The sequence below is a fragment of the Brevibacterium sp. LAARM2_SD2 genome, from assembly GCF_057364785.1.
The window spans coordinates 1-114198 of the sequence record NZ_JBNFOM010000012.1 but is presented as its reverse complement, the minus strand read 5'-3'; the positions used below and the strand labels follow the sequence as shown (position 1 = coordinate 114198).

96 protein-coding genes and 13 pseudogenes are annotated in these 114198 nt (G+C 66.5%); 84 read left to right on the top strand and 25 right to left on the bottom strand.

Going from position 1 to position 114198, the window contains the following annotated elements; translation table 11 throughout:
• From AC2W7K_RS09760 to AC2W7K_RS09730, 7 genes and pseudogenes are all read left to right on the top strand, one after another.
• Positions 1-414, top strand: a 414-nt coding sequence (locus AC2W7K_RS09760; protein ID WP_486006088.1) for a thiamine pyrophosphate-dependent enzyme, incomplete at its 5' end; no start/stop codon positions are given.
• A gap of 55 nt (positions 415-469) precedes the next feature.
• Positions 470-1081: an acyl-CoA dehydrogenase family protein gene (locus AC2W7K_RS09755; protein ID WP_486006087.1), complete on the top strand. Its 612-nt coding sequence runs from the start codon at positions 470-472 to the stop codon at positions 1079-1081.
• A complete protein-coding gene (locus AC2W7K_RS09750; RefSeq protein WP_486006086.1) occupies positions 1060-1635 on the top strand; it encodes an acyl-CoA dehydrogenase family protein in 576 nt (191 codons plus the stop codon). Before AC2W7K_RS09755 ends, AC2W7K_RS09750 begins: the two co-directional genes overlap by 22 nt.
• 198 nt (positions 1636-1833) lie before the next feature.
• Positions 1834-2460 carry a superoxide dismutase gene (locus AC2W7K_RS09745; protein WP_486006085.1) on the top strand — a complete coding sequence of 209 codons (627 nt, stop codon included), beginning with the start codon at positions 1834-1836 and terminating at the stop codon, positions 2458-2460.
• A gap of 159 nt (positions 2461-2619) precedes the next feature.
• Positions 2620-3165 (top strand): GNAT family N-acetyltransferase, encoded by a 546-nt coding sequence (locus tag AC2W7K_RS09740; RefSeq protein WP_344251725.1) that lies wholly within the window; start codon positions 2620-2622, stop codon positions 3163-3165.
• A gap of 109 nt (positions 3166-3274) precedes the next feature.
• Positions 3275-4014: pseudogene (gene dapB, locus AC2W7K_RS09735) on the top strand (4-hydroxy-tetrahydrodipicolinate reductase).
• Positions 4014-4462, top strand: a pseudogene (locus AC2W7K_RS09730) (tetratricopeptide repeat protein). Before dapB ends, AC2W7K_RS09730 begins: the two co-directional pseudogenes overlap by 1 nt.
• Before the next feature lie 45 nt (positions 4463-4507).
• On the opposite strand, the gene AC2W7K_RS09725 reads toward AC2W7K_RS09730, so the two are convergent.
• Positions 4508-5776, bottom strand: a complete 1269-nt coding sequence (locus AC2W7K_RS09725; protein WP_486006084.1) for a heparan-alpha-glucosaminide N-acetyltransferase domain-containing protein — start codon at positions 5774-5776, stop codon at positions 4508-4510.
• Positions 5777-5936: 160 nt separating this feature from the next.
• Between AC2W7K_RS09725 and ypfJ the strand changes: the two are divergent.
• The 4 genes and pseudogenes from ypfJ (at position 5937) to AC2W7K_RS09705 (ending at position 9530) form a co-directional block, all read left to right on the top strand.
• Positions 5937-6814: pseudogene (gene ypfJ, locus AC2W7K_RS09720) on the top strand (KPN_02809 family neutral zinc metallopeptidase).
• A gap of 103 nt (positions 6815-6917) precedes the next feature.
• Positions 6918-8399: an oxidoreductase gene (locus tag AC2W7K_RS09715; RefSeq protein WP_486006083.1), complete on the top strand. Its 1482-nt coding sequence runs from the start codon at positions 6918-6920 to the stop codon at positions 8397-8399.
• Entirely contained in the window at positions 8305-8898 is a 594-nt protein-coding gene (locus AC2W7K_RS09710; RefSeq protein WP_486006082.1) for a hypothetical protein, read from the top strand. The genes AC2W7K_RS09715 and AC2W7K_RS09710 overlap by 95 nt, the downstream gene beginning before the upstream one ends.
• Positions 8895-9530, top strand: a complete 636-nt coding sequence (locus AC2W7K_RS09705; RefSeq protein ID WP_344258287.1) for a TetR/AcrR family transcriptional regulator — start codon at positions 8895-8897, stop codon at positions 9528-9530. Before AC2W7K_RS09710 ends, AC2W7K_RS09705 begins: the two co-directional genes overlap by 4 nt.
• Positions 9531-9548: 18 nt before the next feature.
• Here the strand turns inward: AC2W7K_RS09705 and AC2W7K_RS09700 are convergent, their stop codons facing one another.
• On the bottom strand, positions 9549-10844 hold the full coding sequence (locus AC2W7K_RS09700; protein WP_198499110.1) for an ATP-binding protein: 1296 nt from the start codon (positions 10842-10844) through the stop codon (positions 9549-9551).
• Positions 10845-10980: 136 nt separating this feature from the next.
• Between AC2W7K_RS09700 and dapA the strand changes: the two genes are divergently transcribed.
• Positions 10981-11904 (top strand): 4-hydroxy-tetrahydrodipicolinate synthase, encoded by a 924-nt coding sequence (dapA, locus tag AC2W7K_RS09695; protein ID WP_198499109.1) that lies wholly within the window; start codon positions 10981-10983, stop codon positions 11902-11904.
• 34 nt (positions 11905-11938) lie between these two features.
• Positions 11939-13585 carry a ribonuclease J gene (locus tag AC2W7K_RS09690; RefSeq protein WP_137826361.1) on the top strand — a complete coding sequence of 549 codons (1647 nt, stop codon included), beginning with the start codon at positions 11939-11941 and terminating at the stop codon, positions 13583-13585.
• A gap of 723 nt (positions 13586-14308) precedes the next feature.
• Here AC2W7K_RS09690 and AC2W7K_RS09685 read toward each other — a convergent pair.
• Entirely contained in the window at positions 14309-16114 is a 1806-nt protein-coding gene (locus AC2W7K_RS09685) for an L-lactate permease (RefSeq protein WP_344251731.1), read from the bottom strand.
• 298 nt (positions 16115-16412) lie between these two features.
• Between AC2W7K_RS09685 and AC2W7K_RS09680 the strand changes: the two genes are divergently transcribed.
• Together AC2W7K_RS09680 and aceB are read left to right on the top strand one after the other, a co-directional pair.
• Positions 16413-17228, top strand: a complete 816-nt coding sequence (locus AC2W7K_RS09680) for a DUF899 family protein (RefSeq protein ID WP_344251732.1) — start codon at positions 16413-16415, stop codon at positions 17226-17228.
• Positions 17229-17440: 212 nt separating this feature from the next.
• A pseudogene (aceB, locus tag AC2W7K_RS09675) lies at positions 17441-19044 on the top strand (malate synthase A).
• Positions 19045-19604: 560 nt separating this feature from the next.
• On the opposite strand, the gene AC2W7K_RS09670 reads toward aceB, so the two are convergent.
• Positions 19605-21014 (bottom strand): MFS transporter, encoded by a 1410-nt coding sequence (locus tag AC2W7K_RS09670; RefSeq protein WP_344251733.1) that lies wholly within the window; start codon positions 21012-21014, stop codon positions 19605-19607.
• A gap of 161 nt (positions 21015-21175) precedes the next feature.
• Between AC2W7K_RS09670 and AC2W7K_RS09665 the strand changes: the two genes are divergently transcribed.
• From AC2W7K_RS09665 to recA, 8 genes and pseudogenes are all read left to right on the top strand, one after another.
• A complete protein-coding gene (locus AC2W7K_RS09665; RefSeq protein ID WP_344251734.1) occupies positions 21176-21808 on the top strand; it encodes an ArsR/SmtB family transcription factor in 633 nt (210 codons plus the stop codon).
• Positions 21809-22089: 281 nt separating this feature from the next.
• Positions 22090-24830 (top strand): annotated as a pseudogene (locus AC2W7K_RS09660) (DNA translocase FtsK).
• A 159-nt stretch (positions 24831-24989) separates the two neighbouring features.
• Positions 24990-25754, top strand: coding sequence for a CDP-diacylglycerol--glycerol-3-phosphate 3-phosphatidyltransferase (gene pgsA, locus AC2W7K_RS09655; protein ID WP_344251736.1), 765 nt, complete (start codon positions 24990-24992; stop codon positions 25752-25754).
• A pseudogene (locus tag AC2W7K_RS09650) lies at positions 25681-25872 on the top strand (hypothetical protein); the annotation flags it as partial. The gene pgsA and the pseudogene AC2W7K_RS09650, both read left to right, overlap by 74 nt.
• A gap of 122 nt (positions 25873-25994) precedes the next feature.
• Positions 25995-26348, top strand: coding sequence for a CinA family protein (locus AC2W7K_RS09645; protein ID WP_486006081.1), 354 nt, complete (start codon positions 25995-25997; stop codon positions 26346-26348).
• A 136-nt stretch (positions 26349-26484) separates the two neighbouring features.
• The gene (locus AC2W7K_RS09640; protein WP_376870422.1) at positions 26485-26853 is read left to right on the top strand and encodes a helix-turn-helix domain-containing protein; all 369 of its coding nucleotides are present in this window, start codon (positions 26485-26487) and stop codon (positions 26851-26853) included.
• A complete protein-coding gene (locus AC2W7K_RS09635; RefSeq protein WP_137826353.1) occupies positions 26853-27080 on the top strand; it encodes a DUF3046 domain-containing protein in 228 nt (75 codons plus the stop codon). The genes AC2W7K_RS09640 and AC2W7K_RS09635 overlap by 1 nt, the downstream gene beginning before the upstream one ends.
• A 242-nt stretch (positions 27081-27322) precedes the next feature.
• Complete coding sequence (gene recA, locus AC2W7K_RS09630; protein ID WP_344251738.1) at positions 27323-28408, top strand: recombinase RecA; 1086 nt, start codon at positions 27323-27325, stop codon at positions 28406-28408.
• Positions 28409-28512: 104 nt separating this feature from the next.
• Here the strand turns inward: recA and AC2W7K_RS09625 are convergent, their stop codons facing one another.
• Entirely contained in the window at positions 28513-28647 is a 135-nt protein-coding gene (locus AC2W7K_RS09625; protein ID WP_486006080.1) for a hypothetical protein, read from the bottom strand.
• A gap of 179 nt (positions 28648-28826) precedes the next feature.
• On the opposite strand from AC2W7K_RS09625, the gene AC2W7K_RS09620 reads away from it, so the two are divergent.
• From AC2W7K_RS09620 to dapF, 5 genes and pseudogenes are all read left to right on the top strand, one after another.
• Positions 28827-29249: a regulatory protein RecX gene (locus AC2W7K_RS09620; RefSeq protein WP_486006079.1), complete on the top strand. Its 423-nt coding sequence runs from the start codon at positions 28827-28829 to the stop codon at positions 29247-29249.
• 46 nt (positions 29250-29295) lie between these two features.
• Positions 29296-30792: a tRNA (N6-isopentenyl adenosine(37)-C2)-methylthiotransferase MiaB gene (gene miaB / locus AC2W7K_RS09615; RefSeq protein ID WP_486006078.1), complete on the top strand. Its 1497-nt coding sequence runs from the start codon at positions 29296-29298 to the stop codon at positions 30790-30792.
• A gap of 1 nt (position 30793) precedes the next feature.
• Entirely contained in the window at positions 30794-31447 is a 654-nt protein-coding gene (locus tag AC2W7K_RS09610) for a hypothetical protein (RefSeq protein ID WP_344251741.1), read from the top strand.
• A gap of 1 nt (position 31448) precedes the next feature.
• Positions 31449-32387, top strand: coding sequence for a tRNA (adenosine(37)-N6)-dimethylallyltransferase MiaA (gene miaA, locus AC2W7K_RS09605; protein WP_344251742.1), 939 nt, complete (start codon positions 31449-31451; stop codon positions 32385-32387).
• Positions 32384-33360, top strand: a pseudogene (gene dapF / locus AC2W7K_RS09600) (diaminopimelate epimerase). Before miaA ends, dapF begins: the two are co-directional and overlap by 4 nt.
• A gap of 48 nt (positions 33361-33408) precedes the next feature.
• On the opposite strand, the gene AC2W7K_RS09595 reads toward dapF, so the two are convergent.
• Positions 33409-34023 (bottom strand): class I SAM-dependent methyltransferase, encoded by a 615-nt coding sequence (locus AC2W7K_RS09595; RefSeq protein WP_344251745.1) that lies wholly within the window; start codon positions 34021-34023, stop codon positions 33409-33411.
• 92 nt (positions 34024-34115) lie between these two features.
• Here AC2W7K_RS09595 and hflX point away from each other — a divergent pair, with 92 nt between their 5' ends.
• From hflX to AC2W7K_RS09580, 3 genes are read left to right on the top strand one after another with little or no spacing between them, the layout of a single operon-like run.
• Positions 34116-35591 carry a GTPase HflX gene (gene hflX, locus AC2W7K_RS09590; RefSeq protein WP_486006077.1) on the top strand — a complete coding sequence of 492 codons (1476 nt, stop codon included), beginning with the start codon at positions 34116-34118 and terminating at the stop codon, positions 35589-35591.
• On the top strand, positions 35588-37573 hold the full coding sequence (locus AC2W7K_RS09585) for an ATP-dependent DNA helicase (RefSeq protein WP_486006076.1): 1986 nt from the start codon (positions 35588-35590) through the stop codon (positions 37571-37573). The genes hflX and AC2W7K_RS09585 overlap by 4 nt, the downstream gene beginning before the upstream one ends.
• 32 nt (positions 37574-37605) lie before the next feature.
• Entirely contained in the window at positions 37606-37860 is a 255-nt protein-coding gene (locus AC2W7K_RS09580) for a hypothetical protein (protein ID WP_486006075.1), read from the top strand.
• Positions 37861-38380: 520 nt separating this feature from the next.
• Here the strand turns inward: AC2W7K_RS09580 and lexA are convergent.
• Positions 38381-39136 carry a transcriptional repressor LexA gene (gene lexA, locus AC2W7K_RS09575; RefSeq protein ID WP_211979064.1) on the bottom strand — a complete coding sequence of 252 codons (756 nt, stop codon included), beginning with the start codon at positions 39134-39136 and terminating at the stop codon, positions 38381-38383.
• Between the two features lie 243 nt (positions 39137-39379).
• On the opposite strand from lexA, the gene AC2W7K_RS09570 reads away from it, so the two are divergent.
• The 8 genes from AC2W7K_RS09570 to AC2W7K_RS09535 all read left to right on the top strand — a co-directional run bounded on the left by AC2W7K_RS09570 (position 39380) and on the right by AC2W7K_RS09535 (position 45828).
• Entirely contained in the window at positions 39380-39691 is a 312-nt protein-coding gene (locus AC2W7K_RS09570; protein WP_249121048.1) for a LysM peptidoglycan-binding domain-containing protein, read from the top strand.
• A 9-nt stretch (positions 39692-39700) separates the two neighbouring features.
• Entirely contained in the window at positions 39701-40834 is a 1134-nt protein-coding gene (locus tag AC2W7K_RS09565) for a histidinol-phosphate transaminase (protein ID WP_486006074.1), read from the top strand.
• A gap of 150 nt (positions 40835-40984) precedes the next feature.
• Complete coding sequence (hisB, locus tag AC2W7K_RS09560; protein ID WP_211979067.1) at positions 40985-41581, top strand: imidazoleglycerol-phosphate dehydratase HisB; 597 nt, start codon at positions 40985-40987, stop codon at positions 41579-41581.
• A complete protein-coding gene (locus AC2W7K_RS09555) occupies positions 41578-42177 on the top strand; it encodes a hypothetical protein (RefSeq protein ID WP_486006073.1) in 600 nt (199 codons plus the stop codon). Before hisB ends, AC2W7K_RS09555 begins: the two co-directional genes overlap by 4 nt.
• The gene (hisH, locus tag AC2W7K_RS09550) at positions 42177-42869 is read left to right on the top strand and encodes an imidazole glycerol phosphate synthase subunit HisH (RefSeq protein WP_486006072.1); all 693 of its coding nucleotides are present in this window, start codon (positions 42177-42179) and stop codon (positions 42867-42869) included. The genes AC2W7K_RS09555 and hisH overlap by 1 nt, the downstream gene beginning before the upstream one ends.
• 93 nt (positions 42870-42962) lie before the next feature.
• Complete coding sequence (gene priA / locus AC2W7K_RS09545; RefSeq protein ID WP_211979070.1) at positions 42963-43691, top strand: bifunctional 1-(5-phosphoribosyl)-5-((5-phosphoribosylamino)methylideneamino)imidazole-4-carboxamide isomerase/phosphoribosylanthranilate isomerase PriA; 729 nt, start codon at positions 42963-42965, stop codon at positions 43689-43691.
• Positions 43692-43695: 4 nt separating this feature from the next.
• Positions 43696-44442, top strand: a complete 747-nt coding sequence (locus tag AC2W7K_RS09540) for an SseB family protein (RefSeq protein ID WP_486006071.1) — start codon at positions 43696-43698, stop codon at positions 44440-44442.
• Positions 44443-44583: 141 nt separating this feature from the next.
• Complete coding sequence (locus AC2W7K_RS09535) at positions 44584-45828, top strand: M20 family metallopeptidase (RefSeq protein ID WP_486006070.1); 1245 nt, start codon at positions 44584-44586, stop codon at positions 45826-45828.
• A 78-nt stretch (positions 45829-45906) separates the two neighbouring features.
• Here the strand turns inward: AC2W7K_RS09535 and AC2W7K_RS09530 are convergent, their stop codons facing one another.
• From AC2W7K_RS09530 to AC2W7K_RS09515, 4 genes are all read right to left on the bottom strand, one after another.
• Positions 45907-47166: a metal-dependent hydrolase family protein gene (locus AC2W7K_RS09530; protein ID WP_486006069.1), complete on the bottom strand. Its 1260-nt coding sequence runs from the start codon at positions 47164-47166 to the stop codon at positions 45907-45909.
• A 68-nt stretch (positions 47167-47234) separates the two neighbouring features.
• The gene (locus AC2W7K_RS09525; RefSeq protein ID WP_486006068.1) at positions 47235-47879 is read right to left on the bottom strand and encodes a PucR family transcriptional regulator; all 645 of its coding nucleotides are present in this window, start codon (positions 47877-47879) and stop codon (positions 47235-47237) included.
• Positions 47876-48463: a hypothetical protein gene (locus AC2W7K_RS09520; RefSeq protein WP_486006067.1), complete on the bottom strand. Its 588-nt coding sequence runs from the start codon at positions 48461-48463 to the stop codon at positions 47876-47878. The genes AC2W7K_RS09525 and AC2W7K_RS09520 overlap by 4 nt, the downstream gene beginning before the upstream one ends.
• Complete coding sequence (locus AC2W7K_RS09515) at positions 48427-49830, bottom strand: MFS transporter (RefSeq protein ID WP_486006066.1); 1404 nt, start codon at positions 49828-49830, stop codon at positions 48427-48429. Before AC2W7K_RS09515 ends, AC2W7K_RS09520 begins: the two co-directional genes overlap by 37 nt.
• 178 nt (positions 49831-50008) lie before the next feature.
• Here AC2W7K_RS09515 and AC2W7K_RS09510 point away from each other — a divergent pair.
• From AC2W7K_RS09510 to AC2W7K_RS09500, 3 genes and pseudogenes are all read left to right on the top strand, one after another.
• A pseudogene (locus AC2W7K_RS09510) lies at positions 50009-51279 on the top strand (M20 metallopeptidase family protein).
• A 203-nt stretch (positions 51280-51482) separates the two neighbouring features.
• Positions 51483-52343, top strand: coding sequence for an AbgT family transporter (locus tag AC2W7K_RS09505; RefSeq protein WP_486006065.1), 861 nt, complete (start codon positions 51483-51485; stop codon positions 52341-52343).
• On the top strand, positions 52304-53125 hold the full coding sequence (locus AC2W7K_RS09500; RefSeq protein WP_486006064.1) for an AbgT family transporter: 822 nt from the start codon (positions 52304-52306) through the stop codon (positions 53123-53125). Before AC2W7K_RS09505 ends, AC2W7K_RS09500 begins: the two co-directional genes overlap by 40 nt.
• 130 nt (positions 53126-53255) lie before the next feature.
• Here the strand turns inward: AC2W7K_RS09500 and AC2W7K_RS09495 are convergent, their stop codons facing one another.
• Positions 53256-54380: an NAD-dependent epimerase/dehydratase family protein gene (locus AC2W7K_RS09495; RefSeq protein ID WP_344251758.1), complete on the bottom strand. Its 1125-nt coding sequence runs from the start codon at positions 54378-54380 to the stop codon at positions 53256-53258.
• 147 nt (positions 54381-54527) lie between these two features.
• On the opposite strand from AC2W7K_RS09495, the gene AC2W7K_RS09490 reads away from it, so the two are divergent.
• Positions 54528-55277 carry a TetR/AcrR family transcriptional regulator gene (locus AC2W7K_RS09490; RefSeq protein WP_211979079.1) on the top strand — a complete coding sequence of 250 codons (750 nt, stop codon included), beginning with the start codon at positions 54528-54530 and terminating at the stop codon, positions 55275-55277.
• 199 nt (positions 55278-55476) lie between these two features.
• On the opposite strand, the gene AC2W7K_RS09485 is transcribed toward AC2W7K_RS09490, so the two are convergent.
• On the bottom strand, positions 55477-55848 hold the full coding sequence (locus tag AC2W7K_RS09485) for a DUF1844 domain-containing protein (RefSeq protein WP_137825247.1): 372 nt from the start codon (positions 55846-55848) through the stop codon (positions 55477-55479).
• A 269-nt stretch (positions 55849-56117) separates the two neighbouring features.
• Here AC2W7K_RS09485 and infC point away from each other — a divergent pair, with 269 nt between their 5' ends.
• The 4 genes from infC (at position 56118) to AC2W7K_RS09465 (ending at position 58561) form a co-directional block, all read left to right on the top strand.
• Positions 56118-56798: a translation initiation factor IF-3 gene (infC, locus tag AC2W7K_RS09480; RefSeq protein WP_137825266.1), complete on the top strand. Its 681-nt coding sequence runs from the start codon at positions 56118-56120 to the stop codon at positions 56796-56798.
• Between the two features lie 96 nt (positions 56799-56894).
• The gene (gene rpmI / locus AC2W7K_RS09475; protein ID WP_063250542.1) at positions 56895-57101 is read left to right on the top strand and encodes a 50S ribosomal protein L35; all 207 of its coding nucleotides are present in this window, start codon (positions 56895-56897) and stop codon (positions 57099-57101) included.
• 102 nt (positions 57102-57203) lie between these two features.
• Positions 57204-57593: a 50S ribosomal protein L20 gene (gene rplT, locus AC2W7K_RS09470; protein WP_137825246.1), complete on the top strand. Its 390-nt coding sequence runs from the start codon at positions 57204-57206 to the stop codon at positions 57591-57593.
• Positions 57594-57739: 146 nt separating this feature from the next.
• On the top strand, positions 57740-58561 hold the full coding sequence (locus AC2W7K_RS09465) for a TrmH family RNA methyltransferase (protein WP_198499095.1): 822 nt from the start codon (positions 57740-57742) through the stop codon (positions 58559-58561).
• 518 nt (positions 58562-59079) lie between these two features.
• On the opposite strand, the gene AC2W7K_RS09460 is transcribed toward AC2W7K_RS09465, so the two are convergent.
• A complete protein-coding gene (locus tag AC2W7K_RS09460; RefSeq protein WP_198499094.1) occupies positions 59080-59499 on the bottom strand; it encodes a VOC family protein in 420 nt (139 codons plus the stop codon).
• Positions 59500-59572: 73 nt separating this feature from the next.
• Here AC2W7K_RS09460 and AC2W7K_RS09455 point away from each other — a divergent pair, with 73 nt between their 5' ends.
• Positions 59573-60382, top strand: coding sequence for a pentapeptide repeat-containing protein (locus AC2W7K_RS09455; protein ID WP_198499093.1), 810 nt, complete (start codon positions 59573-59575; stop codon positions 60380-60382).
• Here AC2W7K_RS09455 and AC2W7K_RS09450 read toward each other — a convergent pair.
• Positions 60334-61971 (bottom strand): acetolactate synthase large subunit, encoded by a 1638-nt coding sequence (locus AC2W7K_RS09450; RefSeq protein WP_198499092.1) that lies wholly within the window; start codon positions 61969-61971, stop codon positions 60334-60336. The two genes, AC2W7K_RS09455 and AC2W7K_RS09450, sit on opposite strands and share 49 nt — an antisense overlap.
• Positions 61972-62141: 170 nt before the next feature.
• Here AC2W7K_RS09450 and pheS point away from each other — a divergent pair, with 170 nt between their 5' ends.
• The 5 genes from pheS (at position 62142) to AC2W7K_RS09425 (ending at position 69996) form a co-directional block, all read left to right on the top strand.
• On the top strand, positions 62142-63185 hold the full coding sequence (pheS, locus tag AC2W7K_RS09445; protein WP_198499091.1) for a phenylalanine--tRNA ligase subunit alpha: 1044 nt from the start codon (positions 62142-62144) through the stop codon (positions 63183-63185).
• Positions 63186-63188: 3 nt separating this feature from the next.
• Positions 63189-65765 (top strand): phenylalanine--tRNA ligase subunit beta, encoded by a 2577-nt coding sequence (gene pheT, locus AC2W7K_RS09440; protein WP_198499090.1) that lies wholly within the window; start codon positions 63189-63191, stop codon positions 65763-65765.
• A gap of 120 nt (positions 65766-65885) precedes the next feature.
• A complete protein-coding gene (locus AC2W7K_RS09435; RefSeq protein WP_486006063.1) occupies positions 65886-66701 on the top strand; it encodes an SDR family NAD(P)-dependent oxidoreductase in 816 nt (271 codons plus the stop codon).
• Positions 66702-66828: 127 nt separating this feature from the next.
• Positions 66829-69123, top strand: a complete 2295-nt coding sequence (gene pabB / locus AC2W7K_RS09430) for an aminodeoxychorismate synthase component I (protein ID WP_232623631.1) — start codon at positions 66829-66831, stop codon at positions 69121-69123.
• A gap of 315 nt (positions 69124-69438) precedes the next feature.
• Positions 69439-69996, top strand: a complete 558-nt coding sequence (locus tag AC2W7K_RS09425; protein WP_198499087.1) for a hypothetical protein — start codon at positions 69439-69441, stop codon at positions 69994-69996.
• A gap of 5 nt (positions 69997-70001) precedes the next feature.
• On the opposite strand, the gene AC2W7K_RS09420 is transcribed toward AC2W7K_RS09425, so the two are convergent.
• Complete coding sequence (locus AC2W7K_RS09420) at positions 70002-71525, bottom strand: sodium:solute symporter family protein (RefSeq protein WP_486006062.1); 1524 nt, start codon at positions 71523-71525, stop codon at positions 70002-70004.
• A 213-nt stretch (positions 71526-71738) separates the two neighbouring features.
• Entirely contained in the window at positions 71739-72446 is a 708-nt protein-coding gene (locus tag AC2W7K_RS09415) for an aspartate/glutamate racemase family protein (RefSeq protein WP_486006061.1), read from the bottom strand.
• Between the two features lie 149 nt (positions 72447-72595).
• On the opposite strand from AC2W7K_RS09415, the gene AC2W7K_RS09410 reads away from it, so the two are divergent.
• Together AC2W7K_RS09410 and AC2W7K_RS09405 are read left to right on the top strand one after the other, a co-directional pair.
• Entirely contained in the window at positions 72596-73528 is a 933-nt protein-coding gene (locus tag AC2W7K_RS09410) for a LysR family transcriptional regulator (RefSeq protein ID WP_486006060.1), read from the top strand.
• 81 nt (positions 73529-73609) lie between these two features.
• Positions 73610-75625 carry an ABC1 kinase family protein gene (locus tag AC2W7K_RS09405; protein ID WP_486006059.1) on the top strand — a complete coding sequence of 672 codons (2016 nt, stop codon included), beginning with the start codon at positions 73610-73612 and terminating at the stop codon, positions 75623-75625.
• Between the two features lie 20 nt (positions 75626-75645).
• Here AC2W7K_RS09405 and AC2W7K_RS09400 read toward each other — a convergent pair whose 3' ends face one another.
• Positions 75646-76494 (bottom strand): MurR/RpiR family transcriptional regulator, encoded by an 849-nt coding sequence (locus AC2W7K_RS09400; RefSeq protein WP_486006058.1) that lies wholly within the window; start codon positions 76492-76494, stop codon positions 75646-75648.
• A gap of 223 nt (positions 76495-76717) precedes the next feature.
• Here AC2W7K_RS09400 and AC2W7K_RS09395 point away from each other — a divergent pair, with 223 nt between their 5' ends.
• The 16 genes from AC2W7K_RS09395 (at position 76718) to AC2W7K_RS09320 (ending at position 92273) form a co-directional block, all read left to right on the top strand.
• Entirely contained in the window at positions 76718-78457 is a 1740-nt protein-coding gene (locus tag AC2W7K_RS09395) for an ABC transporter substrate-binding protein (RefSeq protein ID WP_486006057.1), read from the top strand.
• 7 nt (positions 78458-78464) lie between these two features.
• A complete protein-coding gene (locus AC2W7K_RS09390; protein ID WP_486006056.1) occupies positions 78465-79274 on the top strand; it encodes an ABC transporter permease in 810 nt (269 codons plus the stop codon).
• Positions 79271-79411, top strand: a complete 141-nt coding sequence (locus AC2W7K_RS09385) for a hypothetical protein (protein WP_486006055.1) — start codon at positions 79271-79273, stop codon at positions 79409-79411. Before AC2W7K_RS09390 ends, AC2W7K_RS09385 begins: the two co-directional genes overlap by 4 nt.
• Positions 79408-80403, top strand: coding sequence for an ABC transporter permease (locus AC2W7K_RS09380; protein ID WP_486006054.1), 996 nt, complete (start codon positions 79408-79410; stop codon positions 80401-80403). The genes AC2W7K_RS09385 and AC2W7K_RS09380 overlap by 4 nt, the downstream gene beginning before the upstream one ends.
• A complete protein-coding gene (locus AC2W7K_RS09375) occupies positions 80400-81257 on the top strand; it encodes an ABC transporter ATP-binding protein (protein WP_486006053.1) in 858 nt (285 codons plus the stop codon). Before AC2W7K_RS09380 ends, AC2W7K_RS09375 begins: the two co-directional genes overlap by 4 nt.
• Positions 81254-82045 (top strand): ATP-binding cassette domain-containing protein, encoded by a 792-nt coding sequence (locus AC2W7K_RS09370; RefSeq protein WP_486006052.1) that lies wholly within the window; start codon positions 81254-81256, stop codon positions 82043-82045. Before AC2W7K_RS09375 ends, AC2W7K_RS09370 begins: the two co-directional genes overlap by 4 nt.
• A gap of 21 nt (positions 82046-82066) precedes the next feature.
• Positions 82067-83476 carry a S10 family peptidase gene (locus AC2W7K_RS09365; protein ID WP_486006051.1) on the top strand — a complete coding sequence of 470 codons (1410 nt, stop codon included), beginning with the start codon at positions 82067-82069 and terminating at the stop codon, positions 83474-83476.
• A 188-nt stretch (positions 83477-83664) separates the two neighbouring features.
• Complete coding sequence (locus AC2W7K_RS09360; protein WP_486006050.1) at positions 83665-85368, top strand: DUF885 domain-containing protein; 1704 nt, start codon at positions 83665-83667, stop codon at positions 85366-85368.
• Between the two features lie 160 nt (positions 85369-85528).
• Positions 85529-85879: an ankyrin repeat domain-containing protein gene (locus AC2W7K_RS09355; protein WP_486006049.1), complete on the top strand. Its 351-nt coding sequence runs from the start codon at positions 85529-85531 to the stop codon at positions 85877-85879.
• 58 nt (positions 85880-85937) lie between these two features.
• Entirely contained in the window at positions 85938-86585 is a 648-nt protein-coding gene (locus tag AC2W7K_RS09350) for a hypothetical protein (RefSeq protein WP_486006048.1), read from the top strand.
• A gap of 332 nt (positions 86586-86917) precedes the next feature.
• Positions 86918-87721: a hypothetical protein gene (locus AC2W7K_RS09345; RefSeq protein WP_486006047.1), complete on the top strand. Its 804-nt coding sequence runs from the start codon at positions 86918-86920 to the stop codon at positions 87719-87721.
• 52 nt (positions 87722-87773) lie between these two features.
• Positions 87774-88484, top strand: a complete 711-nt coding sequence (locus AC2W7K_RS09340; protein ID WP_486006046.1) for a hypothetical protein — start codon at positions 87774-87776, stop codon at positions 88482-88484.
• Positions 88485-88675: 191 nt separating this feature from the next.
• A complete protein-coding gene (locus AC2W7K_RS09335) occupies positions 88676-89374 on the top strand; it encodes a hypothetical protein (RefSeq protein ID WP_486006045.1) in 699 nt (232 codons plus the stop codon).
• 84 nt (positions 89375-89458) lie between these two features.
• On the top strand, positions 89459-90097 hold the full coding sequence (locus tag AC2W7K_RS09330) for a DUF6308 family protein (RefSeq protein WP_486006044.1): 639 nt from the start codon (positions 89459-89461) through the stop codon (positions 90095-90097).
• Between the two features lie 95 nt (positions 90098-90192).
• A complete protein-coding gene (locus tag AC2W7K_RS09325) occupies positions 90193-90615 on the top strand; it encodes a hypothetical protein (RefSeq protein ID WP_486006043.1) in 423 nt (140 codons plus the stop codon).
• A gap of 197 nt (positions 90616-90812) precedes the next feature.
• The gene (locus tag AC2W7K_RS09320) at positions 90813-92273 is read left to right on the top strand and encodes a TIR domain-containing protein (RefSeq protein WP_486006042.1); all 1461 of its coding nucleotides are present in this window, start codon (positions 90813-90815) and stop codon (positions 92271-92273) included.
• A 173-nt stretch (positions 92274-92446) separates the two neighbouring features.
• Here the strand turns inward: AC2W7K_RS09320 and AC2W7K_RS09315 are convergent.
• The 5 genes and pseudogenes from AC2W7K_RS09315 to AC2W7K_RS09295 all read right to left on the bottom strand — a co-directional run.
• Positions 92447-92758, bottom strand: a pseudogene (locus AC2W7K_RS09315) (IS1634 family transposase); the annotation flags it as partial.
• Positions 92759-93551: 793 nt separating this feature from the next.
• Positions 93552-94931: a hypothetical protein gene (locus AC2W7K_RS09310; protein ID WP_486006041.1), complete on the bottom strand. Its 1380-nt coding sequence runs from the start codon at positions 94929-94931 to the stop codon at positions 93552-93554.
• A gap of 342 nt (positions 94932-95273) precedes the next feature.
• A pseudogene (locus AC2W7K_RS09305) lies at positions 95274-96919 on the bottom strand (DNA/RNA helicase domain-containing protein).
• A gap of 88 nt (positions 96920-97007) precedes the next feature.
• Positions 97008-97325 (bottom strand): nucleotide pyrophosphohydrolase, encoded by a 318-nt coding sequence (locus AC2W7K_RS09300; protein WP_486006040.1) that lies wholly within the window; start codon positions 97323-97325, stop codon positions 97008-97010.
• 169 nt (positions 97326-97494) lie between these two features.
• Positions 97495-98469: a quinone oxidoreductase family protein gene (locus tag AC2W7K_RS09295; RefSeq protein ID WP_486006039.1), complete on the bottom strand. Its 975-nt coding sequence runs from the start codon at positions 98467-98469 to the stop codon at positions 97495-97497.
• A 44-nt stretch (positions 98470-98513) separates the two neighbouring features.
• Between AC2W7K_RS09295 and argC the strand changes: the two genes are divergently transcribed.
• From argC to AC2W7K_RS09245, 10 genes and pseudogenes are all read left to right on the top strand, one after another.
• Positions 98514-99623 carry an N-acetyl-gamma-glutamyl-phosphate reductase gene (gene argC / locus AC2W7K_RS09290; RefSeq protein WP_486006038.1) on the top strand — a complete coding sequence of 370 codons (1110 nt, stop codon included), beginning with the start codon at positions 98514-98516 and terminating at the stop codon, positions 99621-99623.
• Positions 99620-100795 carry a bifunctional glutamate N-acetyltransferase/amino-acid acetyltransferase ArgJ gene (gene argJ, locus AC2W7K_RS09285; RefSeq protein WP_486006037.1) on the top strand — a complete coding sequence of 392 codons (1176 nt, stop codon included), beginning with the start codon at positions 99620-99622 and terminating at the stop codon, positions 100793-100795. The genes argC and argJ overlap by 4 nt, the downstream gene beginning before the upstream one ends.
• Positions 100792-101841 carry an acetylglutamate kinase gene (gene argB / locus AC2W7K_RS09280; RefSeq protein ID WP_486006036.1) on the top strand — a complete coding sequence of 350 codons (1050 nt, stop codon included), beginning with the start codon at positions 100792-100794 and terminating at the stop codon, positions 101839-101841. The genes argJ and argB overlap by 4 nt, the downstream gene beginning before the upstream one ends.
• Positions 101838-103072: pseudogene (locus AC2W7K_RS09275) on the top strand (acetylornithine transaminase). The gene argB and the pseudogene AC2W7K_RS09275 overlap by 4 nt, the downstream one beginning before the upstream one ends.
• Positions 103073-103139: 67 nt before the next feature.
• Positions 103140-104075, top strand: a complete 936-nt coding sequence (gene argF, locus AC2W7K_RS09270; RefSeq protein WP_486006035.1) for an ornithine carbamoyltransferase — start codon at positions 103140-103142, stop codon at positions 104073-104075.
• Entirely contained in the window at positions 104072-104590 is a 519-nt protein-coding gene (locus AC2W7K_RS09265; RefSeq protein WP_486006034.1) for an arginine repressor, read from the top strand. The genes argF and AC2W7K_RS09265 overlap by 4 nt, the downstream gene beginning before the upstream one ends.
• Before the next feature lie 127 nt (positions 104591-104717).
• A pseudogene (gene argH / locus AC2W7K_RS09260) lies at positions 104718-106138 on the top strand (argininosuccinate lyase).
• Positions 106139-106281: 143 nt separating this feature from the next.
• On the top strand, positions 106282-107568 hold the full coding sequence (gene tyrS, locus AC2W7K_RS09255; protein ID WP_198499063.1) for a tyrosine--tRNA ligase: 1287 nt from the start codon (positions 106282-106284) through the stop codon (positions 107566-107568).
• 186 nt (positions 107569-107754) lie between these two features.
• Positions 107755-108357, top strand: coding sequence for a hypothetical protein (locus tag AC2W7K_RS09250; RefSeq protein ID WP_198499062.1), 603 nt, complete (start codon positions 107755-107757; stop codon positions 108355-108357).
• Positions 108358-108497: 140 nt separating this feature from the next.
• Positions 108498-108905: a YccF domain-containing protein gene (locus AC2W7K_RS09245; RefSeq protein ID WP_198499061.1), complete on the top strand. Its 408-nt coding sequence runs from the start codon at positions 108498-108500 to the stop codon at positions 108903-108905.
• Here AC2W7K_RS09245 and AC2W7K_RS09240 read toward each other — a convergent pair.
• Positions 108902-109744, bottom strand: coding sequence for a formate/nitrite transporter family protein (locus tag AC2W7K_RS09240; RefSeq protein WP_198499060.1), 843 nt, complete (start codon positions 109742-109744; stop codon positions 108902-108904). The genes AC2W7K_RS09245 and AC2W7K_RS09240 overlap by 4 nt on opposite strands.
• A gap of 149 nt (positions 109745-109893) precedes the next feature.
• Positions 109894-110643 (bottom strand): IclR family transcriptional regulator, encoded by a 750-nt coding sequence (locus AC2W7K_RS09235; RefSeq protein WP_198499059.1) that lies wholly within the window; start codon positions 110641-110643, stop codon positions 109894-109896.
• A gap of 184 nt (positions 110644-110827) precedes the next feature.
• Here AC2W7K_RS09235 and AC2W7K_RS09230 point away from each other — a divergent pair, with 184 nt between their 5' ends.
• The 3 genes and pseudogenes from AC2W7K_RS09230 to AC2W7K_RS09220 all read left to right on the top strand — a co-directional run bounded on the left by AC2W7K_RS09230 (position 110828) and on the right by AC2W7K_RS09220 (position 113805).
• Entirely contained in the window at positions 110828-112177 is a 1350-nt protein-coding gene (locus tag AC2W7K_RS09230) for an RraA family protein (protein ID WP_198499058.1), read from the top strand.
• Positions 112178-112215: 38 nt separating this feature from the next.
• A pseudogene (locus tag AC2W7K_RS09225) lies at positions 112216-113567 on the top strand (TRAP transporter large permease subunit).
• A gap of 1 nt (position 113568) precedes the next feature.
• Positions 113569-113805 carry a hypothetical protein gene (locus AC2W7K_RS09220; RefSeq protein WP_198499056.1) on the top strand — a complete coding sequence of 79 codons (237 nt, stop codon included), beginning with the start codon at positions 113569-113571 and terminating at the stop codon, positions 113803-113805.
• The last annotated feature ends 393 nt before the right edge of the window (positions 113806-114198 follow it).

Sequence of the window (114198 nt, the reverse complement as noted above, 5' to 3'; positions counted from 1 at the left end):
CGCATCGGACAGCCGGGCCGACCTCACCCAGGTCATGCAGCTCTACGTCGTCGTCGCCCTGCTCGCTACCCTCATCATCTCCGGTATCTCCTCCGTGCTCGCCCGTCGTCTGCTCTCCCCGAACTCGCCGCCGCCGTCCAGGACGAGGTCAGCCTCGCGCTCATCATCGTCGACAACGGCGGATACGGGGAGATCCGCAACGAGATGGCCGACCGCGGCGACGTGCCCACCGGCGTCGCCCTGCGCGGACCGGACTTCCCGGCCCTCGCCTCGGCGCTGGGGGCCCACGGAGTCCACGTCGACGGCGCAGAGGCACTCACGGCCGCCCTCACCTCGGCGATGGAGCGGACCGGTCCCACCCTCATCCACCTGTGGGAGGACTCCCGGGCGTCCGAGGACATGCTCGGCCGCTGAGGACCCACCCGACCCGACATCCACCCTTGCCGCCGGTGAGGGACGAAGGAGAGCTATGACCTACACCCCGTGGCCGCTCAGCGACGAGCAGTCCGCCGTCATCGACCTGTGCCGGACCTTCGCCGTCGAGCAGATCCGACCGGCGGGCCGCACCGTCGACGAGGCCGACACCGAATCGCCGGTCGACCTCTTCGCCGCGGCGGCGAAGCTCGGGATCACCGATTTCATGATCCCCGAGGAGTACGGCGGGGGCGGGTTCACCGACGTGTTCACACAGTGCCTCGTCCAGGAGCAGCTGTGCTTCGGGGATCCGGGGATCGGGAACTTCGTGTGCTCGAACGGCTTCTTCGCCGACCCCGTGCTCGCGCTCGGCACCGACGCGCAGAAGGAGGCGTGGCTGCGGCCCCTGACCGGGGAGAGCCCGAAGTTCACGGCGCTCGCGACGACCGAACCCGGCTCCGGATCGGACTCCGCGTCGATCATCACCCGCGCCGATCGGACCGACGGCGGATACCTTCTCAACGGGCAGAAGGCGTGGATCTCCAACGCCGGACTCGCCGACTTCTACGTCGTCTTCGCGAGACCGACCCTGCGCAGCGGGCCCGCGGGGTCAGCGCGTTCCTCCTTGAGAAGGACACCCCGGGCATGGAGTTCGGGGCGCCGATGAAGAAGATGGGGCAGCGGGCGATCGTGTGCCGGGAGATCTTTCTCTCCGACGCATTCGTGCCCGAGGACAACCGCCTCGGCGCGGAGGGCCAGGGGTTCTACGGGCTCATGCGCACCTTCGACATCTCCCGCGTCGTCCTCGGCGCCGCCGCCCTCGGCACTGCCCGGGCCGCCTACGAGTACGCCCGGGACTATGCGCGCGAGCGCGAGCAGTTCGGGACGAAGATCATCGACCATCAGGCGGTCGCGTTCCGGCTCGCCGACATGTCCTCGCGCATCGACGCCGCGTGGCTGCAGGTGCTCAACGCCGCCCGGATGATCGACGCCGGTGACGCGGTGCCGCGGGAGCGGGTGACCGCCGCAGCGGCGATGGCGAAGCTGGGCGCCTCGGAGACGGCGATGTTCTCGACGTGGGCGGCCGTGCAGACCCTCGGCGGCTGGGGCTACTCGCGGGAGCATCCCGTCGAGCAGTGGATGCGCGACGTCAAGCTCGAGGAGATCGAGGAGGGCACGAGCGACATCATGCGCCTGCTCATCTCGCGCAGCCTCCCGTGAGGGTTCCGCCCCGGGAGAACGGCAGTGAGACCGTCGCCGACCAGGCGCCCTGCCTGGTCGGCGAGCGGTTCGAGAAACCTCGGCGAGTCCCGGAATAGCCTGACCTAACCTTGTGTTGTTCGAGATGAGGCCCTGATATAGGGTCGAAAATGAAGCCGCCGGCCAAGGCGGGCATCAATTCTCTTCAGGAGGAATCTCATGGCTGAGCAGTACACACTTCCGGAGCTGCCCTACGACTACTCCGCTCTCGAGCCGCACATCTCGGCTCGCATCATGGAGCTGCATCACGACAAGCACCACGCGACCTACGTCAAGGGCGCGAACACCGCGGTCGAGCAGATCGCCGAAGCCCGCGAGAGCGGCAACCTCGCGAACCTGCCCAAGCTCATCCGTGACCTCTCGTTCAACCTCGGCGGTCACGTCAACCACTCGATCTTCTGGCAGAACATGTCCCCGGACGGCGGCGACAAGCCGGTCGGCGAGCTCGCGGCTGCGATCGACGACCAGTTCGGCTCCTTCGACAAGTTTCGTGAGGTCTTCACGACTGCAGCGACGACGATCCAGGGCTCCGGTTGGGCCGTTCTCGTCTACGACCAGCTCGGCGGCAACCTCTTCGTCGAACAGCTCCACGACCAGCAGTCGGACATCCAGCGGGGCGGCACCCCGATCCTCCAGCTCGACATGTGGGAGCACGCGTTCTACCTCGACTACCAGAACGTCAAGCCCGACTACGTCAAGGCCTGGTGGAACATCGTCAACTGGGAGGACGCCGGCGCTCGCTTCGACCGCGCGGTCAACCAGACCAAGGGACTGCTCCTCGGCTGAGACGCTCTCCTGAGCTGAGCGCGTGAGGCCGACGCGGGTCTCAGCGTTGACGCTCGCGCTCATCAGGCGGCCCGGACTTCATCACGGAGTCCGGGCCGCCGCTCGTTGGGCGGCTGAGCGGCTGAGAGGGGATCCGCGGGCGACCGGTAGGGTGAGCCCATGACTGCTCACCTGCGATCATGGTCGCCGTCCGACGCCGAGGCGCTCGCTGAGATCTACGCCGAGTCCGACCCCGAGCTGCAGCGCAACATCCCCGAGGAGCACACCGCGGCAGGGGCGAGCACATGGATCGAGTCGATCCTCACCGCCGAGGCCGACGGCACAGCGCGCGCCTTCGTCATCGTCGACGGCACGAGGATCCTCGGCAATGTCATGGCGACAGGGGTCGAACGACGCCACTCGACGGCGTGGATCTCCTACTGGCTGCGCCCGGAGGCGCGGGGGCAGGGCCTCGCCTCCTCCGCGCTGCGCACACTCGTCGACGTCCTCCACGACGACCTCGGCGTCTATCGCCTCGAACTCGGGTACCGCGTGAACAACCCGGCCTCCGGAGTCGTCGCCGCGGCCGCCGGGTTCCTCGTCGAGGGACGTGAACGGCAGCGCCTCGACTACGGCGGCGTCCGCTACGACACCGAGGTGGCTGCGCGGCTGAGCGGGGACCCGCGGGCGCCGGGCGGACGGCTGCCCATCGCCGGCGGCGAGTGACGGACCGCCTCGGTGCGGTGACGACCTGAACGACCGACGGCAGCGGACTCGCTAGACTGGCCTGCGGGCGAAACTGCCCGCAGATCACCGTCGGAGGAAGCGAGCGCACATGAGGGTAGCCGTCATCGGAGCACAGGGACGGATGGGAGCCCAGGCCGTCCAGGCCGTCGAGGAGGCCGAGGGCCTCGACCTCGTCGCCGCGCTCGGCAGCTCGGATCCGCTGGAGACGCTCACCGACCTCGACGTCGACGTCGCCGTCAACTCACGGTGCCCAAGGCCACCGAGGACAACGTCCGGTTCCTCGTCGAACACGACATCGACACCGTCGTCGGCACGACCGGGTGGGATGCCGACCGGCTCGAGCGGCTCACCGCCCTCCTCGCCGACCACCCGGACACGGCCGTCCTCATCGCCCCCAATTTCTCGATCGGGGCGGTGCTCGCCATGCGCTTCGCCGAGGTGGCCGCCCCCTACTTCGACTCCGCCGAGGTCGTCGAGATCCACCATCCCCGCAAGCTCGACGCCCCCTCGGGCACCGCCGTGCACACCGCGCAGCGCATCGCCGCTGCCCGCCGCGACGCCGGCCTGCCTGCCGTTCCCGACGCCACCGAGACCGACCCCGACGGCGCCCGCGGTGCGGTCATCGACGGCATCCACGTCCACGCGATCCGCCAGCTCGGCATGACCGCCTCGGAGGAGATCCACTTCGGTGCCGCCGGCGAGGCCCTGACGATTCGGACCGATTCGTTCTCCACCTCGGCGTTCATGCCCGGCATCATCACCGCCGTCCGTGCGATCGGCGATCGGACCGGGCTCCTGCACGGCCTCGAGAGCATCCTCGACCTCTGATGTCGAAAGCGAAGATCGGGGCGATCATCGTCTCCGTCGTGCTCGCGTTCTACTTCGTCCTCATGGGACAGCGGGCGTGGATCCTCCTGCGCGAACCCGAGCTCATCCCCAAGCTCATGGGCATCGCCCTGCTCGTGCTGCCGATCGTCGGCGCGTGGGCGCTCATCATGGAGCTCCTCTTCGGTTCGCGGATGGAGCGGCTCGCGAAGATCCTCGAATCCGAGGGGGGACTGCCGTCGACGATCTGCCGCGCACGCCCGGCGGCCGGATCGTGCGGGAGGCCGCCGACGAGGCGTTCGCCCAGTACCAGTCCGAAGCCGACGCCGCACCGGATGACTGGCGCTCGTGGTTCCGTCTCTCGTGCGCCTATGACGCGAGCGGCGACCGGCGCCGTGCCCGCGCGACGATGCGCAAGGCGATCTCGATGGAGAGAGCCGGGCAGGCGTAGGCGCTCTGCCTCCGGGCGGTTCTGCCGCCGGCTCGGGGGCGCTGCCTATCGCCGGTCCGGGGGACCCGGATGCGCCGGCGGATCGGGATGCGCCGGGGGGTCGGGGTTCGCCGGGGGACCCGGGTTCGCCGGAGGATCCGCCCGGTGCGCCGGAGGAGCCGCGGCCGCGGTGCCCGGTGCCGCCTCGGCGCCCTGACCATTGCCCGCGCGTACCGGACTCACCGCTTTGACGAGGGAGGCGATGACGCCTTCGAGCGGACCGCGCGGACTGACTAAGACCTTCCAGACGATCGCGAGGATGATGAAGGTCAGGGCGTGGATCGCGTACTCGGTCGTGATCTTCGCCGGGTCGGCCTGCTCGATCATCGGCGCCGGCTGGTAGAAGGGGTGCGTGATCTCGACGAGGACGACGTGGGCGGCGTAGACGGTCAGCGGCATCGATCCCGGAGCGCTCAGCGGGGCGAGCAGCCACGACCGCCGGCCGAGCAGGATCGCGGCGGCCTGGAGCACGGCGATCGCGGCGAGCGAGGTGCCGGCGGTGGAGATGAGATCGAACGGGGTCGCCGAATGCGGTCCCGCGATCGCCAGCCACCACCACGAATCCGGTGGTGTCACCCCGTAGCTGTTGATGAAGAGCGCGGCGTTGAGGTCGGCCCCTGAGGTGGCGGCGAGGGCTTCGAGCTCGGCGCGGCCGCCGGCGACGTCGAGGAGGAACCACGAGCCGCCGCGGCCGATGGCGAAGAGGGCGACTCCGGCGAGGAAGAGGGCGGTGAGGTGCCGGCCGATGTCGATCTTCGCGACCGCCATGCCGAGGAGGATGTAGGCCATCCACTGGAGGATCGGATAGTAGCCGGTGAAGACGAGGTCGGTGAACATCGGGCCGAGCGCCCCGAGATCGAACCACGACATCGCCGAGTACGAGGTCTCGAGACCGTACGTGCTGCGCACCCACATCGACACGAGCGGGCTGAGGGCCATCCACAGCCCCGCGAGCGTGAAGAGCGCCCACGGCCGCAGGCGCAGGAAGAGCAGCGCGATGGCGAACATGACACCGTAGTTGACGAGGATGACCGCGAGGTTCGTCGTGATCGCTCCGAGGAAGAGCCCGACGACGATGATCGACGCCGCCCGCACGAGGACCCCGGGCGCCACATCGCGGAGACGACCGGTGGCCTCAAGGGTGCCGCGGGTCGAGAGGACGAGCGAGCAGCCGGCGAGCACCGCGAAGAGCGCCGAGGCGCGACCGGAGAAGATCGCCGCCCACGTCGGGTCGCCCATCTCATCGGTGAGGGGGAAGATGTGGGTGACCATCATGTCAGCAGCGCCAGTCCGCGGGCGGCGTCGAGACCGACGAGGCGGCCGGGCGGACTCAGTCTGCTGACGAACCGCGCCGAGGCGGTCGCCGGTTGAGTGCTCATGGAACGATTCTCACATGTGAGCCCCCTGGGCCGGGTGTGAACGGTATGTTAATGCCATGACCTTCAATCCGAATGCTGACATCAGCTCGAACCGGACGAGTCGTCGCGGACGCAACACGGCGATCGCCGGCGGCGGTGTCGGAGTCATCGGCCTCCTCGTCTTCCTCGTCGGGCCTCTCCTCGGCGTGGACCTCAGCGGGTTCATCGACATCCCGCGCTCGAGAGCGGCGGCGGAGGGAACATCTCCAACGAAGCCGCGATGGCCCAATGCGACACCGGCGCCGATGCCAACAAGTCGACCGACTGCCGGATGGCCGGAGCCCAGGTCGTCCTCGACGACTACTGGTCGCAGCAGGTCGAGGGATACACGCCGCCGCAGATGACGATCGTCGACGGGCAGACGTCGACGCAGTGCGGCACCGCCTCGAACGCCGTCGGTCCCTTCTACTGCCCGCCCGAGCAGGGCGTCTACATCGACCCGACCTTCTTCGGCGTGATGCGGGATCGCTTCGGCGCCTCCGCCGACGAACTCGCCCAGCTCTACATCGTCGGCCACGAGTGGGGTCACCACATCCAGAACATCACCGGGACGATGGACCGGTACCCCAACAACGGCACCGGACCCGAGAGCAACGGTGTCCGCACCGAACTCCAGGCCGACTGCTATGCCGGTGCTTGGCTCGGCGACGTCACGACGCTCACCGACGACAACGGCACCCCGTACCTCGAGCCGCCGACGCAGACGCAGATCGACGACGCCCTCAACGCCGCCTTCGTCGTCGGCGACGACTACATCCAGGGGCAGTCGGGCATGGTCAACCCCGAGAGCTTCACCCACGGGACGAGCGAACAGCGCCAGCGGTGGTTCACCGACGGCTACAACAAGGGCCTCGGCAGCTGCGACGCCTTCGCCGTGCCCGGCAGCCAGCTCTGAACCAACCAGTTCTGAGGCAGCCGCGAGTGCCCCTTCCCCAGTTATCCATACCGTGATATGAATTACTGGTCGGCTTCACCTCGCGCATCGATCAAGGACGATCATGTCTCACCTCTTTCCCCATCTCTTCGAGCCCATCACCCTCGGGTCACGGACCATCCGAAACCGCATCGTCTCATCCGGCCATGACACGGTCCTCGACGACCACGGGCAGATCGGCCCCGACCTCGTCGCCTACCACGAGGCAAGGGCCCGCGGCGGCTGCGGGCTCATCGTCCTCCAGGTCTCCGGCATCCACGAGACCGCGCGGTACACCAACCACGTCCTCATGGCCACCGACGACTCCGCGATCCCCGGCTATCGTGCCGTCGCCGAGGCGGTCCACCGGCACGGCGGAACGATCTTCGCCCAGCTCTTCCACCCTGGCCGCGAAGTCATGGACGGTCAGGGCGGCATGGCCCCGCGGGCCGTCGCACCGAGCGACGCACCGCAGGAGCGCTTCAAGGTCGTGCCCGAAGCCCTGAGCACCGCGCAGGTGAGAGACATCATCGCCGGATACGCGAGCTCGGCGGCGCGGATCGCGACCAGCGGCATCGACGGCGTCGAGATCGTCGCGAGCCACGGCTACCTGCCCATCCAGTTCGTCAACCCGCGGATCAACACCCGCACCGACGACTACGGCGGCAGCCCCGAGAACCGCCGCCGCTTCCTCACCGAGGTCGTCGATGGCGTGCGCGCCGCCGTCGGACCCGACATCGTCGTGGGCCTGCGCATCTCGGGGGAGGAGAAGACCGAGGACGGCCTCGTCGCCGGAGAGATCCTCGACCTCATCGGCCACCTCGACGAGCAGGGCGCCCTCGACTACTTCTCCGTCACCGCCGGCGACTCCTCGACCCTCCAGGGCGCCGTCCACATCGTGCCGTCGATGCAGATCGAACCCGGATACGCGACGTCCCTCTCGGCGCAGGTGAAGAAGGTCACCGACCTGCCCGTCATGGTCGCCGGCCGCATCAACCAGCCCCATGAGGCCGAAGCCGCGATCGCCGAGGGCCGCACCGACATGGCGATCATGACCCGGGCGATGATCTGCGACCCCGACCTCGCCGAGAAGTCCGCCCGCGACGCCGTCGACGAGATCCGCGCATGCATCGGCTGCAACCAGGCGTGCATCGGCCATTTCCAGATGGGCGTGCCGATCTCGTGCATCCAACACCCCGAAACCGGCCGCGAACTCACCTTCCTGCCCCGCCCGCACGTCCGGCGGCCGCGCCGCGTCCTCGTCATCGGCGGGGGACCGGGCGGACTCAAGGCCGCAGCGGTCGCCGCCGAACAGGGCGATGACGTCGTCCTCTGCGAAGCCGAGCCCCACCTCGGCGGGGCGGTGCTGCTCGCCCAGACCCTGCCCTATCGTGCGGAGTTCGGCGGGGCGGCGACGAATCTGTCCGCCGAGGCGGCCCGGGCCGGGGGCCGAACTGCGCACCTCGACGCCGGTGACCCAGGAGATCCTCGCCGAGGTGGCACCCGACCATGTCATCGTCGCCACCGGGGCGGTCGAGCGGATGCCCGCCCTCGAGATCGCCGATGACGCCCTCGTCATCGGGGCCCGCGAGTACCTCAGTGAGCAGCCGCGGCTGCCGGCCGGGCGCATCCTCGTCGCGGACTGGAAGGGCGACTGGATCGGGCTCGGGGTTGCACTCAGTCTCGCGGAGTCCGGTCATCCCGTCACACTGGCCACGGCCGCGAACTTCGCCGGCGCCGCGATCCAGCAGTACACCCGCACCCTGCTCGTCTCCCAGGCGCTGCGCGTCGGAGTGGAGTTCCTGGGCGACGCGCGGCTCGTCGGCGTCGATGAGGACACCGGATACCTCCAGTCGACGCTGTGCGAGATCGTCCACGAAGTCGACGGGGTCGCGGCGACGATCGTGTCCGCAGCTCCCCGGGCGACGGTGCCCGACCTCGACTTCGGACCGGCGAGCGTCGAGGTCATCGGGGACGCCCGGGCGCCGCGGACGGTCGAGGAGGCCGTCTATGAGGGACTCGTCGCCGCGAAGAACCTCGCGCAGACTGCGGCGGCGAGCGCATGAGCCCGCGCCCCCAGCTCGATCCGACAGCGGTCGCCGCGAGACGGACGGCGATCCTCGAGGCGACGATCGCCGAGATCGTCCGGCGCGGACCCGACGCCGTCCGGCTCAAGGACGTCGCCGCAGCGGTCGGAGTGTCCGTCGGCACGGTCCAGTACTACTTCGCGAACCGCGACGATCTCCTTCTCGAGGCGCTGTCGTCGCACAGCCGCTCGGTCATCGACGCGATCGAGCGCCTCGCCCGCGTCGACGGGAGCGCGTGGGATCGCCTGCGGGCGACGTTCGCCGCGGTCCCGACCGTCGAGTCGTATGAGCACCGGGCGATCGTGTGGGTCGAACTCGTTGCGGCCGCCCGCCGGAACCGGATCCTCCAGCAGTCCGTCGCCGAGGTGTTCGCCCGCTGGCGGGCGCACTTCCGTTCCCTCATCGACCTCGGCATCGCCGAGGGAAGCCTGACACCCCAGGCCGACACCAGCCTCATCGTCGACACGCTCATCGCCCAGATCGACGGTTTCGACCTCGCGATCGCCGCCGGCCGGGAGGGCCTCACCCCCGACCAGATCAGCGTGACCCTCGAAGCGACGGCCGCCGCCCTGCTGAGGGTCGACTCGACTGCGGAGGCCCGGCGTCCCTGACCGCGGGGACCTCCGTCGTCACAGCCTCGCGATGGTCTGGACGTCGTCGCGGAACTCGCGGACCGTCTCCTCGGACACCGTGGCCCGGGTCGCGCGGAGCGCCTCGAGGTAGTTCTCCGTCGTCAGCACGTCCGAGCGCGCATCGATGGGCACCTGGTCCTTGCCGAGCGACGCCGCCAGCGCCTCCTGGGAGGCGCGCCTGGCCGCATACTCGATGTCGGCCGGGGTGAGCCCGGAGCTCGCATCGACGAGGGCATCGACATCGATGTCGGCGATGACATGATCGGGAATGTACCGGCTCCAGATCGCATGGCGCGCCGTCTCGTCGGGCAGGCCGATCGGGATGACGTAGTCGAAGCGGCCGTGCCGGAGGAACGCGGCATCGAGGGCGCGGACGAAGTTCGTCGCACAGATGAGCAGCCGCCCCTCCCGATCCCGGAACTCCGCAACCTGCTTGAGCAGCTCGTTCGTCACGCCCTGCGTCGGCGACGGCGGTTCCCCGCCGCGCTTCGACGCGATCTCCTCGACCTCGTCGATGAAGACGACGGCATGCTCGAGCTCGCCGATCTGCTCGAACGAGGACCGCAGTCCCGCGGCCACGCCGCCGGGCTCCCCGGACAGCCGGGAGGGGAAGAGCTCGACGAACGGCCAGTCGAGGCGGGAGGCCACGGCCTTCGCGAACGTCGTCTTGCCGGTGCCGGGGGGACCGAAGAGCATGACCGCACGCGGCGGGACGACACCGAAATGATCCGCGAGGTCCGGTTCGGCCAGGGGCACGACGAGGCGGTCCTCGAGCATGTCCTTCTCCTGCTGCATCCCGCTCACCGCGTCCCACAGGTGCCGGGGCAGGATCCGGCCGCCGACGCTGCGGAGCAGATCGAGCTCGCGCCGCTGCACGGGCATCTGCCGTTCGAGATACCGCAGCTGCGAGCGCACCTGGAAGCCGTTGGACTCCAGGCCGGCGAACGCCGGGGACTCCTCGGGCACGAGGATCGAGAGCTTGCCGAGACCCAGCGGCATGAAATGGCGCTCGAGAGCATCGAGGAGACCCGCCTCGGCGGCATCGGTCTGCTCCACCTCGGCGAGGACATGGAAGAAGACGATCCACCCCTGCGCATGCGCGGCCCGGCCGACCGCGGCCCCGACGATCTCCTCACCTTGGACGGCGACGACGGCATGGTCGTTCTGGCACGAGGCGATGACCTCGGGCAGGGAGTAGACGGGTGCGGACGTCGAGGACTGCGCGGACTCCCAGAGACGGACGATCCCGTCGAGGTCGTCGTCGTGGAAGTCGCGGATGCGGGTGCGGCTCATCGAACTCTCCTTCGGTGGGTGTCGCACGGGGCGTGTGCACAGCCTATGTGATCTGCATCTCAGCTCACCAGCCCGGGCCGCGGCGCACCCCGAGCCGGTGCCGCGAGGAGAGGGTGCTCAGCGGTATCCTTGTGGCATGGCGATTCTCGGGGACAGTGCGGCGGGCGCCGCAATCGATGCGTTCGGTACCGTCGGCACGGCAATGGTGACTCCGTTCAAGGACGACGGAAGCATCGACTGGGCCGGCGTGGAGAAGGTCGCCGATCACCTCGTGAGCCTCGGCAACGACATGCTCGTCGTCTCCGGCACGACGGGGGAGTCCCCGACGACGACCGACGAGGAGAAGATCGAGCTCCTTCGCGTCGTCCGCGGCGCCGTGGGCACCCGCGCGAAGCTCATCGCCGGCACCGGGAACAATGTCACCGCCCACACTGTTGACTTGAGCAGGCGATCGGCCGAAGCCGGGGCCGACGGCCTCCTCGTCGTCACCCCCTACTACTCGAAGCCGACGCAGGCGGCGATCGCCGCCCACATGCGGGAGGCCGCGGACTCCACCGACCTGCCCGTCATGCTCTACGACATCCCGGGCCGCTCGGGAGTCCCGATCGACACGGACACGCTCATCAGCCTCGGCGAGCATCCGAACATCCTCGCGGTCAAGGACGCCAAGGGCGACCTCTTCGCCTCCTCCCAGGTGATGGCCGCCTCGCCGCTGGCCTACTACTCGGGCGAGGACGCGCTCAACCTGCCGCTGCTCGCGATCGGCGCGGTCGGGCTCGTCTCCGTCGCCGGGCACGTGTGCACCGACCGCTTCGCTCCGATGGTCGCCGCGGTCGCCGCGAACGACCTCGACACCGCACGCCGACTCAGCACCGAGTCGGCCGGCATCGTCGATGCCCTCATGAACCACATGCCGGGAGTCCTCTCGGCGAAGGCCGCACTGCAGGCCCAAGGAATACTTGACAACCGCGGTACCCGGATGCCGCTGCTCCCAGCAGATGAGGAGCAGACGGCGTTCGTCACCGCCCAACTGACCAGGAGTGGTTACCTCAGTGAATAATGCATTGACCCAAGAGCTCAGCAGCCCGCCGAAGATGGATCCGGAAGCCGTCCGGATCGTCGCCCTCGGCGGTCTCGGCGAGGTCGGGCGCAACATGACCGTGTTCGAGTACCACGGCAAGATCCTCATCGTCGACGCCGGCGTCCTCTTCCCCGAGGAGGAGCAGCCCGGTGTCGACCTCATCCTCCCCGATTTCTCCTACCTCGACGACCGCCTCGACGACATCGTCGGCCTCGTCCTCACTCACGGCCACGAAGACCACATCGGCGCCGTGCCCTACCTCCTCAAACGCAAGCCCGACATCCCGATCCTCGGATCGAAGCTGACGATCGCCCTCATCGAGGCGAAGCTCAAGGAGCACCGCATCAAGGCGGTCACCCGCGTCGTCAAGGCCGGTGACACGGACCAGCTCGGTCCCTTCGACCTCGAGTTCGTCGCCGTCAACCATTCGATCCCCGACGCGCTCGCCGTCTTCATCCGCACCGGCGCGGGCAACATCCTCCACACCGGCGACTTCAAGATGGACCAGCTCCCGCTCGACGGTCGGATCACGGACCTCCGTGCCTTCGCCCGCCTCGGCGAGGAGGGTGTGGACCTCTTCATGACGGACTCGACGAACGCCGAGGTGCCCGGCTTCACGGCGCTCGAGAAGGACATCGGTCCCGTCCTCGAGAACCTCTTCGGCCACGCCGAGCGCCGCATCATCGTCGCGTCGTTCTCCTCCCACGTCCACCGCGTCCAGCAGGTCCTCGACGCCGCGAGCGCGCACGGTCGCAAGGTCGCCCTCGTCGGCCGGTCGATGGTGCGCAACATGAAGATCGCCGCGGACCTCGGCTACCTCCACGTGCCCCAGGGCGTCCTCATCGACATCAAGGACGTCGACGACCTGCCCGACGACCAGGTCGTTCTCATGTGCACCGGGTCCCAGGGCGAGCCGATGGCCGCGCTGTCGCGGATGGCCAACCGCAACCACCGCATCGAGGTCGGCGACGGCGACACCGTCATCCTCGCGTCCTCGCTCATCCCCGGCAACGAGAACTCCGTGTTCAAGGTCATCAACGGCCTGATGAAGCTCGGCGCGAAGGTGATCTCGAAGGCCGATGCGAAGGTCCACGTCTCCGGTCACGCGTCCGGCGGCGAGCTCCTCTACTGCTACAACATCGTCCAGCCCCGCGGAGTCATGCCCGTGCACGGCGAATGGCGGCACCTGCTCGCCAATGCCCGCCACGCCGAGGCGACCGGAGTCGACCCGGACAACATCGTCCTCGCCGACGACGGCTGGGTCGTCGACCTCAAGGACGGCCACGCCGAGGTGGTCGGGGCCGTGGACTGCAACTACGTCTTCGTCGACGGCTCCTCCGTCGGTGAGATCACCGAGGCGGACCTCAAGGACCGTCTCGTCCTCGCCGGTGAGGGCTTCGTGACGATCTTCCTCGCCGTCGACAGCCAGACGAAGACCGTCATCGCCGGCCCGGAGATCCACGCCCGCGGCGTCGCCGAGTCCGACGACGTCTTCGACTCGATCATCCCGAAGGTGACGAAGGCGATCGAAGAGGCGCTCGAGTCCGGCACGACCGACCAGTACCAGCTGCAGCAGGTCGTCCGCCGCACCGTCGGCCGCTGGGTGTCCTCGAAGCTGCGCCGCAAGCCGATGATCGTCCCGATGGTCGTCATCGTCTGAGGCTCTGTGCCCTGAGTCCACCGTGAGAGCGCGGTGAGCCGAGATCAGCGAGGTGCTCTGCACCGCGCCGGATCCGGTTCACCGCGCTCTTGGCGTGTTGAGGCGTGGGCTCACCGCGTAGTTGCCGCGCCAGTGCGTCGGTGCGCGGGGCGCTCTCGCTGTATCGCGGCGTCGGTTCGGCGGGTAGTTGTCGGTTCACCGCGTAGTTGCCGCGCCAGTGCGTCGGTGCACGGGGCGGTTTAGCACGTGGCGCCGCGCTGGGTTGGGTGCAGGCTGCTCGCGGCCGAGTTCAGGTCGTTCTGGACAGATTCCGGCGCGTTTTCTCTGTCCAGAATGTCCTGAAGTCGGTGGCCGTCCCGGCGGCACCCGGGCCGCAGGGACTTGCGGACGCAAAGTGTCGATTTCGGACTCGATCATCGACACTCTGCGTCCGGGAAACGGCGCCGCGGGGCGCTGGAGGCGTCGGTTCGGCGCGTAAGTGTCCGGTTCACCGCGTATTTGCCGTATCGGGGCGTCGCAGCACGGGGCGGACGGGCGTGCGGCGCCGCGCTGGGCGGTTGCTGCCGGGCGTGCGGCGCCCTGCTGGGGCGGTTGCGGGTCGGTCGGGGGGCGAGTCGAGGTCGTTCTGGACAGATTCCGGCGCGTTTTCTCTGTCCAGAACGACCTGAAGTCGGTGCTGCAGCCGGGCTACGGCCCGCCCGCCCCTCACGGCGCGCCGGCTCCTCACGCTGCGGGGACGAGGGGCTTCCCGGACGACCGGCGGGCGAGGATGACGAGCACGGCGAGACCGACGATGATCGCACAGAGCACGACCGTGCCCGCGTTCGCGCCGAGGCCGTTGATGCCGATGAATGCGAGCGCTCCGGCGGTGAGCGCATAGACGAGCATGGGGATCGAGGTGCGCCGGATGAGCTCGCCCTCGCGTCCGATGAGGCCCACCGTCGCCGAGGCGGCCACGACGTTGTGGACGGCGACCATGTTCCCGGCCGCCCCGCCCACCGCTTGCGCGGCGACGACGGTCTCGGGAGAGGCTGCGCCGATCGCGACGCCGGTGGAGAACTGGAACTGGGAGAACATGATGTTCGAGACGGTGTTCGATCCGGCGACGAACGCTCCGAGCGCCCCGATGAAGGGGGCGAGCAGCGGCCAGGCGTCGCCGACGGTGGAGGCGGCCGCCTCGGCGAGGGTGACCGGCATCGATTCCAACCCGGCGTTGTTGTAGTCCGGGCCGGAGTTGATGAACACCCGCACGAGCGGCAGGGAGCACAGGAGCGCGACGGCGGCGCCGGCGATCTGCGCGCCGGCGATCGACCACGACGACCCGATCTGCTCGCGCGTCATCCGGTGGATGAGGTAGGTCAGTCCGCACGCGAGGACGAAGATCGCTCCCGGCGACCAGAGGAGATCCATGTTCTGGCTGATCGGGGTGCCGAAGATGCCCTCGACCTTGATGACGGCCGGACCGTTGAGGAACTCCTTGACCGGCGGCACGTTGCGGGTGAAGAGGAGGAGGGCGACGACGATGAGGTAGGGCGCCCACGCCCTGGCCAAGGACATCTTCTTCGTCAGGTGCGCGGCCTCGTCGGCGGGGTCGACGGTGCCCATCCAGAACGCCGGCCATTGGCTGCGGGGCGCGAAGTCCCAGATCTTCTTCGGCATGAGGAAGCCCATCCGCGAGGTCGTCACGACGATCGCGAGACCGATGAGGCCGCCGAGGAGCGACGGGAACTCGGGACCAAGGAACATGGCGACGAGGAGGTAGGGCACGATCATCGCGAGCGCGGAGTAGATCGCGAACGGGGCGACGGCGAGCCCGTCGGCGAAGCGGCGGCGCTCACCGAAGAACCCCGTCATCAGGCAGGCGAGGAGGAGCGGGATGAGGATGCCGCAGACGGCGTGGATGAGGGCGACCTGCACAGCCGTGTGGGCGATGAAGCCGGACTGGTCGAGCCCGAGCTGGGCGGCGCGGGCGGCGACGTCGGGCGACATGCTCCCGTCCTCCTGGGCCAGGCCCGTGCCGATGCCGACGATCATCGGCGTGCCCACCGCCCCGAAGCTCACCGGCGTCGACTGGATGATGAGGCCGGCGAGGACGGCGGCGATCGCCGGGAATCCGAGGGCGAGCATGAGCGGGGCGACGACGGCGGCAGGGGTGCCGAAGCCGGCGGCGCCCTCGATGAACGAGCCGAAGAGCCACGCGACGATGATGACCTGCACGCGCCGGTCAGGCGAGATCGAGACGAAGCCCGCGCGGATCGTCTCGATCGCCCCCGACCGGGTGATCGTCGCGAGGAGGAGCAGCGCCCCGAAGACGATCCACAGCAGGCCGATGGCCACGAGGAGGCCCTGGACGACGGAGGCGGCGATCGTCACCCACTCGATCTGCCATGCGAAGTTCGCGATGAGCGCGGCGGCGACGAGGCCGATCGGCATCGCGTACTTCGCCGGCCAGCGGAAGCCGATGAGGAGGACCCCTGCGAGCAGGATCGGGGTGAGGGCAAGGAGTGCGGCTACGGCCAGGTTGTCCATCGTCGTGTCCGATCCGTGGCGGCGCTGCCACTTCGAGGAGTGGCACACGTGCCACGCGGAGGAACGGTGACGCTGTCACCTGGAGGGACGGCAACGGTGCCACCGGTGCGGCCGCGGACGACCACGGCGTTTAGGTCATTGTCCTGTGCGGGACGCAGGTGGTCAAGGAACCACGCTGGGCGGGCCGCCGGGCTCTTGAGTCCCCGCGTGAGTGTCGATAGTGTCAGAGCAGTGGCGCTTGTCGGACAGCGGCGAGCGCAGGCACGGCACCAGGCCGGGGACGAAGGAGTCGGTTGTCATGACGTACATCAGCAGAGAGTCCGCTGACCAGATCCCCGGACTGCCCGAGGTCGTCGACGCCGACACCTGGCGCAATGCCCGGGCGGAGATCCTCGACCGGGAGAAGGCCCACACCACCGAGGCGGACGCCATCGCCGCCGCCCGCCGCACGCTGCCGATGGTCGAGATCGACGGGGACGCCGAAGTCCACGGCGAGGACGGCCCGGTCGCCTTCCGCGACCTCTTCGACGGCCGTGACGAGCTCATCGTCTACAAGCACATGTGGTACGACGGGGCGCCCCACCAGGGACAGTGCGAAGGCTGCACTGCGGTGGCATGGAGTCTGCGCGACTCGGTCTACCTCAACGCCCGCGGCGTCTCGTTCGCCGTCCTCACCTCCGGCGCCTGGTCCGAGGTGCGCCCGTTCGTCCACTTCATGGGCTATGAGCAGCCGTGGTATTCCGTGCGCGGTCTCGACGAGCCGCTCGGCGGGGACATGGGCTCCCTGCTCAGCTTCGCGCGCCGAGGCGACCGGGTCTTCCTCACGTATGCGACGACCGGACGGGGTGTCGAACCGGTGACCGGGTTCCTCGGTCTGCTCGACATGACTCCGCTCGGCAGGCGCGAGGGCTGGGAGAAGGTGCCCGCGGGCTGGCCCGAGGTCCCCGACGCCGGATCGCCGGTGGGCGGCCGAGGCGCCCCGGTCGGCTGGTACTGGCGCACCGACGACACGGGTGCCGCGACGTGGGGGCCGACGAGTCGACCGGTGCCCCAGTGGACCCGCCACGGGGCGGCGCCGGTGACCTCGCTCGGACGCAACGGCCACAACCACTGACGCGCGGACGCATCGGTCCATGTGAACGGGGGAGCCGCCTCGGCGAGGTGAGTCGAGGAGCCGGGAACGGCGGTTTGACGAGATGTGTATCACAACATATTCTTTCGGTGTGTGAACAAACAATTTCACGATGTGAAAGTTTCGCCGGCCAAACCCCGCTGCCCGCGATACTCGACGCACCGGCCCCGGTGCGACAAAAAGGAGAACCACCGATGACTGCTCATATCGAGAACCTCGACATTCCCGCCGGAATGGAGATCACCGGCGAACTGCCGGACGGCGCGGAGAAGGTCCTCACCCCGGAAGCGCTCAAGCTCATCGTCGAGCTGCACCGGAAGTTCAACGGCGACCGGCTCGAGCGCCTCGAAGCTCGTCGGGTTCGCCAGCAGGAGATCGCCAATGGGGCCGATCTCGACTTCCTTCCCGAGACCAAGGAGATCCGCGAGGACGAGAGCTGGCAGGTCGCCCCGCCGGCGCCCGGGCTCGAGGACCGCCGCGTCGAGGTCACCGGTCCGACGTACAAGAAGATGACGATCAACGCGCTCAACTCGGGCGCGAAGGTGTGGCTGGCCGACCAGGAGGACGCGAACACCCCGCAGTGGGATTCGGTCATCGGCGGTCAGATCAACCTCCTCGACGCGCTCAACCGCGAGATCGACTTCACCTCGCCCGAGGGCAAGGAGTACACGCTCGCCCCCGACGAGGAGCTGCCGACGATCGTCGTGCGACCCCGCGGTTGGCACATGCCGGAGAAGCACATCCTCGTCGACGGCGAGGAGACCTCGGGTTCGCTCGTCGACTTCGCGCTCTACTTCGCCACCGCCGGTCAGAAGCAGATCGAGAAGGGCAAGGGCCCGTACTTCTACCTCGCGAAGATGGAGTCCCACCTCGAAGCGCGCCTGTGGAACCAGGTCTTCGAGTACGCCGAGGACGCCTTCGGCCTGGCCCGCGGCACGATCCGCGCGACCGTGCTCATCGAGACCTACCCCGCGGCGTTCGAGATGGAGGAGATCCTCTACGAGCTGCGCGAGCACTCGGCCGGGCTCAACGCCGGGCGCTGGGACTACATCTTCTCCGTCATCAAGAACTTCCGCTCCCGCGGTGCCGACTACCTGCTGCCCGACCGCTCGGACGTGACGATGACGGTGCCGTTCATGCGCGCCTACACCGAGCTGCTCGTGCGCACGTGCCACAAGCGCGGGGCCCACGCGATCGGCGGCATGAGCGCGTTCGTGCGGCGAAGGACCCGGCGGCCAACGAGGCGGCGTTCGCCAAGGTCCGCGAGGACAAGTCCCGTGAGGCCGGCAACGGATTCGACGGCTCGTGGGTCGCGCACCCGGGCATGGTCGCCCTGTGCAAGGAGGTCTTCACGGAGACCCTCGGCGACAAGCCCAACCAGATCGACAACAAGCGCGAGGACGTCTCCGTCACCGCGGCCGAACTCCTCGACGTCAAGTCGACGCCGGGTGCCATCACCGAGGCGGGGCTGCGGACGAACATCAACGTCGGCATCCAGTACCTGCGGGCGTGGCTCGAAGGCAACGGCGCAGTCGCCATCCACGGGCTCATGGAGGACGCCGCGACCGCGGAGATCTCCCGCTCGCAGGTGTGGCAGTGGCTCGACGCCGGGGTCGAACTCGACACCGGTGAGACGGTGACCCGGGAGCTCGTCGAGAAGCTCGTCGCGGAGGAGGTCGCCGGCCTCCCCGGTGACCCCGCGGACTGGAAGGACGCCACCGACCTCTTCCTCTCCGTGGCCGTGGCGCCGGACTACGTCGACTTCCTCACCCTGCCCGCGTACGCGAAGATGGACTGACCCCGGGGTCGGCCGGGTCGGATCGGCGGGGTTCGGCGCGGCCCGTTCGGCCGACCCTACCTGCTTCGACGCGGTGAAACGACAAATACGCCCTCAGCTGAGGGCGTATTTGTCGTTTCACCGCGTCATTGTTGTCCGACCGGTTGTGTCACTGCGTAAGTGTCGGTTCACTGCGTATGTGTTGCGCCAGGGCGTCGGCGGGTGGCGCGGCCGGGCCTGTGGCACTGTGCTGGGCTGGATTGTTGGGCGTTGCGGCCGAGTCGAGGTCTTCTGGACAGGTTTCGGCGCGTTTTCTCTGCCCAGAACGTCCTGAAGTCGGTGCCCATCCCGGTGGCACCCGGGGTGCTGGGAGTTCCGGACGCAGAGTGTTGATTTCGGGCTCGATGATCGACACTCTGCGTCCGGAGGACAGCGCCGTGGGGCGTTCGAGGCGTCGGTTCGGCGCGCAGGTGTCGGTTCACTGCGTTGGAATAGTTCGCCGAGGCGGGGTGCCGGACGGTGGTCCCTCGCCGAGGTGGTCACCGCAACCCGTGATCTCCCCGCCGAGGTGATCCCGGCGGTCACGACGCGGGGGTGGAGTTCGCGAGTGCGTCGAGTTCGCGGGGGAGGGTGCGCATCCCGGCCAGCGGTGAGATGAGCACGGGCAGGGCGGAGAGCACGGCGAGGCCCGCGAAGATCCACAGGGTGGGAACGATGCCGATCGCGTGCGCGATGGTCCCGCCGAGGAACGCGCCGATCGGCATCGGCCCCCACACGAGGAAGCGGATCGAGGCGTTCATCCGGCCGAGCAGCGGTTTCGGGCACAGGCGCTGGCGGAAGCTCACCTGCGCGACGTTGTAGACGACGACCATCCCCGAGAGGACGAACCAGCCGAGGAGCAGGGTCGGCAGGGCCGGCAACACCGAGGCGGCCGGCACGGTGAGGCAGCAGAGACCGCCGATCACGGCCGACACGGCGATCGACCGGCCCTCGCCGACGACCTTCTGCACCCACGACGAGCTCAGTGCCCCGAGGATTCCGCCGACAGCCCCGATCGACATGACGAGCCCGAGCTGGAACTCATTGAACTCGAGTGTGCGCAGCGCGTAGAGGACGAGGAGGCCGAAGACCGCGGAGGACGCGAGGTTCGTCAGGCCCGTGCAGGCGACGATGCGACGCAGCAACGGGTGGCTGAGGACGAAGGCGAGGCCCTCGCGGATGTCGGCGATGAGCGTCGTGTCGGTGCCCGCGTCCGGCCGGTCCTCCTGGTGGCGGATCCGGCTGACGAACAGGCTCGAGAGCGCCATGCACACACTCGTCACTCCGACCGTCAGGGGTCCGCCGATGAGCCCGACGAGACCGGATGCCGCGGATGGTCCGACGACGGACGCCGTCTGCTGGCTCGCCTGGAGCTTCCCGTTGCCGTCGCTGATCTGGTCGCCGGCGACGATCTCGGGCAGGTACGACTGGTTGGCGACGTCGAAGAAGACGGTGACGACGCCGACGAGGGCGGCGATGATCCACAGCTGGCCGATCGAGAGCAGGCCGAGCGCCCACGCCAGGGGGATCGTCAGGAGGAGTCCGGCGCGCACGAGGTCGCCGGCCACGATGATGCGCTTCTTCCGCATCCGGTCGACCCAGGCACCGGCGGGCAGGCTGATGAGGAGGAACGCCGCGGATTCGAGGGCGGCGAGGACCCCCATCTCGAAGGCGTTCGCGTGGAGCAGCTGGACGGCGATGAGGGGGAGGGCGAAGAGGACGAACTGGTTGCCGAAGACGGAGACCGTGTCGCCCATCCACAGCTGCCGGAAGTCGTGGTGGCGCCACAGAGAGCGTGACGGGACTCGGCCAGGCGGCGGTGACTGCTCCTCATGCGATGCGGTCGGCAGGTGCGGCAGCGGCGGACCCGTCGGCACCGTGGGTGCACTCGGCGGAATGGGGCCGTCGGTCGAATGGTCCGGCTCGGATTCGGTGGGGTCGTGTGGAGTCATCGGCTCTTCTTCGAGTCAGGGTGATGAGCTGCGATCGGCAATCGCCGCCGGGCGCCGCGATCGGCAGTGATTGAGTTCTCTCAATCACCAGTGTGGCACCGAGGCGTTCATCCGGCAACACAGTCATTGACTTCTGCCAATCGTTGGTTAGCGTGGAGGGCATGAGTGCGGAGGCAGGAGCCGGGGACGCGGATCGACCGCCGCGTGACGCCGAGCGCGTGGCCCGAGCGATCGAGCGCCGCGACGCCACCGATGCCGAGGCGAAGGCGCTCGCCTCGAGCGTGCGCATCCGCATCCTGCGCCTGACCCTCTCCGAGTCGCTGACCAACCGGGAGATCGCCGAGGCGGTGGGGCTCAATCCCGCGACCGCGCTCCATCATGTGCGGATGCTCGTCGACACCGGGTTCCTCGAGGCTCAGGAGGTGCGTCGCGGTCGGCGCGGAGCTCGCGAGATCCCCTACCTCGCGACGGGCAAGAGCTGGTATCTCGATCTCGGTGACGAAGTGGCGAATCCGATGATCGAGGCGTTCACCGCCGAGTTCGCCGCCGCGCCCTCCGACGAACGGACGATGAGCAGGATGGCCGCGATGCTCACCGCCGAGGAGGTCGACGAGTTCCGGCAACGACTCGAGGACCTGCTCGAGGACTTCCGCTCACGGAACTCAGCCCATCGCAGCGACGGTGCTGAGGTGCGCGAGTGGGCGGTCTTCGTCGCCATGCACCCGAGCGCTCGCCCCAGCGCTCCCGGCGACCGCCTCGGCGCCTCTGACGGCGAACAGCCGCCGACGCGGTGAACCGACAAATACGCCCTCTCCTAAGGGCGTAACTGCAGTGTCACCGCGTCGGTGCCCACGGCCGATCGGAGAGCGCCGCCAAGGCGCGCCGAAACCTGCGGATTTGCCGGGATCGCGCGCCGAATCACCTTAGGATATGGACCATGGCGACCAGAACGACTTCCCCCGCTTCTGGCACCGGCAAGCGCTCTGCCTCGAAGGCGAAGGGTGGTTCCGGACAAGCGGGGACCGAAGACCCCGGGACAAACGTTGTCACCGGTGCGTGGAGGGGAGTGGCCCACATGGCCGGCAACCGTGCGCGAAAGATCCTCAGCGACGAACCGGACGAGCAGTCCCCGACGAAGAGGGACGGCACCGCGTTCTTCCTCATCGGCCTCTCGATCGTCATCGCCGCCTTCGAATGGTGGAACATCCCCGGCGCGATCAGCGACGTCGTCCGCAACGTCGTCGAGGGCACCTTCGGCCGCGTGGCCCTGGCCCTGCCCGTGATCTTCACCGGGTACGCGATCCGCCTGTTCCTCCGCGGCGACGACAACCGCGGCAACAACCGGATCCTCATCGGCATCATCCTCCTGCTGCTCTCGGCCGCGGGACTCGCCCACATCGCCGCCGGCAACCCGACGTTCGTCAACTCGCGTGAGGCGATGGCCAACGGCGGCGGGGCGCTCGGCTTCGTCGTCTCCTCACCGCTCGTCGTCGCGACGACCGTCTACGTCGCCGTGCCGCTGCTCGTCCTCCTCGGACTCTTCTCCCTCCTCGTCATCACCGCGACCCCCGTCCGGGCGATCCCGCGGCGACTGACCGCGCTCTACCAGCGCCTCACCGGCGGTGCCCGGCCCGCCCCGGAGACCGCCGCCGACGCCGAGGCCAGCGCCACCGACCTCGTCGCCGAGAACACCCACACCTCGAGCCTCAAACCCGTCATGGGCGCCAAGCGCCGCAGCCGGAAGAAGAAGACGGAGATCCCCGAGCTCGACCCGCCGGTCGACGACGACCTCGCCGACAAGGCCTACGACAAGGCCTACATCCGCGAGGAGGAGGTCTCCGACGAAGAAGCCGATACGACGGTCATCGACACCGAACCGAAGTTCAAGCCCGGGGAGCGCCGCCCGACGAAGGCCGAACGCGAGGCCTCGGCGCTGAAGAAGGCCATCGGGATGGCCGACGACGCCCCGACCGTCGCGCACCAGACCAACTCGGCTGCCGCCTCGGCGCCGGTGCCGACGACGAACACCCCGGCACCGCCTCCCACGGAGCAGCTGCCCGAACGCGTCGAACAGCTCACGCTCGCCGGGGATGTGACCTACACCCTGCCGAACTCCGACTACCTCGTTCCCGGGCCCCCGGCCAAGGAGCGCTCCGAGGCCAACGACCGCGTCGTCGAGGCCCTCCGCGACGTCCTCGAGCAGTTCAAGATCGACGCCCAGGTCACCGGCTTCTCCCGCGGCCCGACGGTGACCCGCTACGAGGTCGAACTCGGCGCGGGCACGAAGGTCGAGAAGGTCACGGCGCTGAGCAAGAACATCGCCTACGCCGTGGCCAGCGCCGACGTCCGCATCCTCTCGCCGATCCCCGGCAAGAAGGCGATCGGCATCGAGATCCCGAACTCCGACCGGGAGAACGTGGCCCTCGGCGACGTGCTGCGCTCGAAGGCCGCCCGCAAGACCGACCACCCGATGGTCATGGGCGTGGGCAAGGACGTCGAAGGCGGGTTCGTCGTCGCCGACCTCTCGAAGATGCCCCACCTCCTCGTCGCCGGTGCCACCGGCGCCGGCAAGTCGAGTTTCGTCAACTCGATGATCACCTCGATCATGATGCGCGCGACCCCCGACGAGGTCCGGATGATCCTCGTCGACCCCAAGCGCGTGGAGCTGACGATCTACGAGGGCATCCCGCACCTCATCACCCCGATCATCACGAACCCGAAGAAGGCCGCCGAGCGCTCGAATGGGTCGTGCGCGAGATGGACGCCCGCTACGACGACCTCGCGAACTTCGGGTTCAAGCACATCAAGGAGTTCAACAAGGCCGTCCGCGAGGGCCGCGTCCAGGTGCCCGCCGGGTCCGAGCGCGTCCTCCAGCCCTACCCGTACCTCCTCGTCGTCGTCGACGAGCTCGCCGACCTCATGATGGTCGCCCCGCGCGACGTCGAGGCCTCGATCCAGCGGATCACGCAGCTCGCCCGCGCCGCCGGCATCCACCTCGTGCTCGCCACGCAGCGCCCCAGCGTCGACGTCGTCACCGGCCTCATCAAGGCCAACGTACCCTCGCGGCTGGCGTTCGCGACCTCGTCGCTGGCCGACTCCCGCGTCGTCCTCGACCAGCCGGGCGCGGAGAAGCTCATCGGCCAGGGTGACGCCCTGTTCCTCCCGATGGGCGCCGCGAAGCCGATGCGCGTTCAGGGCGCGTGGGTCAACGAGTCCGAGATCGAGAAGGTCGTCGAACACGTCAAGGGCCAGCTCACCCCGAACTACCGCGAGGACGTCGCCGTCGAGGCGCCGAAGAAGCAGATCGACGAGGAGATCGGCGACGACCTCGAACTCCTCCTCCAGGCTGCCGAGCAGGTCGTGACGACCCAGTTCGGCTCGACGTCGATGCTCCAGCGCAAGCTGCGCGTCGGCTTCGCGAAGGCCGGCCGCCTCATGGACCTCATGGAGTCCCGCGGCATCGTCGGACCCTCCGAGGGGTCGAAGGCCCGCGACGTCCTCGTCCGCCCCGAGGACCTCCCGGCCACCCTCGCCGTCATCAAGGGGGAGACCCCACCCGCCGAGGCGGGGGCCGGCAGTGCGCCATCGGCCGCCGACGACTTCGCCGAGGACTTCGACGACGAGGACGGCTACGACGATCGCGGCGACCACGGTCCGTCGCCGGCGGGAGGGTCGGCCGCCTCGGCGCGCACCGATCCCTACGCCAACGGCGTCGGACACGCCGAGGACCTCCAGGTCGGCGACATCGACCCGGAGACCGGACTCGAAGTCGTCGAGGCCTCCGGAGAGGACGCCTGGCAGCTGACGGGACGCTGACGACCGCGGAGCCGGCCACCGATCGGGGTGGCCGGCTTTGTGCTGTCCGCTGCGTTGCTTCGGCTGCACGGCCCCGGCTGCGGTCAGCGCTCACGGCAGCGATCCGCGCTCCCGGCTGCGATCCGCGCTCCCGGCAGCGGTCTCGGATAGGGTTGAGGTGTGAACGATCGCCCCGAGACCCCGCCCACTGCCGAACCGAGCGCCTGGAACCTCCCCAATGCCCTGACGGTGGTGCGGATCCTCCTCGTTCCCGTCTTCCTCGTCCTCCTCCTCAACGACGGGGGACAGGACCTCACGACGCGGTGGTGGGCGCTCGCGGTCTTCTTGCTGGCGATGGCCACGGACAAGATCGACGGCGACCTCGCCCGCAAATACAACCTCATCACGAACTTCGGCAAGATCGCCGACCCCATCGCCGACAAATCGCTCATGGCCGCGGCCCTCATCGGGCTGAGCATCGTCGGCGAGCTGCCGTGGTGGGTGCCGGTCATCATCCTCGTGCGCGAACTCGGCATCACCGTGCTGCGCTTCTTCATGATCCGCATCGCCGTCATGCCCGCCTCCAAGGGCGGAAAGCTCAAGACCGTCCTCCAGACCGTCGCGATCGGGCTGTTCCTCCTGCTCAAGCCGCTCGCGTTCATCGTCCCCGTGCCCGTGGCGATGGTCCTCATCGTCGTCGCGTGGGTCGTCATGGCCGCCGCGATCGTCGTCACGATCGTCACCGGCATCGACTACTGCATCCAGGCGGCGCGGTTGGCCCGCACCGCCCATTCCGGCGCCGAGGCGACCGACCGTCCCGCCTCCGACGGGACGTCTGCGGGAGGCTCGGTCCGGCAGCCCGGCCACGGCGATGCCGGCGGGCCCGGATCGGGACCGGACGGGGCCGAGGATTCCGAGGGCCCGCGGACCGGCGATGGCCGGTGACCTGCTCGCGGAGTCCCGGGAGATCATCGCGACCTGTGCGCAGCTGGGACTCTCGGTCGCCTCGGCGGAATCCCTGACTGCCGGCCGATTCGTCTCCACCCTCGTCGACGTCCCCGGCGCCTCCGCGGTCGTTCGCGGCGGCCTCGTTACCTATGCGACCGACCTCAAGGCGAGCCTCGCCGCGTCGACGCCGACCGCCTCGAGGAGACGGGACCCGTCGACGAGGTCGTCGCCGCGCAGATGGCCGTCGGCGCCGCCCGCGCCTGCGTCGCCGACATCGGCGTCTCCTGCACGGGAGTCGCCGGACCGGACCCGCAGGACGGCAAGGAGGTCGGCTTCGTCTACACGGCGATCGCGTTCGGCTCCCGCGCCCACGTCGTCGAACACCGCTTCACCGGGGATCGGGAGGCGATCCGGTCCGCCACGGTCGCGGCCATGGTCGAGCGCCTCGGCGAGTTCGTCGCGAAGCTCGCATTCGGACCCGACCCGGGCACGGGAGGGGTGGGAAGCGGTGGGGCGGCTGCTGGTTCGGACTCTGCCGGTCCGGACGCCGTCGGCGCGGACACTGCCGGCACGGACACCGGCGCGGAATAACTTCCCTTGTGCGATGGTTGAGTGTTCAAGATGACATACGCACAGACATGCCACCGCGCCGGTTTCTCCGAAAGGACTGGCAATACCCCCATCTCACCCGCTCAGGTTGGCGCCCCCGCGCGACCGGGCTGTAAAGTTGAATCCACGATCGCGCGATCAAAGGGAGGGACGCACAATGTTACTGAGAGTTGAAATCGGCGATGCCCTGCGTTCCGCTCGCCGCCGTCAAGGACGGACGCTGCGCGATGTCTCCACGGGAGCCAGCGTGTCGCTCGGCTACCTCAGCGAGATCGAACGCGGACAGAAGGAAGCCTCCTCGGAACTCCTCTCCGCGATCTGCGAAGCTCTTGAGCTGCCGGTCTCGGCCCTGCTCAGCGAGGTCTCGGACCGCTTCGCCCTCGAAGAGGGTGTCGCCATCCCCGACACCATCCCGCAGGAGCTCTCGGACAAGATCCTCGGCCACCCGGGCGGTTACCCGACCCCGCGGCTGGCTGCCAAGCCGTAATGCGCCACACGCTCTACTGGACCCTCATGAACGAGGAGTTCGGGGAGGCGCGCGCCGCATCCCTCCACACCGACCTCACCCTGAGCAGCCTCGGCTCGGTGACCGCCGCCGAGGCCTTCCGCCAGGGCATCGAACCCCGTGACATCTGGATCGCCGTGTGCGATTCGATGGGCGTGCCCGAATCGCGGCGTCTCGGCAAGGAGAAGCCGCGGTCCCGGCCGTTCTGAGCCGCTGAGCTTGGCGGCGATGCTGGCTGGTGTGGCCGGCGCGCAGGGGTGCCGACAATCTTCGAACGACACGCCGCGACATTTCGAACACATGTTCTTATATCGGCTATGATGGTGAGCGAATCACGGGACCTGTGACCACGAGTGGCCGGTTGTCCACAGGGGAGATCGCTTCCCTGTCGTCATGTCAGTGCCATCTTCTAGCCTTGGTCTCACAGTTTGCGAACACTTTAGGAGAGGTCATGGCGCGTACACCCAAGAACCTGCAGATCCCCACCGGCGGCGACAAGTCCAAGGCGCTCGACGCCGCACTCGGCCAGATCGACCGCAACTACGGCAAGGGCGCGATCATGCGCCTCGGCGAGGGAGTCCGGGAACCCATCGAGTCGATCCCGACCGGCTCGGTCGCCCTCGACATCGCGCTCGGCATCGGCGGTCTCCCGCGCGGCCGCGTCGTCGAGATCTACGGACCGGAGTCCTCCGGCAAGACGACGGTCGCCCTCCACGCGGTGGCGAACGCCCAGAAGGCCGGCGGCATCGCCGCGTTCATCGACGCGGAGCACGCGCTCGACCCCGAGTACGCGAAGAAGCTCGGCGTCGACACCGATCAGCTCCTCGTCTCCCAGCCCGACACCGGTGAGCAGGCGCTCGAGATCGCCGACATGCTCATCCGCTCCGGCGCACTCGACATCATCGTCATCGACTCCGTCGCCGCCCTCGTGCCGAAGGCCGAGATCGAAGGCGAGATGGGCGACAGCCACGTCGGCCTCCAGGCCCGCCTGATGTCGCAGGCGCTGCGCAAGATCACCGGTGCCCTCGCCCAGTCGAAGACCACGGCGATCTTCATCAACCAGCTCCGTGAGAAGGTCGGCGTCTTCTTCGGCTCCCCGGAGACGACCTCGGGCGGCAAGGCACTGAAGTTCTACGCCTCCGTGCGCATCGACGTCCGTCGCATCGAGACCCTCAAGGAGGGCCAGGATGCGATCGGCAACCGGACGCGGGCGAAGATCGTCAAGAACAAGGTGGCCCCGCCGTTCAAGCAGGCCGAGTTCGACATCCTCTACGGCCACGGCATCTCCCGCGAAGGCAGCCTCATCGACATGGGCGTCGACAACGGGATCATCCGCAAGTCCGGTTCGTGGTTCACCTACGACGGCGACCAGCTGGGCCAGGGCAAGGAGAACGTCCGCAACTTCCTCCGCGACAACCCCGGCCTCGCCGAGGAGATCGAGCTGAAGATCAAGCACAAGATGGGCCTCATCAAGGTCGAGGACGAGGCCCCCGATGCCGCTGCCGCCGAGGAGACGGACGACGTCGAGATCTCGTGACCGTGTGCCGGACCGCGCGACCTGTACGCGGAGTCGGTACGACCTCATGACCTCATGACTGGGGGAGACCCATGACCGAAGAGCGCACTCCCGATACTCGCCGTTCAGACGAGCCCGGGCCCGAACCCGCTCAGCTCAGCGCCCTGCGTGCGGCGATTTCCGACCTCGAACATCGTCACGCGCAGGGGGAGTCGGGGTTCTTCGCCGGGCTCGCCGAGGCGGGCGATGCCGCCGCGCAAGCGGGGGATGATGTCGCGCCGGCGAGAGATGATGTCGCCGAGGCGGGGGACGGACTCGCGGCGGCGGGGGAGCAGCCCGCTCGGGCCGATGTTCCTTCTCTCGCCCCGACGTCGGGGACTCCCCGGAGTTCGCCGAGTCCTATGCGAAGGCGAAGAAGACGGCGCTCAACATGCTCGCGATGCGCGACCACTCGAGCACCGAACTGCGGGAGAAGCTCGCGAAACGCGACTTCGATGCGGCCGCGATCGACCGGCTCATCACCAAGCTCGAACGCTCGAACCTCCTGAACGACACCGAGTTCGCCCGCCGCTTCGCCAAGGCCCAGCGTGAGGGGAAGAAGCTCTCCCGGTCGGCCCTACGCCGGCAGTTGAGCCGGAAGGGCATCGACGAGGACACGATCGCCGGTGTCGTCGACGAGGTCGACGGCGGAGCCGAAGGTGAGGAGAGCCTCGCTCGCGACGTCGCCGAGAAGAAGGCGCGGTCGACCCGCGGCCTCGACCACGAGGTGCGCGAACGCCGGATCCTCGGGATGCTCGCCCGCCGCGGGTTCTCCTCGACGATCTGCCTCAAGGTCACCCGCGAGGTGCTCGCCGAGGGCTGAGTCGGCGACAGCGGAGTTACGGGCGCGGCGGTAGAATGGTGGGGCCATGACTGAACTCATCGACGCCCCGCACACCACCGACGCGCATGCGCGCAGCTACGAGGTCAAGACCTACGGCTGCCAGATGAACGTCCACGATTCCGAACGCCTCTCCGGCCTCCTCGACGACGCCGGATACGTCCGCGCCGACGCCGACGCCCAGGCCGACGTCGTCGTCTTCAACACGTGTGCGGTGCGGGAGAACGCCGACAACCGCCTCTACGGCAACCTCGGTCGACTCGCGAAGGTCAAGGAGAACCACCCCGGCCTCCAGATCGCCGTCGGCGGCTGCATGGCCCAGAAGGACCGCGACACGATCGTGAAGAAGGCCCCCTGGGTCGACGTCGTCTTCGGCACCCACAACATGGGGTCGCTGCCCGCGCTCCTCGAACGCGCCCGGCACAACGACGAAGCCCAGGTCGAGATCCTCGAAAGCCTCGACATCTTCCCCTCGACCCTGCCCAGCCGCCGCGAATCCCAGCACTCCGGGTGGGTGTCGATCTCCGTCGGCTGCAACAACACGTGCACGTTCTGCATCGTCCCCAGCCTCCGCGGCAAGGAGAAGGACCGCCGTCCCGGCGACATCCTCGCCGAGGTCGAAGCCCTTGTCGCCGACGGGGTCGTCGAAGTCACCCTGCTCGGGCAGAACGTCAACTCCTACGGCGCCGAATTCCGTGACAAGGGCGCGTTCGCCAAGCTCCTGCGCGCCGTCGGCAATGTCGAGGGCATCGAACGCGTGCGCTTCACGAGCCCGCATCCCGCGGCCTTCTCCGACGACGTCATCGACGCGATGGCCGAGACCCCGACCGTCATGCCGCAGCTCCACATGCCCCTGCAGTCGGGTTCCGACCGGATTCTCAAGGCGATGCGCCGGTCCTACCGGACGAGCCGTTTCATGCGCATCCTCGACACAGTCCGGGAGCGGATCCCGCACGCCGCGATCACCACCGACATCATCGTCGGCTTCCCCGGCGAGACCGAGGAGGACTTCGCCGGCACGATGGACATCGTCCGTCGTGCCCGGTTCTCCCAGGCCTTCACCTTCCAGTACTCGATCCGTCCCGGCACGCCCGCGGCCACGATGCCCGACCAGCTGCCCAAGGAGATCGTCCAGGAGCGGTTCGAACGCCTCATCGCCCTCCAGGACGAGATCGCGTGGGAGGAGAACAAGGCGCTCATCGGCAACGAGGTCGAGGTCCTCGTCACGAGCCTGCCGAACGCCGACTCCCCGCGCCTGAGCGGACGCGCCGCCGACAACCGGCTCGTCCACGTCTCGCCGCCGGCCGGCATCGAGCTGCCGCGTCCCGGAGACTTCGTCACGGCGACGGTCACCGACGCGAAGCCGTACTTCCTCCTCGCCGACTCCGGTGTCAGCGTGCGGCCGTCGCGGGCCGGAGACGCCTATGATCGCGCACAGGCCGACAGCTGCGGCACCCCGACCGCAGGAGTCACCCCCGGCGGCGCCACCGTGCTCGGAATGCCGACGATCCGCCCGCGCACCTGAGATGCGACGCCTCGCGCTCATCCCGGCCACCCCCGTGCTGCTGTCGCACATCGACCGCACCGAACCCCGACGCTCCACTGCCGCCCGCGCAGCGATCCTCGACATCCTGGCGACCGCCTCGGCGTGGGCCCTGCCGGTCGATACCCTGCCCGTCCTCCTCGGACTCGGCGGCTTCGGCATCGACCGCGGCATCGACACCCGCACCGGAGACCTCCTCGAGGCAGACGCCTGGGTCGACGCCGTCACCGCCCTGGGCGAGGACGAGCGCGACGCCTGCCGCACCGCGCATCCCGGCCTGGCCATCGCCGCACTCCACGCGCACGAGGTCGGCGTGACCATCGGAGCGGCCGGCACGAGCGAGGACGTGCTCGCGCCCATCGACCTCTCCGGTGCCGCCTCGGCGGATGCCCCACTCGCCCCCGTGCCCAGGGCGAGCGACTTCGACGCCGACGTCGCCGCCGCGATCGCACGCTGGGACACCCCGGCCCTGCGCACCGCCGTGAGCGGCGCCCGCGCCGTCCACGCCGACCTCGACCTCCTCGGCGCCGCCCTCGAGCACCACGAGGCCGGCACCCCGGGGACCCGCGAGGTGATGATCGTCCACGACTCGACCGTCCACGACGTGCGCACCCTGTGCGCCGTGGCCGAAGGCTGAGATGACCGCCCCGGCACCGATCATCTCGATCGTCGGCGCGACCGCGACGGGCAAGTCCGACCTCGCCCTCGACCTCGCCGAACGCCTCGACGGGGAGATCATCAACTCCGATTCCATGCAGTTCTACCGGGGCATGGACATCGGCACCGCGAAGCTGCCGGTGACCGAGCGCCGCGGGGTGCCCCATCACCTCATCGACATCCTCGACGTCACCGAGGAGGCCACGGTCCAGGCCTTCCAGACCGCGGCCCGGGAGGCGATCGCCGACATCCGGACGCGCGGGCGGCGCCCGATCCTCGTCGGCGGCTCGGGCCTCTACGCCCGCGCCGCGACCGACCACATGGAGTTCCCGGGCACCGACCCTGCGGTGCGCGCCCGCCTTGAGGCCGAGGTCGCCGCCGACCGGTGGGCCGCCCACCACCGACTCGCCGACCTCGATCCGGTCGCCGCAGAGAAGATCGGCACCGGAGACGCACGCCGCATCGTCCGCGCCCTCGAGGTCATCGAACTCACCGGCCGGCCCTTCAGCGCTTCCCTGCCCGACTACACGGAGATCGAACCGACGATCCACCTCGGCCTCGGCGTCGATCGGGCGACCCTGCACACACGCATCGCCACCCGCGTCGCCCGGATGTGGGAGGCCGGCTGGGTCGACGAGGTCCGCACCCTGCTCGGCCAGGGGCTCGCCCGCGGTCGCACGGCCTCCCGGGCGATCGGGTACGCGCAGATCCAGGAGCATCTCGCGGGCACGATGAGCGCGGCCGCGGCCCAGGAGTCGACGACCGTGCGCACCCGCCAGTTCGCCCGCCGTCAGGACACGTGGTTCCGCCGCGACCCGCGCATCACCTGGATCGACATGAGCGAGGCAGGGGCAGCGGCACCGGAGTCCCCGGGGTCACCGCTGAGCCGGGCACTGGAGATCGTTAGGATGGAGGCATGACCTCACCGTTCGCCGCACTCTCCGGCACCCGCTTCCACAAGGGGCATGGCACCGAGAACGACTTCGTCCTCCTCGACGACGACAACGGTGACCTCACGCTCCACCCCGAGACCGTCGCGCTGCTCGCCGACCGGCAGACCGGGCTCGGCGGCGACGGCGTCATCCGCATCGTCCGCTCCGCCGACAGCGGCATCCCCGGCGCCGCCGACCAGGCCGCCGCCGGTGCCGAATGGTTCATGGACTACTACAACCACGACGGCAGCCTCTCGGAGATGTGCGGCAACGGCGTCCGCGTCTTCGCCCACGCCCTCGTCACCACCGGGCGCGTCCCCGCTGACGCCCCGGAGATCAAGGTCGCCACCCGCGACGGCATCAAGACCGTCCGCACCACCCTCAACCCCGCCCTCGGTGAGACCGACCCCGCGACCGAGGCCTGACCGCGCGGATCCCCGGTTCGCCCGAGGACGCGTGGTACACCGTCGACATGGGCGCGTGGTCACTCGACGACCGCGCCGAGGTGCTCGTGACGACCGACGGCATCGACGTTGCCCGTCCGGGACTGTCCGTCGAGACGGGCAATCCGCACACCGTCGTGGCACTCGCCGAGGCGGCCGAGCTCGCCGCCGCCGACCTCCGCGACTACCCCGTCCTCGACCCGGTGCCGCCGCACGGGTCGAACGTCGAGTACATCGTCATGGAACCGGCCCGCAGCGACGTCGCCGGCGGGGAGGGCGCCCTGCGGATGCGCGTGTCCGAACGCGGCGTCGGGGAGACCCGATCGTGCGGGACCGGTGCGTGCGCGGCCGCGATCGCCGCCCATCACTGGGCCGGTGCGGCCTCGCCCCTGCAGTGGCGCGTCGACGTTCCCGGCGGTCGCCTGCGCATCGGCATCACCCCTGATCAGACCGGGACGGCCGGAACCGTCACGCTGGCCGGTCCCGCGGTCCTCGTCGCAAGCGGCACCCTCGACTGAGATTCGCGGACGCTCGACGCCGGAAGGCACACCGTGTCCGCACTCGCATCAGTCCCGGTGGATCGTGAGGATCCGGAACCCTTTCGCCGAGGCGGTGCGCTCAGCGGTGAACCCCTCACCGAGCATCGTGGAGATCCAGCCGAGAAGGGAGTCGGCGCCGAGGTTCTTCGACACGACGAGGTCCGCGCGCCCACCGGGGGCAAGACGGGGCAGCCACGTCTCCAGCAGCTCATGGAGGGCCTCCTTGCCGATCCGGATGGGCGGATTCGACCGGATCGTCGAGAACTCGAGGTCCGCGGGGATCTCGTCTGCGGTGACGGGACGGATCGTCTCGAGTCCGAGGCGGGCGGCATTGCCCGCCGTCGATTCGAGTGACCGGGAGTTGACGTCGAGGGCCCAGATGCGGACGTCCACCTCGGCGTCGGCAGCCTGGAACGCGGAATGGAGCGCGATCGGACCCCACCCGGCCCCGAGATCGAGAAGATCCCCGGGGGCGGGCGCGGGAAGGTGCTTGAGGAGCACAGCGGTGCCGGGGTCGAGTCGAGTGGGGGAGAAGGTCCCGCTCATCGTCTCTACGGTCACGGTGCGACCGGCGAGGTCGAGGGTGATCTCCCGGCGCTTCGCGTCGCTCGTCGGGCTCTGCGTGAAATAGTGCTCTGCCACGGTTGCAGTCTAGTCGGCTGTGGGAGAATAGAACGACGTCGGAATGCGTTGCACAGAATGCAGACGACAACGACACACGAACAAAGGAATGAATGACGTCCACCGACAAAGAGCGTCGAGATGCCATGCTCGACCGCGTCCTCGCCAGAGGTGCTCAGGCGCTCAGCCCGCAGGGAACCCCCGCTGACGAGGACTCCCAGTTCGATCTCGCCGAGCGTGCCGCCCTGCGGCGCGTCGCCGGACTCTCCACCGAACTCGAAGATGTCACCGAGGTCGAATACCGCCAGATCCGGCTCGAGCGCGTCGTGCTCGCCGGACTGTGGAACACCACGCTCGACGAGGCGGAGAACTCGATCCGCGAACTCGCCGCGCTCGCCGAGACCGCCGGCTCCGAGGTCCTCGATGCGATCGTCCAGCGCCGGGAGAAGCCGGACCCGGGCACGTACCTCGGCAAGGGCAAGGCCGCCGAGCTCAAGGAGATCGTCGAAGCCGTCGGCGCCGACACCGTGATCATCGACTCCGAACTCGCCCCCAGCCAGCGGCGCGGGCTCGAGGACGTCATCAAGGTCAAGGTCGTCGACCGCGTCGCGCTCATCCTCGACATCTTCGCCCAGCACGCGAAGTCCCGCGAGGGCAAGGCCCAGGTCGAGCTCGCGCAGCTCGAATACCTCCTGCCGCGTCTGCGCGGCTGGGGTGAGTCGATGTCCCGTCAGGCCGGCGGCCGGGTCGCCGGCGGTGCCGGCATCGGTTCGCGCGGTCCCGGTGAGACGAAGATGGAGCTCGACCGCCGTCGCATCCGCACGCGGATGGCGAAGCTGCGCCGGGAGATCGCCGCTATGGCTCCGGCCCGGGACACGAAGCGGAAGAACCGCAACCGCAACCACATCCCGTCGGTGGCGATCGTCGGGTACACGAACGCGGGCAAGTCCTCCCTGCTCAACCGGCTCACCGACGCCGAGGTGATGGTTCAGAACGCCCTGTTCGCGACCCTCGACCCGACCGTCCGGCAGTCGCGGACGGCTGAGGGCATCACGTTCACGTACACCGACACCGTCGGCTTCGTGAGGAACCTGCCCCACCAGCTCGTCGAGGCGTTCCGGTCGACACTCGAGGAGGCGGCCGACTCCGATCTGCTCCTCCACGTCGTCGACGCCTCGCATCCGGATCCGCACGGGCAGATCCACGCCGTGCGCGAGGTCCTCGGCGACGTCGAGACCGGTGACATCCCCGAACTCCTCGTCTTCAACAAGGTCGACCTCGCCGACGAGAACGTCGTCACCGCGTTGCGCGCCGAATACCCCGGAGCACGGTTCGTCTCCGCGGCGACGGGGGAGGGGATCGCCGAACTCGTCGAGACGATCGAGGAGAGGCTGCCCTCGCCGAACATCGAGATCACCGTCCTCATCCCGTATGAGCGCGGCGACCTCGTGTCGAAGATCTACGCGCTCGGCACCGTCGAGCACGAGGAGCACGGCGCCGGCGGCACGGGCATGCAGGCGAAGGTCCCGGCCGAACTCGCCGCCGAACTCGAGGAGTTCCGCAGGCCCGACCTGGTCATCGGCGAGTGAGCACGGTCTCCGATCTGCTCCAGACCGCGGTCGGGGCGATCGGCGGAGCGCCCCGTGAGGGGCAGACCGAGATGGCCGAGGCGGTCACCTCGTCGCTCGACAAGAACATCCACCTCCTCGTCCAGGCGGGCACGGGCACCGGCAAATCGCTGGCCTACCTCGTGCCCGCCGCCGAGTTCGCGAGCCGCACCGGCGGGACGGTCGTCGTCTCGACGGCGACGCTGGCACTGCAGACGCAGATCATCCACCGGGACCTGCCGCGCCTGTTCAAGGCGCTGAAGAAGACGCTCGACCCGCTGCCGAAGGCCGCGCTGCTCAAGGGGCGGCGCAACTATGTGTGCAAGCACAAACTCGAGGGCGGCTATCCCGACGAGGACGAGGGGATGCTCTTCGACCTCGGCGCCGATGCCGCCGCCGGTCGCAGGCCAACTGACCGGTCCGGCCTCGGCGAGGAGATCCAGCGGATCCGGACGTGGGAGAAGACGACGGACACCGGCGACCGGGACGATCTGCTGCCAGGTGTCAGTGACAAGGCGTGGGCGCAGGTGTCGGTCAACGCGTTCGACTGCCTCGGGTCGAACTGTCCGCTCTTCACCGAGTGCTACGCCGAACAGGCGCGGACCGCGGCCTCGGAGGCCGACATCATCGTGACGAACCACGCGCTGCTCGCGATCGACGCGTTCGGGGAGAACTCCGTCCTGCCCGATCACGACGTCATCATCATCGACGAGGCCCACGAACTCAAGGACCGCGTGACGAACGCCCTGTCCGGCCAGATCAACACGGGCATGCTGTCGGCAGCCACCTCGGCGGTGCGGAAGAACACGACGGTCGAGGACGGGGTCGTCGCGATGCTCGACACCGCCTCGGCGGCCTTCGAACGCGCCACCGCCGGTGTCCAGGAGGGGCTCATGCTCTCCGTCGCCGAGCCGTTGGCACTCGCCCTCACGCAGATCCGCGACTCCGCCCGGCAGATCATCAACGACATCGGCGGACGCGGGGAGGAGGCCGATGCGGGCCGGCAGATGGCCAAGGCCCGGTGCCAGGAGATCTTCGAACTCGCCGAGCGCTTCTGCGATCCCGGCAAGAACGACGTCGTGTGGCTGAGCCGCAGCACCTTCCGCGAACGCGAGACGACGAACCTCGTCGTCGCCCCGCTGAGCGTGGCCGGGACCATGCGCAACGGGATCTTCGAGGACTCCACCGTCGTCGCGACCTCGGCGACGCTCGCCCTCGGTGGGAACTTCGACGCCGTAGCCGCCTCGCTCGGTCTCTTCGGACCGGATGCGCCGAGGTGGGACGGCCTCGACGTCGGCTCACCGTTCGACTACGGCCGGCAGGGGATCATCTACGTCGCCTCTCATCTGCCCAAACCCGGTCGCAGCGGGCTGAGCGAAGAGGCGCTGGCCGAACTCGAAGCGCTCGTCACCGCGTCCCGTGGCGGGGCGCTCGGACTCTTCTCCTCGAAGGCGGCAGCGAATGCCGCCGCCGAGCATCTGCGAGCCAAGGTCGATGTTCCGATCCTCCTCCAGGGCGAGGACGGTCTGCCGTCGCTCGTCTCCCGGTTCGCCGCCGACGATGAGGCGTGTCTGTTCGGGACGATGTCGCTGTGGCAGGGCGTCGACGTGCCGGGGAGGACGAACCGGCTCGTCATCATCGACCGGATCCCCTTCCCGCGCCCGGACGATCCGCTCATGCAGGCGCGGGCCCGCGACGCCGACAAGCGCGGTGTCAACGGGTTCATGGCGGTGAGCGCGACGCATGCCGCACTGCGCCTGGCCCAGGGTGCCGGGCGCCTCATCCGCTCGACGGCCGACAAGGGAGTGGTCGCAGTGCTCGACTCGCGGCTGCGCTCGGCTCGGTACGCCGGATACCTCGTCAACTCGATGCCGCAGATGTGGCCGACGACGGACGCGCAGCTCGTCCGCACGGCCCTCGGTCGCCTCGCTGACGCGAAGGACGACGGCGCAGCCAAGGGATGAGGTCCTCGGGGCCGGGTGGTACAGTTCGCGCCATGGCGCGCAAACGGAAGAAGAAGCCCCAGCGGAAACACTGGCTGGCGAGTCTCCTCACGGGTCTCGCCCTTTTCGCCGCCGGGGGAATCGGACTGCTCATGGGTGCCACCTATCTCAACGTCTGGCCCGTTGCGGCCTTCGTTCTCGGCGGTGCTGCCATGGTGCTCACCCTGGTCATTCTGCTCGGAATGGGCGACTCGACGCAGGGCTATCCGACCGCCGACTCCCTGACCGATGTGCAGAACAGCCCCTGAACGATCCCAGTATCTGATTCAGCTGCGCCGCAGATCCGTCGCGCGGTTTCGCACGCACAACCCTCAGCGGCAATCACCCCGCGCAGCTTCGCACGCCCTACGCGGAGCCGCTGATCCACCGCGTGCACGGGTTGTCCGTGCAGCTGTGTGGGCGGGATTCGAAATCTAAGCCCGCCGAGGCGGTCGAAGGGCACCCGGAGCGCGAAGACCACCGCGGCGCCGCTGATACACCGCGGAGCTTCGTAGGCCCTACGCGGAGCCGCTGATCCACCGCGTGCACGGGTTGTCTGTGCGGTTGCGTGTGCGGGATTCGAAATCTGACCCCGCCGAGGCGGTCGTGCCCTGCCGCCGAGGTGGTCGTCCGCGCCCGGGGACCCTGCGGAACGCACGAATGCCCCCGACCGTGACCGGTCGAGGGCACTCGTCGCCGGGCGCTGGCAGTGCTCGAGCAGGCGAACTGTGCAGGCAGTGCCCGCGATATGCGCAGTCGCTCCGCGCAGGCCGTGCCCGGTAGCAGCTCTCAGAGGCGGCGGATGACGGCGACGACGAGACCCATGATCTGCGCGTACGTGCCGTCGATGGGGTCGTAGTCCTTGTTCTGCGGGAGCAGCCACTGACGTCCGGCCTTGCGCTTGAGCGTCTTCACCGTCGCCTCGCCGTCGAGGAGGGCGGCGACGATCTGTCCGTTGTCGGCGGTGTGCTGCTTGCGCACGACCACCCAGTCGTCGTGACAGATGGCCGCCTCGATCATCGAATCGCCGACGACCTTGAGGAGGAACATCTCTCCGGAGCCGACGACCTGCGTCGGCAGGGAGAAGACGTCGTCGACCTCCTGCTCGGCGAGGATCGGACCACCGGCGGCGATGCGGCCGACGACGGGGACCTGGACGGTGTTGTTCGCAAGCTCCTCGTACTTCGCGCGCTCCGCCTCCTCCTCTTCGAAGGGATTGACGACCTCGATCGCCCGAGGGCGCTTGGGGTCGCGACGGACATAGCCGAGCCGCTCGAGCTGCGAGAGCTGATGCGCCACGCTCGAGAGCGATGCGAGCCCCGCGGCCTCGCCGATCTCGCGCATGCTCGGCGGGTAGCCGTTGGTGACGACGGCGCGTTCGATCGTCTCGAGGACGAGCCGCTGCCGGGGGGAGAGTCGGAAGTCGCCGGCTCCGGTCGGCCCGTCGGGGATCTCGACCTCGTCCTCTTCGCTGCGCGCAGCCGCGATCTCGCTGGCCACATCCTCGTTGCGCGGCCTGCCTCTGCCTCGTTTGTTCTGCACCATTGCCTCTTCCCCTTCGTTCTAATCCCACCGGTCGAAGCGCTTCGAGAGATCTCGTGTCAGTGCCGCCTGGGATGGTTGTTCGAGATCGATCAACAACGCTGGTTCTCGCTCATTGTCTCATAAATGTTCGAGATGGACTGGACATTTGTTCGATTGGCATGTTGAATAGAACAGACGTTCTACCCATTGCGGATGGAATCGTACGAAGAAAGAGGTAAAGCGATGTCTGAGAAGAATCACGAAATGCGTCTGACCGTCCGCGGCCGCCGCGCCGTGCGCCTGCTCCGCACCGCCCTGTGCGCTCTCGCCATCATCGGCGGAACGCTCTTCATCTCCACCCAGACGTTCACCGCCGAGGCGGTCGCTGAGGGAGAGGTCGTCGGAGTCGCCGCTGACGCCGTCGTCGTCGGCGAGGGCGAGTCGCTGTGGACCGTGGCCTCGAACCTCGGTCTCGACCGCGACACCCGTGAGGTCGTCGCCGACATCGTCGAGCTCAACCACCTTGACAGCCCTGTCGTCCACCCGGGCCAGAGCCTCGACGTTCCCCAGCGCTAAAATCGGTGTGTGGGAAACATCGACTCTCTGCCGGTCCGCTCCGACCTCGTCGGTCAGCAGCCCTACGGCGCTCCGCACCTCAACGTTCCGGTGCAGCTCAACGTCAACGAGAACGCCTATCCGATCCCCGAGGTCGTCACCGAGGCGATGCGCCGGGCCGTCGACGGCCACCTCGCCGGACTCAACCGCTACCCCGACCGGGAGTTCACGGCGCTGCGTGAGCACCTCGTCACCTACCTCGACGGCGTCAACGAACGGGCGGGCGGCTCGTTCGACCTCGTCCCGGAGATGATCTGGGCGGCCAACGGCTCGAATGAGGTCCTCTCCCACATCGTCCAGGCCTTCGGCGGCCCCGGACGCACCGCTCTCGGCTTCACCCCGAGCTACTCGATGCACCCGCTCATCACGACCGGCACCGGCGCGAGCTGGGTGGCGGGCTCCCGTGACGAGGAGTTCGAACTCGACGCCGCATCCGTCGCCGCCGAGGTGGCCCGCGTCGATCCCGACATCGTCTTCCTCTGCACCCCGAACAATCCGACCGGCACCTCGATCGGCCTCGACGTCATCGCCGCCGCATACGAGAACTGCCGGGGAATCGTCATCGTCGACGAGGCGTACGCCGAGTTCTCCCGTCCCGCCCTGCCCTCGGCGATGACCCTGCTCGAGGGCCGACCGCGCCTCGTCGTCTCCCGGACGATGAGCAAGGCCTTCGCCTGCGCGGGACTGCGGCTCGGCTACGCGATCGCCGCCCCCGAACTCATCGACGCCCTCCGCCTCGTGCGGCTGCCCTACCACCTCTCCGACATCACCCAGGTGCTCGCGTGCACGGCGCTCGAGCACGCCGATCTGCTCCTCGGCAACGTCGATCGGCTCATCGACTCGCGCACGGCCATCGCCGAGCGCCTCGCCGCCCTCGGCTTCACCGTCTACCCGAGCGATTCGAACTTCGTCCTCTTCGGCAACATCGCCTCACCGGCCGACCTGTGGCAGCAGCTCCTCGACCGCGGAATCCTCATCCGCGACATCGGCATTCCCCACCACGCCCGGGTCAACGCCGGCACCGAAGCGGAGACGACCGCGTTCCTCGCCGCCCTCGACGACATCGTCGCGACCGCACCGGACACGCTGCTCAGCCATCGCTGACGCCCATCGGAGACCGCCACCACCGCCTCGGCGACGAGACCGCCGGTGTTCAGCAGCGAGACCGCTGTGCACGATGCGGACAGGGACTGAGACAATGGACAGCGGCGCACCCATGCGCCGCGTGATGACCAGAGCGAAGAAAGGCTCACTATGAGGAAGGCCCAACGCGACCGATCGACATCCGAGTCGACCGTGTCCGTCGCCCTCGATCTCGACGGTACCGGCAGAGCAGACATCTCGACGACGGTGCCGTTCTTCGACCATATGCTCACCGCACTGGCGAAGCACTCGCTCATCGACATGGACATCAGCGCCTCCGGCGACACCGACATCGACGTCCACCACACCGTCGAGGACACCGCGATCGTCATCGGGCAGACCATCGCCGAGGCGCTCGGCGACAAGGCCGGCATCCGCCGCTACGGTGCCGCCTTCGTCCCGCTCGACGAATCGCTGGCCCGCTGCGTCATCGACATCTCCGGCCGCCCCTACTTCGTCCACCAGGGCGAACCCGAGGGTCAGCAGTACCACCTCATCGGCGGGCACTTCACGGGCTCGATGACCTCCCACGCGCTCGAGTCGATCGCGTTCCACGCCGGACTCACCGTCCACCTCGACCTGCTGCGCGGTCGCGACCCGCACCACATCGTCGAAGCCCAGTTCAAGGCTTTCGCCCGCGCATTGCGCGAGGCCGTCGAACCCGACGGCCGCACCACCGCTGTCCCGAGCACCAAGGGAGTCCTGTGAGCACCACCGTCGTCGTCACCCCGTTCGGCGTCCCCGACCAGCTCGCCGCCGCATGCGTGCTCTCGAACATCTCCGGCACCATCGTGCCCATCGGCGACTTCACCGGCATCGTGCTCTCCGACACCGGTGTCGAAGCCGGCAACGAGGCGGCCGCTGCGATCTCGAAGCTCGCCGGGAAACACGAGGTCCTCCTCCTCGTCCGCAGCGACGAGCAGATCGACGCCGGCCACTTCCGGCACGGGGCACGCGAATCCGATGTCCCGGCCGGACTCGCCCTGCGCAACCTCCCCGACGTCACCGAGCAGATCCTCCTCGAAACCGTCGCGCCTGAGGAGGTCGAGGGCAACATCCCGACCTCGTCGATGTCGAAGCTCCAGGCGAGCGCGGCGACGATGACGCCGGGACGGGCCGCGCTCGCACGCACCGCGCTCATGTGGATCGTCGTCGCCGTCCTCGCCGGTCTCGTCCTCGCCTTCGGCGTCACCGTCGGCCTCGGCGGCAACGCCGTCGCCTGGATCGTCGCCGTCGTCGGGGCGATCGTCTTCGGGTTCTCGCTGTGGCGGATCTCCCGCGTCCTCTCAGGAGGGCAGCGCTGATGACGACGATCGCCGTGCTCGACTACGGCGCCGGCAACGTCCGCTCCGCCGTGCGCGCCGCCGAGGCGGCCGGAGCCGACGTCACCCTCACCGCCGACCACGCGGTCATCGACGCAGCCGACGGCCTGCTCGTGCCCGGGGTCGGCGCGTACTCCGCCGTGATGCGCGGGCTCGAATCCGTCGGCGCCGTTGATCTCATCCGCGACCGGCACGCCGCCGGTCGTCCCCTCCTCGGCATCTGCGTCGGCCTCCAGGTCTTCTTCTCCCGCGGACGCGAACACGGGGAGGAGACCGAGGGCATCGGCCTGTGGCCCGGTGAGGTCACCGCGCTCGACGCGCCGGTCGTGCCCCACATGGGGTGGACAGGCGTGGCTGCGGCCCCCGGTTCGCAGATGTTCTCCGGCATCGAGGACGAGAAGTTCTACTTCGTCCACTCCTATGCCGCCACCGAGCACCCGCCCGGGACGCTGGTGACGACAGCGACCCACGGCGGGGACTTCGTCGCCGCCGTCGAGGACGGGACGACGTGGGCCGCCCAGTTCCATCCGGAGAAGTCAGCGACCGCAGGTGCCGGACTCCTGCGCAACTGGATCGCGACGTTCTCTGAAACGCCGAGGGACCCCGAGTCGCCCGACAATCCCGAGTCGCCCGACAGCCCCGGTTCGCCCGGAGCATCCGCGCCGAACGACTGACCCGCACGCCCCGGGACCGGCCCGGTCCCGGAATCACTGACTCAGCGTCGCATCCACCACCGCACCACCGACTGCGACCCAGGAAAGGCCACCATGACTGACAAGCTCGTTCTCCTCCCCGCCGTCGACGTCGCCGACGGCAAAGCCGTCCGCCTCGTCCAGGGCGAAGCGGGCACGGAAACCGACTACGGTTCACCGATCGACGCCGCCCACGACTTCGAGGAGCGCGGCGCCGAGTGGATCCACCTCGTCGACCTCGACGCGGCCTTCGGTCGGGGATCGAACTCCGACCTCCTCAACCAGGTCGTCAAGGCCGTGGGCATCAAGGTCGAACTCTCCGGCGGCATCCGCGACACCGAAAGCCTCGAACGGGCGCTTGACACCGGGGCCGAACGCGTCAACATCGGCACCGCGGCCCTCGAGAACCCCGAGTGGACGGCCGAGATGATCTCCCGCTTCGGCGATCAGGTCGCCATCGGCCTCGACGTCCGCGGTCAGACGCTCGCTGCCCGCGGATGGACGAAGGACGGCGGGGACCTCTTCGAGGTGCTCACCGGCCTCGAGGAAGCCGGCTGCGCCCGCTACGTCGTCACCGACGTCCGCAAGGACGGCACCCTCCAGGGACCCAACCTCGACCTCCTCGAATCGATGTCGACGCGCACCGACAAGCCGATCACCGCCTCCGGCGGCGTCTCGAGCCTCGATGACCTCCGCAGCCTCCGCAGCCTCGTCCCCGCCGGCGTCGACTCCGCGATCGTCGGCAAGGCCCTCTACGCCGGGCAGTTCACGCTCGAAGAGGCCCTCGACGTCGCAGGACGCTGAGACCGTGTCGACCGATTCGGCCGGCCAGCCGTGGGAGGGCCGCAGCCTCGCCCCGAACCCGTTCTCCGGGGACACCGGTGAGGCCGACGCGGCCCTGCTCACGGCCCTCGAGACCGCGGCCGGGGCACCGCTCGACCCCGAGGCCCACCGCGGCGTCGTCACGGCCCTGTCCGGCACCCGCCTCTACGCGCCGATCGTGCCCCTGGCCGTCGACCACGGCGTCGGGGAGAACGGGCTCATGGTCGACAACTCCTCGGAGATGGCGATGGTCCGCCTCCAGGCCGCCGACGGTCGCGAATGCACGCCCGGGTTCTCCGCGATCCCCCCGCTGACGTCCTGGCACCCCGAGGCCCGGCCCGTGCCGATCGAAGCCGAGCGCCTCGTCCTCGGCGCCGTCGAAGCCGAATCCCAGCTCGTCGTCCTCGACCCCGGCACCGCACGGTCGTTCCTGTTGCGGCGTCCCGCGCTGTTCGCATTCGCGCAGGGCCGGCCGTGGACGCCGTCGTGGGCCGACGCCGAGGTGGGGCAGGCGATCGCGACGATCGCCGAGGCCTTCCCGTGGCTGGCAACGATCAGTCTCAGTCCCGGCAGCGCCCGCGTCCACGTCGAAGGACCGGAACTCGGCATCCGCCTCGGCGTCCGCGGTGACGTCGACGAAAGCGAACTCGACCGGTTCCAGCACGCGCTGGCCGTCGATGCGCTCATCATCGACCGCGTCGACTCCCTCGCCCTCCAGCTCACCGCGGCCTAGCGCCGGGCTGTGAGCGCTGGGTCTCCTATGCTTGAGTGACATGAGCCCCCTGCGCGATCTCAGCCGCCCCGCCGTTCCCGACGAGTCCTACCTCGACCACATCTCCGCCGAGACGCAGGCCCGCGCCGGCGCGGCAGGGGAGTGGACCGACACCTTCACCGGCGCCCCGACGACGAGCACCGAAGCGATCGCGGAGGACTCGAGACCGTCGGCGCCGACATCACCGAACTCCTCCACACCATCCACGGCCTCGCCGAGACCGCGTACGAAGAGCACGAATCCGTCGCCGCGATCGCCGCCGTCCTCGCCTCCCGCGGCATCGCCGTCGAGACCGGGCGCTACGGCGTCGACACGACCCTGCGCGCGACGACCGGCACCGGTGAGGGCAGGACGATCGCCATCCTCGCCGAATATGATGCGCTGCCGGAGATCGGCCACGCGTGCGGCCACAACCTCATCGCCGCTGCCGCCGTCGGGGCGTTCCTCGCGCTCGACGACCTCGTGAAGAGGGATCCTGCGGCCGTGCCCGGCACCGTCGTCCTCCTCGGCACTCCCGCCGAGGAGGGGCACTCGGGCAAGGAGGTCATGGCCCGGGCCGGTGCCTTCGACGGCATCGACGCGGCGATCATGGTCCACGGGTACGGCTACGACTGCGCCGACCAGGTATGGCTGGGCCGTCGCCTCCTCGAGGTCACGTATACGGGAGTCGCCGCGCACGCCTCGGCGCAGCCCTTCATGGGACGCAACGCACTCGACGCGGCGACCCTCTTCTATCAGGGCCTCGGCCTGCTCCGGCAGCAGATGCCGCCGATCTCCCGCCTCCACGCCGTCATCGCCGACGGCGGGACGAGGCCCTCGATCATCACGGAATCGGCGACCGTCCAGTGCTACGTCCGCTCGAAGTACCCGGAGACGCTCAAGGAGCTCTCGCAGCGGGTCGAGGAGGCGGCGATGGGGGCGGCTCTGATGACCGGCACCGGGGTCGAGGTGACGTGGGATGAGCACCCGCCGTCGCTGCCGGTGCGCGGCAATGCGGCGCTGACGACGCGCTGGGCCCTCCACGAGGAGGAGCGCGGACGCTCACCGCTGCCGGCGGGCGTCCTCGACGAGTCGATCGCGGCCTCGACGGACTTCGGCAACGTCTCCTACCGGATCCCCGGCATCCATCCGCTCATCAGGACCGCCGACGCCGAGGTGGCCCTGCACACCCGGGAGTTCGCCGCCGCCGCGATCACCCCGGCCGCCGAGGCCGCCGCCCGCGACGCCGCCTACGGGCTGGCGTGCACGGCGCTCGACTACCTCGTCGACGATGATCTCGCCGCCGAGGTCGACGCGGAGTTCACCCGCGCCGGCGGCGCCATCGACGTCGAGCACTACTTCGACTGAACAGGTTCAGCGCAACCGGCCGGCACAACCGGTCGACAAGAGAACCGGCAGCCGTGAGCGACTGCCGGCGGCCGACGATCACCCGGCCGCCGATCCCGCCACGCGCCTGCCGTCGAGGAAGACGTGAGCGATCGTCGACCGGTCGGTGAAGCGGGTGGGATCCTCGAGCGGGGACGCCGTCCACGCGACGAGGTCGGCGCGCTTGCCCTCCTCGATCGTGCCGGTGATCTCGCCGAGGTCGCAGAGCTCCGCGTTGATCCGGGTTGCGGCGATGAGCGCGGCCTCCGGGGACTCGAGCTGCGAGCGCAGCTTCATCTCCTCGGCCCGGTTGACCTGGTTGAGTCCCGTGAGATCCGAGCCGAGTCCGATGCGCACCCCGGCCTTCCTGGCCTCGCGCAGGGAGGACTCCATCCCGGCGATGACCCCGTCGATCTGCGCGGAGAAGTCGTGCTCGACCCCGGAGGCGCTCGACCCGGTGAGGTAGACGTAGGCGGTGGCGAACGTCGGAACGAGGGAGACGCCATTCTCGACCATGAGCTGCGCGGTCTCCGCGTCGATGCCGGTGCCGTGCTCGACGCATTTGACCCCGGCCTCGATGGCGGTGCGGATGCCCGTCGCGTTGTGGGCGTGGACCGTGACGTACGTGCCGCGGGCGGTCGCCTCGTGGACGGCCGCAGCGATCTCGTCGAACGTGAACTGGGTGGCCTCGACGTTGTTGCGGAAGCCGAGCACTCCGCCGGTCACGCACATCTTGATGAAGTCGGCTCCGCGGCGGAAGGACTCACGGACGTTCCTGCGGACCTCGTCGGGACTGTCGGCGAGCAGGGCGATCGTCCGCAGCCCCGGGATCGCATGGGTGTCGAAGTACTCGGTCGGCTCCCATTCGCTCGAGTAGTGGCCGTGCCCGCCGGTCTGGGCCTGGATCGGACCGGACTGGACGATCCGCGGGCCCCGGACGCGGCCGCTCGCGATCGCCTGGGGGACGCCGAGGTCGAGGCCGCCGCAGTCGCGCAGCGTCGTGAACCCCGCGTCGAGGGCCTCACCGCAGACGTGGAAGATGTCGGCGGCGAGGACGGCGACGGGCAGATCGTGGCGCAGGCTCGCATCGACGGGACTCGCCATGCCCGCATGCGTGTGTCCGTCGATGAGCCCCGGGGTGAGCGTCAGGCCGGCGGCGTCGATGACCTCGTCCCCCGCCTCGGCGGACCCTCCGATGCGATCGATGAGGCCATCGTCGATGCGGATTCCCGTGACCTCCCGCGGTGCGGTGCCCGGACCCTTGTCGGTCTCGTCGCCGGTGCAGGGAATCACAGTGGGGTTGGCCAGCCAGATCGCCATGGTTACCTCTGATCTCGTCGTTGAAACGGTGGTCGTGTCTCGATTATCTCGAGGTGCGGCCCGTGCGACTATCGCTGACTGTCGTGTTCGACGGTCTCCGGCCACGACAGCTGTCCAGTCGTGCGGAGCAGTTTTAGGCCGAGATGGGCGCTCAGCCGGTCACCGCCGCTGCCGAGGTCGAGGTCGGTGAGCTGTTCGATCCGCTTGAGCCGGTTGTAGAGGCTGCCCCGGTGGAGGTACATCGCCGAGGCGGTGGCGCGGACGTCGCCGGCGGCGTCGAGGTAGCGCTCGAGCGTCTCGGCGAGCTCGGGATGATCGGTGACGAGGGCGGCGATGACTGCGGCGACCGGGGTCGCCAGGGTCTCCGGGCTCGCCTCGGGCAGGAGTCCGTAGTAGCCGAGCTCGGCGAAGCGGCGCAGGGCGACCGGGGCGGTGTCGGTGGTCAGGGCGATGCGCGCGGCCGTCCGGGCGTGACGGTAGGCGGCGAACGTCGCCTCGGCGTCGCGGAGGTCGTCGAGGGCGTCGCCGAGGCCGATGCCGACCCGGGCGATGACGTCCTGGTCGGTGAGCTCGCCCCGCCACCACTGCCGCACCGAATCGTCGGGGAACTCCGCGCCGAGGAGGACGACGCTGTGGTCGGCGAAGTCGTGGAAGAGGCCCGGAGCCAGGGAGAACCAGTCGGTGAAGCGTTCGAGCATGAGCGCGGCGCTCATCCCCGTCTGGGCGGTGCTCGCCGAGGCGGTGGCGGTGAAGTCGAGGACGAGCAGGGTCGAGGCCTGGGCGCCGAAGAGCCTCTCCTGGGCGAGTGCCTCAGCGCCCTTGGTCCGCTCCTCCGCGTCGGGGGAGAGGGCATCGGCGAGGTGCTGTTTGAGGGCGGTGTCCCGGGCACGGCCGGCGTGGGCCTGTCTCCGCAGCTCCCGGCTGATCGAGCGGCCGCCTCGGCGACGGTCTTCTCCTCCTCCGCACCGAGCGGGCCTTCGCTGCGGAGGAGCCAGATGAAGCCCAGGGTCCGACCATCGGCGCTGATGGGGTGGCCGTAGCGGGCGATGCGGGCGTCGAGGCTCTCGTTTGCTGCGACCTCGAAGAGCCCGGTGGCGTGACGGGCGCCCTGGGAGTAGATGAACTCCTGGAGCTGGGGTGAGACGCGGCGACGGAGCACCGAGTCGATGCGGGCCTGGTCGACGGCTCCCATCTGCCTCGAGTGGGCGATGTGGCGGATCGAGTAGTCGCTGACCGAGACGGTGCGCCCCAGCGCCGTGCTCAGGGCATCGACGATGGACTGGACCTCATCTTGCATGCCTCCAAGAGTAGAGGACGCGGACGCGGCCCAGCCCATGTCGTCTCAGCGGGTGCGCAGCTGCGCACGTGGGCGATCGAGGAGTCCCTAGTCTCCGGCAGCCACCGGGCGAGGACGAGGAACGCGATCGCACCGATCGCCAGGGTGTAGAACCCGGGCGCCAGGGCGGTGCCGAAGGCGGAGATGAGACTCGAGTTGACGAGGGGAGCGGTGCCGCTGAAGATCGCGTAGGCGATCGCCGTGGGCAGGGCGAGACCGACGAAGCGGAACTGCGGGGGCAGGAGCTCGGGAACGCTGATGCTGCCGACGACGCCGACGAAGTTCGTCGCGACGACCATGACGATCATGCCGAGCCAGGCCAGTGCCGCCACGCCGAGGAGGCCGTAGGCGGGGACGACGGCGATGGCGGCGATCGCGACGCTGGGGATGAGGAGACGGCGGCGACCGTATTTGTCGGCCAGTGCCCCGATCATCGGGCTGGTGATCGCGGCGACGATGAGCATGCCGGTGACGGTGATCGTGGCCTGGAGCGGAGCGAACCGGAGCTCGGAGATGAGGTAGCTCGGCAGGTAGCCGACGACGGAGGAGGTGAGGATGCCGAGGAAGACGTTGTAGACGAAGACGATCATGATGATGCCCTTGTGCTTGGCCCAGAGGTCGCGCAGGCGGGGAGCGTCGTCGATCTTCTCCTCGGTCTTGATGAAGACGGGGGTCTCGGCGAGGCGGAGGCGCACGTAGAGGCCGACCATTGCGATGAGTCCGCCGAAGACGAACGGCACGCGCCACACCCATTCCTGGTAGACGGGGCCGAAGCTCGCCTGGAGGACGAGGATGAGGGCGGTGGCGCCGACGGTGCCGAGCCACGTCGAGGTGGTGACGAAGCTGCACCACAGGCCGCGACGGCCCTGCGGGGCGTGCTCCATGAGGAACGTCGTCGCCCCGACGAACTCGCCGGCGGCGGAGAACCCCTGGAGGCAGCGGAAGACGAGCAGCAGCGCCGGTGCCCACCAGCCGATCGCGGAGAAGCTGGGGATGAGCCCGATTGCGGCGGTGGCCAGGCCCATGATGATGACGGAGATCGACAGGGCGCGGCGGCGGCCGTAGCGGTCCCCGATGCGACCGAGGACGTACCCGCCGACGGGACGGATGACGAACGCCGCGGCGTAGACGGCGAACGTCGCCGCCAGGGCACCGGCACCGCCGTCGGGCGGGAAGAACGTCGCGGCGATGATCGTCGCCGCGAACCCGTAGAGGGCGAAGTCGAACCACTCGACGAAGTTGCCGACCGTGGTGCCCGCGATGAGCGGGAGCGGTGACGATTTCTTCGGAGGTGAGTCCGGTGAGTCTGTGGCCTTGGTCTGCATCATTGCCTCCCTGTGCGACCTGGTGTGTGATGAGTGTCTCAATCCTTGCGCCTCGCCTCTGACCGGAACAATGACGGATTGTCGCGTGTTGGCGGGCGCGGAGACGACAGTTGTCGAGACCTTCGCCGAGCGGCTCGCGAACCGTTGCCGGTCCGCAGCCGCCGACCCTACGTTATTGCCCATGACACCCACAGAATCGCCCACGGACACCCAGCCGACCACGACCGCCGCGCCACAGGCATCCCGGACTCGGGAGCTTGCGCAGAGCTTCGCCGAGGACCTCATCGCCCTGCGCCGCGACCTCCACCGGGAGCCCGAGCTCGGTCGCCAACTGCCCCGAACACAGCAGCGGGTGCTCACCGCGCTCGAGGGACTCGACCTCGAGATCAGCCTCGGCGAGGAGCTGACGAGCATCACCGCGGTGCTGCGCGGGACGAAGCCCGGAGGCCGCACCGGTGCGGACCGGCCGGTGGTCCTCCTGCGCGGTGACATGGACGGGCTGCCCGTCGTCGAGGAGAGCGGTGAGGACTTCGCATCGACGACGGGGGAGACGATGCACGCCTGCGGGCACGACCTCCACACCGCCGGACTCGTCGGCGCGGCGCGGATCCTCCACGCGATGCGCGAGGAGCTCGACGGAGACGTCGTCTTCATGTTCCAGCCCGCCGAGGAGATGGACGGCGGGGCGGAGCAGATGATCGCCGAGGGCGTCCTCGACGCCGCCGGCAAGCGCGCCGACGCCGCCTACGGTCTCCACGTGCTCGCCCACGAGATCCCCCGCGGGTCTTCACCGGCCGCCCCGGCACCCTGATGTCGGCGCCCGATTCGCTGACCGTGCGGTTCAACGGGGCGGGCGGTCACGGGTCGGCGCCGCACACGACGATGGATCCGATCCCCGCGCTCTGCGAAGCGGTGACCGCACTCCAGACGATGGTGACGCGGCGCTTCAACATCTGGGACCCCGTCGTCGTCACCGTCGGGCGGATCGCCGGGGGCACGAAGGAGAACATCATCCCGGACTCCGCGGAGTTCAATGCGACGATCCGCTCGTTCAGCCGGGAATCGCGCGCCCTGCTCGCCGAACTCGTCGTCCCGCTCATGGAGGGCGTCGCCGCGGCGCACGGACTGGAGTCGGAGGTGACGATGCGCAACGTCTACCCGCTCACGGTCAACAACCCCGATGAGCATGCGTTCATGGCCGAGACCGTCGCCGACGTCTTCGGTGAGGACCGCTTCGCCCTCAAGCCCACGCCCGACGCCGGGGCTGAGGACTTCTCCTTCGTCCTCGACGAGGTGCCCGGGACGTACCTCTTCCTCGGAGCGTGTGCGACGGGGGACCCGGCGACGGCCCCGAGCAACCATTCGCCGCTCGCCCGCTTCGACGACTCCGTCCTCCCCGACGGGGCTGCCCTGCTCGCCGAACTCGCCGTGCGCCGGATCAACCGCGTCTGAGGACGAACCCGCGCAGAGTCCCGCGCACGCATCCGCGCATGTGAGCTCGGACACCGAGGTGTGCCAGACTGTTCCACGACAGCACTGTGATCGTCGGACAATTCCGGCGGACAGGGCAGTCGCGAGTTCAGTGAGCACCACCTCGGCGGTTCGGGCCCTTCACCGGTTTCCTCCCGAACTCAGCGCGTTCATAGGAGAGAGCCATGTCAACGCAGGCGTCAGGGAAAGTCGGAATCGGGCAGCGGATGCTCGACGGGATCGAGCGGATCGGCAACAGACTGCCCGAGCCCTTCACGCTCTTCCTCGGTCTCTTCCTCCTCACCGGGGCGATCTCAACGGCGATGGCGCTCGCCGGGGTGTCGGTGACGATCCCCGGCAGCGACGAAGTCGTCGCGATCAGGGGCCTCTTCACCGGGGAGGGCCTGGCGTGGCTGACGACGACGATGGGCGAGAACTACATCGGGTTCCCGCCGCTGGCGACGGTGCTGCCGATCCTGCTCGCCGTCGGCGTCGCCGAGAAGTCGGGGATGCTCGCCGCGGCCGTCCGCGTCGCCTTCGGCAAGAGCCCGCGCTGGCTGCTGCCCTACGCCGTCGGGTTCGTCGGCGTCGTCGGGTCGATCATGGCCGACTCGGCATTCATCATCATCCCGCCGCTCGCCGCGCTCGTCTTCAAGGCCGCGGGACGGCACCCGATGGCCGGTCTCATCGGCGGGTTCGCCGCGACCGGCGCCGGATACTCGACGTCGATCGTGCCGACGAGCCTCGACGCACTCTTCGCCGGCATCACCACCTCGGTGATGGAGACGCTGCCCGGGGTCGAGTACCAAGCGGTCAACCCGGTCTCGAACTACTACTTCAACATCGTCGCCTCGATCGTCCTCGCCCTCATCGCCGGGCTCATCATCGACAAGCTCATCGAACCGAACATGGTCCGCAAGGGCGTGCCGCGCGACTACGTCGATGCGAGACGCAGGGACTCGACAAGAAGTACCAGGCGTCAGGCTCGGAGTATGCGGAGAACTCCGTGTCGGCGCAGGAGATGGAGGCCGCGCAGACGGCGATGAGCCCGACGCTCGAGCCGGCGGAGAAGCGGGGTCTGCGCTGGGCTGTCCTCGCCGCGCTCGCCCTCACCGCGGTCATCCTCTTCGCGGTCCTCATCCCCGACTCCCCGTGGCGCAACGAGGAGGGCGGCTTCCTGCCGCGGTCCCCGCTGCTGTCCTCGATCGTCTTCATCGTCTTCGCGTACTTCATGCTCATGGGCGTCGTCTACGGTCTCGTCGTCGGCACGATCCGGTCGATGAACGACATCGTCAAGATGATGGGGCAGTCGTTCGTCGACATGATGTCGTTCCTCATCCTCGCGTTCATCCTCGGCCAGTTCATCGCCCTCTTCAACTGGTCGGGCATCGGCTCGTGGATCGCCGTGGCCGGCGCGTCCGGGCTCGAGTCGATCGGCCTCACCGGCTTTGCCGCGATCATCGGATTCATGCTGCTCGCGAGCGTGCTCAACCTCTTCATCGTCTCCGGATCGTCGATGTGGACGCTCATGGCTGCGGTCTTCGTCCCGCTCTTCGCCCTGCTCGGCTACGAGCCCGCGTTCATCCAGGCCGCGTTCCGTGTCGGCGACTCCGCCACACAGGTCATCACCCCGCTCAACCCGTACATGATCGTCCTCCTCGGCCTCGTCCGCCGCTACGAGCCGAACGCCGGCCTCGGCACCGTGATCTCCCGGATGTTCCCGTTCGTCATCCCGTTCTGGCTCGCGTGGGCGGGCCTGCTGGCGATCTGGTACTTCTTCGACCTGCCGCTCGGACCCGGCAACGGGATCTTCCTCGGGCAGAACTGAGATCGATCCCCGCCGAGGTGGGGCTGTGGTGAGTGCCCATCCGCGGTGGGGTGGTGGTTCCGCAGGCGGTGACGAACCGCGCCGAGGTGGTTCCGCGGTCAGTGGGGGACCGCGCCGAGGTGCCCCGTCCTCAGGCGACCATCTCGTCGATTCCGCGGCGCCAGTCGCCGACCGTACCCGACTCGATGAGGCAGGGGCGGCGCCAGATCGGGGCGAGTTCGGCGAGTTCGAACATCGTCCGGTCGAACCATCCGGCGGCTCGGACGACGGCGTGGGGGATGGCGCCGGGTTGTCTGGGGCGTGAGCCGATGGCTTCGTGGGTGTACGCGGCGATGTCGGCGAGCGTGGGATTGGCGCTCGGAGCGATGACGAGACGGTGACGTCCCGCGCCGGCCGTGACAGTGCGTTGCCGGGGAACGTCGGCGGTGGCTGGGTGCTGTCGGCCCGTGTCGGCGATGGTTGCCTGATCGGCGGGGTCGGTCACGGTGGTGGCGGGACCGGCTACGGCTGTCGTGGGACCGGCAACGGTGGTCGCGGGATCGGCAATCTCCGCCGCCGCGTCAATCTGGCCGGCGACCACCGCGTCGGCGGTGTCGGCGAGATCGGCAGCCGCGTCGATCATCGTCCGAGCCATGTCGCCGATGACGGTGATCCCGTGGGGAACATCGGTGCGCGCGAGCACGACTGCCCGACGGCCGGCGGCGATGCGGTCGGTGATGCAGAGGCGCACGACCGAACTCGTCGGCGTGGCCGTCGCTCCGATGAGGTCGCCGGCGAGCACGCTCGCGACCTGCGCCGGGTGAGCCTCGCTGGCGTCGATGAGCTGCCGGCGGATGCGGCCCTTGTCGTCGACCGGGGAGAACGGTGAGTCGGCGGTGATCGGGGTGTCCAGCCCGGCGAACGCGTAGACCGATTCGGGAAAGACGACGGGGATGCCGAGCTCGGCCGCCGCATCCATGATCGCCGCCTCAAGGCCGGGCAGGGTCGTCGCCCACACGCGCGAGTCGTACGCGGCGTGGACACACGCGAAGATCGCTTCGGCATTCGCCTCCTCGGCGGCGGAACGGACAGCTGCGGCGTTCGACGCATCGCCCTGCGTCCACGTGATCGACCCCATGGTGCTGGCGGGAACGGCGAGAGCCTCGGCGGGCGGCGCCGAGCGGGTCATGACACGGGCATCGGTGCCGGCGGCGGCAAGGTCGCGGGCGATCTGGGCGCCGATCTGACCGAGGCCGAGGACGAGTGCTGAGCGCATGGCGGTGTTCCCTTCGTCTGGCGAGCAGCCACGAGATGTGAGCACTGCTCTCTGTTGGTGACGATATGAGCGTAGACCCGTCGCAGCGATAAAACAAGAGCAGTGCTCACATTCAATTCCGGTGCTCTCTCACCGTAGAGTGAGGGAATGGAGAAGAAGCGGACTCCGCGAGAGAAGGCGCGTGCGGAGACCGAAGCGCGCATCGTCGAGATCGGCAATCGGATGCTCGACGCCGAGGGGGCGGAGGCGCTCTCGCTGCGGGCGATCGCGCGTGAGCTCGGCATCGTCTCGAGCGCTGTCTACCGTTACGTGAAGACCCGCGACGAACTCCTCACGATCCTCATCGCCGACGCCTTCACCTCGATCGCCGAGGCGGTCGATGCCGCCCTCGAACGCGACAGGTCGGTGCCGACGCTGGGGCTGGCGATGCTCGCGTGGTCGCGGAGGTTCCCACGGCGCTGGGCACTCATCTACGGCACGCCGATCGCCGCGTATGCGGCGCCGCGCGAAGTGACGGTCGAGCTGGGCACGCGCGTCATGGCCACGCTTGTCACCCTCGTCGACGAGGCGGGCGCTGCGGACTCGGGGGACGCCCCAGAGGTGGGCACTGCAGGCGCACCAGGGTCGGGTGCAGCTGGCACCGCAGATGCGGGCGCAGCGGATGCCGTGCGCGGGCAGGTTGCCTGCGCGCAGCCGAACCCGGGTGTCGAGCGCGTCGCCGCCGAACTCGCCACTCTCGGCATCGACGTCGATGCCGCCACGACGCTTCGGGCAGTCACCGCGTGGGTGGCGATCATCGGACTCATCAGCTCGCTGCGGTTCGGGCAGTTCGGTCCCGGCTTCGATGACGTCGAAGACGACCTCATGACCGCGGTCATCGCCGAACTCGGGTGGTGAGACTGTGCACGCGGTAAGCCCGCGAACCCGGTGAGCCCGTGCACGCGGTGAGACCGTGCACGCGGTGAGACCACGCACGCGGTGAGACCGTGAATGCACTGACGGCCCCCGCTCAGTGAACGGGAGCCGTCAGGGACAAAAAAGCGTCAGGCGACGAGCTGCGAAGAGCCAAGCCCCAAAGGAGCGAGCCTCGACTCGATCAGCGGACGGGGCCGGTGAACTTCTCTCCGGGACCCTGGCCGGGCTCGTCGGGAATCGTCGAGGCCTCGCGGAAGGCCAGCTGCAGGCTGCGGAGGCCGTCGCGCAGCGGGCGGGCGTGATGGTCGCCGATGACGGTGGCGGCACCGGTGACGAGGCCGGCGAGTGCGGTGATGAGCTTGCGAGCCTCATCGAGGTCGATGAGGTCGGCGGCGGACTGGCCGGGGGTGTCCTCGGCCAGGCCGGTCTTCACGGCGGCGGCGGACATGAGATGGACGGCCGTAGACGTGATGATTTCGACGGCGGGCACCTCGGCGATGTCGCGGGTGACGTCGCCGACCGCCTCGGCGGTATTGGGGTCTTGAGAGGTCATGGGTCAAGCTTGGCACATTCCCACGTCCCGGGTGGCCGGGAGGGGTGGCGATGTGCGAAGAGTCATGAACCGTAGTACACTGGATACGGTGCGAAGCGGAGTCTGACTCCCACCTGGATCGCGACGAGCGATCGGGTCCGAAGATCTGATGTTCTTCCCCTCGTTGGAAATCGGGGATGAAGGCAGCGGGTCGAGGTGTATTCACGGAAAGATCCTGTGGTCTCAGACCCCGGTGATCGTGTGTGCAGGCTCCCTTGGCATTCGTGTCGATGGGAGCCTTTTTCATTGCCACGACACCATTTGAGCTAAAAAGGAGTGAACACATCAGCGAGACGCGCATCAATGACCGGATTCGGGTTCCCGAGGTCCGGTTGGTCGGACCCAATGGTGAACAGGTCGGTATCGTTGCCATTCGCAAGGCACTCGATCTCGCCCGAGAGGCAGATCTCGATCTCGTCGAGGTCGCCCCGCAGGCGAAGCCCCCCGTGGCCAAACTCATGGACTACGGGAAGTACAAGTACGAATCTGCCCAGAAGGCCAGGGAAGCCCGGAAGAACCAGGCGAACACCGCGCTGAAGGAGATCCGCTTCCGTCTCAAGATCGACGAACACGATTACGAGACGAAGAAGGGTCACGTGACGCGGTTCCTGTCCGGCGGCGACAAGGTCAAGGTCATGATCATGTTCCGCGGGCGCGAGCAGTCCCGTCCCGAGATGGGCATCAAGCTGCTCAACCGGTTGGCCGAAGATGTGTCGGAACTCGGCACCGTCGAATCCGCCCCGCGGGTCGACGGACGCAACATGGTGATGGTCATCGCTCCTCACAAGTCCAAATCCGACGCCAAGGCCGAAGCCCGCAAGGCATCCTCTGATGCCAAGGGCCGCAACGCCGAGGTCAAGTCCCGACGCGATCGGGTCGCTGCGGAGAAGAACGCAGCGCCCGAGGCGTGAGCAACAGGTAACGAATTGCCGGACACCTGTGTCCGGTGGGTGAAGTAGTTGTGGGCGCCCCCTTGCCCACAACGAAATGCAAAGGAGAACGGCACGATGCCGAAGCAGAAGACGAACAGCGGCGCCAAGAAGCGCATGCGCGTGACTGGCAGTGGCAAGATCATGCGCGAAGGCGTGAACAACCAGCACAAGTTCGAGGGCAAGTCCTCGAGCCGCAAGCGCCGTGTCGGTACGGACCAGGTCCTCACCGGCGGCGATCGCGCCAAGGCCCGCAAGCTTCTGGGCAAGCTCAAGGGCAAGTGACTCGGCCGCTCTGAGGCCGAACGGTCCGCTGCGGACCGATCCCCACAGCTTGAACCAGACTCCGGACTGAGATCCGGACGCAACGAATCAAAGGAGTAACACGTGGCACGTGTGAAGAGGGCAGTCAACGCCCACAAGAAGCGCCGGGTCATCCTCGACCGGGCAAGCGGCTACCGCGGACAGCGCTCGCGCCTGTACCGCAAGGCCAAGGAACAGGTCATCCACTCGCTGGTCTACAGCTACCGTGACCGCCGCGCTCGCAAGGGTGACTTCCGTCGCCTCTGGATCCAGCGCATCAACGCCGGCGCCCGCGCCAACGGCATGACGTACAACCGCTTCATCCAGGGCCTCAAGGCCGCTGGTGTCGAGGTCGACCGCCGCATGCTCGCCGAGCTCGCCGTCAACGACGCACCGACCTTCGCCCACCTCGTCAAGGTGGCCAAGGACGCCCTCCCGGCCGACGTCAACGCCGCGAAGACCCCGGCAGCCTGACGTCCCGCCCGGACTGACGCTTGGACAGCCCGCTGACGCAGTGAATGCGCGCTGACGCTGTCCCAACGGCCCCGAACCCCTGCGTTCGGGGCCGTTGGTCTGTTCTCCCACCCTGTTTTCTCCCACCCCGATCACGAAGGTGCGCCATGAAGCTGCCCGATGTCATCTCCTCGCCGCAGTCGAAGCGGATCAAGAACGCCGCGAAGCTGCTCAGCCGCCGTGGGCGCAAGGCCGCCGGCCGGTTCCTCGCCGAAGGTCCGCAGGCCGTCCGCGAAGCCCTGGCCACCGACGGTGCCGTCGACGAGCTCTTCATCACCGAGGCGGCCGCTGAGCGCCATCCGGAGTTCGCCGAGGCGGCGGCCGGGTCGAGGATCTTCCTCTCCACCGTCACCGAGGAGGTGCTCACCGAGCTCGCCTCGACCGTGAACTCGCAGGGCGTCGTCGCCGTGTGCCGGGCACTCGACGTCGAGCTCACCTCCGTCGTCGACAAGGACGCGCAGCTCATCGTCGTCCTCTCCCAGGTGCGCGACCCGGGCAACGCGGGCACGATCATCCGGCTCGCCGATGCCGCCGGGGCCGACGCCGTCGTGCTCACGTCCTCGAGCGTCGACGTCTACAACGACAAGACCGTCCGCGCCACCGCCGGGTCGATCTTCCACGTCCCCGTCGTCACGGGTGTCGGCCTCCCCGAAGTGACCGAACTCGCCCGTGCCCGTGGCCTGCAGGTCCTCGCCGCTGACGGCAACGACGCCGCGCACGACCTCCACCACCCGTGGGAGTCGGGCCTCGACCTCTCCGCACGCACCGCGTGGGTCTTCGGCAACGAGGCGTGGGGGATGCGGCCCGAAGACCTCGAGGTCACCGACGCCGCCGTGGCCGTGCCGATCTACGGTCAGGCCGAGAGCCTCAACCTCGCAACCGCCGCCGGCATCTGCATCTTCGAATCCGCCCGCAACCAGCGGATGTGAAGGCGTGGCCGCCGTGCGGGTCGGCGGCCGCGGCTGAGCAGGCGGTCAGCAGAGGCGTTTCGGGGCCGCGACCGGGCGAGCGGGCCGCGGCTTCAGCCTTCTGGGCCGCAGCTGCAGCGTCCTGGACAGGGGTCTCACGCACGCTCATGGCGAGTTCTCGCTCGTTCAACACTTGGCGTGAATATGTGGGCTTTGGGGACGACATTTTCACGCCACCTGTTGAACGAGCGGCGACCTCGTCGCCGAACCGTCGATATTCACGCCACCTGTTGAACCAGCCCACCACTTGCTCGCCGTCCGTGACGGCCATGTCACCGCCCGCCGATAGTCTGCACCCATGACGACGACACTTCTCAAGGAAGATTTCGTCTACGCCGCAGCAGTGAAGAGACTGGGGATCATCGATGTTCCGAAGGCGGCTATGGCGGACGCCTCAGCTTCCTACCGACACTGAATCGCGGACGACTGTGCGTTCATCGTGCGCGAAAGCCCTCCGAGACCGGCCGCCAGTTGCGAAACTATTCCGCCGCATCTGCGGCCTTGGCGGTCTGATAGTTGGCGACGAGTTCCCAGATGTAGCCGTCGATGTCGGCGAAGTAGCCCATGTACGAACCATCGACGTCCTGACCCCCATCGGCTGACCCGCCAGCGGCGACAGCACGGTCGAGCACCTCATCGACCTCAGCTCGGGTGGCGAAGGCACAGGAGATGATGCTGGCGCCCGGGACAGGGTTCTTCGAACCGGGCTGGCCTGAGAGCTCGAGGTACTGGCCGTATTCGTCTGCGGCGATGAAGAAGATCGAAAGATTGGGCAGTTCGAAGGCGACGATACCGTCCTCGACTCCGTCGGTTTCGAGTCCGAGTCCATCGACGTAGAAGTTCGCGGTGGCCTGAGGGTCGGCGACGGGCAATGACAGGATCGTCGTCAGTGGCTTCATGCCTGCAGTCTAGTGGGGACGAACACGGTTGGGCAGGGGCAGCCGTGTCACCGCTCGCCGATAGTCTGCACCCATGACGACTGCCGCACCGAAGCCACCGACGATCACGCATGGACAACTCGCTCAGGGCCTCCTCGGCGATATCGGGTCCGACGAGTTCCTCGAAGGGCTCGATTTCACCGACCTCGACCTCGCCGAGGCGGATGCCAAGGGAGCGACGTTCCTCGACTCCGCGCTCACCCGGGTGACGTTCGGCGGGTCGGACGGGCACGCCGACCTCACCGGCGCGCGTCTGTCCGGGGTGCGGCTCACGGACTCCCGCGCGGACACGCTGATGATGCCGCGGGCGAATCTCGTCCACACGGAGGTCTCCGGGTGCCGGATCGGTGCCGGTGTCTGCTACGACAGCGTGTGGGAGAAGGTCGTCATCGACAACTGCCGGATCTCCTACCTCAACCTGCGTTCGGCGAAGCTCACCGATGTCGAGTTCCGGGGCTGCGCGATCGACGAACTCGACCTCGACATGGCGACGGCCACCCGCGTCGCATTCCCGGGCTCGACGGTCGGAAGCCTCCAGCTCGCCGGCTCGACGCTGCGCAGCGTCGACCTGCGGGGACTCGCCCCACACAGGATCACCGGCATCCAGGCGCTGCGCGGAGCGACGATCGACGACCAGCAGCTCATGGTCTTCGCCGAACTCTTCGCCCGCGAACTCGGGATCATCGTCGAGCGAGCGTGCGCGCCGACGGATCAGCCGCCTCGGCGACGGACATCGACACCCCGGCGCCCACGGCCACGCAGAGCCCCAAGCTCACGCGGTTCACGCGCCGGTGATCACCGGTTCCGCAGCTCCTCGGTGAGCACCCGCTGGTTCTCCGAGTAGTCGATGGGGATGACGATGAGCTGGACGCCGCCCTCCTCGAACGCCGTCTCGAGCGCACCCTGGAGGTCATCGACGTTGTCGAGGCGACGCCCCTTCGCCCCGTACGATTCGGCGTACGTGACGAAGTCGGGGTTGCCGAACTGCAGTCCGAAGTCCGGGAACCCGTCGACGGCCTGTTTCCACTGGATCATCCCGTAGCCGCTGTCCTCGAGGATGAGGACGACGAGATCGAGGCCGAGGCGCACCGCGGTCTCCATCTCCTGGCTGTTCATCATGAACCCGCCGTCGCCGGCGACCGCCATGACCCGGCACTCGGGATGCGTGAGCTTCGCGGCGATCGCCGAGGGCAGCCCGGCCCCCATCGTCGCCAGCGCATTGTCGAGCAGCAGAGTGTTCGCCCTGGTGGTGCGGTAGTTGCGGGCGAACCAGATCTTGTACATCCCGTTGTCAAGCGCCACGATGCCGTCGACGGGCATGACGGCGCGGACATCGTGGATGATCCGCTGCGGAGTGAACCGGTGCTCGGTCGAGCCCTCCTCGATCTTCGCGAGGATCCCCGAGCGCATCGGCAGCAGCGCCTGCGCATTGGGCACCTGCCCCTCGAGCAGGTCGGCGAGCCGGTTGAGAGTGGGACCGAGATCCCCAACGACCTCGAGCTGCGGGAAGTACACCTGTTCGACGACTGCGGCGCGGAAGTTGAGGTGGACGACGGTCGGACCGTCCTCGTCCATCGTGAACGGCGGCTTCTCCGTCGTGTCGTGGCCGATCGTGACGATGACATCGGCGCTCTCGATCGCATCGTGGACGTAGTCGCGTTCGGTCAGCGCCGCCGTGCCCATGTAGAGCTCGCTCGACCCCGACACCGACCCCTTGCCCATCTGCGTCGTGAAGTAGGGGATCCCGACGCGGGGCACGAACTCGGCCAGGGGGAGTCGGCAGCCGGCGCGAGAGGCATCGGCGCCGAGCATGAGCAGGGGACGCTCGGCTTCCCGGATGATCTTCGCGGCCGCTTCGAGCGAAGCGTCCGGGGCGACCGGCTGGATCATCCGGTGCGGCGGGATGAGCTCAAAGTTGTAGACCGGGGTGGCGGCGATGTCCTCGGGCAGTTCGAGGTGGACGGGCCCCGGACGTTCGTCCTGCGCGACCCGGAACGCCTCCCTGACCATGGTGGGGATCATCGTCGCCGAGGTGATCTGATGCGTCGACTTCGTCAGCGGGCCCATCGCGGCGACCGTGTTGACGATCTGGAAGCGCGCCTGCTCCGCGGTCCGAATGCCCTTCTGACCGGTGATCATGACGACGGGCATCCCGCCGAGGTTGGCGTACGCGGCCCCGGTCGCGAGGTTGAGTGCCCCCGGCCCGAGCGTCGTCAGGCACACGCCGGGCTTGCCGGTGAGCCGGCCGTAGGTCGCGGCCATGAAAGCGGCGGCCTGTTCATGACGAGTGATGATGAGTTCGATCGAGGACTCGCGCAGGGACTCGACGAAGTCGAGGTTCTCCTCCCCGGGGATCCCGAAGATCCTCTCGACGCCTTCGTTCTCGAGCGCCTGGACCATGACATCGGAGGCTTTGACTGGATTCGTCGTCATGTCTCGACACTAGCGCGACTGGACCCGCAGAGCACGGGTGGGTGATGAATCGGACACGGAGGACTGCCTCGGCGCCGGAACGTGGTCAGCACCCGGACGCCGACCGTCGGGGGAGGGGGGGCGAAGGGATAGACTGTTCTGCGGCATAGGCACACGCGCAAAGGACATCGATGACAGACCACTTGGACCCCTTGGACGAGTCAGCCGTGCAGGCCGCCGTGGACACGGCACTGACCGCATTCGCTGACGCCGCCACCCTTGATGACCTCAAGCAGGCGAAGATCGACTTCATGGGCGACAAGTCTCCCTTGGCACTGGCGAACCGCGCGATCGGCGGACTCGACAAGGCCGACAAGGCCACCGCCGGCAAGGTCGTCGGACAGTCCCGCGGACGGGTGAAGAAGGCCCACGACGACCGCCTGGCCGAGCTCGAGGCCGAACGCGACGCCGCGGTCCTCGTCGACGAGGCCATCGACGTCACCCTGCCGAGCGATCGGCGCGGGCTCGGCGCTCGCCACCCGCTCTCCCTCATCCAGGAACAGGCCGCGGACTACTTCGTCGGCCTCGGCTGGGAGGTCGCCGAGGGACCTGAGATCGAAGCGGAATGGCTCAACTTCGACGCCCTCAACTTCGGTCCCGACCACCCGGCCCGCCAGATGCAGGACACGTTCTTCGTCGACCCGCCCGAGGCCGGTCTCGTCCTGCGCACCCACACCTCGCCGGTGCAGTCGCGGTCCCTGCTCGAACGCGGAGTCCCGCTCTACGTCGTGTGCCCGGGCAAGACGTTCCGCACCGATGAGCTCGACGCCACCCACACCCCGGTCTTCCACCAGATCGAGGGCATCGCGATCGACAAGGGTCTGACGATGGCGAACCTCAAGGGCACCCTCGACGGCTTCGCCCGGGAGATGTTCGGCCCGGAGTCGATGACCCGACTGCGCCCGAGCTTCTTCCCGTTCACCGAACCGAGCGCGGAGATGGACTTCTGGTTCCCCAACAAAGTCGGCGGTCCCGGCTGGATCGAATGGGGCGGCTGCGGCATGGTCCACCCCAATGTGCTCCGCGCCGCCGGCATCGACCCCGAGGTCTACCAGGGCTTCGCGTTCGGCATGGGCATCGAGCGCACGCTCATGCTCCGGGAGGGAATCAACGATATGCACGACATGGTCGAAGGCGATGTGCGCTTCTCGGCCCGTTTCGGAATGAAGGCTTGAGAGATGCGCGTCCCACTTTCCTGGCTGGCCGACTACGTCGACTACCCGGCCGACACTGATGCCCACGCCCTCGCCGCGGAGTTCGCCGCGATCGGGCTCGAAGAGGAGGACTACTTCGGCGCCGAGGTGACCGGACCCCTCGTCGTCGGTCGTGTCCTCGACCTCGTCAAAGAGGAGCACAAGAACGGCAAGACCGTGAACTGGTGCCGGGTCGACGTCGGTCCCGAGCACAACGAGGCCGCCGACGATCCGAAGGACCCGCAGCCCGGCGAGGAGCGTCCGAGCCGCGGCATCATCTGCGGTGCCCACAACTTCGTGCCCGGCGACCTCGTCGTCGTCAGCCTGCCCGGCGTCGTCCTCCCCGGTGACTTCCGGATCGCTGCCCGCAAGACCTACGGTCACACCTCGGACGGGATGATCTGTTCGGCCGCCGAGCTCGGCCTCGGCGAGGATCATGACGGCATCATCGTGCTCACCGACCTCGGACTGAGCGGCGAACCGGGCGACGACGCGATCGCCCTCCTCGGCCTCGACGATGTCACCCTCGACGTCAACGTCACCCCCGACCGCGGGTACCAGCTGTCGATGCGCGGCATCGCGCGGGAGTACGCGCAGATGAAGGGGCAGTCGTTCACCGACATCGGCAGCCCCGAGGTCGCCGCGGTCAACGCCCCCACCGCTGACGGCTTCCCGGTCGTCATCGACGACGCCCGTCCCATCGACGGCGTGCCCGGATCCGATGTCTTCACCGCCCTGCAGGTCACGGGCATCGACCCGACGAAGACGACGCCGTACTGGATGCGCCGTCGCCTCATCGAGGCGGGCATGCGCCCGATCAGCCTCGTCGTTGACATCACGAACTACGTCATGCTCGAACTCGGGCAGCCGCTACACGCGTACGACACCGCACTGCTGGGCGAGGAGATCGTCGTCCGACGCGCCGAGGCGGGGGAGAAGTTCACGACGCTCGACGACGTCGAGCGCACCCTCGATGCCGAGGACCTTCTCATCACCGATCGCAGCGCCGACGGCTCGTCGAAGATCATCGGCCTCGCCGGGGTCATGGGCGGTGCGGCCGTTGAGGTGAATGACGCGACGACCGACGTCGTCATCGAGGCCGCGCACTTCGACCCGATCTCGATCGCCCGGACCTCGCGGCGGCACAAGCTCTCCTCCGAGGCCTCGCGTCGCTTCGAACGCGGTGTCGACCCGCGGCTGGGACCGGTGGCCGCCCGGCGCTGCGCCGACCTCCTCGTCGAGCTCGCCGGGGGCACGCTCAGCGCCGCGACGGCGCAGATCGGCGACGCACCGGAGCCCACCGTCATCGACCTCGCCGTCGACCGGGTCTCCTCCGTCGTCGGCGTCGACTACTCCGCCGCCGAGGCGATCTCCCTGCTCGAGGGCATCGGCGCCGGTGTCGAGGACCGCGGCGACGGACTGCTGCGGGTGACCGTGCCGAGCTGGCGTTCGGACATCACCGCCGACATCGACCTCGTCGAGGAGGTCGCGCGCACCGGCGGCTACGACAGGATTCCCTCGGTCCAGCCGGCCGCACGTGCCGGTGCGGGACTGACCGACGCCCAGCGGGCACGCCGTCGGATCTCCAATCTGCTCACCGCGGACGGGTTCACGGAAGTCCTCAGCTACCCGTTCACCTCGGCGAAGCGCGATGACGAGATGCGGCTCGAGGCCGACGATCCCCGGCGCCTCCACATCCGGTTGGCCAACCCGATGTCCGAGGACCTGCCGCTGCTGCGCACCACCTTGCTCTCGACGCTGCTCGACGTCGCGACCCGCAACTTCGGTCGCGGGGCCAAGGACGTCGCGCTTTTCGAAGCCGGACTCGTCTCCTCGGCAGCGGACCTGCCGACCACACCGGGACCGCGCTTCCTGCCCGGCTACCACCCGACGGCTGAGCAGCTCGAGGAGATCTACGCCTCGGTGCCGGCACAGCCCTACCACTACGCGGGAGTCGTCGCCGGACATGCGGAGTTCCCAGGAGTGTGGGGCAAGGGCCGGCGGGCCGACGCCGCCGATGTCATCGACATCGTCCGCCGGATCGCCGCAGTCAGCGGTGACGAGGTCAGCGTCGAGGCCGAACGCGGAGCCCCCTGGCACCCGGGCCGGGCCGCGAAGTTCACACTCGCCGGCGGCGGCGTGCTCGGATACGCCGGTGAGCTGCATCCGAAGGTCATCGAGAACCTCGGCCTGCCGGCGCGCACCGTCGCCTTCGAGATCGACCTCGATGCGCTGCTGGCGCAGGCGGACCTGCGGACGTGGGACGGCGCACTCTCGACGTACCCGGTGTCCCGGCAGGACGTCGCGCTCGTCGTCGATGCCGACCTGCCCGCGCAGACCCTCGCGGCGACGCTGACCGAAGGGGCCGGCGACGACCTCGAGGCGCTCGAGATCTTCGACCTCTACACCGGCGACCAGCTGCCCGAGGGCAAGAAGTCGCTGGCGTTCCGGTTGACGTTCCGGGCCCCGGATCGCACGCTCAAGGCCGATGAGGCCTCGGCGATGCGGGAGGCCGCGACGGCGCTCGCGACCGAGCGCCACGGTGCCCAGGTGCGCAGCTGACACGGTGCGCAGCTGATCCGTCTGATCACCAGTCGACGAGTGAGGAGACCGACCCATGAGTGAGAACCTTCCGTACGGACGAAGCTGCCCGGCCAGCAGGCCGGTGGCGGGGCCACCGCGGTGCCGCGTGAGACGATCGCGCTCATCACCGGGGGTGCCCGCGGCATCGGGCGTCACCTCTCCGAGGCGTTCGCGAAGGCCGGCTACCGCGTCGTCCTCACGGCCACCTCGGCGACGAAGGCCCGGGAGGCGGCTGCCGAAGTGGCGCTCGCGACCGGGGGAGAGGCCACCGGCTTCGGACTCACGGTCGACGACGTCGATTCGGTCGCCGAGCTCAAATCCCAGGTGACGAGCCTGGAGAAGGAGACCGGGCAGCGTCTGCAGGTGCTCGTCAACAATGCCGGGCGGATCGAATCGACGGAAGGTCCGCTCTGGGACGCCGATCCTCAGAGCCTGGCCCTCGTCGTCGAAGCGAACGTCCTCGGGGTCGCGCTCATGGTCAACGCGTTCGCGCCCGTGCTCATCGATGCCGCCGTGGCGACCGGTCGGACGAGTGCGATCATCGATCTCAACTCGGGGTCGGGGGCGACGGGGACGCCGGCGTATTCGGTGTACTCGGCGTCGAAGGCGTCGCTGTTCCGGATCGCCGATTCGGTTGTCCACTTCGGGCATGAGAAGGGTCTGCGGATCTTCGAGATGGCGCCCGGTGTCGTCGAGACGTCGATGACGAAGTCGATGCCCGTCCACGATCACCGCACCACCGGTGATTGGACGACCCCGCAGCAGGTCACCGACCTCGCGTTGGCTCTGGCCTCGGGCTCGCTCGATGCGTTCACCGGGCGGTATGTCCGCGCAGGTGCCGATACGGAGCAGTCCCTCCTCGCCGAGGCGGCCGGCGGTCTCTCCGACTCGACCCGTCGCCTGGTGCTCGGCTGACCTGGGTCCACCCGTGACCGCAGTGACCGTGCCAGGGTCGGCTTCTCGGGGTGCGTCTCAGCCACCTTCCGGTCGCTCGGCAACCCAGCGCCACGGTGCTCAGCGCCCTGACGGTGGCTCGAATCGGGTGCGAACGCTGCTCATCGACAATGCCGACTCGTTCACGTTCAATCTCTTCCATCTCCTCGCCGAGGTGAATGGCTGCGAGCCGGTCGTCGTGCCCAACGATTGGGCAGAGTACTCGCTGGCCGTGCTTGAGGAATTCGACAATGTCGTCATCTCACCGGGGCCGGGGACGCCCGAGGTTCCCGCTGACTTCGGGATCTGTGCCGACGTCATTGCACATGCGGAGATTCCGGTGCTCGGCGTGTGCCTCGGGCACCAGGGGATCGCCTACGTTCACGGCGGAACGGTGGCGCACGCGCCGGAGCCGCGGCATGGGCGCGTGTCCGAGATTCAGCATTCGGGTACGGATCTGTTTGCCGGGCTGCCGTCGCCGTTTGAGGCGGCGCGGTATCACTCGCTCGCAGTGACCGAGTTGCCGTCGAGCCTTGTGCCCACGGCATGGTCGGATGACGGTGTGCTCATGGGGCTGGCGCACACGACGCGACCACAGTGGGGTGTGCAGTTCCACCCGGAGTCGATCGTCACCGAGCACGCGGCTGACCTGTTGCGGAACTTCCGGCGACTGACCGAGGAATGGTGGGCGCGGACGGGGCACGAGGTGTCTCCTTCGACGGCTGATTCGGTGGCCGGCGAGGGGACGTCGCCTGCGCGCTTCCTTCGCAATGAAGCGGTCGAGGGTGATCAGCTCGCGAATGAAGATGTGTCGCGTCGGGAACTCGCCGTGCATGTGCGTCAGCTGCCACTTCGCGGCACCGCATTGAACGTGTTCAGCGCGCTCTACGGCGACGAGCCCGAAGCAGTGTGGCTCGACGGCAACATGCCCGGTCATCCCGATTCGAGGTTCTCGATCATGGGCGCCCCGACGGGGCCTTTGAGTCGGTCGGTGAGAGCAGACGTCCCCACCGGGACGCTCGAAGTGCGGTCGGGAAACGGCACTGAAACCATTGAATCGGGATTCTTCGATTGGCTCAAGAACGATATCGGCTCGGTCGACCTCACCTACGCCGATGACGGAGGCGATCTGCCGTTCGCGTTCCGCCTCGGATGGGTCGGGTATCTGGGCTACGAGCTCAAGGCTGAAGTCGGTTCGCCGCTCAAGCGCGAGGCCGACACCCCGGACGCTCTCATGATGTTCCTCGATCGCGCCGTCGTCATCGACAACGAGACGAGCACGCTCTATCTGCTGGCGCTCAGCGGGGACGGAGTTGATAGCGCCCAGTGTGAAGGGTGGCTCGATGTGGTTGCCGAAGTGATCGGCATGCCGTCACTCGATGATGTATCAGTGACCGCTGCGCGATCGGTGGATGAGCCTGCCGACGTCGAGATGCAGGCCGCAGCTCCAGAAGGACACGAGCATCGAAGCGTCGCTGCGGAGGATTTCGCCGGCATCCCTGGTCTCAGCGCCCGACATTCGAAAGCGGAGTATCTTGAGCTCATCGCCGAGGCACAGCGACTTATCAATGACGGGGAGACCTACGAGGTCTGCCTGACGAACATGCTCGAGACGCAGTGGACGCGCGACTCCCTGGAGACGTATGTCGATCTGAGGCGAGATAATCCGACGCCGTTCGGTGCATTCCTGCGATCGCCCGAGGTGAGCGTGCTGAGCACGTCGCCGGAACGCTTCCTGCGGATCTCGGCTGGTGGCGAGGCGGAGTCGAAGCCGATCAAGGGAACTCGACCGCGGGGGAGCGGAGCTGAGGAAGACGAGGCTCTCAAGGACGATCTGCGGTCGTCGGTCAAGGACCGTTCCGAGAATCTCATGATCGTCGATCTGGTTCGTCACGATCTCGGCATCACTGCCGAGCTGGGATCGGTCGAGGTTCCCAAGCTCTTCGACGTCGAGACTTATGCGACGGTCCATCAGCTGGTGTCAACGGTGCGCTCGCACCTGGGCAGGGGAGCGACTCCCGTTGACTGTGTTCGAGCAGCCTTCCCGCCGGGCTCGATGACGGGAGCCCCGAAGCATCGCACAATGTCGATCATCGACGAACTTGAGAGCGGCCCCCGCGGCGTCTACAGCGGAACTATCGGATACTTCTCCCTCAACGGTGCCGTCGACCTCAGCGTCCTCATCCGCACAGCGATCGCCTTTGAGCAGTCGATGTCGTACGGAGTAGGCGGGGCCATAGTCGCGCTGTCGAGTCCTTCGGAGGAGCACCGAGAAACCATCGTGAAATCGAGACCATTGCTTCGAACTTTTAACGAGAAGGTTGAACCAGCAAGCTCCCTGCAGTCTCGGGCCTCGGGGCATGGATTGCGAAGTTCGACTGGAAAGCTTCCCCTCTCCAGCTGAGCGCCGGTCTTCAGACCAACGAATACGACTTTCAATCACTAAGCAACCTCTGTGGTTCCTTCGCTGTAACCCTTGTTTGTGAGAATATGACACTCACTCAGAGCCTATAGAGAGTGTAGATTGATAACAACAGACATTGTTCGTGCTTGTTGCTCTATAGATGAAGCGGGACTAGGTGGCGATGAAGTGCATGATGATGCGCGCTGGATGGCCTGGAAAACTGGCCGTGGGGATCACGATGGGAGGTCAGGATCACGGATCCACGGCTAGTTGAATCCAAGGCGCCGACGCATTGACATAGCTAGGAGTAGAAAAGTGGGTAACGTTGCAGAGTGGGTCTCGGCGGTTGTCGCTTTATGCGCACTCATTGCTGCTGTATGGGCGGCTCGGACCTCAAGAAACCTGTATGAGACCTCAAGAGACCTCTATAAGGTTGAGTCCAAACGAGATGAAAAATCGAGAGAGCGGGAGAAGAGGATCCAGGCGAGCGGCATAGCATCGTGGTGTGTCAGGATCATTCCTCACGATGGCTCGGCCCTGAGCAACGGAATCCTAGTGCACAATAGTACCGATTCTCCCGTGTACGACGTAGAGGTCACCAGCATCTACTCGGTGTCCAAGGGAAGTGATCCTGTCAAACTAGCACCATTCACTATGGAGGTGTTGCCTCCCGGTGATTTTGTCGCCGGAGAGCACCCAAAGTACGGTTGGACTTTCCCCGACCAGCGAGAAGACATCGACGGGATTGTTCGCCCGATTACGAAGAATAGGAACTGGCGGGTGGTGACACTGAAGTTCACTGACTCATATGGACTGCGGTGGATGCGTGATAAGAACGGGCTTGAGGAGATTCCTGTTTCTGCACAGGCATGAGCCGACTAGCTACGGCTTTCTGCTTCTGAGAACCCTCGGTCGCTAGGTGGCACATAAGTCTCCCGCTTCCCGTAGATCGTCAACGGCAGGACGTCGCGATCCGTGCGACCTGCGAGCGACCCTGTCAGCAGAGAGATCACATATCCCAGGACTACCGACGCCACGAACGCGACGATCGAGATCGCGAACGGGTTGAGGCCGATGATGTTCTGGACGTACCAGGCCAGCCCGGCACCGAGCAGCAGACCGCTGAGCACCCCGAACGTGTTGGCGCGCTTGGTGAAGATCCCAAGCGCGAAAACCCCGGCCAGTGGAACACCGAAGAGCCCGGTGATGCTGAGGAACAGATCCCACGTCTCGGCCTGATCGGTGGCGACGAGATAGAGCGCCACGGCGACCGACGCGGCACCGACCACGACGATGACCATCCGAGAGAACCCCACACCTGAGCGGGCAACACCATCGCGCGGTGGGAAGAACCGATCGCGCAGATCGACGGTGACGCACGCCGAAATGGAGTTGAGGCTCGACGAGATCGTCGACTGCGCGGCCGCGAAGATCGCCGCGATGAGCAGTCCCGAGATTCCCGCCGGCAGCACGTTGACCGCGAAGTACGGGACGAGCGCCGAGGTGTTGAAATCCTCGGGAAGCGACCCTGCATGCCGGTAATAGCTGTAGAGCACCGTGCCGATCCCATAGAAGAGCGGAATCGTCAGCAGCGCGAGGAACCCGTTGACCATGAGCGACCTCGCCGCCGCCTTCGGAGAATCCGTGGTCTGATACCGCTGCACGACGTCCTGGCTCGCCGTGTACTGATGCAGGTTGTTGAACACCGATCCGAGGAAGATGATCGGAATCGCCGCTGCCGCCCCGCCGATCGTCCAATTGTCAGCCGTGATGAACTTGCCGTCATTCGCCGCATCAGAGGCAACAGTCGCCATGCCGCCGTCGATGGCAGCGATGCCGAAGACGAGGATGACCCCTGCCCCGACGAGAAGAATGATGGCCTGAGCGACGTCCGACCAGATGACGCCCTCCATCCCGCCGAGGAACGTGTAGATCACCGAGAGCACACCGACGGCCGCGGCAATGAGCGCCGGGCTGATATCGGTGACCGAACTGATCGCCAACGTCGGCAGATAGACGACGATCGCCACTCGCCCGATGTGGAAGAGCACGAAGAGCACCGACCCGAGAACTCGGATGCTCGGTCCGAAGCGCGCCTCAAGATACTCGTATGCCGTCGTGACATCGAGCTTACGGAAGAACGGAATGTAGAACGCGACGAGCACCGGCACAAGGAGGAAGATCGCAATGTTGCCGGCCGCATAGGACCAGTCATTGAGGAACGACTGCTCAGGAGTCGACATGAACGTGATCGCCGACAGCGTCGTGGCGTAGATGCTGAACCCGGCCGCCCACACGGGGATGCGCCCATCAGCTCTGAAGAACGCATCCGTGCTCTCACCAGCCTTGCGAGTGAACCACACGCCGATGGCCAGCGTCGCCAAGAGATAGATGATGATCACGCCCAATTGAGCCCGCCAAGACCTGGAGCGTCCATGCTCCTCCTCCGATGAAGGTCGATCGGGACGCCTCAATCCTCGGGTCCCGAAGTGAACATAAAACGTGGGATGTCCTACGCGGGAAACCTACCGGAATGAATCTTTGGATACAAGCTTGATTGCTTTTGGGGCATCGGTCGTCAGAGGGCCGCAATCCTCAGCGGATCAGCGCCAACCTCACGCGGAGACGAGTTCGTCCGCCATCATCCACTCGACGATCGCCGTGACATGGGCATCGACGGAATCGATCGCCGGCAGGGGAGCGACGTCCGGCGGGACGAGGAGACCGATCTCCGTGCAGGAGAGCGCGACGGCATCGGCACCGCGATCGGCCAGCGACTGCATGATCTCGATGTAGCGGGCACGGGAGGCCTCGGTGAACCGGCCCTGAGTGAGTTCGTCCCAGATGATCTGATCGACCTCGAGGCACGTCCCCTCATCGGGGGTGAGCGTGGCAATGCCCTGCGCCTCGAGGCGCTCGGTGTAGAAGCCGTCGAGCATCGTCCACTTCGTGCCGAGCACCGCCAGTGTCGAATACCCGCGATCCTTCGCCATCGCCGCGATCGAATCGACGATGTGGATGAGCGGGACGTCGACGGAGGCCTCGACCGTCGGTGCCGTCTTGTGCATGAGGTTCGTCGCGATGGCCACCGCCTCGGCGCCGCCGTCGACAAGACGCTGACCGGTCGCAGCCAGGTCCGCCGAGGCACCCTCCCAGTTCTCGGCGATCTGGAGATCACGGATCCCGGAGAAATCGCACGAGTCGAGGAGGATCTGCGCCGAATGATGACCGCCGAGGCGCTCGGCGACCGCCGCATTGATCTTCGTGTAGTACTCGATGCTCGAGTGCCAACTCATTCCGCCGAGCAGTCCGATTCTCCGCATCGTCAATCTCCTTCGATACCTGTTCCCGCACGCGATCCGCGCCGAAAGCGTCCGGCCGTATGATCCGCATTCCTTATGTCTTCCAGTCTCCCGCACCACGAGCATCCCGAGTAGACCCAGTTCGCGCTGACTTGGCATAAGCTGAACTTATGTCTCAGCAGTTCGATCACGCACTCACCACCGGTGACCCCAAACGACTCCTCCTCTTCGGCGCTGTCGCCCAGGCCGGCAGCCTCGGTGCCGCCGCGCGGGAGATCGGGTGGTCGCAACCGGCGCTCTCCCAGCACATGAGCGCCCTCGAGAAGGACCTCGGCGTCTCGCTGTTCGACCGGACCCCGCGCGGCATCGTCCTCACCACGGCCGGCCAACTCGCCGTCATCCGCGCCACCGAGGTGGCCGCCTCGGTGACGGGACTGCGCCGCGACCTCGCCACGGCCTTCGGCCTCGGCGGACGCAACGTCCGCCTCGCCGGCTTCCCGAGCTTCGTCATCGGACCCCTCGCCGCCGCCCTCGGCACCCTGGAGACCAGCGACGACACCCGCCCGGACAACGTCACCCGCCACTCCTACGAAGTCGTCGAAGCCGAACCGCCCGAAGCGCTCACCCTCCTCGAGAACGGCGCGATCGACGTCGCCTTCGTCTTCCACCACGAGGACGAAGACCCACCTCAGCTCGAGAACGCCACGGTCGTCGACCTCGGCGAGGATCGGCTCGACCTCCTCGTCCCGGAACGCTGGAACCGGGCCGGTCAGATCCACGCGCTCACCGACGTCGCCGAGCTGCCGTGGATCATGGGGTGCGAACGCTGCCGCTCGACCGCCGAACGCCTGTGCCGTCTGCCGGTTCGAACCCCGCACCCGGCACATCACCGACAATCCCGGAGCGATCCAAGCGCTCGTGTCGAACAGCCTCGGCGTGGCCCTGCTCCCGCAGAGCGCCCGGCGGACGACCGCGGTCGAAGGCATCGCTGCGATCTCGATCCCCGAGGTCGGCACTCGCCGCATCAGTGCCCTTGTCCCCACCGAGCTGGCCACCGCCGGCGAGATCACCGACCTCCTCGATGCACTGCGAACTCTCAATGACGATCCACAGGTTCATCAGAGGTGATCAATTAGGCTGGTGACGACGGCAACGAGGATTAGGGCGACGAAAGGGGAGTGCAGATGACGATCCTCTACTCCATCGGATTGGGTCTCATCAACGCTGTCATCGTCGGATTCCTCGTCAGGCGGATGATGCCGGTCGGCACCGGCGCCGCCCGCAACATCGTCGTCTCCCTCATCATGGGCCTCTCGATCTGGCCGATCACCCTGCAGGCGTACCGGCTGCTCGGCATCTCCGAGGACAACGCCTACCCCGGCCTCGACATGAGCTTCCCCGCGATCATGGTCTTCCTCCTCCTCTTCGCGTGGTTCATCGTCATCCAGATGTTCATCCTGCTCGCCATCGAACTCGTCATGCCGACCGGCACGATGTCATCGGTGCTGCGCTCCGTGCCGAAAGTGCCCACCTGGTATCGCCGCGTCAACCGCCTTGCCCAGGTCCAGAAGATCCTCATCCGCTTCGGCCTCGGCCGGTACCTCAAACCCCGCATCCCGACGCTGCGGGTGTCGCTGCGCGAGATCGCGGCGACGACCCGTGACGCCCTGGCTGCGGCCGGGGTGACGTTCGTCAAGCTCGGACAGTTCATCGCGACCCGCGGTGACATGATCCCGCACGAGTTCGTCGAGGAGTTCTCCAAACTCCAGGCCGGTGTCCCGCCGGTTCCCTTCGCCGAGGTGAAAGGACAGTTGGAGGCCCTGTGGGGCCGTCCCGTCGCCGAGGTGTTCGCCGAGTTCGACGAGGTCCCCTTCGCAGCCGCGTCGGTCGCCCAGGTCCACCGTGCCGTGACGTGGGAGGGCCAGGTCGTGGCCGTCAAGGTGCAGCGGCCGAAGATCCGCAAGCAGGTCAAGGCCGATGCCGATATCGTCCTCACCTTGGCCGTGCGGCTCGAGCGGTCGACTGACTGGGCGAAGAAAGTCGGGGTCGTCAAGCTCGCCAACAGCTTCGTCGATTCGTTCATGGGGGAGCTCGACTACCGGGGCGAGCTCGCCCACATCGAAGCACTGCGGGAGGCCGACGAGGCGGGGCGGCAGAACTCCTCGCGGCCCTCGGTCGTCCACATTCCCAATGTCTACCCCGAGCTGTCGGGTGAGTACGTCATCGTCATGGACCTTGTCGAGGGCGTGCCGCTGTCGCATGCCACCGAGGTGGTCTCCGAGCTGTCGCAGATCGCGCGGGCCGAGATCGCCCAGGACCTCTTCCTCATGGTGGTCCGGCAGGTGCTCGGCAAGGGGATCTTCCACGCCGACCTCCACCCGGGCAACATCGTCGTCTCCTCCGCCGGACGGGCGGGACTCGTCGACTTCGGGGCGGTCGGATTCATCGACAAGCGGGATCGGCGGGCGATCGCGCTGCTGCTCATGGCTTTCGATTCGCAGAACTCGCAGGCGGCGACCGCCGCGATCCTCGAGCTGCTCGGGGCACCGAGCGATGTCGATCTGCGCGAACTCCAGCGCGAGATCGGGCAGATCATGCTCAAGTACGGCGACGGTCGTCCCGGGTCGACCTCGGCGGCGCTCTTCGGTGAGCTCATCGACTTCGTCGTCGACTACGGGTTCCCGATGCCGACGTCGGTGGCCACGGCGTTCCGGGCGATCAGCACGCTCGAGGGTTCGATCATGAAGCTCGACCCGCGGCTCAACCTGCTCACCCTCGTGACGCAGAACGGGAAGGACCTGCTCCGGCAGGTCGGCGGTCTGGGCATCGACCGGCAGGAGATCACCCTCTACTTCGCGGCGACGCTGCCGCAGATGGCGGAGCTGCCGGCGCAGGTGGCCCGCATCGCCGGTCACCTCCAGGACGGCACCCTGGATGTCGGCACGAGCGGCTTGAACATCGCGATGATCAAGAACCTGCTCAAGTCGACGGTCGAGCAGTTCATCCAGGTGATCGTCTCGACGGCGCTCATCCTCGGTGGAGTGATCCTCATGGCCGCCGACTTCGGACCCCAATTGGCGCCGGAGCTCAAGCTCTTCACCTACTTCGGGGCATGGGTGCTCCTGGCGGGCAGTGTGCTGGCGGCGTTGGTGCTGGCGCCGGCGCTGCGGCAGCGAATGGCCTGGGACAGTCTGGGGTAGCCGGACTCAGCCCCACAGCCTCAGTCGCTGGCCACGGCGCCGGTGAGGGACCACACCTTCTGCAGCTCCTCGAGGTTGGCGCGCGACCGTTCGGGGTCGAGGTTCGCCAGGGCGCTGATGATGCATTGGGCGACGACGACCGCGCCCGTCGCCGACGCCGTGGGCCCGGTGCCCTCGGACGGCACGAGGATCAGCTCATCGGCGAGCTCGGCGAGCTGTGACCGCTGATCGGCGATGACGATGAGCCTGATGCCCTGGGACTTGGCGTACTCGCACAGCGGGAGGATGCTCGCACTGGTCTTCCAGATCGAGAAGGTGAGCAGGCAGTCTCCGGGCTGGAGCATGCGGACGTCGTTGATCATGCTCGTCATCGGGCCGTCGCTGAGGGTGATCCGGTACCCGAGGGACTGCCCGTTGTGGGCGAGCACGGCACCCGGGGCCAGGAACGAGCCGGTGGCCACGACCGTCGTCGCCTGCGCGGCGGCGATGAGGTCGGCGACGTTGTCGATCGCCTCCTCGGTCAGCGTCTCGGCGAGGATCTCGATGAGCTCCAGATCCTTGACCAGCGATTTCAACGGCTGCCCGGCCCCCGCCTCGGCGTTGCGGGCGAAGTGCTTGTCGGCATCGAGCGACGACAGGAAGCGATTGCGCACCTCCGTCGACAGCTCGGACCAGCCGGAGAAGCCGATCGCCTGAGCCGCGCGCACGACGGTCGCGACGTTGACGCCCGCGGCGTCGGCCAGCGCCGCCGCGCTCGAGTAGGACGCCGTCTCCGGATCATCGGCGATCGTCCGGAGCACGGCGGTCGAGCCCGGTGACAGCTTCCGCTGCGCCATCAGGCTGTCCACCCACGTTGCGATGATCCCCATCGGACACTCCCTTGCAATAAATGTTGCACTGACTTATATTGATAAGTGTGGCTCGGGTTACACAAGACGCTGAACCTTCGGTGAAGCGTCAAGGAAACCCTCTGAATCACGGGGACTGACGTCACCGACCTGATTGCAGTATATGTTGCAATCCCGGTTGTGTCTGCCCCATCATCCGGATCAAGCCCCTGTGCCACGACAGTACAGTCGAAGGAGACGACGAGTGAAGAACCGAGCTGTGGCGATCGCCGCACTGGCGGCGACCACGCTGTTCGCCAGTGCCTGCGCCACCGGCAGCACCGGAACCGACAGCACATCGCAGGCGATCATCGATGAGCAGACCGGATTCGCGACTACCACCGGACAGCCTCAGAGAGGCGGGGTCGTCGAGGTCCTCGGAGGCGTCGACTTCTCCTACCTCGACCCGGCGATGGGCAACGACGGCAACGTCCTCAACCTCTACAACCTCCTCTACCGCACGCTCACCCAGTACCAGTACGACCCGGAGACCGGGGAGGTCGAGCTCGTCGGCGATCTGGCCGAGGACACGGGCACGCCGAACGAGGATGCGACCGAATGGACCTTCACCCTCAAAGAGGGCGTGACGTTCGAGGACGGAACCCCGATCACCGCCGAGGATGTGAAGTTCGGCTTCGAACGCTCCTTCGATCCGTCCCTGGCCATCGGACTCGTATACCTGCAGAACTACGTCAAGGGCGCCTCCGACTACGCCGGGGTGTTCCAGGACCCCGCCGGCCTCGACTCGATCCGGGTCATCGACGACCGGACGATCACCATCGAGACGAATGAGCCGATGGCGGACTTCCCCGACGTCGTCGCCACGGCACCGGCGACACCGTTCCCCAAGGACCAGGTCACCTCCGTCGATCAGATCCAGAACGATCCGATCTCCTCCGGACCCTACGTCGTCGAGGCCTACGAACCCGGCGAGACGCTGACACTGGCGCGCAACGAGAACTGGAACCCTGAGACCGACGACATCCGCCCGGCCTATCCCGACGCCTACGAGTTCACCCTCAGCCTCGACCAGAACACCATCGACCAGCGGCTGATGTCCGGCCTGGGAGCCGACTCCAACGCCGTCTCCGCGGCGACCAACCCCGCCGGGGCGGCCAGTCTCGCGCGGATCATCGGCGAGCCGAACCTGTCCGCGCGGACCGTGCAGAACATCCCGGCGTGCAACTACTACATGGTGATGAACACGAGCAAGGAGCCGTTCGACGACCTGCAGGTCCGGCAGGCGATCAACTGGGCCGTCGACAAGTCGAGTGTCGTCAACGCCAGCGGCGGACCGAACCTCGCGAACGTCTCGCCCAACCTGTCGCTGCCGAACATGCCGGACTTCAGCGACGCCGATCCCTACGGCACACCCGAGGACCGGGGCGATCCGGAGCGGGCCGCGCAGATGCTCGAGGACGCCGGGGTCGAGAACCTCGAACTCACCATGGACGTGAGGTCATCGCCGATGGGCCAGGCCCAGGCCGAAGCCCTGCAGCAGTCGCTGCGGAAGGCCGGCATCGACGTCACCCTCAACGTCATCGACCAGGCCACCTACTACGAGGTCATCACCACCCCGAGCCAGCAGAACGAGCTGACGATCGCCGGATGGTGCACGACCGGATGGTTCTCCGGTGAGACGGTCGCGCCGCTCTTCGACGGCGACCGCATCGCCGAGACCGGCAACGCCAACATGTCGCAGCTCGACGACCCCGCACTCAACGAGGCGATCGACGAGGCGGCGGTCATCCCCGACATCGACGAGAAGAACGCCGCCTACGCCGCGATCAGCGAGCGCGTGCTCGAACTCGCCCCCGTCGTCCCGCTCGTCCGACCCCAGCCCCTGCAGCTCGTGGGCACCAACGTCGGCGGTGCCTTCGCCAGCCCGCCGCGGACCGGGTCGATCGACTACGCGCAGCTGGGTCTGCTCGACCCGGAAGGATGATCGCGCCGTGACCACATCGCCATCGACCACCGCACAGGAGTTCGGGCAGCCCGGCCCGGGGGAGACGTTCTCCCCGGAGCGCCAGGCGCTGCGCCGGATCCTCCGCCGCCCATCGGTCATCCTCTCCCTCGGCTTCCTCGGCATCATCGTCGTGCTCGCCGTCTTCGCGCCGTTCATCACGCAGCTCTCCGGCTACAGCCCGTTCGAATACGACGAGTCCGCGGTCGATCCGGCGCTCGGCGGGGTCCCGCGCGGACCGTTCGGGGGCATCAGCGCTGACCATTGGTTCGGGGTCGAACCCCAGACGGGGCGCGACATCTTCGCCCGGATCGCCTACGGGGCCCGGATCTCGATGCTCATCGGCATCGGCGCGGCAGCGATCACGATCCTCATCGGCGTCGTCATGGGTGTCCTCGCCGGCTTCCTCGGGGGCATCGTCGATGCCGTCATCTCCCGCCTCATGGACTTCCTCATGGCGTTTCCCGCCCTGATCTTCATGATCGCGATCCTCTCGGCGCTGCCGCAGGGCAACCGTCCGCTGCTGCTCGTCATCGTGCTCAGCCTGTTCTCGTGGCCGGGCACCGCGCGAGTCATCCGCGGACAGACACTGGCGCTGAAGAACCGGGAGTTCATCGAGGCGGCGAAGACGTCCGGGGCCGGCTGGGCGCCCCTGGTGTTCCGGGAGGTCCTGCCCAACCTGTCGGGCACGATCATCGTCATGGCGACCCTGGCCGTGCCGATGTTCATGCCACCGAGGCGGGACTGTCCTTCCTCGGTGTCGGGGTCACTCCGCCCGACCCGTCGTGGGGGCAGATGATCTCCGCCGCGGTGCCGTGGTACTCGACGGCCCCGATGTTCTTCGTCATCCCCGGCATGTTCCTCTTCCTCACCGTGCTCTCCTTCACGGTGCTCGGTGACAACCTTCAGAAGATTTGGGCGGGTGGCCTGCGATGATCTCCTACATAGCCAAGCGACTGGTGGCGGCCGTGATCGTCATGCTCTGCGTCGTCTTCTTCACGTTCCTCATCTTCTTCCAGCTCTCGCCGGATCCGGCCGCGAGCATCTGCGGCCAGACCTGCACCCCGGACCGGATCGAGGCGATCCGCAACCAGCTCGGCCTCAACGAACCGTTCCTGACCCAGTTCCTCACGTTCCTCGCCGGGCTCGTCGTCGGCCGCGACTACGGCACCGGCGCCTCCGTCATCCACTGCGATGCCCCGTGCATCGGCTACTCCTTCCAGTCCAACCAGGATGTGCTGCAGGGGATCCTCGACCGTCTGCCGGTCTCGGTGACCGTCGCCGCCGGTGCGGCCGTCCTGTGGCTGCTCACCGGTGTCGCCGCCGGAGTGATCAGCGCGGTCAAGGAGGGCACGTGGTGGGACAAAGGCGCGATGGTGCTCGCCCTGGCCGGCCTGTCGCTGCCGAGCTACTTCGTCGCCCTCGTCCTCCAATACCTCCTCGTCGTCGAGCTCCAGTGGCTGCCGTTCCCCTCGGTCGTGCCGTTCACCGAGAACCCCGTCCAGTGGTTCCAGGCCTACCTCATGCCGTGGATGGTGCTCGCCCTGATGTACGCGGCGATGTATGCGCGGCTGACGCGCACCAACGTCATCGACACCCTCGGTGAGAACTTCATGCGCACCGCCCGGGCCAAGGGCCTGCGGCCTGCGACCGTGCTCACCCGCCACGGCCTGCGTCCGTCGCTCACCCCGATCGTCACCCTCCTCGGGGTCGACTTCGCGACCCTGCTCGGCGGCTCGCTCATCATCGAGACCGTCTTCGGTCTCAACGGCGTCGGTCGGTACGCCTACGACGCCCTGGCCGTCAACGACCAGCCGGTGATCATGGGCGTGACGCTGCTCGCCGCCTTCGCGGTGATCATCGCCAACCTCGTCGTCGATCTGCTGTACCGGGTCCTCGACCCCCGAGTGAGAGTGAGTGCCGCATGACCGCCCTGCCCCCTGCCGCTGATCCGGACGGCCCGGTGCTGTCGGTGACCGACCTACGCATCGACTTCCCGCTCGGCACCGTCGTCGACGGGTCCTCGTTCACGATCGAGCGCGGGCAGACGATGGGACTCGTCGGCGAGTCCGGATCGGGCAAGTCGATGACGTCGCTGGCGATCATGGGACTCCTGCCGAAGGAGGCGACCACCTCGGGGTCGGTGCGCTTCCGCGGTGACGAGCTGCTCGACCGGTCGGAGGCGTCCCTGCGCCGCCTCCGCGGGGATCGGATCGCGATGATCTTCCAGGATCCGCTGTCCTCCCTCAACCCCTATTACACGGTCGGCTTCCAGATCGCCGAGGCGTACCGGACCCACAAGGGCGGGTCGAAGGCGGCAGCGATGGTCAAGGCCGCCGAGGCGATGGACCGGGTGAGCATCCCTGACGCGGGCAACCGCGTCAGCCACTACCCCCATCAGTTCTCCGGGGGGATGCGTCAGCGGGTGATGATCGCGATGGCGCTCGTGTGCGAACCCGAGCTCATCATCGCCGACGAACCGACGACGGCCCTCGACGTGACCGTGCAGGCGCAGATCCTCGATCTCCTCGCCGAGGTGCAGGAGACGACCCGTGCCGCGATGCTCTTCATCACCCACGACCTCGCCGTCGTCAGTCAGATCGCCGATCACGTGACCGTCATGCGCGCCGGCGTCACCGTCGAACAGGGCACCGCCGCCGAGGTCTTCGCCGCACCGTCCCATGAGTACACGCGCGCGCTGCTCGCAGCGACCCCGCGCCTCGACGACGCCATCGACCTGCCCGAGCCGATCCTCACCGGCGCAGAGAGGACTCAGACATGACCCCGACGACCACCCCGCTGCTCGCGGCGACGAATCTGCGCAAGGAGTTCCGCACCGGACGCCGGCAGAAAGTCACCGCCGTCGATGATGTCTCATTCCGCGTCCACCGGCGCGAGACCCTCGGCATCGTCGGCGAGTCCGGCTCCGGCAAGTCGACGACCGCCCGAATGATCGCCCGGCTCATCGACCCCACCTCGGGGACAATGGAGTTCGACGGAGTCGAGGTCACCGACCGCTCGGGGGCAGCGCTGCGGGACTTCCGCAGCGGAGTCCAAGTGGTGTTCCAGGACCCCTACTCCTCGCTCAATCCGCGCCACACCGTCGAGGAGTTGATCTCCGCACCCCTGCGCTACCAGAAGCGCCGCGTCGCCGGCGGCTACCGGCAGCTCGTCAGGGCCGCCATGGAGCGCGTCGGACTCAACCCGGACCACGCCCGTCGCTACCCCAGGCAGTTCTCCGGGGGACAGGCACAGCGCATCGGCATCGCCCGGGCCCTCGTCGTCGACCCGAAGCTCGTCATCTGCGACGAGGCGGTCTCGGCCCTCGACGTCTCGGTCCAGGCACAGGTGCTCGACCTCCTCGCCGACCTGCAGAGAGAACGGGACCTCTCCTACATCTTCATCGCCCACGATCTCGCCGTCGTCCGGCAGATCGCCCACCAGGTCGCGGTGATGAAGGCCGGTCGCATCGTCGAACAGGGCGCCCGGGACCAGATCTTCGACGCACCCCAGCACGACTACACGAAGGCACTGCTCGCCGCCGTGCCCACGATCTCACGCACCCACTGACCGCCTCGGCGAAAGGACATGATGACGGATACACCCACGCAGACCCAGCCCGCGGATGCCGCACCTAAGAGGACGGACCCGGTCGATGACTTCGTCGTCACCGACCATGAGCTCGCCCTGCCGACCGGGACACTGAAGTACCGGGCGCAGACGGGACGGATGGTCATCGGCGCCGAGGTCGTCGAGGACGGAGTCTTCGAAGGCCTCAAACCCAAGGCGCAGATCTTCCTCACCTCCTACACCGCGGTCGCCGACGACGGCGGTCAGGATGCTGACCGCCCGGTGATCTTCGTCTTCAACGGCGGGCCCGGATCCTCCTCGGCGTGGCTGCACATCGGCCTCTTCGGCCCCCGCCGCGTCGTGACCAACGACATCGGCGACCGCACCCCGCCGCCCTACGGGCTCGTCGACAACCTCGAGACGACCCTCGCCTACGCCGATCTCGTCTTCATCGACCCCGTGACCACCGGCTATTCGCGGACCGCGGAGGGGGAGAAGCCGGCGGACTTCCACAGCTTCACCGGTGACCGGGACGTCGTCGGCGAGGTGATCCGACTGTGGCTGAGCCGGAACAACCGGTGGATCTCACCGAAGTTCCTCGCCGGCGAATCGTACGGGACGACGCGGGCGGCGGCCCTGGCCGGCCATCTCGCCACCCGCCACGGCATCGCGCTCAACGGGATCATCCTCATCTCGGCCGTCCTCGACTTCGGCACGCTGATCTTCAACGAGGGCAATGAGGCGCCCTACGCTCACTTCCTGCCGACCTTCGCCGCCGCAGCGCACTACCACGGCAAACATCCTGGCCGCAGCGTCGAGGACGTCGTCGCCGAGGCCACCGAGTTCGCCTACGGGGACTACAGTCGCGCCCTCGAGCGGGGCCACCGCCTTGGCGAGACGGAACGCGCAGAGGTCGGGCGGCGGCTGGCCGCACTCATCGGCGTAAGCGAGGACTTCGTGCGGCTCGCTGACCTGCGGATCGACGATGTCACGTTCTTCGCGGAGCTCCTCCGCGATGAGCACCTGCGGGTCGGGCGCCTCGATGCGCGGTTCACCGCGCATCCGGGGAAGGTCTCGGCGGGGACGCTCGGTGACGATCCGGCCTACCCGATCATCCAGTACCCCTACACCGTGGGCATCAACCAGCTGCTCCGTGCCGAGCTCGGGTACGAGACCGACCTGACCTATGAGGTGCTCACCGGTCGCGTCCATCCCTGGTCGTTCAAGGAGTTCGAGAACGCGCTCGTCAACACCGCGGAGGATCTGGCGTCGGCCATGCGGATGAACCCGGATCTCAAGGTGCATGTCGGCTTCGGGTACCACGATGCCGCGACGCCGTTCGCCGCTTCGGAGCATGTGCTCGCTCATCTGCGGATCTCCGCGGAGGGCCACGATCAGATCGTGCGGCGCTACTACCCGGCCGGCACATGATGTACGTCAATCAGCAGGTGCGCGTCGATCAGCTTGCCGACATCGAGGATTTCGTGGCGTGGGCCGCCCTCGGTGGGCAGAAGCCGGAGTCGAATCAGCCGGTGTGACGGTGTGTCCCGTCGACCGTGCGCTGGGCAGGGTTCTAAGCGGGGTCGACGGGAGCGGGCCGGATGCGCGAGGACAGTGGAATGAGAAGGGAGTGGACCGGCGTGAGTGAGTCGGCAGCGGAGAGGACAGCAGAGGGTGCTGTTCTCGCGGAGATCATCGAGGCGGAGTGGTCGTGGCGGGAGGCGGAGTTCGGTCCGCTCACGCATATGGCCACGGTCGTCGACTTCCTGCCCGACGTCGGTGAGGAGGCGCAGCGGCGTCGGCAGGAGAGGTGGGAGGAGACCGTCGTCGCCCTCGAGGCGATCGATGTCGCGCAGCTCTCCGCCGGGGAAACGGTCGACTTCCTCGTCTACCGCCAGCAGGTCGAGGCGCTCGTCGAGGCGCAGCGGCATCGGATGTGGGAGCGTCCGGCGACGGCGGATTCGGCGTTCTGGCGCAACCTCGCCTTCGTCGGCTATCGGCTCGTTCTTGAGGACGCCGAGGCGGCACGGGACTATCTGAGCATGCTGCGGGACATTCCGCGGCACTTCGCCCAGCAGATCGAGAATATGCGGGCGGGTGTCGCCCGGGGCTTCGGTCCGGCGCGGGTGAGCATGGTCGGGCGGGAGGAACCGGTCAGGGCCGTCGCCGAGGCGGCTGATATCACCGAGCTCGCGTTCTTCGGGCCGTTCGATCGGCTGCCGTCGGTGATGCCGGTCGACGTTCGCGACGGTCTGCGGGAGGAAGCGGTCCGGGTGCTCGGCGCCGAGGTGGTGCCGGCTTATCGGGAGCTGCTGGCGTTTCTCACCGAGGAGTATCTGCCGCATCTGCCGGAGTCGATCGCGGCCGCCGATCAGCCCGGGGGTCTCGAGTTCTATCGGTCGCAGATCAGGGAGTATGCGACGACGGATCTCACTCCGGAGGAGATCTTCGACCTCGGGCAGTCCGAGGTGAGGAAGATCCGTGCGGAGATGGAGGAGATCGCGGCCGAGGTCGGGTATGCCGGTGATCTGCCGGGACTGTTCGAGCAGATGCGCACCGATCCGCAGTTCTATGCGACGACTCCGCGGCAGCTGCTCGCCGAGGCGGCCTATACGTGCAAGGCCTTCGACCGGGTCGTGCACCGGTACTTCGGGCGTCTGCCCCGGCAGCGTTTCGCGATCATGGAGACGCCGAGCGAGATCGCGCCGTTCGACACGTTCGGTCGGGGAGCACCGGACCGGTACTTGGTCAACACGTACAACCTGCCTGCGCGGCCGCTCTATTCGCTGCCGGCGCTCACGCTCCACGAATCGGCACCGGGGCATTCGTTCCAGCTGTCGCTGGCCGAGGAGCTCGATCTTCCGGAGTTCCGCAAGCTCTACATCTCTGCGTTCGGGGAGGGGTGGGGGCTCTACTGTGAGCGTCTCGGCGATGAGATGGGGATGTACGAAACGCCGTATGAGCGCCTCGGGATGCTGTCGTTCCAGATGTGGCGGGCGGTGCGCCTCGTCGTCGACCCCGGCATGCATGCGCTGGGGTGGAGTCGCGAACAGGCGCAGGACTTCCTGCGGGCCAACACGGCGATCGCCGAGCACGAGATCGTCACCGAGATCGACCGCTACATCTCGTGGCCCGGACAGGCCACCGCCTACTATCTGGGGCAGCTGACGATCGAGAAGTTGCGCGCCGAGGCCGAGGACGCGCTGGGGGAGTCGTTCTCCATCCGGGACTTCCACGACTTCGTCCTCAGCCTGGGCAGCGTGCCGCTCACAGTGCTCGAGGACCAGGTGCGCGGGTGGGTTGCGGACAGGTCGGCGGGGTAGGGCGACCGGCCCCGGAGTTCAAGCTCTTCATGTGCGCCGGGGCATGGGAGCTGTTGGATGGCGGAGTCATTGCCGCATTAGTCCTGGCTCCGGCATTGAGGCACCGGATAGCCTGGGACAGTCGGGTGCAGCTGCACCGCACGGCGGATGAAGGAGAGCCATGGCGAAGAAGCTCGTGACCTTGCCGAAGGACTTCCGCGAGTTCGGGGAACCGTACACGCTCAATGAGCTGCAGGAGATCTTCGACCGACGGTCAGTCGATGCCCGTGGTGGGTATGACAAGCAGACGGCGCTCGCCTTCAGCACCGTGGACGTTGACGGCGTGCGCTGGCTGCTGGATCAGGGAGCCGATATCGAGGCAGAAAGCCGCTTCGGGAATTCGCCGCTGGTCACACGCGCTCGAGCCGGGGACGTCGAGGTCGTCCGTGAACTGGTGGAACGGGGTGCCGATCCGATCCGCTCAGGAAGCAAGCACACCCCGTTGGCCGCAGCGCGAGAAACACCGCCTTGACATCGTCAGACTTCTCCTCGACGCCGGCGCAAGTTCGGCGTTAGACGAAGAGGACAGCATGGGGTGGACCGCCCTCGACCTTGCGGCCATTCGCTGCGAAGCCTTCAAGGTCGAACAGGGTCTGCCGGTGGTCGAGCTCCTCGTCGACCGCGGAGGAGAACTGAGCGAGGACGCGCGCCCCTACCTGTCGAAAGCGATGAAGGAACTTCGCCGCTTCGAAGCTGCCGGCAACGCGCGGTCTGAGACTGTTGATGCGATGATCGGGCTACTAGAAATGTTCGACATCGAGCAGCCCTCGCGCCCGCGCTCGCTCGCCGGGGGTGAGCGGATCACTGTGACAGCGATCGGGTGGAAGAAGCAGTTCTCGGAGCTCTGGGACATGCTTGTGCCGGGGAACGGTCCAGCCGAGAGCGTGCAGGGCGAAGTCATTCGCATCGCGGGTCGCGTCGGCTACGAGTTGCTCAACAACGGCGGAGCGAACTGGGACGACGACTTTGACGCCATGGTGGAGGCGTACGCGCAATATGTGCGCACCGGTGTGCCGCTGAAAGGGCAGGCTCTGCGGGATGCGGACTGGGCGATCAAAGAGGTCAGCGGCGGTCGATGCGACCCGGCGGCCGTCGACGTGCTCACTGAAACAGCAGTGTCATGGGTGCTCCAGAACCCGGAGCGGACTGAGCTGAGCATGCCTGGCTACGCGCGGTGAGACGTGGTGAGTGTGGAAATGCAGTAGTCCTAGTTGATTGATGACGGTGAGCTTGCCGTGGTGTCTCGCCACGATCTGGACCGCGGATGCCCCGGACATGATGGGACTATTTTTCAGTCGTCGGCTCGTTCACTCATATTGGGGACTCGACTAATCCCCAACTTTCTATCTTGCTGCCTGCTGACCTGCAATAACGCCGACGAGCTCCTGGCTATCTACCTCAATGAAGCACGTCAGGTTCGCCCCGAAGAAGATCCATGTGTCATGGGCGGACGTTAGCCTCAAGTTGACACACCCGAGTACCCGGATGTCAGCGTGATGAGGGAGCCGATATGCGCGCGGATGGCAGTGACTATTTTTTCGAGCTTTCGAGACTCAGTCACGCGCTCAAAGAGGTGGACGATCGACTCGCCGCGATGGAACGAGAGGAACCAGAAAGTGGTTGCTGCAGCGTTCATACCTGGGGAACCGATGACAATGTGGAGTCGTCTAACCCGGCAAGCTCGAGCGTGAACCCCTCAGAGGGCGATTTGATCCGCACTTCGATGAAAACGTTTCGCGATTCACTGGTGTCGAACTTCCGAGACATCTATTTCAAATACGCGAACAGTGAGTTCGAGAGGTTGCGTGAAATCCACGAAGATTCTCCGCTTGGTAGTTTAGCTGAACAGTGCGCGTTTGCCGTAACTTCGCTTCTTGATTCGATCGCCAGGCAGTATGAAGAACAAGTGGAAATCAAGAACTCAACAGTGCAGCGGCTTCTGGAATTCTCGGACGAACTCAGCTTTCCAGTCCAGGCTAATGCGGGTCACCAGCCTCAAACCGGCATAGGTGCAGTTCTACTTTCTGAGGGGCCTGACAAACCGAACAACGGCATTCGTGTGGGCGACCGAGAGATCAAAGCTGCTGATGAGAAGGTGATCAACACGGAGTTCATCACGAGGATTGCCCAGGAATCGAAGGAACTCGTCGAAGAAATGTCTTTGTCTCGAAGTGCGCACGCTATGGAGCGGGAGATCTTTTCAATCGACGAAGACCAAGAATATTTGTATCAAGAGTCGATTCGGCCTTACACAGTCAACTCTGACGAGAGTCCTGATGGAGACATGACTAATGACTGCACGCCGGATAGTTGAATAGTTATGCCAATCCGTCGGAATTTGTGTAAGAACGAGGAGGGGTGAACCTATGGCTGAGAAGTCGTTGTTTGATAGAGCTGATAGGTTGAGAACCTACATTAAACGGCTGAAGTCCGAAGAGCGCTTGTTGGCCGCCCAGATGCCTGCCTTGCGGCAGATGGACCTCGAAGATGTTCACGTATGCGGTGGTACTTGCTCGAGTGCCCACGCTGAGGCTGCCGGGCAGGAGCGTCTGAACGAACTCAGATATCTGGTGTGGGAAACAGCAGTCGAGTTGGAATCTGTCTTTCTCGAACTTGCAGAAGGGGAGGTCGAGCGCCTTGCGACGTTCGCCGAGTCGACTCCCGCGGGCGACCTCGGCACTACGTGTTCGGCAGCTGGAAACGCGATCATTGCCCGGTTCGCCGACGCCCACGGGGGGCTCATGAATAAGAACAACAACGTAGCGCACCTGTTGACGCACTTCTCAAATCAGCTGGAACTCAATGATCTGCGTGAGGCAACACCGTTCTCGTCAGACAGCGGAAATGTGACCGTGCTGCGAGACGAAACGCAAACCGGAGTTTACGGAGTGCGGGTCAACGACCGAGAAGTGCGATTCGTCGACATCGACAAGGGCATGGACACCTTCCGAACGACAGTGATCGCAGCGATCGAGGAGTGGCAAAAGAAGCGACTCGCACGGGTCGAACGCCGAGCAGAACTCAGAGCACTGATGGAGCGTCCGCCATCGGCGACGAGGGACACGGCTCATCCTTAGAGCGCGCGCATTGTTCCTGCCGGTCCAAGCATTCCTCTCGTTGTATGCGAGAAGCGGTTCGACGTGTGTCGATCAGGGCTTCAGACGAGAACTTCCGTTCCGCTGAGGAATCTCGTGTCAGGACCGCGGTCTAGGGTCGTGATCGAACAGCTGGCGAAGCGAGTGCGATGCCATCGACGATCGGAGGATCAGTGAACGTAGACAGGGTGCGCCTGGTGGCATCAAATCTCCACCGAGAGCTCATGGACGATGCACGCGCGCTCGACGAATTGGAGCACCTCAGATCTGTTCGTGACGCGGTAGAGCGCATGTCCCCCGCAATTTCAACAGTCGCTGACGACCTTGATGCCGTTGAGCTCGACCTCACAGATCTCGAACAGAGAGAGAACTACTTCCGTCGGTCGATGCAGTACAAACGCGAGCGACTCGTTCCCGTCTTTCACCAATTGGCGGACCACTACTTCGACGTCCTGGAAGCGGACGCGGGAACTCCTATTGAGAAGGGCTTCATTGATGCGTTGGACGCGCTCACCCAGCTCTACATGCGACGAGCGTTCGAGCGCGCAGTTCGATCCAACGAGCTCGTAACTGAGCTTCTGACCATCTCCGAAGGGTTGCCTGCGAACGACACAGAGCAGGACGCGTTACCATATCCTGCCGAAGCGACACGGATCGGCCCCAATCACAACGGCAAATACACCGGAATCAAGGTCCGAAAGCGCGAAGCTCACCTGTCTGATATTGAGAAGGACCTCCCGTTGATGTTGATTGCTGCTCAGGAAGCCATTGCAAGAGCTGGCACTCGTATACTCAGTGACCTCGTCGACGGTGAGCAAATGGTTTCCGAGGTAACTCTTGACCCAACTCCATACTTCCTTCCCAGCGAGTGACAGCACGCAGCGAGTCACATCATCGGTAGAGTATCGATTGGCCACGACGGTAGTATTCGACAATGATCATGACAGGTGGACGGAATGGGAATCCTCGACGCGGTGCACGGAATCACCGAAGCTGAAGCTGCAGATCTGCTCAGGGAATACTACGCAGAAGATTCTTACACCGGGGCGCATTTCGAGTCGATCGGTGCCGAACCGGGAAAAGAGAACGTCATCACCGCAGCAGACTTGTATTCAGTCTCGACCCTGAGTGTCAACGTCCCGGCGAAGGCTGGAATCGCCATCCTTGGACAAGAGGCAGTGGCGTTCACCGGATTGCTCGACCAGATCCCGAACGTAGGCATTGGATCTCTCTCCGAAGCACAGTTCGAGCGGCATTTGGGGCCTGAGTCGAAGGCACTGGAGTTGTGGGACCTGCTTCGACGCAATCTGCCAGGTCAACGCCGGTGGGGAGTCGGGCCGACGACAACCAGCAAGATCATGGCTCGTAAACGACCGGCGCTCATTCCGATCGAGGATTCAGTAGTGAAACGCGTAATCGGACTGGAGCGAGGCGACTCGTGGCGGTTGTGGTGGGAGGCGTTCAACGCTGAAGGCGATTACCTCGAGGAACGCGCGACCCTGCTGCGGACTGAGATCGGTCGGCCGGACCTGTCGACTCTCCGTGTGTTCGACGTGATGCTGTGGATGTGGGGTAAAGCTAACCCGGCGGCCTGAGCCGGCGATCTCTCGATATAGAGAGAGGTCCGCCTTTCGGAAAGCGGGAAACCCGTCACCAATAGCCTGACTTGCGGCTCAACCTGCATACCCTGGTGACGCAGAACGGGAAGGACCTGCTCCGGCAGGTCGGGGGTCTGGGCATCGACCGGCAGGAGATCACCCTCTACTTCGCGGCGACGCTGCCGCAGATGGCGGAGCTGCCGGCACAGGTCGCCCGCATCGCCGGACACCTGCAGGACGGCACTCTGGATGTCGGCACGAGCGGGTTGAACATCTCGATGATCAAGAACCTGCTCAAGTCCACGGTCGAGCAGTTCATCCAGGTGATCGTCTCGACGGCGCTCATCCTCGGCGGAGTGATCCTCATGGCCGCCGATTTCGGACCCCAGTTGGCGCCGGAGCTCAATCTCTTCACGTACTTCGGGGCGTGGGTGCTTCTGGCCGGCAGTGCGCTCGCGGCGCTGGTGCTGGCGCCGGCGCTGAGGCAGCGGATGGCGTGGGACTCGGTGGGGTAGACAACTTAGATAGTCACGAATACCTCCTATCTGTTATAGTCAGAGCGAACTGCAGATAGACTTTTAGTTTTCGAGGCGTAAACACTGTGGAGGACCTTGAGCAATGAACTATAAACTTGGTCAAGTATTTAATGAAGCAGGCCTCCCGGAGGTTACTTACGTTCCGCCGGCGGAGGCCCAGCAATTGAAGGGTTCCCTTGCCACTCAAGGAAAAACACGTAACGTTAGTCGGGCCATCTGGTAGCGGAAAGTCGACGGTTGCCAACCGAACACTGGCGTCCCTCGGTATGGGGGCAGCTCGAGTACATGCGTTTAGCGGCCGTAGCTACGTTCATGCCTCCAGCATTCTCGAAGTTTTCGGGAACGAGTTTGATGTTGGGCCGACAGCCGAAGAGATAGAACCATGGCTCAAGCTTTACGAGATTGTGATGATCGACGATGTTCATCACCTATCATTAGCTGCTCGAACAGAGTTGGCTAGATACCTGAAGCTTTGGCACGAGCAAGGAATTCGCCTGTTCATGATAGGCATCGCAAAGACCAGCGAGGCGATACTCGGTCAAGACTCCGAACTCGCAATTCGAAACGACTCGTGGCACATTGGCAAGCAGTCCAATGAATTTATGCAAAAGCTAATTTCAAAAGGCGAAGAGGCATTGAATGTCAAATTCGACACAAAAAGCAAAGATTTGGCAATAACGGCGGCACAAGGATCCCCTTCAATCTTCCAGGCAATATGCAGAATCACGTGCGTCCAGGCGGACGTACTTGAAACTGTCCCTGGTGAAACAGTCTCTCTGGACGTAAATTTACCATTAATTCGGTCTTCAGTCGTTCAACAATACGATGCTCGTTACCTAAACAAAATTGTTAGTCTTGCGCGAGGTCGAAGACAAGCTAGATCGGTGCATGACACGTACTATTCTATTGTCGAGCAAGTCGCTAAAAGCGGCAAAGACCAGATTTCAAGGGATGAACTTTATCATAAGATAATTGGCAGTGAGGATGCTCGCCAGAAAAGCCGTCAACGTAATTCATTTTACCGCGCGCTGAAGGCGTTGCCGACGGTAATCGAGGAAAACTCGTTGTCGGATATCCTACTGTATGAGAATGGGACGCTGACAATTGATGATCCAGTTTTTAGATTCTATCTTGATCATCTGGATTTCTCGCGAGTGCGTTCACAGGTGAACATCAGGCGACTCGGTTACGAATTTGATGTGGCAGTCTCGTTTGCTGGTACTGATCGAGCGGTGGTAGCTGATCTAGTCAGTGTTTTTGAAGAACGAGGATTAGAAGTCTTTTACGACTTTGATCAGCAAGCTACTTTATGGGGAAAAGACTTACGGACCGAGTTGGCAAAAGTATACAGTCAGGATGCTCAATTCATGATCGTCTGCTTGTCTCCAGATTACCCTGAACGAGACTGGGCTGCGTTCGAGTTCGAAATTGGTAAATCCGCTGCCGCGAAGCGAACCGAAGATTATTTGTTACCGTTAATAGTGGGGGACCGGCGACCTGATATCGTTGGATTGCCGAAGACGGTTGGCCATATTGACCTTTCGCATCGCAGTTTGAGTGAAGTTGCAGATCTGCTTCAGGAAAAGATTCTCAATTTGCCGGCTGTGCTTCCTGAAGTAGTCAATGGAAGTAAATGATATAACTGGTTTTCTTGAATCAGCGTTTGTATTTCGGATGGCCGTTCTCGAGACGCGTGTAGTCGAGAGTGCAGATTTCTGAACGCTGACTGCAACGTGTCAATAAGCGGATAGACGTTCAAACATGTCGGCGTGGTCAAGTGGCTCTCGGCGATCAAGGGTGTAGTCGTCTCCTAGGTTCCACAACTTAGGTGCCCCGCAAACCGGTCGGACAGTAGCTCACCCGCGATTTCTTTCACTTCCCCGTTGACCTCGGGTTTGAAAGCGGTGTCCTTTTTACCGACCCGTCCAGTGAACTTCCGTAACTGCCGCAGAATAGTGACCATCTTCTTCAACGACGCTCCAGTCGCGACTTGCGTGAACTTCGACACGGCCAACGTTGCGAACGTAGTCGTCAATTGTGCCTCAATAGCATCCCTGGTGTGGTGGAAGATCGGCCTTGCTCGCGGGTCTGTCTTCGACATGCGAACAGACTGCTCGGCATGCTACAAGCCGTGGTAAGTGTAGGACACAACCCGACAGATCCGGCGAAAGCGGGACATAAGCGATCTTTGCACACTGAGGGACACGGCATTCCGATCAGTTGTATCTTGGGCGGGCCAACCGACACGACTCAATGTTGTTGGAACCGACTCTGACATGGCTCAAACGAGTCGGGTTCCGACTGCCCAATCACATCCGGCTTGACCTCGATGCCAGATACGACTCACGTGCGACTCGGCACCTACTGGGCCGTCTGTGGTGTGAATGGAAGATCTCGCTGAAGGGAGCAATCATCGCGATTAATCGCACGAGGCGTTGAAAGCTCGAGCGGGCGAATGCGTGGCACACGCAGGCGTTTGGTCTGATGCGAGTTGTACTGGAGGGACAGGAGACTGTTCAGGAGGCGTGGGTGCGGTTGGCGAATGCGATCATCGTCGACAAACGGTTGTTGATGGAGTTATGGATCCGATACCGGTGGGATTCGAAGCCTGTCAAGCAGTATGTCTGGTGATGACTCTTCATCTGCGCAACCTCTAAGTTGACAGGCGTCCCCTCGAGCCCGGCGGTTTTAGACCGGTCCTATATTCTCAATTACCATGAGCCGTGTTACGTGTACTTGGCGAGGCCTATTGGCCAATATTGATGGGTGGAAATTTTATTCATTGACGCGCTTAGAGTTTTTACAAGAATGCCTTGCGATAACCGTTTCGGCTTAATTTTATTGCGAAACTTGACTTATTTGGCTAGCTCTTCGACCCGGCAGCAGGCGGTAAGTCCTTAGCGAGTATGCCCGATCTATAATAGGAGATAGAAAGGTATCGCTGATGGTTTCAATACCAACCAATCGCAGCTCTCCGGTGAGGAGAAATATACACTAGCCCAAGGAATGGACGCCTTCTGCCCATCTGGAAACACGGCCCGCAGTCGAATATCTGGAATAGCTGTATCTTTCGCGCGGAGAGTTTCCAGGCATAGTTGAGTCGGTTTCTGATAGTTGCAATTAGTGGCATCAAGCTTTTTTCTCGAGATTTTTAGATCATAGGAGCCTGTTTGATAGTCGTATGAGTAGCTGTCTATGGACAATTCGGGAATTCCCCTTGACCCGATAGCAATCGGTAGCGATTTAATATAGTCAAAATTATGCCATCTTTCACGTTGATCTTGTCTCTTTGCAAACCCCAATCTCTTCGGCTTGTCGATATCCTCGACGTAATCTTCAATACTAGTGAATTTTGAAATTCGCCGCGGATTGATGCCAAGTTCAGCAAGCGTTTTAGCTGGGCCTTCAGTATCAATATTGACCACGTCAATCTGCGAACGTGTGCTTCGTAATACTTCACCCAGCATGCTTGATGAGACCAGATCTGTCAGGGGTATGCTGTACCCAACGAGTGAAACTCGGTCTGCGTAAAGCGCAGCGCGTGCGTCCTGCCAGAGCTGACGCAGTAGCGGATTTCGGTAATACGCGGTTTTAGCGGCGGCAGGTGGCACGATAAACGGTGATCTGCCGGGAAGTAGTTGGGGAAGCGCGGGGTCATCTAGATATTGGGTTCGATCGTTCCAGGTTCCTCGTGGCCATCTTCGGATGGTTGACCCAGAGCTATCCCCATTAACCCAGAAAGTGTCGACTGACCCGTGGAGCTTGATTAGTCTTAAGGTGACAGATGGAGCTTCTTCTGAAGTTATTTCTCGCTGTGGAGTTTCAGCGTTCATCGGCATATATTTCAGCGCGGCTTCCGGGGTGGCTCTATTGAAGGAGTTGTCAAAGTACGGTTTTCGCGCCAACGCATTTTCTATGAGTGTGTCGTAATTGAACGTTATAGCCGTAGACGCATTTGAGTGGAGGTGTCCGACAAATCGATCGAACCACCACGGCGCGAGGCTGTTCATTGATTTGCGTTGACAATCAATGATAACTTCTCGTATTTTTTCGGTAAGATTTAAGAACATTGCAGAATTGACGAGATTTTGCGAGTCAGTCAGATCGGGCTGGGGTTCTGCAAGTCGCGATAACACCGCTTCGAAACTGTTGTTGTCGCGTGAATTCGATGAAACTGACCAAGATCGCTTTCTGTTTGACGAGTTTTCGATTCGTTCTCCCAATTCGTTCGTTGTAACGAATTCGCGACAGGCGGCAATTGAAAAGCCTGCACCTAGTACAACGGTGGTGGACATTTGTTTCCTCTATGCTTAAAATTCACTCGGGCGATTTGGACCACGCGAGACCGCCCAGTTTCGTTTTCTGGTTATGTAGATTCTTTGTTGTTCGTTCATTCTCCAAAATTTCTGTGCTTATCTTCTCATGTTTTACGATGGTGTCCTCGGCGCCAGATCTCCATTATATTCATACGGCGTAGTTCGCCGGTTATCGTGTGAACCGTATCGGGTGATAAGTTGAAATTTCGCTGCTGAGCCGGAAGATGTTTCAGCGATTCTCCTCGTCGGTTCTACCTGGCTTGAGTGAGGTGAGCCATCCGAAGAAGCGTATTGTCAAAGAGTTTCGAGTATTTTCAATGGCTAGCTACATTTAAGATTGACATCGTGTAAGTGGAGTACTTCTTCGAAGTATTGCTTTAAAGGTTGGTCGTTTACATAGAGGTATGTACCTCGAATTCCGCGAGTGAGTAGTACGCTGTAGACGTTCTTCACGTACCCGAGTAGGTCATCGTCGGAGTAGGTGATCCCGAGCTTCGGGTTATTCTCTTGACCTTTCTTGTCGTAGTAGCTGGCGCGATTGAACAAGAGTTTCTGTGTCGCTGGATCGAACTGCAGGTCATTGCCGATGATGACCCCGGCATAGTTGAGGTCGTATCCCTGAACCGTGTGGATTGAACCGACCTCGTCGACGGACTGCGGCGAATTGATCCAATCGGTGATGGTCGAGTTCCATCGCATCCGTTGATCATCGATCTCGATGTCGTAGGCTTGCGGGCTGCTCTTGCTGAGCCATGGCCACGCATATCCCGCTACCAATCTCGAGAGGCCGTATTCCTCTTCTCGTTTGCGCAGCTCTTCGCGCATCTCGCCGAGGTCTGTGAAGAGTCTGAGGTCGTAGTCCCCAAAGTCCACTGGAGCTGATGGTGGGTTATCGCTGAGAAGCGCTCGGATATATCGACGTAATCCTTGTCAGTAGCGATACGCATCTGTGTTTGCAGAGGGTAGTGTCGTCCGGCCGCTCTAGCCTCGACTGCCAGCTGCTTGGTCATAGCGACAGGGAGATCTGCGGGGCGCACGGTTTGGCCGACGTCCAACATGAGTATGGAGTGCCGACTTTGTTTGCGAATCCAATCGAGCTGAGTGAGCTGCGGATCGTCCCAACCGAACAGGCGCTCGTTAATCTCTCGGAACTTCTTGTTCAGCGGCCCAGAGGCTTGGTTGGCGCGGTGATTGAGGCGGTGAGCCTCGTCGACGATGAGGAGGTCGAATTGCTCCCGACTTTCTCCGACCTGGAACGGCGTCAACACCTGGTTCTTGTGAAGCCCCGGCGTGAGCTTGAATACTTTGGCAATCGAGTCGCGCAGCGACTGCTGAGGAACGACCATCGCAAAACGCAGTGTATTGAGTAGTTCGGCATGCTCCGGTGTGAAATAGTCGCTGAAGATCGAGTCGATGTCCAAAGGCTCTTCGGGATCGTGATGCCGGATGTCCTCAAGGAGCTTTAGCATGTAGATTGCGACCACTGTCTTGCCGGTTCCCGGGTTGCCCTCGACCACGACGGTATTGCTGACGCCAGTCGCGAGGTCATCGAAGAATCCTTCGAGGATGTCGTCGACCGCGATCGCCTGGTCATGATTGAGTGCTTTGAACGGCGACAGCTTGAAGAGATCGCTGTTGACGATCTGCGGAACAGTCCGCTGGAACATCTCTTCGTGAGTTCGGAGTTCGTCGAAGATCTGCCGGAACGTCTTGTTGTACGTCTCTCGGTCGTAGTACTCGGCATCGGTGATGCCAGCGTTGAGATTGAGCACCTGAAGACGACCGTCGCCGTGGAACATGCGGATCAAGAAGGATTCCAAGTCGAGGCATGCCGACTTATTGAATGTGTCGTCGAGAACGACCCGCACCGACTTGAGGCGCTGCTTCTCCCTCGACTCCAAATGCTGACGCATCCGCCCCTCGACGTTGAGGGACTCGCCGACGTAGACCTGCTTGTCGTTGTTCATGACGTAGACGACCGGCCAGTTTCGATGGCGAGGATCGACTGCGCCCCAAGCGCGGACTTCGTCGGAGCCGAACGGGAAGCGTTCGAGCTTAAAGCTGGTCATACTTCTCGCTCCGGCCGCGTGACTTCTCGACGGGGTACTTCTCGCGGGTTGTCGCGAGCTTCTCGAGAACGATAGTGTCGGGATCCACGCCCAGTCGGTCTGCGAGCAGCAGGCAATAAGTCAGCACATCCGCCAGTTCGTCTTTCGCCGACGTGAGGTCGGCGCCGCCCCACTGAAAGCACTCGAGGAGTTCGCCAGCCTCAATGCTGACACTCTTCGCCAGATTCTCCGGCGTATGGAACTGCTGCCACTCGCGCTCGGTAACGAACTCGCGCACTTCCTTGCGGACCGACTCGTCATACATAGGCCCAAGATACCAACGAGTCGGCTGGAATCCGCGGTTCTACCTGCACAGATATTTTCGACGTGACTTCTTGGCCATTTTCAGCGCCGACTTTCGGCCAGAAGAGTCAGCCGACCGCTGGGCCCTGGTGCGCGACCCACGCGGCACAGCCCAGCGATCGGCTCTCAATTCATGCCTTGAGCACAACCTTCCCCGTCGTCTTCCGTCCCTCGAGCGCCCGATGTGCCTCAGCGGCTTCAGCCAGCGGGAAGGTCTCGCCGATGCGGAAATCGAGCCAGCCCTTCTCGACTCCGCTCGAGACCATCGCCCACCGCTTCGCCAGCGCCTCCGGAGTCGCGACCATCCACGCCAGCGACGGCCGGGAGAGGAAGATGCCGCCGGACGAGTTGAGCCGCTGGATGTCGAACGGCGGCACCTGACCCGACGCCCCGCCGAAGAGCACCATCGACCCCAAGGGCTTGAGCGACGCCAACGAGCCGTCGAACGTGTCCTTGCCGACCCCGTCATAGGCCACCTCGACGCCCTCACCCTCGGTGAGCGAGCGCACCTTCGCCGCGACATCGACATCCGGACCGTAGAGGAACACCTCATCGGCTCCGGCCTTGCGGGACAGCTCCGCCTTCTCCTCGGTGCTCACCGTCGAGATGACATTGCCGCCCAGATGCTTGATGATCTGCGTGAGGATGAGCCCGACCCCACCGGCCCCGGCATGAACGAGCGCCGTATCACCCGGCTTGATCGCATGCGACGTCGTCGCCAGGTACTGCGCCGTCAGACCCTGCAACGGCATCGCCGCTGCCACCTCGGCGCTCACGGTCTCCGGAACAGTGAGGAGATTGTCCGCCTTCACGACGACCTGCGTCGCATACGACCCCGGTCCCTCGTGCCACGCCACCCGATCGCCGACCTTGTACGTCTCGACCCCATCGCCCACCTCGGCGATGTGACCCGTGCCCTCGACGCCGACGACATGCGGGTAGTCCATCGGATAGACCCCCGACCGCCGGTACGTGTCGATGAAGTTCACCCCCGCCGCCTCGACGTCGACGAGCACCTCGCCCGGCCCCGGCCTCGGCGTCTCGATCTCACCGACCTCGAGCACCTCGGGTCCACCGGCCTGCATCGCACGTACTGCCTGGGTCATCACGCCTCCTGCATATTATTTACTGATGCTGTATGGTTATTCATATGAACGCTCTCACGGTCGCCGTCTCCGGCGCCACCGGCTACGCAGGCGGGGAAGTCCTCCGCCTGCTCAGCACCCACCCCCACCTCACCGTGACCACCGTGTGCGGTCACTCCTCGGTCGGGGAGCTGCTCGGCCGACACCAGCCCCACCTTCCCAGGTATGCGGACTTCGTCATCGAAGACTCGACCGCCGAGGTGCTCGCCGGCCACGATGTCGTCGTCCTCGCTCTGCCTCACGGCAAATCCGGGGCGATCGCCGCGGAACTGGCCGAGACCAGCCCCGATACCCTGATCGTAGACCTTGCCGCCGACCACCGTCTCATCAGTCCCGAAGCGTGGGAGGCCTTCTACCACTCCGCCCACCAGGGCACCTGGACCTACGGCCTCCCCGAACTCCTGCTCGCCGACGGTAAGAAGCAGCGCACCCAGCTGACCGAGACGAACCGCATCGCCGTCCCCGGCTGCAACGTCACCGCCGTCACCCTCGGCCTCGCGCCGCTCATCGCCACCGGACTCATCGCCCCGACAGGGCTGAACGCCGTCCTCGCCAATGGTGTCTCCGGCGCCGGCAAAGCACTCAAGCCCCACCTCACCGCCGCCGAGATCCTCGGCGACGCCAGCCCCTACGGCACCGGCGGCACCCACCGCCACGTCCCCGAGATCGAACAGAACCTCAACGGCGTCCTCGGCGCCGACCCCTCCGACGGACCGGTGCGGATCTCCTTCACCCCGACCCTCGTGCCGATGTCCCGCGGAATCCTCGCGACCCTGACCGCCGACCCCTCGGAGGAGGCACCCCGGTCCGCCGACGGCACCATCGACGCAGAGGCGCTGACCGCCCAGCTCACCAGCGCGTTCGCCGACGCCTACGCCGACGAACCCTTCGTCCGCGTCCTGCCAGAGGGCCAATGGCCGCGCACCGCGGCGACCACCGGCTCGAACGTCGCCCAGATCCAGTACACCTATGACGCCCGGGCCGAGAAGGTCCTCGTCGTCGTGGCGCTGGACAACCTCGTCCGCGGCACCGCCGGCCAAGCGCTCCAAGCGATCCACCTGGCCCTCGGCCTCGAGGAGACCACCCACCTGCCCTTGGAAGGAGTCGCCCCATGAGCGTGACCGCACCGCTCGGCTTCACCGCAGCAGGCCTCACCGCCGGACTCAAACCCAGCGGAACGAAGGACCTCGCGCTCGTCGTCAACAACGGTCCCGCGACCACCGTCGCCGCCGTCTACACGTCGAACCGCTGCCAGGCCAACCCCGTCATCTGGTCCCGGCAGGTCTCCGCCACCGGCCACGCCCGCGCCGTCGTCCTCAACTCCGGAGGCGCGAACTGCTACACCGGCGACTACGGGTTCGCGACCACCCAGCTCACCGCCGAGGAGACCGCGACCCTCCTCACCGACTCCGGCACCCCGACACAGGTCGATGAGATCCTCATCTGCTCGACCGGGCTCATCGGCGTCGGGGGAGAGGAGTTCCGCGCCGGCATCCTCGACCACCTCCCGCAGCTCGTCGCCGCCGCAGAGGACTCCGTGACCGGAGGACAGGATGCCGCCGAGGCGATCATGACGACCGACACCGTCGCGAAGACCGCAACCCGCGAGGGTTCGGGCTACACGATCGGCGGGATGGCCAAGGGCGCGGGCATGCTCGCCCCGGGCCTGGCGACGATGCTCGTCGTCCTCACCACCGACGCCCCGCTCGACCAGCCCACCCTCGACGCGGCCCTGCGCACGGCCACCCACGTCAGCTTCGACCGCCTCGACACCGACGGGTGCATGTCGACGAACGACACCGTCATCCTCATGAGCTCCGGTGCCGCAGACACGACCGTCGACACGGGCGAATTCGAGGGCCTCCTCGGTGAGCTCTGCCTCGACCTCATGCGCCAGCTCCACGTCGACGCCGAAGGCGCCCACCACGACATCGCGATCACCACCCGGGGTGCGGCCTCCATCGACGACGCCGTCACCGTCTCCCGGGCGGTGGGCCGGTCGAACCTCTTCAAGGCCGCGATCTTCGGGGAGGACCCCAACTGGGGTCGCGTCGTCGCCCAGGTGGGGACCACCTCGGCGGACTTCGACCCCACGGCCATCGACGTGACGATCAACGGCACGGAAGTCTGCCGCGCCTCCGGACCCTACGCCGACCCCGCCGATGTGACCTTCGGCCGTGAGGTCGACGTCGTCATCGACCTCCACGCCGGTGACAGCGAAGCCACCATCTGGACCTCCGACCTCACCCATGACTACGTCGAAGAGAACAGCGCCTACTCCACATGAGCACCCAGCCCGACTTCTCCACGAAATCCACCGCTGCCCGGCTCGCCGCCGCCCAGGTCAAGGCCGAAGCGCTGACCGAGGCGCTGCCGTGGATCAAGACCTTCGCCGGGGCGACGATCGTCATCAAGTACGGCGGCAACGCGATGATCTCCCCAGAGCTCCAGCAGTCCTTCGCCGACGACATCGCCTTCCTCCGCTTCGCCGGGATCCGCCCCGTCGTCGTCCACGGCGGCGGCCCGCAGATCACCTCGATGCTCGCCCGCCTCGGCATCGAGAGCGAGTTCAAGGCGGGGCAGCGGGTGACGAGCGAGGAAGCCGCCGAGGTCATCCGCATGGTGCTGGCCGGCCAGGTCAACCGGGAGATCGTCTCCCGCATCAACATGAACGGCAACGCCGCGATCGGCCTCTCCGGTGAGGACGCCGACCTCCTGCTCGCGCACAAGACCGTCGCCGAGGTGGACGGACAGACCGTCGACCTCGGCCGGGTGGGCGAGATCGCCCAGGTCAACACGACCGTGCTCGGCGAACTCCTCGACGCCGGACGGGTGCCCGTCATCTGCTCGATCGCCTCCGAGATCGGGGGAGAGGCCGGCAAACCGCTCAACGTCAACGCCGACCTCGCCGCCTCCTCGGTGGCCAAGGCCCTCGGGGCGGAGAAGCTCATCATGCTCACCGACGTGCCCGGCCTCTACGCGAACTGGCCCGACACGTCGAGTCTGATCTCCCGCATCGGCCCCGACCGGCTCCGGGAGCTGCTGCCGAGCCTCGACGCGGGGATGATCCCGAAGATGACCGCAGCTCTCGAGGCGATCGAGCACGGTGTCAAGCAGGCCCACATCATCGACGGCCGGATGGCGCATTCGCTTCTCCTCGAGGTCTTCACCTCCGAGGGCATCGGAACGATGGTCGAGAACGGCGTCGTCGAACCCGCCCCTCTCGGCGACGGACATCGCGGGTTCGCCGGCGACGCTGGGGTTGATGGTGCCGGTGACGGTGGGGTCGATCGTGCCACCGAGGCGGCTGATGACGAAGAGGCGAACGCATGACCGAACCGACAACCGCAGCCGGCACCAGCGACTCCGCCGCCACGTGGCGCGAGGACTTCTCCCGCGTCCTCTCACCCGTCTTCGGAAGCCCGCAGCTCGACCTCGTCCGCGGGCAGGGCTCCTACGTCTGGGACGCCGCGGGCAAGCAGTACCTCGACCTGCTCGCCGGCATCGCCGTCAATGCGCTCGGCCACTGCCACCCCGCGTGGGTCAAGGCAGTGAGTGAGCAGGCGGCGACGCTCGGCCACATCTCGAACTTCTTCACCTCGCCTCCGCAGATCGCGCTCGCTGAGAAGATCCACGAGATCCTCGACCTGCCCGAGGGGTCCGCGGTGTTCCTCTCGAACTCCGGCGCCGAGGCGAACGAGGCGGCCCTGAAGATGGCCCGTCGGGCCGGTGGCGGGGGACGGCCGATCATCATCGCCGTCGACGCGCCTTCCACGGCCGGACGATGGGCGCGCTCGCCCTCACCGCGAAGGCCGCGTACCGCGAACCCTTCGCCCCCGGCGTCCCCGGTGTCGTCCACGTACCCTACGGCGACGTCGACGCGCTCGCCGCCGCGGTCAACGACACGACCGCCGCCGTGTTCGTCGAACCCATCCAAGGGGAGGTCGGTGTGCGCCGGCACCCCGCCGGATACCTGCGCGCGGCCCGTGACCTGACGACAAAAGCCGGGGCCCTGCTCGTCCTCGACGAGGTCCAGACGGGCGTCGGCCGGACCGGGTCGTGGTTCGCCCACCAGGATCCGGCGATCGGCGAGGGCGTCGTCCCCGACATCATCACCTCGGCGAAGGGTCTGGGCGGCGGCATGCCGATCGGTGCGTCGATCACCGTCGGCGAGGCGAACACCGCGCTGCTCAGTCCCGGCCAGCACGGGACGACGTTCGGCGGCAACCCCATCGCGTGCGCCGCCGCGCTCGCCGTCCTCACGACCATCGAGACCGAGGGACTGCTCGACCATGCCCGCCGCCTCGGCGACCAGCTGACTGCGGAACTCGAACAGGTCCCCGGGGTCAGCGCGGTGAGCGGTGCCGGGCTCCTCCTCGGCGTAAAACTCTCCGGTGAGCATCCCGACGCGAAGGCCGTCGCCGCCCGCGCGCTCGAGGCCGGGTTCATCGTCAACCCCGTCACGCCCGACCGTCTGCGCCTGGCCCCGCCGTTGACGATCACGCACGAGGAGATCGCCCCGTTCCTCACCGCCCTGCCCGGCCTCCTCCGACCCGAGGACTGAGCAGGCGAAACCACCTCGGCGCACCCCGACCGCCCACTTGACGCCATCGACTCTGACTAGGACCACCATGACCCGCCATTTCCTCAAGGACACCGACCTCAGCCCGGCCGAGCTCACGCACGTCCTCGATCTCGCCGCCGAGCTCAAGGCCGCGCCCTACTCGCGCACCCCGCTGGAAGGCCCGCAGACGGCCGCGGTGATCTTCGACAAGACCTCCACGCGGACCCGCGTGTCGTTCGCCGCCGGCATCGCCGCGCTCGGCGGGCAGCCGCTCATCATCAACCCCGGTGAGGCGCAGCTCGGGCACAAGGAGTCGATCGCCGACACCGCGCAGGTCATGGCGCGGATGGTCTCGGCGATCATCTGGCGCACGTACGCCCAGGCCGGGCTCGAGGAGATGGCCGAGCACTCGACCGTGCCGGTCATCAACGCGCTCTCCGATGACTTCCACCCGTGCCAGATCCTCGCCGACCTCCTCACCATCCGCGAACGGCGCGGGCAGCTCGCCGGTCTGACGATGGCCTACTTCGGCGACGGCGCGAACAACATGGCGAACTCGTACGCCCTCGGCGGGGTCAACGCCGGCATGCACGTGCGCATCGCCGCCCCCACCGGCCACCAGCCCGATGAGGCGATCATCGCCGAGGCGACCGCCCTGGCCGCACAGACCGGCGGATCGCTCACCGTCACCGACGATCCCGTCGCCGCCGCCCATGGTGCCGACGTCCTCATCACCGACACGTGGGTGTCGATGGGCCAGGATGCGGCCGGTCGCGACGACGAGGACTCCCCGTTCGTCAAGTACCAGGTCACGCAGGAGCTCATGAACGCCGGCAACGATGCGATGTTCCTCCACTGTCTGCCGGCCTACCGGGGCAAGGAGGTCACGGCGGAGGTCATCGACGGCCCCGCCTCGGCGGTCTTCGACGAAGCGGAGAACCGCCTCCACGCGCAGAAGGCCCTGCTGACGTTCCTCCTGGAATCCGGTTCGGAGTCCCGATGAGCGAGAACCCGACCGCGGCACCGCTGACGAAGACCGCCCGGCAGCAGAAGATCATCGACCTCATCACCCGCCGGTCCGTGCACTCGCAGATCGAGCTCGCCGATGAGCTCGCGACGCAGGGCATCTCCGTGACCCAGGCGACGCTGTCCCGGGACCTCGCCGAGGTGGGGGCCGTGAAGATCCGGTCGACCTCAGGATCCGTGTACGCCGTTCCCGGTGAGGGCGGTGACCGCAGCCTGCAACAGTCGACGGGAGACAGTCTCGATGCGAAGCTGCCGCGGCTGCTCGAGGAGCTGCTCGTGTCTGCCGCGGCGCAGGACAATGCGGTCGTGCTGCGGACCCCGCCGGGGGCGGCACAGTATCTCGCCTCGGCGATCGACCGGTCGTCGATGACGGGGATCTTCGGCACGATCGCCGGGGACGACACCGTCCTCGTCATCGCCGATGCCGCCGTCGGCGGGCAGGCACTGGCCGAGACGTTCCTCGAACTCGCCGCGGGCGGTGCGGGGGAGTAGAACCGTCTGACCGCCTCGGTGGCGGTGAGACAATGGCAACGAAGATGTGTCCCGCGACCGGGCGGGGCGTAACGCCGCTGGACGGCACAGGACGAGCCGCCGTGGCGACGGCACGAAAGGACTGCGAGTGAGCGAACGACTGAGCCTGTGGGGCGGACGGTTCTCGGACGGACCGGCGGATGCGCTGGCCGCGCTGAGCAAGTCGACGGACTTCGACTGGCGCCTGGCGACGTACGACATCGCCGGGTCGAAGGCGCACGCCGCCGTCCTCCACCGTGCGGGGCTGCTCACCGCTGAGGAGCTCGACGGGATGATCGCGGCGCTCGACGAGCTCGGGAGGCGGGTCGCCTCGGGCGAGTACGTCGCCGCGGAATCCGACGAGGACGTCCACTCCTCGCTCGAGCGCGGACTCATCGAGATCGCCGGGCCCGAGCTCGGCGGGAAGCTGCGGGCCGGACGGTCGCGCAACGACCAGATCGCGACGATGGGACGGATGTACCTGCGCGATCACGCCCGCGAGATCGCCGGCCTCGTCCTCGACACCGTCGACGTCCTCATCGCCCAGGCCGAGGCACACCCCGAGGCGCCGATGCCCGGGCGCACACATCTCCAGCATGCGCAGCCGGTGCTCCTGGCCCACCACCTGCTCGCGCATGCGTGGCCGCTGCTGCGCGATGTCGAGCGACTCGTCGACTTCGATGATCGGGCCGGTGTCTCCGCGTACGGGTCGGGTGCCCTGGCCGGGTCGTCGCTGGGTCTCGACCCGCAGGCGGTGGCCGCGGACCTCGGGTTCGCCGATTCGGTGGAGAACTCGATCGACGGCACCGCCTCGCGTGATGTGTTCGCCGAATACCTCTTCATCACCGCGATGATCGGCATCGACCTCTCGCGGCTGAGTGAGGAGGTCATCGCGTGGGCGACGAAGGAGTTCTCGTTCGTCACCCTCCACGACGCGTATTCGACGGGGTCGTCGATCATGCCGCAGAAGAAGAACCCCGATGTCGCCGAGCTCACCCGCGGCAAGGCCGGGCGGCTCATCGGCGATCTCACCGGGCTGCTCGCCACGCTCAAGGCGCTGCCGCTGGCGTACAACCGGGATCTGCAGGAGGACAAGGAGCCGGTGTTCGATGCCACGGACACGCTCGAACTCCTGCTGCCGGCGTTCACCGGGATGGTCGCGACGCTGACGTTCGACATCGAACGGATGGCGTACCTCGCGCCGCGAGGGTTGCGCTCGCCACCGACATCGCCGAGTGGCTCGTCCGCCGTGGCGTGCCGTTCCGCGTCGCCCATGAGCTCTCCGGCGCGTGCGTGCAGCTCGCCGAATCCCGGGACGTCGAGCTCTGGGATCTCACCAACGAGGACTACGCCGGAATCTCCGAGCACCTCACCCCCGAGGTCCGCGAGGTCCTCACCACGCTCGGGTCGATCGACTCGCGGGATGCGAAGGGCGGAACCGCGCGCTCGGCCGTGGCGACGCAGCTCGAGAACGCCCGCGCCGAGGTGGCCCGCTTGCGGACCTTCGCGGATTCGCCCCGGAGCGTGTGAGGGGGTGGCGCTCGCACGGCACGGCGGACCGCCTCGGCGAGGCCATCGCGATCCGGACGGGAACGGAACCGGGTCGCGCACGCCGTAGAATTGACCCTGCCGGTTCGATGCCGGCAAGTCCACACAGTTGCGAAAGGACCGAAGTGACCGACGTATTCAGTGACCTCAAAGCCCGCGGGCTCGTGGCGGTATCGACCGACGAGACCGTGCTCCAGACAGCTCTGGACCAGGAGTCGCTGACCTATTACGTCGGGTTCGATCCGACCGCGCCGAGTCTGCACATGGGCAACCTCGTCCAGCTCATCACCGCCTCCAGGCTCCAGCAGGCCGGGCACAACCCGCTCGCGCTCGTCGGCGGGGCCACCGGCCTCATCGGCGACCCGCGGATGTCGGGGGAGCGCACCCTCAACCCGCGCGAGATCGTCGAGGAATGGGTCGGCAAGATCCGCGCCCAGGTCGAGCGCTTCCTCGACTTCACCGGCCCGAATGCCGCCCAGGTCGTCAACAACTACGACTGGACGTCGGAGATCTCGGCGATCGACTTCCTCCGCGACATCGGCAAGCACTTCCCGGTCAACCGGATGCTCGCGAAGGAATCCGTGTCCGCGCGCCTGAAGAACGAGAGCGGCCTGTCGTTCACCGAGTTCTCCTACCAGGTCCTCCAGGGCAACGACTACCTCGAGCTCTACCGCCGCTACGGTTGCACCCTGCAGACCGGCGGCTCGGACCAGTGGGGCAACCTCACCTCGGGCGTCGACCTCATCCGCCGCGTCGAAGCCGCCAACGTCCACGCGATGGCGACCCCGCTCATCACGAAGGCCGACGGCACGAAGTTCGGGAAGACCGAATCGGGCACGGTGTGGCTCGATGCGTCGCTGACCAGCCCGTACGCGTTCAGCCAGTTCTGGCTCAACGCCGATGACCGCGACGTCATGAAGTACCTCAAGGTGTTCTCGTTCCGTCCCCTCGAAGAGCTCGAGGCCATCGGTGCGGAGTTCGAAGCAGCCCCGCACACCCGTCTGGCGCAGAAGGTCCTCGCCGAGGATGTCACCACCCTCGTCCACGGGCGTGAGCAGTACGACCAGGCGATCGCCGCGGCGGCCGCGCTCTTCGGCGGGGGAGAGCTCACCGCTCTCGACCCGGCGACGTTGGGTGCGGCCACGGCCGAGCTGCCGCGCGGCGAGGTTCCCGCGGCCGCCCTGGGAACCGGGTTGCCCGTCGCCGATGCCTTCGTCACCGCCGGCATCGTCAAGTCGAAGGGCGAGGCCCGTCGTGCGATCAAGGACGGCGGCGCCTACGTCAACAACGTCAAGGTGTCCGGTGAGGATCAGACGCTGACCTCCGACGACGTCCTCGACACCGCCGGTGGGGGAGTCGTCCTGCTCCGCCGCGGCAAGAAGACCCTGGGAGCCGTCGACATCGTCGGCTGATCGACCGGCAATCCTGACCGAGTGACAGCGCCGCACCGCGAATCCGTTCGCGGTGCGGCGCTGTCGCACTCCGGGAAGGGAAGCGGAATGCCACCTCGGCGTCCGAGCGGTCAGGCGGCGGTCGCCTCGGCGGAAGTGGGGTTATGCTGAGCCCACGATGACGCTGCCGTCAGGGGTGATGTGACTGTGACCGAGGGTTCTGGAACCGGTGACCCGATCGATGCGCGCAGTCGACCGGCGCGGTCGTCGTCATCCGCCGAGGTGTTCGAACTTCGCCTGCGCGTCGAGCGCATCGAGCGCATCATCGTCACCGGACACTGCCTCATCACCGCTGTCCTGCTCATCGTCGGAACGTTCGTGCCGATGTACCGCGACGGCCAGACCAACGGCCCCGACCTCTCCTGGTCCGTGGCCACCACCGTCGGCTACGGGATGTCGCTCCCGTTCACCTCTGCGAGTCCGGTCGAGGACCCATCGGGTGTCGAGGCCGTCCTTTTGGTGGGGTTCATCGGTCTGGGGATCGTCATCGCTCTCATCCTGCTCGTCGTCCTCCCGACAGCGGTGACGGGACAGTCGAGCGCTCGGCTGCTGACCTTCTCGCGGATCGTCGTCGTTCTCGGGGTGATCGGTGCGGTGGTGCCGCTGCTGCTCACCGGGCTGGCGCTCAACGCCGACGGTGATGAAGGAGGGTGGGGCGGCGTGGTGCTCTTCGCCGGGATGCTCGGCGCACTGATCGTCATCCTCCCGTCGTTCCGGGACCTGGCCGGCCTGGGCGACGAACGCCTGTGAGCTGACGCGGAGTGCTGCTGGACGCTGGCCTGGCGTTCACAACGCCTGGGAGACCGGCGGCGTGCTTTGAGGCTAACCGTATTGCGAGGTCGCGCACCGGTGAACGACTATGGAGTCTCGCGACCAAGGAGACGTGGACCATGAAGACCCTGCTCAACATCATCTGGCTGATCTTCAGCGGACTGTGGCTGGCCATCGGCTACTACCTCGCCGGCATCATCTGCTGCATCCTCATCGTCACCATCCCGTGGGGCATCGCGTCATTCCGGATCGGCAACTACGCGCTGTGGCCATTCGGTCGTGAGGTCGTCGACACGGGAACGGCCGGCATCGCCGCCACCATCGGCAACATCATCTGGCTCGTCGTCGCCGGCATCTGGCTGGCCATCGGGCACGTCGTCACGTCGATCCCGCTGTTCCTCTCGATCATCGGCATCCCCTTGGGGTGGGCGAACCTCAAGCTCATCCCCGTCTCGCTCATGCCCTTGGGCAAGCAGATCGTCGACAGCAATGCCCTCATTCCCGTCTACCGGGGAACCCGCTCCTAAGAGGCCTGCTCCTGGAGCTCTTCGAGGCTGATCTCGCCTCGACGCACCGCCCTGAGCACCCGATGCGTCCGCACGACCCTCGGCAGTGCGATGACGAGCAGCCCGCCGATCATATTGAAGACGATGACGATCACGAACCACTGCACGAACTGCAGGAGCGAGATGTCCGCGCCGGCGAGCATGGCCGCGATGATGATGATCGCGTTGATCGCCCCGTGGAGCATGCCCAGTCCGATGACGAGGAGGCCGGCGACCATGCAGACGATCGCCGTGACCACCTGGTTCGTCGTCCCCTGCTGCATGCGCGTGGCCAGAGTGATCGTCGCTCCCGCGAGAAGTGAGAGCGCGATCATGACGACGAGCGAGGACTGATTGATGTAGCCGAGCGCGGTGTCGATGAGCACCGAGTGGTAGTCGGGCAGGCCGATGACGATCAGCCACGCGAAAGCCACTCCGCCCACCAGGTTGGTCGCCAGGCTGACCACCCACAGCCGCACCATCTGAAGCCAGGTCGCCTGGCCTGCGAGGACGGCGTTGAGCGGCAGGAGGAACTCCTCGGTGAACAGTTCGGAATGCGCCAGCTTGAGTGCGAGCAGTCCGATGCCGAAGGCCATGCCGGCGAGGATGTCCGACCCGGTGGCCTGCTTGACGAGGATCATCGCCATGATCCCCAGGCCCACGTCGATACCACCGAAGAGGCCGGTGACGATCAGCTCGGGCAGTTTCCGGTTGAGTCGCGCGGCGCCTTCGGTGACGGTGGCAGCCGCTTCCTCGACCAGACCGTCTTCGAGATCGAGGTCGTTGTCGCCGAGTCGTTCGCGCTGTTCCTTCTGAGTCATGGCTTAAGTCTATGAGTCGGGATCGCTGTTCCGGCGAATTTTGACGGCAAGTGTCATTGATGACTCGTCGGCGCTGAGTCTGCTTGCGGAGATTCGTGATTCGTGTGTGCGCAGGGCCGCCGGTTTGTATGCCGATGCGGCCGGCTCGGTCACATCTGCGCGGTGATCCGCCGACTCGCTTGGAGAAGAGTGGACGTGTGCTCTTCGAGTTCGGCCCGTCCGACGTCGCCGGAGTTGGCGACGACGTTGATCGTCCCCAGCAGTCGGTCGTCGGGAGACCAGATGGGGGCGGTGGAGCTGAGGCTGTCGCGACTGCGCTCGGACTCCGCGAGGAAGTACCCTGCCTCGCGTACCTGTTCGAGATCGGCACGCAGCGCACTGAGATCCTGCACGCGACCGTTCGCCAAGGTCACAGGTTCGTAGCTGTCGAGGAGCCGTTCGCGGTCGTCCTCATCGGCATGGGCGAGCATCACCTTCCCGCCGCCGACGAACAGGCCGAGCACCTGTCCGACGGGAAACTGATAGCTCAACGGGTTGGGTGCTTCAACGCGGGACACGAGGACGCGCCGATCGGCGACGCGGACGAACACCGACGACGTCAGCGAGGTGTGGTCGGTCAGCGCCGACAGCACGCTCGGACTGACGAGAGTAAGCCGGTCCTGCAGCACGAATGAGTGCGACATCGGCAGCACCTGCGGGCCGAGGGTGTAACCGCGAGGCGTGTTCCTGAGGTAGTCGCGCTTGACGAGCTGACCGATGACACGCTGCGTAGTCGCGAGATGAAGGCCGGTGGCACGCGAGATCTCCGTGAGGGTGATCGGCTCATGCGTGCTCGTCACGCACTCGAGAACATCGAGTGCACGATCAAGCGTGCGCCCCTGATTGTTCGTCGCTGCCATGGTGCGTCCTCCCCTTGTCGATGACGTTCTTCGGATGACCGGCGCTGCCGGATCCATCTTCGCAGAGGGAATCAGAACACTCGCATCGACCCGAAGGCCTTGACGTGGCGCGTGAGGCCGAGCAGAATGATCATCACCTACTACACAATGATAGATACTATCACTCAATGATAGGAGCGCAACGATGCGTGTTGCAGTTCTCGGTCTCGGCGAAGCCGGATCCCTGTACGCGAAGGCCTTCGTCCAGGAGGGGAATGACGTCGTCGGTTTCGATCCGCGCACGGTGGACGTCCCCGCGGGCGTGACGACGGCGGGCAGTGTCGCCGAGGCGGTCGCGGAGTCCGATCTCATCCTCAGCCTGACCACAGCGAAGCCATCGGTGGCCGTCGCCGAAGAAGCCGCCGAGGCGATCCGGGACGGCGCGGTCTACCTCGATCTCAACGCGGCATCACCGCTGAGGAAACGGGACGTCGCCGAGGCGGTCGGCAGCCGCGCGCGATTCGTCGATGGTGCGGTCATCGGCTCAGTCCCGCGCTACGGTGCCCAGGTTCACGTCCTCCTCTCCGGGCCGCACTCCGACGACGCCGCTGATCTGCTGCGGACGATCGGCGCCCGCGCGGAGCCGATTCAGGGACGGATCGGTGACGCCTCCCAGCGGAAGCTCCTCCGCAGCGTCTTCATGAAGGGTCTCGGCGCTCTCATCACCGAAGCGATGCGCGCCGGTGAGGAGACCGGCGAGGTCGAGTGGGTGCGTGCCCAGATCGCCGGCGAGCTCGCCCAGGGAGAGGACACGCTCGACCGATTGCTCAAGGGAACGCGGACCCATGCCCTTCGGCGCGCTGCCGAGCTGGGCGACAGCCTCGACCTCCTCGCCGATCGCGAACGGCCGTGGCCGATGGCGGAGGCGGCCCGTTCGGTCCACCTCGAGCTGACGAGGGAGGGAACGGGACGCCTGGCGGATGCACTCGCGGCCGTACCCACCTCGGCGCTCGGAGACGGCGGAGACCGTCTGGGATTCCTCGACTCCGACATCAAGCCGATGTGGAGCAGCGCGCCCATCGCAGGACCCGCCTTCACCGTCCTCACCCGGCCCGGGGACAACCAAGCCATCCATCATGCGCTTCCACTCACGCGCCCCGGGGACATCCTCGTCGTCGCCGGTGGGGGAGAGACGAATCGAGCGCTCATCGGTGAGCTCATCGCCGAACGTGCGCAGCTGCGCGGCATCGCCGGCATGATCATCGACGGAGCGATCCGCGACGTCAACGAGATCGCGCACCTCGGCTTCCCCGTGTGGGCGAAGGGCGTCTCACCGGCCGGCCCGTTCAAATCGGGGCCCGGTCGTCTGCGCACGACGATCGCCGTGGCCGGTGCCGTCTGTCGGCACGGTGACTACATCGTCGCCGATGCTGACGGCGTCCTCGTCGTGCCGGCCGACTCGGCCGAACAGGTCCTTGCGGCCGGCAGAGCTGTCATCGCCGACGAACAGCGACGGCAGTCGGACATCCGCGCGTCGGCCGTCAGCCGGTCGTAGTCAGCGTCCCGTCATCTGATCAGAAGGGGAGGACAACGATGCCTCTCGCCCTTATCGCCCTCGCAGTCTTCATCACCGTCATCGTCATCTGGAACGTCGTCGTCAAGCGCAATATGGCCGAAGCGATGCTGCTCGGCTTCATCGTCACGCTGCTCTTCGCAGGGGCGAACGCCCCGCAGTACGCAGCCGACGCCTTCGTCGAGGCATCTGAGAACGAAGTGCTCTTCGCCGCCGTCGCGTTCGTCTTCATGACCTACTTCGTCGAGCGGACCGGGGTGATGAACAAGCTCATCGCCATCCTGTCATCACTCCTCGGGCGCCTGCCCGGAGGCCCGGCCTACGTCGACACTGTCGCCTCAGCCGCCATGGGCGCCCTGGCCGGCGGTTCGAACACCGGCAATGCCGCCGCATCGGGATCGATCACCGGCCCCTGGATGGTGCGCACCGGGTGGAGGCGCGAACGAGCCGCCACCGTCATCGCCGGAAACGCCGGCCTCGGTGCCGCCCTGCCGCCCAGTGCATCGATGATCATCATGATCGGCTTCGCCGGGACCCTGGTCACGACCTCGCAGGTGTATCTGGCACTGCTCGTCGCGGGGTCGTACCAAGTGCTCCTGCGCATCGGTCTCACCGCGTGGTTCGTCCATCGCGACGGCATCCGCGCAGAGACCGGAGCGGACCACGTTCCCCTGGCCACGTCGCTGCGCCGAGGTTGGACCTCGGTGCTCGTCTTCGCGGGCGCGATCATCCCGATCCTCATCACCGTCGGACCGCTGGCGGACCTTCTCGCATCCGTCCCCTCGATCGGGGAATCCCTCGAGAACATCTCCCTCATCATGTGGATTCCCATCCTGATCATCGGCATCAGCGCTGTGATCGCATGGAAGGAGCTGCCGAAGACTCCACGGCAGTGGTGGGACTTCCTCGCCGGCTCGGTGCCGCGGTTCTACACGATCGGAGCGATCCTCTTCTTCGCCATCATGGCCTCCGAAGTGCTCGCGGCCTTGGGACTCGACTCCGATGTCACCGCGCTGCTCGAGATGCTCAACCTTCCTCTGTGGCTGCTCGTCACCCTCATCGGCGTCCTCGTCGTCGTGGTGGCCGGCCCCTGTCGTCGTCGGCAACTCTCAGTGCCGTCGGACAGGTCGCGCTCTTCTCGATGGTGGCCGCCGGAGTCGATCCGCTCCTCGCCGTCGTGGCGATCCTGGTCTTCGCCTCGACCGAGGGCGCCTCGCCTCCGGCCTCGGGATCGATCTTCGTTGCGGCGGGCCTCACGGAGGCACAGCCGGAGAAGACCTTCATCCCGCTTGTCGTCTATTACGTTCTGCCCATCTTCGTCCTCGGGGTGCTCATCGCGTTGGGCATCATCCCTGTTCCCTTAGGAGGCTGACATGCGATCAGCACTGAAACCGATTCTCCTTCCGCTCTTCACGCTGGCGATGGCTGTGTTCCTCACCCTCGCGTTCGCGATCGTCGTCCTGCAGATCATCGGGCTGGCCGCCGGTCAGGGGGAGTGGATCGACGCTGCGTATGCCGTGCTCGCACGGCCGAGCATCATCGCCGCCATTGCCGTCAGCCTCCTCGGCTACGCGTACTTCACGACGACCAGTGCCAAAGCAGACGACTGACACCATCTGATAAACCGCGGTACAGCCCCCGCATCCCGCGTGTTTACAGCGGTGACGGTTGTCACAGGCCGAATCCGGGCCAATGAGTTGCGGGCACCCGCTGCAGTGGTCTAGAGTTATATCTCGTTCGCCTCACCGGGAACACCACGATCAAAGGGTGTCCCTACCGGGTGTGACCAGCACAAACAATGGTTTGATGCGGTGGGTCACAACACGGTTGGAAGTGAGTGCGGGCAGCCTGTGGATGCCCCCGGTTGATCACGCGGAAAATGTTTCGTGTGATGGTTGGGTGTGTGTTTGTGGTTTGAGAATCCAATAGCGTGTTTGTTTGAACAATGTGATGCCAGAAAATTTTTTCTGGTAAGACAACCACACCATGACCCATTGCCTGGG

Coding starts and splice junctions, on each gene's coding strand:
- AC2W7K_RS09670 (WP_344251733.1), bottom strand. CDS start 21,014: ATGACTCCACACGACCCCACCGAATCCGAGCCGGACCATTCGACCGAC.
- pheS (WP_198499091.1), top strand. CDS start 62,142: ATGACAGACCACTTGGACCCCTTGGACGAGTCAGCCGTGCAGGCCGCC.
- AC2W7K_RS09230 (WP_198499058.1), top strand. CDS start 110,828: ATGCGTGTTGCAGTTCTCGGTCTCGGCGAAGCCGGATCCCTGTACGCG.
- AC2W7K_RS09740 (WP_344251725.1), top strand. CDS start 2,620: ATGACTGCTCACCTGCGATCATGGTCGCCGTCCGACGCCGAGGCGCTC.
- argC (WP_486006038.1), top strand. CDS start 98,514: ATGAACGCTCTCACGGTCGCCGTCTCCGGCGCCACCGGCTACGCAGGC.
- lexA (WP_211979064.1), bottom strand. CDS start 39,136: ATGGTGCAGAACAAACGAGGCAGAGGCAGGCCGCGCAACGAGGATGTG.
- AC2W7K_RS09350 (WP_486006048.1), top strand. CDS start 85,938: ATGGGGTGGACCGCCCTCGACCTTGCGGCCATTCGCTGCGAAGCCTTC.
- AC2W7K_RS09645 (WP_486006081.1), top strand. CDS start 25,995: ATGGCCGTCGGCGCCGCCCGCGCCTGCGTCGCCGACATCGGCGTCTCC.
- priA (WP_211979070.1), top strand. CDS start 42,963: ATGACTGACAAGCTCGTTCTCCTCCCCGCCGTCGACGTCGCCGACGGC.
- hisB (WP_211979067.1), top strand. CDS start 40,985: ATGAGGAAGGCCCAACGCGACCGATCGACATCCGAGTCGACCGTGTCC.
- pheT (WP_198499090.1), top strand. CDS start 63,189: ATGCGCGTCCCACTTTCCTGGCTGGCCGACTACGTCGACTACCCGGCC.
- AC2W7K_RS09525 (WP_486006068.1), bottom strand. CDS start 47,879: ATGAGCGCCGCGCTCATGCTCGAACGCTTCACCGACTGGTTCTCCCTG.
- AC2W7K_RS09530 (WP_486006069.1), bottom strand. CDS start 47,166: ATGGCGATCTGGCTGGCCAACCCCACTGTGATTCCCTGCACCGGCGAC.
- rpmI (WP_063250542.1), top strand. CDS start 56,895: ATGCCGAAGCAGAAGACGAACAGCGGCGCCAAGAAGCGCATGCGCGTG.
- AC2W7K_RS09705 (WP_344258287.1), top strand. CDS start 8,895: ATGAGCCCGCGCCCCCAGCTCGATCCGACAGCGGTCGCCGCGAGACGG.
- AC2W7K_RS09665 (WP_344251734.1), top strand. CDS start 21,176: ATGAGTGCGGAGGCAGGAGCCGGGGACGCGGATCGACCGCCGCGTGAC.
- AC2W7K_RS09400 (WP_486006058.1), bottom strand. CDS start 76,494: ATGGGGATCATCGCAACGTGGGTGGACAGCCTGATGGCGCAGCGGAAG.
- dapA (WP_198499109.1), top strand. CDS start 10,981: ATGGCGATTCTCGGGGACAGTGCGGCGGGCGCCGCAATCGATGCGTTC.
- hisH (WP_486006072.1), top strand. CDS start 42,177: ATGACGACGATCGCCGTGCTCGACTACGGCGCCGGCAACGTCCGCTCC.
- infC (WP_137825266.1), top strand. CDS start 56,118: ATGGGAGCCTTTTTCATTGCCACGACACCATTTGAGCTAAAAAGGAGT.
- argB (WP_486006036.1), top strand. CDS start 100,792: ATGAGCACCCAGCCCGACTTCTCCACGAAATCCACCGCTGCCCGGCTC.
- AC2W7K_RS09745 (WP_486006085.1), top strand. CDS start 1,834: ATGGCTGAGCAGTACACACTTCCGGAGCTGCCCTACGACTACTCCGCT.
- AC2W7K_RS09465 (WP_198499095.1), top strand. CDS start 57,740: ATGAAGCTGCCCGATGTCATCTCCTCGCCGCAGTCGAAGCGGATCAAG.
- AC2W7K_RS09235 (WP_198499059.1), bottom strand. CDS start 110,643: ATGGCAGCGACGAACAATCAGGGGCGCACGCTTGATCGTGCACTCGAT.
- AC2W7K_RS09620 (WP_486006079.1), top strand. CDS start 28,827: ATGCGCGACCACTCGAGCACCGAACTGCGGGAGAAGCTCGCGAAACGC.
- AC2W7K_RS09300 (WP_486006040.1), bottom strand. CDS start 97,325: ATGTATGACGAGTCGGTCCGCAAGGAAGTGCGCGAGTTCGTTACCGAG.
- AC2W7K_RS09570 (WP_249121048.1), top strand. CDS start 39,380: ATGCGTCTGACCGTCCGCGGCCGCCGCGCCGTGCGCCTGCTCCGCACC.
- AC2W7K_RS09415 (WP_486006061.1), bottom strand. CDS start 72,446: ATGCGGAGAATCGGACTGCTCGGCGGAATGAGTTGGCACTCGAGCATC.
- AC2W7K_RS09360 (WP_486006050.1), top strand. CDS start 83,665: ATGAGAAGGGAGTGGACCGGCGTGAGTGAGTCGGCAGCGGAGAGGACA.
- AC2W7K_RS09450 (WP_198499092.1), bottom strand. CDS start 61,971: ATGACGACGAATCCAGTCAAAGCCTCCGATGTCATGGTCCAGGCGCTC.
- AC2W7K_RS09520 (WP_486006067.1), bottom strand. CDS start 48,463: ATGCAAGATGAGGTCCAGTCCATCGTCGATGCCCTGAGCACGGCGCTG.
- argJ (WP_486006037.1), top strand. CDS start 99,620: ATGAGCGTGACCGCACCGCTCGGCTTCACCGCAGCAGGCCTCACCGCC.
- AC2W7K_RS09240 (WP_198499060.1), bottom strand. CDS start 109,744: ATGACTCAGAAGGAACAGCGCGAACGACTCGGCGACAACGACCTCGAT.
- AC2W7K_RS09380 (WP_486006054.1), top strand. CDS start 79,408: ATGATCTCCTACATAGCCAAGCGACTGGTGGCGGCCGTGATCGTCATG.
- AC2W7K_RS09715 (WP_486006083.1), top strand. CDS start 6,918: ATGTCTCACCTCTTTCCCCATCTCTTCGAGCCCATCACCCTCGGGTCA.
- AC2W7K_RS09505 (WP_486006065.1), top strand. CDS start 51,483: ATGTCAACGCAGGCGTCAGGGAAAGTCGGAATCGGGCAGCGGATGCTC.
- miaB (WP_486006078.1), top strand. CDS start 29,296: ATGACTGAACTCATCGACGCCCCGCACACCACCGACGCGCATGCGCGC.
- AC2W7K_RS09355 (WP_486006049.1), top strand. CDS start 85,529: ATGGCGAAGAAGCTCGTGACCTTGCCGAAGGACTTCCGCGAGTTCGGG.
- AC2W7K_RS09755 (WP_486006087.1), top strand. CDS start 470: ATGACCTACACCCCGTGGCCGCTCAGCGACGAGCAGTCCGCCGTCATC.
- argF (WP_486006035.1), top strand. CDS start 103,140: ATGACCCGCCATTTCCTCAAGGACACCGACCTCAGCCCGGCCGAGCTC.
- AC2W7K_RS09310 (WP_486006041.1), bottom strand. CDS start 94,931: ATGTCCACCACCGTTGTACTAGGTGCAGGCTTTTCAATTGCCGCCTGT.
- AC2W7K_RS09340 (WP_486006046.1), top strand. CDS start 87,774: ATGGCTGAGAAGTCGTTGTTTGATAGAGCTGATAGGTTGAGAACCTAC.
- AC2W7K_RS09330 (WP_486006044.1), top strand. CDS start 89,459: ATGGGAATCCTCGACGCGGTGCACGGAATCACCGAAGCTGAAGCTGCA.
- AC2W7K_RS09385 (WP_486006055.1), top strand. CDS start 79,271: ATGATCTCCGCCGCGGTGCCGTGGTACTCGACGGCCCCGATGTTCTTC.
- AC2W7K_RS09370 (WP_486006052.1), top strand. CDS start 81,254: ATGACCCCGACGACCACCCCGCTGCTCGCGGCGACGAATCTGCGCAAG.
- AC2W7K_RS09410 (WP_486006060.1), top strand. CDS start 72,596: ATGTCTCAGCAGTTCGATCACGCACTCACCACCGGTGACCCCAAACGA.
- AC2W7K_RS09685 (WP_344251731.1), bottom strand. CDS start 16,114: ATGGACAACCTGGCCGTAGCCGCACTCCTTGCCCTCACCCCGATCCTG.
- recA (WP_344251738.1), top strand. CDS start 27,323: ATGGCGCGTACACCCAAGAACCTGCAGATCCCCACCGGCGGCGACAAG.
- hflX (WP_486006077.1), top strand. CDS start 34,116: ATGACGTCCACCGACAAAGAGCGTCGAGATGCCATGCTCGACCGCGTC.
- AC2W7K_RS09460 (WP_198499094.1), bottom strand. CDS start 59,499: ATGAAGCCACTGACGACGATCCTGTCATTGCCCGTCGCCGACCCTCAG.
- AC2W7K_RS09375 (WP_486006053.1), top strand. CDS start 80,400: ATGACCGCCCTGCCCCCTGCCGCTGATCCGGACGGCCCGGTGCTGTCG.
- AC2W7K_RS09485 (WP_137825247.1), bottom strand. CDS start 55,848: ATGACCTCTCAAGACCCCAATACCGCCGAGGCGGTCGGCGACGTCACC.
- AC2W7K_RS09245 (WP_198499061.1), top strand. CDS start 108,498: ATGAAGACCCTGCTCAACATCATCTGGCTGATCTTCAGCGGACTGTGG.
- AC2W7K_RS09490 (WP_211979079.1), top strand. CDS start 54,528: ATGGAGAAGAAGCGGACTCCGCGAGAGAAGGCGCGTGCGGAGACCGAA.
- AC2W7K_RS09680 (WP_344251732.1), top strand. CDS start 16,413: ATGACGTACATCAGCAGAGAGTCCGCTGACCAGATCCCCGGACTGCCC.
- AC2W7K_RS09515 (WP_486006066.1), bottom strand. CDS start 49,830: ATGATGCAGACCAAGGCCACAGACTCACCGGACTCACCTCCGAAGAAA.
- AC2W7K_RS09750 (WP_486006086.1), top strand. CDS start 1,060: ATGGAGTTCGGGGCGCCGATGAAGAAGATGGGGCAGCGGGCGATCGTG.
- AC2W7K_RS09610 (WP_344251741.1), top strand. CDS start 30,794: ATGCGACGCCTCGCGCTCATCCCGGCCACCCCCGTGCTGCTGTCGCAC.
- AC2W7K_RS09635 (WP_137826353.1), top strand. CDS start 26,853: ATGCGCCACACGCTCTACTGGACCCTCATGAACGAGGAGTTCGGGGAG.
- AC2W7K_RS09405 (WP_486006059.1), top strand. CDS start 73,610: ATGACGATCCTCTACTCCATCGGATTGGGTCTCATCAACGCTGTCATC.
- AC2W7K_RS09265 (WP_486006034.1), top strand. CDS start 104,072: ATGAGCGAGAACCCGACCGCGGCACCGCTGACGAAGACCGCCCGGCAG.
- AC2W7K_RS09295 (WP_486006039.1), bottom strand. CDS start 98,469: ATGACCCAGGCAGTACGTGCGATGCAGGCCGGTGGACCCGAGGTGCTC.
- AC2W7K_RS09700 (WP_198499110.1), bottom strand. CDS start 10,844: ATGAGCCGCACCCGCATCCGCGACTTCCACGACGACGACCTCGACGGG.
- AC2W7K_RS09690 (WP_137826361.1), top strand. CDS start 11,939: ATGGATCCGGAAGCCGTCCGGATCGTCGCCCTCGGCGGTCTCGGCGAG.
- AC2W7K_RS09580 (WP_486006075.1), top strand. CDS start 37,606: ATGGCGCGCAAACGGAAGAAGAAGCCCCAGCGGAAACACTGGCTGGCG.
- miaA (WP_344251742.1), top strand. CDS start 31,449: ATGACCGCCCCGGCACCGATCATCTCGATCGTCGGCGCGACCGCGACG.
- AC2W7K_RS09345 (WP_486006047.1), top strand. CDS start 86,918: ATGCGCGCGGATGGCAGTGACTATTTTTTCGAGCTTTCGAGACTCAGT.
- AC2W7K_RS09455 (WP_198499093.1), top strand. CDS start 59,573: ATGACGACTGCCGCACCGAAGCCACCGACGATCACGCATGGACAACTC.
- AC2W7K_RS09220 (WP_198499056.1), top strand. CDS start 113,569: ATGCGATCAGCACTGAAACCGATTCTCCTTCCGCTCTTCACGCTGGCG.
- AC2W7K_RS09365 (WP_486006051.1), top strand. CDS start 82,067: ATGACGGATACACCCACGCAGACCCAGCCCGCGGATGCCGCACCTAAG.
- AC2W7K_RS09495 (WP_344251758.1), bottom strand. CDS start 54,380: ATGCGCTCAGCACTCGTCCTCGGCCTCGGTCAGATCGGCGCCCAGATC.
- AC2W7K_RS09725 (WP_486006084.1), bottom strand. CDS start 5,776: ATGATGGTCACCCACATCTTCCCCCTCACCGATGAGATGGGCGACCCG.